Source organism: Pedobacter sp. KACC 23697 (assembly GCF_045348445.1).
Taxonomy (GTDB): domain Bacteria; phylum Bacteroidota; class Bacteroidia; order Sphingobacteriales; family Sphingobacteriaceae; genus Pedobacter.
Genome location: NZ_CP157485.1, coordinates 1845487 through 1960829 on the forward strand (window position 1 = coordinate 1845487; position 115343 = coordinate 1960829).

General features: G+C 38.4%; 102 protein-coding genes (2 of these 102 only partly in view). 61 read left to right on the forward strand and 41 right to left on the reverse strand.

Annotated features, from left to right (window positions below):
- From ABEG20_RS07090 to rplT, 5 genes are all read left to right on the forward strand, one after another.
- Nucleotides 1-1064, forward strand: partial view of an acyltransferase family protein gene (locus ABEG20_RS07090; protein ID WP_406826680.1) — the 3' portion only. 40 nt of this gene lie to the left of the window's left edge; 1064 of the gene's 1104 nt are visible here — the last part of the coding sequence; its start codon lies beyond the left edge, outside the window; the stop codon is at nt 1062-1064.
- Between the two features lie 363 nt (nt 1065-1427).
- Nucleotides 1428-3353, forward strand: coding sequence for a threonine--tRNA ligase (thrS, locus tag ABEG20_RS07095; RefSeq protein ID WP_406826681.1), 1926 nt, complete (start codon nt 1428-1430; stop codon nt 3351-3353).
- A gap of 17 nt (nt 3354-3370) precedes the next feature.
- On the forward strand, nt 3371-3940 hold the full coding sequence (gene infC / locus ABEG20_RS07100; RefSeq protein ID WP_051691975.1) for a translation initiation factor IF-3: 570 nt from the start codon (nt 3371-3373) through the stop codon (nt 3938-3940).
- 29 nt (nt 3941-3969) lie between these two features.
- On the forward strand, nt 3970-4170 hold the full coding sequence (gene rpmI, locus ABEG20_RS07105; protein ID WP_029279105.1) for a 50S ribosomal protein L35: 201 nt from the start codon (nt 3970-3972) through the stop codon (nt 4168-4170).
- A 75-nt stretch (nt 4171-4245) separates the two neighbouring features.
- On the forward strand, nt 4246-4590 hold the full coding sequence (gene rplT, locus ABEG20_RS07110; RefSeq protein ID WP_025144714.1) for a 50S ribosomal protein L20: 345 nt from the start codon (nt 4246-4248) through the stop codon (nt 4588-4590).
- Nucleotides 4591-4803: 213 nt separating this feature from the next.
- Here the strand turns inward: rplT and ABEG20_RS07115 are convergent, their stop codons facing one another.
- From ABEG20_RS07115 to ABEG20_RS07135, 5 genes are all read right to left on the reverse strand, one after another.
- On the reverse strand, nt 4804-6255 hold the full coding sequence (locus tag ABEG20_RS07115; RefSeq protein WP_406826682.1) for a DUF294 nucleotidyltransferase-like domain-containing protein: 1452 nt from the start codon (nt 6253-6255) through the stop codon (nt 4804-4806).
- A complete protein-coding gene (locus tag ABEG20_RS07120; protein ID WP_406826683.1) occupies nt 6245-6922 on the reverse strand; it encodes an exonuclease domain-containing protein in 678 nt (225 codons plus the stop codon). The genes ABEG20_RS07115 and ABEG20_RS07120 overlap by 11 nt, the downstream gene beginning before the upstream one ends.
- Nucleotides 6923-7090: 168 nt before the next feature.
- Entirely contained in the window at nt 7091-7831 is a 741-nt protein-coding gene (locus ABEG20_RS07125) for an MIP/aquaporin family protein (RefSeq protein WP_406826684.1), read from the reverse strand.
- 154 nt (nt 7832-7985) lie between these two features.
- Complete coding sequence (glpK, locus tag ABEG20_RS07130; protein WP_406826685.1) at nt 7986-9476, reverse strand: glycerol kinase GlpK; 1491 nt, start codon at nt 9474-9476, stop codon at nt 7986-7988.
- 35 nt (nt 9477-9511) lie between these two features.
- Nucleotides 9512-11080 carry a glycerol-3-phosphate dehydrogenase/oxidase gene (locus ABEG20_RS07135; RefSeq protein WP_406826686.1) on the reverse strand — a complete coding sequence of 523 codons (1569 nt, stop codon included), beginning with the start codon at nt 11078-11080 and terminating at the stop codon, nt 9512-9514.
- Nucleotides 11081-11241: 161 nt separating this feature from the next.
- On the opposite strand from ABEG20_RS07135, the gene ABEG20_RS07140 reads away from it, so the two are divergent.
- Complete coding sequence (locus tag ABEG20_RS07140) at nt 11242-12006, forward strand: DeoR/GlpR family DNA-binding transcription regulator (protein WP_406826687.1); 765 nt, start codon at nt 11242-11244, stop codon at nt 12004-12006.
- Between the two features lie 42 nt (nt 12007-12048).
- A complete protein-coding gene (locus ABEG20_RS07145; protein WP_147229462.1) occupies nt 12049-12438 on the forward strand; it encodes a response regulator transcription factor in 390 nt (129 codons plus the stop codon).
- Nucleotides 12439-12503: 65 nt separating this feature from the next.
- Here the strand turns inward: ABEG20_RS07145 and ABEG20_RS07150 are convergent, their stop codons facing one another.
- On the reverse strand, nt 12504-13517 hold the full coding sequence (locus ABEG20_RS07150) for a zinc-binding alcohol dehydrogenase family protein (protein ID WP_406826688.1): 1014 nt from the start codon (nt 13515-13517) through the stop codon (nt 12504-12506).
- A gap of 123 nt (nt 13518-13640) precedes the next feature.
- Between ABEG20_RS07150 and ABEG20_RS07155 the strand changes: the two genes are divergently transcribed.
- The 15 genes from ABEG20_RS07155 to ABEG20_RS07225 all read left to right on the forward strand — a co-directional run bounded on the left by ABEG20_RS07155 (nt 13641) and on the right by ABEG20_RS07225 (nt 31436).
- Complete coding sequence (locus ABEG20_RS07155; RefSeq protein WP_406826689.1) at nt 13641-14480, forward strand: AraC family transcriptional regulator; 840 nt, start codon at nt 13641-13643, stop codon at nt 14478-14480.
- 137 nt (nt 14481-14617) lie between these two features.
- Complete coding sequence (locus ABEG20_RS07160; RefSeq protein ID WP_406826690.1) at nt 14618-16072, forward strand: L,D-transpeptidase family protein; 1455 nt, start codon at nt 14618-14620, stop codon at nt 16070-16072.
- Between the two features lie 384 nt (nt 16073-16456).
- Nucleotides 16457-18238, forward strand: coding sequence for a hypothetical protein (locus ABEG20_RS07165; RefSeq protein ID WP_406826691.1), 1782 nt, complete (start codon nt 16457-16459; stop codon nt 18236-18238).
- A 54-nt stretch (nt 18239-18292) separates the two neighbouring features.
- Nucleotides 18293-19489, forward strand: coding sequence for a PAS domain S-box protein (locus ABEG20_RS07170; RefSeq protein ID WP_406826692.1), 1197 nt, complete (start codon nt 18293-18295; stop codon nt 19487-19489).
- A 15-nt stretch (nt 19490-19504) separates the two neighbouring features.
- Nucleotides 19505-20536, forward strand: coding sequence for a response regulator (locus tag ABEG20_RS07175; RefSeq protein ID WP_406826693.1), 1032 nt, complete (start codon nt 19505-19507; stop codon nt 20534-20536).
- Between the two features lie 617 nt (nt 20537-21153).
- Nucleotides 21154-21579: a lactate dehydrogenase gene (locus ABEG20_RS07180; RefSeq protein WP_406826694.1), complete on the forward strand. Its 426-nt coding sequence runs from the start codon at nt 21154-21156 to the stop codon at nt 21577-21579.
- Between the two features lie 2 nt (nt 21580-21581).
- A complete protein-coding gene (hemN, locus tag ABEG20_RS07185; RefSeq protein ID WP_406826695.1) occupies nt 21582-22928 on the forward strand; it encodes an oxygen-independent coproporphyrinogen III oxidase in 1347 nt (448 codons plus the stop codon).
- 12 nt (nt 22929-22940) lie between these two features.
- Complete coding sequence (locus tag ABEG20_RS07190; protein ID WP_406826696.1) at nt 22941-25325, forward strand: heavy metal translocating P-type ATPase; 2385 nt, start codon at nt 22941-22943, stop codon at nt 25323-25325.
- Entirely contained in the window at nt 25322-25501 is a 180-nt protein-coding gene (gene ccoS / locus ABEG20_RS07195) for a cbb3-type cytochrome oxidase assembly protein CcoS (RefSeq protein WP_406826697.1), read from the forward strand. The genes ABEG20_RS07190 and ccoS overlap by 4 nt, the downstream gene beginning before the upstream one ends.
- Nucleotides 25502-25573: 72 nt before the next feature.
- The gene (gene ccoN / locus ABEG20_RS07200) at nt 25574-27715 is read left to right on the forward strand and encodes a cytochrome-c oxidase, cbb3-type subunit I (RefSeq protein ID WP_406826698.1); all 2142 of its coding nucleotides are present in this window, start codon (nt 25574-25576) and stop codon (nt 27713-27715) included.
- Between the two features lie 3 nt (nt 27716-27718).
- A complete protein-coding gene (locus ABEG20_RS07205) occupies nt 27719-27901 on the forward strand; it encodes a hypothetical protein (RefSeq protein ID WP_406826699.1) in 183 nt (60 codons plus the stop codon).
- A complete protein-coding gene (locus ABEG20_RS07210) occupies nt 27888-28856 on the forward strand; it encodes a cbb3-type cytochrome c oxidase N-terminal domain-containing protein (RefSeq protein WP_406826700.1) in 969 nt (322 codons plus the stop codon). The genes ABEG20_RS07205 and ABEG20_RS07210 overlap by 14 nt, the downstream gene beginning before the upstream one ends.
- A complete protein-coding gene (ccoG, locus tag ABEG20_RS07215) occupies nt 28840-30219 on the forward strand; it encodes a cytochrome c oxidase accessory protein CcoG (RefSeq protein ID WP_406826701.1) in 1380 nt (459 codons plus the stop codon). Before ABEG20_RS07210 ends, ccoG begins: the two co-directional genes overlap by 17 nt.
- A 90-nt stretch (nt 30220-30309) precedes the next feature.
- Nucleotides 30310-30738: a FixH family protein gene (locus ABEG20_RS07220; RefSeq protein ID WP_406826702.1), complete on the forward strand. Its 429-nt coding sequence runs from the start codon at nt 30310-30312 to the stop codon at nt 30736-30738.
- A complete protein-coding gene (locus ABEG20_RS07225) occupies nt 30735-31436 on the forward strand; it encodes a sulfite exporter TauE/SafE family protein (protein ID WP_406826703.1) in 702 nt (233 codons plus the stop codon). The genes ABEG20_RS07220 and ABEG20_RS07225 overlap by 4 nt, the downstream gene beginning before the upstream one ends.
- 456 nt (nt 31437-31892) lie before the next feature.
- On the opposite strand, the gene ABEG20_RS07230 is transcribed toward ABEG20_RS07225, so the two are convergent.
- Nucleotides 31893-34277, reverse strand: a complete 2385-nt coding sequence (locus ABEG20_RS07230) for a TonB-dependent receptor domain-containing protein (protein ID WP_406826704.1) — start codon at nt 34275-34277, stop codon at nt 31893-31895.
- A 109-nt stretch (nt 34278-34386) separates the two neighbouring features.
- On the opposite strand from ABEG20_RS07230, the gene ABEG20_RS07235 reads away from it, so the two are divergent.
- Together ABEG20_RS07235 and ABEG20_RS07240 are read left to right on the forward strand one after the other, a co-directional pair.
- Entirely contained in the window at nt 34387-35841 is a 1455-nt protein-coding gene (locus ABEG20_RS07235) for a sensor histidine kinase (RefSeq protein WP_406826705.1), read from the forward strand.
- Entirely contained in the window at nt 35828-36520 is a 693-nt protein-coding gene (locus ABEG20_RS07240) for a response regulator transcription factor (RefSeq protein WP_406826706.1), read from the forward strand. Before ABEG20_RS07235 ends, ABEG20_RS07240 begins: the two co-directional genes overlap by 14 nt.
- Nucleotides 36521-36927: 407 nt before the next feature.
- Here ABEG20_RS07240 and ABEG20_RS07245 read toward each other — a convergent pair whose 3' ends face one another.
- Together ABEG20_RS07245 and ABEG20_RS07250 are read right to left on the reverse strand one after the other, a co-directional pair.
- Nucleotides 36928-37179 carry a hypothetical protein gene (locus ABEG20_RS07245; RefSeq protein WP_406826707.1) on the reverse strand — a complete coding sequence of 84 codons (252 nt, stop codon included), beginning with the start codon at nt 37177-37179 and terminating at the stop codon, nt 36928-36930.
- A 15-nt stretch (nt 37180-37194) separates the two neighbouring features.
- Nucleotides 37195-37905, reverse strand: coding sequence for a DUF3291 domain-containing protein (locus ABEG20_RS07250; protein WP_406826708.1), 711 nt, complete (start codon nt 37903-37905; stop codon nt 37195-37197).
- A 107-nt stretch (nt 37906-38012) separates the two neighbouring features.
- Here ABEG20_RS07250 and ABEG20_RS07255 point away from each other — a divergent pair, with 107 nt between their 5' ends.
- The 8 genes from ABEG20_RS07255 to ABEG20_RS07290 all read left to right on the forward strand — a co-directional run bounded on the left by ABEG20_RS07255 (nt 38013) and on the right by ABEG20_RS07290 (nt 44309).
- Nucleotides 38013-38492: a GAF domain-containing protein gene (locus ABEG20_RS07255; protein ID WP_406826709.1), complete on the forward strand. Its 480-nt coding sequence runs from the start codon at nt 38013-38015 to the stop codon at nt 38490-38492.
- 13 nt (nt 38493-38505) lie between these two features.
- Nucleotides 38506-39111, forward strand: coding sequence for a DNA-3-methyladenine glycosylase (locus ABEG20_RS07260; protein WP_406826710.1), 606 nt, complete (start codon nt 38506-38508; stop codon nt 39109-39111).
- A gap of 54 nt (nt 39112-39165) precedes the next feature.
- Entirely contained in the window at nt 39166-39654 is a 489-nt protein-coding gene (locus ABEG20_RS07265) for a pyridoxamine 5'-phosphate oxidase family protein (RefSeq protein ID WP_406826711.1), read from the forward strand.
- A 66-nt stretch (nt 39655-39720) separates the two neighbouring features.
- The gene (kynU, locus tag ABEG20_RS07270; protein WP_406826712.1) at nt 39721-41013 is read left to right on the forward strand and encodes a kynureninase; all 1293 of its coding nucleotides are present in this window, start codon (nt 39721-39723) and stop codon (nt 41011-41013) included.
- 34 nt (nt 41014-41047) lie between these two features.
- A complete protein-coding gene (locus ABEG20_RS07275; protein WP_406826713.1) occupies nt 41048-41908 on the forward strand; it encodes a bestrophin family protein in 861 nt (286 codons plus the stop codon).
- Nucleotides 41908-42810: a histone deacetylase gene (locus ABEG20_RS07280; protein ID WP_406826714.1), complete on the forward strand. Its 903-nt coding sequence runs from the start codon at nt 41908-41910 to the stop codon at nt 42808-42810. Before ABEG20_RS07275 ends, ABEG20_RS07280 begins: the two co-directional genes overlap by 1 nt.
- A 42-nt stretch (nt 42811-42852) precedes the next feature.
- Nucleotides 42853-43536, forward strand: a complete 684-nt coding sequence (locus ABEG20_RS07285; RefSeq protein ID WP_406826715.1) for a pseudouridine synthase — start codon at nt 42853-42855, stop codon at nt 43534-43536.
- A gap of 38 nt (nt 43537-43574) precedes the next feature.
- On the forward strand, nt 43575-44309 hold the full coding sequence (locus ABEG20_RS07290; RefSeq protein WP_406826716.1) for a hypothetical protein: 735 nt from the start codon (nt 43575-43577) through the stop codon (nt 44307-44309).
- Nucleotides 44310-44451: 142 nt separating this feature from the next.
- On the opposite strand, the gene ABEG20_RS07295 is transcribed toward ABEG20_RS07290, so the two are convergent.
- The 3 genes from ABEG20_RS07295 to ABEG20_RS07305 all read right to left on the reverse strand — a co-directional run bounded on the left by ABEG20_RS07295 (nt 44452) and on the right by ABEG20_RS07305 (nt 47218).
- Entirely contained in the window at nt 44452-45810 is a 1359-nt protein-coding gene (locus ABEG20_RS07295; RefSeq protein ID WP_406826717.1) for an MATE family efflux transporter, read from the reverse strand.
- 282 nt (nt 45811-46092) lie between these two features.
- Nucleotides 46093-46722, reverse strand: coding sequence for a helix-turn-helix domain-containing protein (locus ABEG20_RS07300; RefSeq protein WP_406826718.1), 630 nt, complete (start codon nt 46720-46722; stop codon nt 46093-46095).
- Nucleotides 46723-46732: 10 nt separating this feature from the next.
- Nucleotides 46733-47218, reverse strand: a complete 486-nt coding sequence (locus ABEG20_RS07305; protein ID WP_406826719.1) for a DUF4442 domain-containing protein — start codon at nt 47216-47218, stop codon at nt 46733-46735.
- 343 nt (nt 47219-47561) lie between these two features.
- On the opposite strand from ABEG20_RS07305, the gene ABEG20_RS07310 reads away from it, so the two are divergent.
- From ABEG20_RS07310 to hemF, 3 genes are all read left to right on the forward strand, one after another.
- Nucleotides 47562-47771, forward strand: a complete 210-nt coding sequence (locus ABEG20_RS07310; RefSeq protein ID WP_406826720.1) for a coproporphyrinogen III oxidase — start codon at nt 47562-47564, stop codon at nt 47769-47771.
- A 102-nt stretch (nt 47772-47873) separates the two neighbouring features.
- Nucleotides 47874-49106 carry an MFS transporter gene (locus ABEG20_RS07315; protein WP_406826721.1) on the forward strand — a complete coding sequence of 411 codons (1233 nt, stop codon included), beginning with the start codon at nt 47874-47876 and terminating at the stop codon, nt 49104-49106.
- Nucleotides 49107-49213: 107 nt separating this feature from the next.
- Complete coding sequence (gene hemF / locus ABEG20_RS07320; RefSeq protein ID WP_406826722.1) at nt 49214-50107, forward strand: oxygen-dependent coproporphyrinogen oxidase; 894 nt, start codon at nt 49214-49216, stop codon at nt 50105-50107.
- A gap of 96 nt (nt 50108-50203) precedes the next feature.
- Here hemF and ABEG20_RS07325 read toward each other — a convergent pair whose 3' ends face one another.
- Entirely contained in the window at nt 50204-50902 is a 699-nt protein-coding gene (locus tag ABEG20_RS07325) for an endonuclease V (protein WP_406826723.1), read from the reverse strand.
- Between the two features lie 175 nt (nt 50903-51077).
- On the opposite strand from ABEG20_RS07325, the gene ABEG20_RS07330 reads away from it, so the two are divergent.
- Nucleotides 51078-51578, forward strand: a complete 501-nt coding sequence (locus ABEG20_RS07330) for a hypothetical protein (protein ID WP_406826724.1) — start codon at nt 51078-51080, stop codon at nt 51576-51578.
- 40 nt (nt 51579-51618) lie between these two features.
- Here the strand turns inward: ABEG20_RS07330 and ABEG20_RS07335 are convergent, their stop codons facing one another.
- The 4 genes from ABEG20_RS07335 to gyrA form a co-directional block, all read right to left on the reverse strand.
- Nucleotides 51619-52056, reverse strand: a complete 438-nt coding sequence (locus tag ABEG20_RS07335) for a hypothetical protein (RefSeq protein ID WP_406826725.1) — start codon at nt 52054-52056, stop codon at nt 51619-51621.
- A 298-nt stretch (nt 52057-52354) separates the two neighbouring features.
- Complete coding sequence (locus ABEG20_RS07340) at nt 52355-53500, reverse strand: tetratricopeptide repeat protein (RefSeq protein WP_406826726.1); 1146 nt, start codon at nt 53498-53500, stop codon at nt 52355-52357.
- 99 nt (nt 53501-53599) lie between these two features.
- Nucleotides 53600-54688 carry a tetratricopeptide repeat protein gene (locus tag ABEG20_RS07345; RefSeq protein ID WP_406826727.1) on the reverse strand — a complete coding sequence of 363 codons (1089 nt, stop codon included), beginning with the start codon at nt 54686-54688 and terminating at the stop codon, nt 53600-53602.
- 26 nt (nt 54689-54714) lie between these two features.
- On the reverse strand, nt 54715-57309 hold the full coding sequence (gyrA, locus tag ABEG20_RS07350) for a DNA gyrase subunit A (RefSeq protein ID WP_406826728.1): 2595 nt from the start codon (nt 57307-57309) through the stop codon (nt 54715-54717).
- 495 nt (nt 57310-57804) lie between these two features.
- Between gyrA and ABEG20_RS07355 the strand changes: the two genes are divergently transcribed.
- Complete coding sequence (locus ABEG20_RS07355) at nt 57805-59016, forward strand: TCR/Tet family MFS transporter (protein WP_406826729.1); 1212 nt, start codon at nt 57805-57807, stop codon at nt 59014-59016.
- 140 nt (nt 59017-59156) lie between these two features.
- Here ABEG20_RS07355 and ABEG20_RS07360 read toward each other — a convergent pair whose 3' ends face one another.
- Nucleotides 59157-60509: a PhoH family protein gene (locus ABEG20_RS07360; RefSeq protein ID WP_406826730.1), complete on the reverse strand. Its 1353-nt coding sequence runs from the start codon at nt 60507-60509 to the stop codon at nt 59157-59159.
- A 759-nt stretch (nt 60510-61268) separates the two neighbouring features.
- On the opposite strand from ABEG20_RS07360, the gene ABEG20_RS07365 reads away from it, so the two are divergent.
- Nucleotides 61269-63428 carry an FUSC family membrane protein gene (locus tag ABEG20_RS07365; protein ID WP_406826731.1) on the forward strand — a complete coding sequence of 720 codons (2160 nt, stop codon included), beginning with the start codon at nt 61269-61271 and terminating at the stop codon, nt 63426-63428.
- A gap of 16 nt (nt 63429-63444) precedes the next feature.
- Here the strand turns inward: ABEG20_RS07365 and ABEG20_RS07370 are convergent, their stop codons facing one another.
- Together ABEG20_RS07370 and ABEG20_RS07375 are read right to left on the reverse strand one after the other, a co-directional pair.
- Nucleotides 63445-64443, reverse strand: a complete 999-nt coding sequence (locus ABEG20_RS07370) for a PorP/SprF family type IX secretion system membrane protein (protein WP_406826732.1) — start codon at nt 64441-64443, stop codon at nt 63445-63447.
- A complete protein-coding gene (locus ABEG20_RS07375) occupies nt 64443-66860 on the reverse strand; it encodes a hypothetical protein (RefSeq protein WP_406826733.1) in 2418 nt (805 codons plus the stop codon). The genes ABEG20_RS07370 and ABEG20_RS07375 overlap by 1 nt, the downstream gene beginning before the upstream one ends.
- A gap of 406 nt (nt 66861-67266) precedes the next feature.
- On the opposite strand from ABEG20_RS07375, the gene ABEG20_RS07380 reads away from it, so the two are divergent.
- On the forward strand, nt 67267-67677 hold the full coding sequence (locus ABEG20_RS07380; protein ID WP_406827385.1) for an organic hydroperoxide resistance protein: 411 nt from the start codon (nt 67267-67269) through the stop codon (nt 67675-67677).
- An 89-nt stretch (nt 67678-67766) separates the two neighbouring features.
- On the opposite strand, the gene bioB is transcribed toward ABEG20_RS07380, so the two are convergent.
- The 4 genes from bioB to ABEG20_RS07400 all read right to left on the reverse strand — a co-directional run bounded on the left by bioB (nt 67767) and on the right by ABEG20_RS07400 (nt 72223).
- The gene (gene bioB, locus ABEG20_RS07385; protein WP_406826734.1) at nt 67767-68768 is read right to left on the reverse strand and encodes a biotin synthase BioB; all 1002 of its coding nucleotides are present in this window, start codon (nt 68766-68768) and stop codon (nt 67767-67769) included.
- Between the two features lie 111 nt (nt 68769-68879).
- A complete protein-coding gene (mgtE, locus tag ABEG20_RS07390; RefSeq protein WP_406826735.1) occupies nt 68880-70229 on the reverse strand; it encodes a magnesium transporter in 1350 nt (449 codons plus the stop codon).
- A 257-nt stretch (nt 70230-70486) separates the two neighbouring features.
- On the reverse strand, nt 70487-71608 hold the full coding sequence (gene corA / locus ABEG20_RS07395) for a magnesium/cobalt transporter CorA (protein WP_406826736.1): 1122 nt from the start codon (nt 71606-71608) through the stop codon (nt 70487-70489).
- A 3-nt stretch (nt 71609-71611) separates the two neighbouring features.
- Nucleotides 71612-72223 carry a WbqC family protein gene (locus ABEG20_RS07400; protein ID WP_406826737.1) on the reverse strand — a complete coding sequence of 204 codons (612 nt, stop codon included), beginning with the start codon at nt 72221-72223 and terminating at the stop codon, nt 71612-71614.
- 39 nt (nt 72224-72262) lie between these two features.
- Here ABEG20_RS07400 and ABEG20_RS07405 point away from each other — a divergent pair, with 39 nt between their 5' ends.
- Both ABEG20_RS07405 and ABEG20_RS07410 read left to right on the forward strand, forming a co-directional pair.
- On the forward strand, nt 72263-73144 hold the full coding sequence (locus ABEG20_RS07405; RefSeq protein WP_406826738.1) for a lysophospholipid acyltransferase family protein: 882 nt from the start codon (nt 72263-72265) through the stop codon (nt 73142-73144).
- A complete protein-coding gene (locus ABEG20_RS07410; RefSeq protein WP_406826739.1) occupies nt 73141-74154 on the forward strand; it encodes a glycosyltransferase family 2 protein in 1014 nt (337 codons plus the stop codon). The genes ABEG20_RS07405 and ABEG20_RS07410 overlap by 4 nt, the downstream gene beginning before the upstream one ends.
- 436 nt (nt 74155-74590) lie before the next feature.
- Here the strand turns inward: ABEG20_RS07410 and ABEG20_RS07415 are convergent, their stop codons facing one another.
- Nucleotides 74591-75307 (reverse strand): TlpA family protein disulfide reductase, encoded by a 717-nt coding sequence (locus tag ABEG20_RS07415; RefSeq protein WP_406826740.1) that lies wholly within the window; start codon nt 75305-75307, stop codon nt 74591-74593.
- A 12-nt stretch (nt 75308-75319) separates the two neighbouring features.
- Nucleotides 75320-75736, reverse strand: a complete 417-nt coding sequence (gene aroQ, locus ABEG20_RS07420) for a type II 3-dehydroquinate dehydratase (protein WP_406827386.1) — start codon at nt 75734-75736, stop codon at nt 75320-75322.
- 49 nt (nt 75737-75785) lie between these two features.
- Between aroQ and xerD the strand changes: the two genes are divergently transcribed.
- The gene (xerD, locus tag ABEG20_RS07425; protein WP_406826741.1) at nt 75786-76685 is read left to right on the forward strand and encodes a site-specific tyrosine recombinase XerD; all 900 of its coding nucleotides are present in this window, start codon (nt 75786-75788) and stop codon (nt 76683-76685) included.
- 103 nt (nt 76686-76788) lie between these two features.
- Here the strand turns inward: xerD and ABEG20_RS07430 are convergent, their stop codons facing one another.
- From ABEG20_RS07430 to prmC, 4 genes are all read right to left on the reverse strand, one after another.
- Nucleotides 76789-77994, reverse strand: coding sequence for a thioredoxin family protein (locus ABEG20_RS07430; RefSeq protein ID WP_406826742.1), 1206 nt, complete (start codon nt 77992-77994; stop codon nt 76789-76791).
- Nucleotides 77995-78130: 136 nt separating this feature from the next.
- A complete protein-coding gene (locus tag ABEG20_RS07435) occupies nt 78131-79558 on the reverse strand; it encodes a M56 family metallopeptidase (RefSeq protein WP_406826743.1) in 1428 nt (475 codons plus the stop codon).
- Entirely contained in the window at nt 79555-79953 is a 399-nt protein-coding gene (locus ABEG20_RS07440) for a BlaI/MecI/CopY family transcriptional regulator (protein WP_406826744.1), read from the reverse strand. Before ABEG20_RS07440 ends, ABEG20_RS07435 begins: the two co-directional genes overlap by 4 nt.
- A gap of 326 nt (nt 79954-80279) precedes the next feature.
- Complete coding sequence (gene prmC / locus ABEG20_RS07445) at nt 80280-81149, reverse strand: peptide chain release factor N(5)-glutamine methyltransferase (protein WP_406826745.1); 870 nt, start codon at nt 81147-81149, stop codon at nt 80280-80282.
- Nucleotides 81150-81229: 80 nt separating this feature from the next.
- On the opposite strand from prmC, the gene ribD reads away from it, so the two are divergent.
- The 4 genes from ribD (at nt 81230) to ABEG20_RS07465 (ending at nt 84686) form a co-directional block, all read left to right on the forward strand.
- Complete coding sequence (ribD, locus tag ABEG20_RS07450; RefSeq protein WP_406826746.1) at nt 81230-82282, forward strand: bifunctional diaminohydroxyphosphoribosylaminopyrimidine deaminase/5-amino-6-(5-phosphoribosylamino)uracil reductase RibD; 1053 nt, start codon at nt 81230-81232, stop codon at nt 82280-82282.
- A 1-nt stretch (nt 82283) separates the two neighbouring features.
- A complete protein-coding gene (locus tag ABEG20_RS07455) occupies nt 82284-83153 on the forward strand; it encodes an EamA family transporter (protein ID WP_406826747.1) in 870 nt (289 codons plus the stop codon).
- Complete coding sequence (locus ABEG20_RS07460; RefSeq protein WP_406826748.1) at nt 83140-83754, forward strand: IMPACT family protein; 615 nt, start codon at nt 83140-83142, stop codon at nt 83752-83754. Before ABEG20_RS07455 ends, ABEG20_RS07460 begins: the two co-directional genes overlap by 14 nt.
- A gap of 62 nt (nt 83755-83816) precedes the next feature.
- Complete coding sequence (locus tag ABEG20_RS07465) at nt 83817-84686, forward strand: nucleoside phosphorylase (protein ID WP_406826749.1); 870 nt, start codon at nt 83817-83819, stop codon at nt 84684-84686.
- 37 nt (nt 84687-84723) lie between these two features.
- Here ABEG20_RS07465 and ABEG20_RS07470 read toward each other — a convergent pair whose 3' ends face one another.
- Nucleotides 84724-85119: a DUF1398 domain-containing protein gene (locus tag ABEG20_RS07470; protein WP_406826750.1), complete on the reverse strand. Its 396-nt coding sequence runs from the start codon at nt 85117-85119 to the stop codon at nt 84724-84726.
- A 3-nt stretch (nt 85120-85122) separates the two neighbouring features.
- Complete coding sequence (locus ABEG20_RS07475; protein WP_406826751.1) at nt 85123-86172, reverse strand: aldose epimerase family protein; 1050 nt, start codon at nt 86170-86172, stop codon at nt 85123-85125.
- A gap of 76 nt (nt 86173-86248) precedes the next feature.
- On the opposite strand from ABEG20_RS07475, the gene ABEG20_RS07480 reads away from it, so the two are divergent.
- The 3 genes from ABEG20_RS07480 to ABEG20_RS07490 all read left to right on the forward strand — a co-directional run bounded on the left by ABEG20_RS07480 (nt 86249) and on the right by ABEG20_RS07490 (nt 89722).
- A complete protein-coding gene (locus ABEG20_RS07480) occupies nt 86249-87400 on the forward strand; it encodes a galactokinase (RefSeq protein WP_406826752.1) in 1152 nt (383 codons plus the stop codon).
- A gap of 83 nt (nt 87401-87483) precedes the next feature.
- Nucleotides 87484-88014, forward strand: a complete 531-nt coding sequence (locus ABEG20_RS07485; RefSeq protein WP_406826753.1) for an RNA methyltransferase — start codon at nt 87484-87486, stop codon at nt 88012-88014.
- A 427-nt stretch (nt 88015-88441) separates the two neighbouring features.
- On the forward strand, nt 88442-89722 hold the full coding sequence (locus ABEG20_RS07490; RefSeq protein WP_406826754.1) for an OmpA family protein: 1281 nt from the start codon (nt 88442-88444) through the stop codon (nt 89720-89722).
- 133 nt (nt 89723-89855) lie between these two features.
- On the opposite strand, the gene ABEG20_RS07495 is transcribed toward ABEG20_RS07490, so the two are convergent.
- Nucleotides 89856-91154: a DEAD/DEAH box helicase gene (locus ABEG20_RS07495; RefSeq protein WP_406826755.1), complete on the reverse strand. Its 1299-nt coding sequence runs from the start codon at nt 91152-91154 to the stop codon at nt 89856-89858.
- A gap of 319 nt (nt 91155-91473) precedes the next feature.
- Here ABEG20_RS07495 and ABEG20_RS07500 point away from each other — a divergent pair, with 319 nt between their 5' ends.
- Both ABEG20_RS07500 and ABEG20_RS07505 read left to right on the forward strand, forming a co-directional pair.
- A complete protein-coding gene (locus ABEG20_RS07500; protein ID WP_406826756.1) occupies nt 91474-91638 on the forward strand; it encodes a hypothetical protein in 165 nt (54 codons plus the stop codon).
- An 807-nt stretch (nt 91639-92445) separates the two neighbouring features.
- Entirely contained in the window at nt 92446-93462 is a 1017-nt protein-coding gene (locus ABEG20_RS07505; RefSeq protein ID WP_406826757.1) for an LD-carboxypeptidase, read from the forward strand.
- A gap of 163 nt (nt 93463-93625) precedes the next feature.
- Here ABEG20_RS07505 and ABEG20_RS07510 read toward each other — a convergent pair whose 3' ends face one another.
- Nucleotides 93626-94942, reverse strand: a complete 1317-nt coding sequence (locus ABEG20_RS07510) for a nicotinamide mononucleotide adenylyltransferase (RefSeq protein ID WP_406826758.1) — start codon at nt 94940-94942, stop codon at nt 93626-93628.
- 244 nt (nt 94943-95186) lie between these two features.
- A complete protein-coding gene (locus tag ABEG20_RS07515) occupies nt 95187-95621 on the reverse strand; it encodes an Hsp20/alpha crystallin family protein (RefSeq protein WP_406826759.1) in 435 nt (144 codons plus the stop codon).
- Nucleotides 95622-95697: 76 nt separating this feature from the next.
- On the opposite strand from ABEG20_RS07515, the gene ABEG20_RS07520 reads away from it, so the two are divergent.
- Nucleotides 95698-96183, forward strand: coding sequence for an acyl-CoA thioesterase (locus ABEG20_RS07520; protein ID WP_406826760.1), 486 nt, complete (start codon nt 95698-95700; stop codon nt 96181-96183).
- Between the two features lie 93 nt (nt 96184-96276).
- Here ABEG20_RS07520 and ABEG20_RS07525 read toward each other — a convergent pair whose 3' ends face one another.
- Nucleotides 96277-97680, reverse strand: a complete 1404-nt coding sequence (locus tag ABEG20_RS07525; RefSeq protein WP_406826761.1) for an FAD-binding oxidoreductase — start codon at nt 97678-97680, stop codon at nt 96277-96279.
- On the reverse strand, nt 97680-98048 hold the full coding sequence (folB, locus tag ABEG20_RS07530) for a dihydroneopterin aldolase (RefSeq protein ID WP_406826762.1): 369 nt from the start codon (nt 98046-98048) through the stop codon (nt 97680-97682). The genes ABEG20_RS07525 and folB overlap by 1 nt, the downstream gene beginning before the upstream one ends.
- A gap of 113 nt (nt 98049-98161) precedes the next feature.
- On the opposite strand from folB, the gene ABEG20_RS07535 reads away from it, so the two are divergent.
- The 6 genes from ABEG20_RS07535 to ABEG20_RS07560 all read left to right on the forward strand — a co-directional run bounded on the left by ABEG20_RS07535 (nt 98162) and on the right by ABEG20_RS07560 (nt 103943).
- A complete protein-coding gene (locus ABEG20_RS07535) occupies nt 98162-99352 on the forward strand; it encodes an acyl-CoA dehydrogenase family protein (RefSeq protein ID WP_406826763.1) in 1191 nt (396 codons plus the stop codon).
- 15 nt (nt 99353-99367) lie between these two features.
- Nucleotides 99368-102043, forward strand: coding sequence for a DUF3857 domain-containing protein (locus ABEG20_RS07540; RefSeq protein WP_406826764.1), 2676 nt, complete (start codon nt 99368-99370; stop codon nt 102041-102043).
- Nucleotides 102030-102410 carry an SRPBCC domain-containing protein gene (locus tag ABEG20_RS07545; protein ID WP_406826765.1) on the forward strand — a complete coding sequence of 127 codons (381 nt, stop codon included), beginning with the start codon at nt 102030-102032 and terminating at the stop codon, nt 102408-102410. Before ABEG20_RS07540 ends, ABEG20_RS07545 begins: the two co-directional genes overlap by 14 nt.
- Nucleotides 102411-102420: 10 nt before the next feature.
- A complete protein-coding gene (locus ABEG20_RS07550; protein WP_406826766.1) occupies nt 102421-103233 on the forward strand; it encodes a hypothetical protein in 813 nt (270 codons plus the stop codon).
- A gap of 49 nt (nt 103234-103282) precedes the next feature.
- Complete coding sequence (locus ABEG20_RS07555) at nt 103283-103498, forward strand: hypothetical protein (protein ID WP_406826767.1); 216 nt, start codon at nt 103283-103285, stop codon at nt 103496-103498.
- 253 nt (nt 103499-103751) lie between these two features.
- Nucleotides 103752-103943, forward strand: a complete 192-nt coding sequence (locus tag ABEG20_RS07560; RefSeq protein WP_265848981.1) for a pinensin family lanthipeptide — start codon at nt 103752-103754, stop codon at nt 103941-103943.
- 257 nt (nt 103944-104200) lie between these two features.
- Here the strand turns inward: ABEG20_RS07560 and ABEG20_RS07565 are convergent, their stop codons facing one another.
- Genes ABEG20_RS07565 through ABEG20_RS07580 form a run of 4 tightly spaced genes read right to left on the reverse strand, consistent with a single transcriptional unit; the run spans nt 104201 to nt 111762 of the window.
- Entirely contained in the window at nt 104201-106075 is a 1875-nt protein-coding gene (locus ABEG20_RS07565) for a lanthionine synthetase LanC family protein (RefSeq protein WP_406826768.1), read from the reverse strand.
- 8 nt (nt 106076-106083) lie between these two features.
- Nucleotides 106084-106911: a thiopeptide-type bacteriocin biosynthesis protein gene (locus ABEG20_RS07570; RefSeq protein WP_406826769.1), complete on the reverse strand. Its 828-nt coding sequence runs from the start codon at nt 106909-106911 to the stop codon at nt 106084-106086.
- A gap of 6 nt (nt 106912-106917) precedes the next feature.
- Nucleotides 106918-109551, reverse strand: coding sequence for a lantibiotic dehydratase (locus tag ABEG20_RS07575; protein WP_406826770.1), 2634 nt, complete (start codon nt 109549-109551; stop codon nt 106918-106920).
- 9 nt (nt 109552-109560) lie between these two features.
- Nucleotides 109561-111762, reverse strand: a complete 2202-nt coding sequence (locus tag ABEG20_RS07580) for a peptidase domain-containing ABC transporter (RefSeq protein WP_406826771.1) — start codon at nt 111760-111762, stop codon at nt 109561-109563.
- Between the two features lie 86 nt (nt 111763-111848).
- Here ABEG20_RS07580 and ABEG20_RS07585 point away from each other — a divergent pair, with 86 nt between their 5' ends.
- The 3 genes in view from ABEG20_RS07585 to ABEG20_RS07595 are tightly spaced (at most 33 nt apart) and all read left to right on the forward strand, a layout consistent with a single transcriptional unit that may run on beyond the window.
- Entirely contained in the window at nt 111849-113294 is a 1446-nt protein-coding gene (locus ABEG20_RS07585; protein WP_406826772.1) for an ABC transporter permease subunit, read from the forward strand.
- Nucleotides 113281-114705 carry an ABC transporter permease gene (locus ABEG20_RS07590; protein WP_406826773.1) on the forward strand — a complete coding sequence of 475 codons (1425 nt, stop codon included), beginning with the start codon at nt 113281-113283 and terminating at the stop codon, nt 114703-114705. The genes ABEG20_RS07585 and ABEG20_RS07590 overlap by 14 nt, the downstream gene beginning before the upstream one ends.
- A 33-nt stretch (nt 114706-114738) precedes the next feature.
- Nucleotides 114739-115343, forward strand: the 5' end (the start) of a protein-coding gene (locus ABEG20_RS07595; protein ID WP_406826774.1) for a TonB-dependent siderophore receptor. 1651 nt of this gene lie beyond the right edge of the window; the window shows 605 of its 2256 coding nt (coding positions 1-605); its start codon is at nt 114739-114741; the stop codon falls past the right edge of the window.

Genomic DNA, 115343 nt, shown 5'->3' on the forward strand with positions numbered 1-115343 from the left:
AGCAGCATTTCGAAATTTTAGATGGATTAAGGGGGGTAGCTGCCATAGTAGTGGTAATTTATCACTTTATGGAAATAGCGATTACCAATTATAACAAAAATTTTCTTTCACATGGCTTTCTTGCCGTAGACTTCTTTTTCTGTTTGTCTGGTTTTGTAATTGCCTATGCATACGATAGCCGTGCGCCGCACATCGGAATTACACAGTTTTTTAAATTAAGGCTTATTCGCCTGCATCCGCTGGTATTTATCGGTTCCGCTTTAGGATTGATCACTTTTCTCATTGATCCTTACAGCGATCTTTATGAGCTTTATGGATTCGGAAAAACCTTTCTTTTGTTTTTATCCTCTGCTTTTTTAATACCTTACCCTGCCATGCCCGAGCGATATACAAATCTATTTTGCCTAAACGCACCCGCTTGGTCGCTATTTTGGGAATATATTGCCAATATCTTTTACATTTTGGTACTTTATCGGTTAGGCAAAAAATCACTGATGGCTTTGGTTTTTACAGGTGCAGTTTGTCTGTGTTATGTCGCCGTGAAGGCCACTAATGTAGGCGGTGGCTGGGGCGGACAGAATTTCTGGGACGGTGGAGCGCGCGTGCTGTTTTCTTTTACAGCCGGTATGCTGGTTTACCGTTTAAATTGGATTATCAAAAATAAACTTGGATTTTTAGGCATGATCGCACTTTTGCTTGCAGGGTTTCTAGTTCCTTTTAATGATAAATATAACTGGATTACCGAACCGATACTTGTACTGTTTTACTTCCCGCTTTTAGTGGCATTGGGAGCAGGTACAACATTAAATCCGTCGTTTAAAAAGAGCTGTAATCTCTCCGGCGAAATATCATACCCACTTTATATGGTACATTATCCGTTTGTGTGGATATTTTTAACTTATGTAGACGAAGTTCAGCCATCAGCATCTTTACTATGGGTGGTTATCCCGGTTTCGGTTTTGCTTTTAATCGTATTCTCTTACCTGGTGATGAGATTTTTAGATGTTCCTTTACGTAAATATTTGAAGGCTAAATTTTTACAGGAGATTCCTTCAAATATTTAAGGATATACAATCGTTAACCTGGCCTTTAGCGCAGCGCATAAAGCTACACTGTAAACCGAGCCTTAAGCGAGCTTACCGAGGGCAATTCATTTCAGGTTTATCTGTCAGGAAAGATGCTGAAATAAATCCGAAAGCTACCTGATCAGTATGGCGGACAGGCTAAACAAAAGTAAAATAATCATGGTGATTAATATCAGCGGAAGTTTGGGGTAAGCTAAAGGGACCGTATTAACCTTTGTTTGTTTGCATTTAGAATCTTTACCTTGCTTTTTAGCCAAAAAATGCATATTTTTGCACAAAATACAATCACCTTGTAAGTGATACTTAAAACTTTTTTATTTAAAATTTAAATCATAGTTGTAGATGATTAACATTACTTTACCTGACGGTTCTGTTCGTCAGTATGAAAAGGGCACATCTGCCCATCAGGTTGCATTATCAATTTCTGAGGGCCTGGCCCGAAACGTACTAGCCGCCGAAGTTAACGGCGAAGTTTGGGATTCAACCAGACCGATCGAATCTGATTCAACAGTAAAATTATTGACATGGAATGATACTGCCGGAAAATCAACTTTTTGGCATTCATCTGCTCACTTAATGGCTGAAGCTTTAGAAGCGCTTTATCCGGGAACCAAATTTGGTATCGGTCCGGCAATTGAAACCGGGTTTTATTATGATGTAGACTTTGGCGACCGTGAATTTTCTTCGGATGATTTCAAAGCCATTGAAACCAAAATGATCGAACTGGCCAAACAAAAGGAAACTTTTGTGCGCGAAAGTGTAAGCAAGGCTGATGCAGTAAAATACTTCACCGAAAAAGGGGATGAGTATAAGCTGGATTTAATTGATGGCCTTGAGGATGGCAAAATTACTTTTTATACCCAGGGTTCATTTACCGATTTATGCCGTGGTCCGCACATTCCTAATACTGGTTTTGTAAAAGCAGTAAAACTGATGAATGTGGCTGGTGCTTATTGGAGAGGCGATGAAACCAAGAAACAGTTAACCCGTATTTACGGCGTAACTTTCCCTAAGGCGAGCGAGCTTACTGAATATCTTTTAATGATTGAAGAAGCCAAAAAACGCGATCACCGCAAATTGGGAAAAGAGCTGGAACTTTTTGCTTTCTCGGAAAAAGTAGGAATGGGCTTACCGCTATGGTTGCCTAAAGGAACTGCTTTGCGCGAACGTTTGGTTAATTTCTTAACCAAAGCACAGGCTAAAGCAGGTTACGAGCAAGTAGTAACACCACATATCGGGCATAAAAATTTATATGTAACTTCTGGTCACTGGGAAAAATACGGTAAGGATTCGTTCCAGCCGATTAAAACTCCGCAGGAAGGAGAGGAGTTCTTCTTAAAACCGATGAACTGTCCACACCACTGTGAGATTTATAAAACAAAACCACGTTCTTACAAAGATCTTCCGGTTCGTTTTGCTGAGTTTGGTACCGTTTACCGTTACGAGCAAAGTGGCGAATTACATGGTTTAACCCGGGTACGTGGCTTTACTCAGGATGATGCACACTTATTTTGCATGCCGGAGCAGGTGAAGGATGAGTTTAAAAAAGTGATCGATTTAGTACTTTATGTGTTTAAATCACTGGGGTTTGAAAACTATACTGCACAAGTTTCCTTAAGAGATCCTGAAAACAAATCGAAGTATATTGGTTCTGATGAGAACTGGAGATTATCAGAAACGGCCATTATCGAAGCGGCTGCAGAAAAAGGTTTAAACACGGTTGTAGAATATGGCGAAGCGGCATTTTATGGTCCTAAGCTAGATTTTATGGTGAAAGATGCTTTGGGTAGAAAGTGGCAGTTAGGTACCATTCAGGTGGATTACAATTTACCTGAACGTTTCGAATTGGAATATACCGGTAGCGATAACCAAAAGCACAGACCTGTAATGATTCACCGTGCGCCATTTGGTTCACTGGAAAGATTTATTGCCGTTTTGATCGAACATTGTGCCGGAAACTTCCCTTTATGGTTAAGTCCTGAACAGTTTATTATTCTTCCTATTTCAGAAAAATATGAAGAATATGCAAAAAAAGTTTTAGATGAATTAAATAATTCCGATATTCGCGGGCTGATTGACTTTCGAGATGAGAAAATCGGCCGCAAAATACGCGACTCGGAAGTTAAAAAGATCCCATACATGCTCATTATCGGCGATAAAGAGATGGCAGAAGGTAAAGTTTCTGTTCGTAAACACGGTGAGGGAGATTTAGGCGAAATGACGTTGGAAACGTTCAACAATTTATTAAGAAAAGAAATAACAGTTTAAATTAAAATAATACAAATTTGGCATTAGGAAGACCAGGATTTAACAGGGGGCCACGTCCACCTTTTAAGAAAAAAGAAGCAGAGCATAACATTAATCAGTATATAAAATCGCCTGAAGTGCGTTTAGCTGGCGATAATGTTGAACCGGGGATTTATCCTTTGGCGAAAGCTTTGGCGCTTGCTGATGAACTGGAATTGGATTTGGTAGAAATTTCTCCAAACGCTGTACCGCCAGTTTGTAGAATTATTGATTACAGTAAATTTGTTTACGAGCAAAAGAAAAAGCAGAAAGAAATTAAAGCTAATGCGAAACAAACTGTAATTAAGGAGATCCGTTTTGGTCCTAATACCAACGATCACGATTTCCAGTTTAAATTAAAACATGCAGTAAGCTTTTTAGAGAACGGAGAGAAAGTTAGGGCTTACGTGCATTTTAAGGGTAGAGCAATTGTTTACAAAGAGCAGGGAGAAATTTTATTATTAAAATTTGCCCAGGCTTTAGAAGATGTAGGAAAAGTAGAGTTATTACCTAAGTTAGAAGGTAAACGGATGTTCCTGACAGTTGCGCCCAAAGTAGCAAAAAAATAAAAATAGGTTTATAAATTAAAAAACAGGTTATGCCAAAAATGAAAACCAATTCCAGTGCTAAAAAGCGTTTTTCGCTTACTGGAACAGGTAAAATCAAAAGAAACAACGCATACAAAAGTCACATCTTAACCAAGATGAGTACTAAACGTAAACGTGCCTTAGGTCAAGCAAGTATCGTATCTGATGCTGATATGGGTAACGTTAAACGTATGCTTTGTATCGGAAAGTAATTTATTAATTCACCAGGTATCAGGCTTTAAGTTTCCGGTTAAAAGGAACGCCGCTTACCAAAAAACAACAACAACATGCCACGTTCGGTAAACGCAGTAGCTTCGAGAAGAAGAAGAAAAAAGATCCTTAATTTAGCCAAAGGTTATTGGGGAGCAAGAAGTAAGGTTTATACTGTTGCTAAAAACACAGTAGAAAAAGGTTTGCAATATGCATACCGTGACCGTAAAGTTAAGAAAAGAGAATTCCGCGGATTGTGGATCCAACGTATCAACGCTGGTGCACGTCAACACGGTATTTCTTACTCGCAATTAATCGGTAAACTAGCTTCAAAAGAAATCGGTTTAAACCGTAAAGTATTGGCTGATTTAGCAATGAATCACCCAGAAGCTTTCAAAGCTGTAATTGATGCAGTAAAATAGAAATTCTCGCTTAAGCGATAATCATATTTAAAAAAGGTTCCGATGCAAATCGGAACCTTTTTTGTTTAAAAGAAGGATCGTCGCCATGATCCGATACCTATCGGATTTATTTCCTTCCATTAACGTATTAATAGCGTAATAAATGCTGAAATAAATTTAGCATGACGGGCGGGTAGTATAAACGTTAAGTATCAAATGCAATCTGCTCTGCGCTTACCCCAAACTGTTCGTAAATTTAATTCTGATGCCGCTCTGAAAATTCAGGATAATCTTGAAAATCTCAATTAGGGTTACTTTCTCGATTTTGGTTAAAGTGTCAATTTCTATAAAGTTATTGGGTGCGGCCTGATCGTTAACAATCAGGTGAGCCTGATGTTTCAATCTCAAGCCCATCAAATAATAGTACGATTGGGAAAGTTCATTAAACTGATTTTCGCTGAAAACGCCCAGCTCTCTTAAAGCCTTTAAACGCTCGCCGGTATTCTCTTTCTGAAAAATCCTATTCTGTAAGGCATAAACCCTTGCCAAATCTACAATAGGGGTCATGGCTGTTTTAATATCAAACACCTCTTTTTTGTGGATTTTCTGGGTCCTGATATTTCTAAAATAAGTAAGGGGAGGCTCATATAGCAAAGCATTTTTGGCCAGGTAAACATAGAATTTTTCTATTGGTTTTTGTAATTCCTCATCAACAAAAGACCTCAGACTTTCCATAATAGCCAGATCGCCATAAATAGCCCTGCAATCAAAAAATGCAGCAAACTTTACCGCAGTTTCAGGCAGCGATTCCTCTATCCAGTTTTTATAATTATATTTCCAGTGCGATAGTGAATGTGTCCAGTTTGGGTTGGTGGCCATATAATCACCATCACAATATACAAAGCCCACAAAATTTAATTTATCAGAAACCTGGGTAGCCAGGTCTAGAAAATAGGAGCGTACAGCTGCTCTATGCTCTTCATCAGTATCTTCATAAATAATGGCGTTGTCCTGATCCGTTTTTAAACTCAGTTCTTTTCTCCCTTCACTACCCAAAACCATAAATACGAATTTTGCCGGTGGCGGGCCTAATTTGGCAATAACATCTTCAATAATTTTAAAAGAAATGGTATCGGCAATAGTCGTGACTACTTCGTTTACAATTTTCGAATGTACGCCCCTGTTGAGCAGCTGAGCTACGATGCCCGGTACTTTCTGCCATTTTAATTTTAAATCACCGGTATTTACAGCTGACTTTACCGATTGGATAAAAACCAACGGAGACTCTGCCTGTTCGCTTAAAAGACGATTTCTGCTCAGAAAGCCAACATAATTCCCCTTGTCGTTTACCAATAAATAGCGCGATTTTTTGCTAAACATCATTAATATTGCTTCGTAAACATAAGCATCTGGTGTGATGGTTATAATATTGGTATCCATCACCTCATCAATAGGCAAATTAGGATTCAGTTGCTTAGCGATTACATTATCTCTTAAAGTAATATCGGTTACAAATCCCAGATAATCGCCCTGATCATTCTTAATAAAGAGACAGCTGGTTTTTTGATCCGACATTTTAATGGCGGCTTCAAAAACCGGTGTGCCCGGGCTGCAACTCACAATCTTTCTGAAAGTAATGTCTCCGATACGGGCAGTATAAATTTGATCAGCCAGTTTATCTTCCATTAAAAAGTTCCTGTAAAATTCTTTTAAACGAAAATTCTTTTCTTTTTTCTTTTCCTGTATTAAAAGTATGTTCCTGATGGTAGACTGAAGTTAAGCTTATTTTGCCTGTTTTTAAAAGGTGAAAGAAAATCTTCGCCGTATTTACCGTATCGGATAAAGCATTATGGATATTTTCAGGTACTTCATTGAATAAAATGGTATAGAATTTATCCAGTTTTAAATGGCTGATCACGGTATTGGTAATATAGGGAGCACTTGCTTTCATGGTGCAAAAAAAAGCAAGGTTTTTAAATATGTTTTCTTTACCGATGCGGTACAATTCAACATTTACCATGTGGTAATCAAGTTCAATGAAATGCCCGATAACCAAAGGTTTATACTTTTCTATATCTGCAGAAAACTTCAACATCACCGTCTCCTTGTTTTCTCCATGCTCATGCAGATATTCCGGCGTAATTTTATGAATTTTTAATGCAGCCTTATCAATGGTAAAATTGGTGTTTTTAATGTAGTGATTCTCCCGCTTAATTTCCCGATAGGATTGATCATAAATAATCCAGGCAATTTGGATAATGTAAGGCCAGTTCTTTTCTTTAGAATAAGGTGCCGTCCAATTTTTAGGCAGGCCAGAGGTTTCGGTATCAACAACGAGGAAGTAAGCTTGCAATTCTGATTGGTTAGGTAAATAGTTGCGCGATATTATTTCAAAGATAGCTATTATTCGGTAGCTGTGGAATAAAATTGCATGTCATTTCCAGCTGACCAATAGCTATCGGATCAGGATGGTGGATTTTATTTTTAGAATGTATTGGCGAGAATGTTTCGGAATCAATAACTATTTGCTAATCAACAAAAATACTACCGCGGCCAAAACCGATCCGATAATAGGCCCAACAATGGGTATCCAGGCATAAGCCCAGTTGCTACTTCCTTTTCCCTTCATTGGAATGAGAAAGTGTACCATCCGTGGACCTAAATCTCTTGCCGGATTAATGGCATATCCGGTTGTCCCGCCTAAGCCCAAACCGATTACCCAGACTAAAAATGCTACCGGAACGGCGCCAATTGAGCCAAGGCCAATAGGTGTGGTAACCGTTTCTTTTGTGCCCATACTGGCATCCGTAAAATAAAAGATCACAAATATTAAAACGAAAGTGCCAATAATTTCTGATAATAAATTTGACGAAATGTTTTTGATGGCCGGGGCAGTTGCAAAAGGTGCGGCCTTTGAGCCCTGATCATCAGTGGCGTCGAAATGGTCTTTATAAATTAACCAGACCAGAAAAGATCCAGTCATGGCACCAGCTAACTGGGCCATAATGTAAAAGGGAACCAAGGCCCAGCTAAATCCTTTACCAATGGCAAGTCCAAGAGTTACAGCCGGATTCAGATGTGCCCCACTATATGGGCCGGCAACAACAACACCTGTAAATACGGCCAGTGCCCAAGCCGTTGTAATCACCATCCATCCACCATCATTCCCTTTAGTATCTTTAAGTACTACGTTAGCCACTACACCATTTCCTAAAAGAATCATTAGTGCTGTACCAATAAATTCTGCGAGATATACGTTCATTATAAAATTTTAAGCAATTTTTAATTAATATGTTAGGTTCAATCAAATGAACAGCAATTTGCAATAAGCATCTATTCATTTAAGCTAAGCCCCTGAAATAAATTACCTTCGGCGAGCTGGCTAAGGCTCGGTTCAGGGTGACGACCGCCTTATATTAGCGCTCTGCACTTACCCTGGCTGCTTTTATCGCCCTGTTCCAGCCTTTTATTCTTTCAGTATTATCAATTCCTTCATCAGCAATAAAAGTCCTGTTAATTTTCCATTGCGAACGGATCTCACCGATACTTTTCCACAAGCCGGTAGCCAATCCGGCAAGATATGCAGCGCCGATAGCGGTAACTTCGGTTACATCTGGTCTGATTACCTTACAGTTCAACAGATCGGCCTGAAACTGCATCAACAAATCATTCGCCGTAGCGCCACCGTCAACTCTCAATTCAGTGATATTTACGCCTGCATCTGCTTCCATCGCCTTTAACACATCCATCGTTTGATAGGCAATACTTTCCAGGGCTGCTCTGGCAATATGCGATTTGTTTGTACCCCTGGTTAATCCGGTAATCGTACCCCGTGCATGCTGATCCCAGTGTGGTGCACCCAGCCCTGCAAAAGCTGGAACAACATAAACTCCATCACTATCTTTTACTTTTTCAGCTAAAGTTTCTACATCTGCAGATTTAGAAATTAGTCCCATTTCATCGCGAAGCCACTGTACAACAGCGCCGCCAATGAAAATACTCCCTTCTAATGCATAATTTACTTTGCCATTAATCTGCCAGGCAATAGTGGTTAACAGGTTATTGGCAGAAATTTTTGGCTTTTCTCCGGTATTCATCAACATGAAACAGCCAGTGCCATAGGTGTTTTTGACCATTCCGATTTCGGTACACATTTGTCCGAAAAGTGCCGATTGCTGATCACCGGCAATACCTGCAATAGGGATTTTTGCAGCCAATATCCGTCCAGCAGTTACACCATAAATCTCGCTCGATGATTTTACCTCAGGAAGCATTGTTTTTGGTATAGAGAAAAGCTCCAGTAATTCTTCATCCCAACTTAAAGTGTGGATGTTGTAAAGCATGGTGCGGGAGGCATTGGTTACATCGGTTACCTGTTTTTCGCCTGCTGTTAATTTCCATATTAACCAGGTATCAATGGTGCCAAAGGCCAGTTTTCCTGCTTCAGCCTTTTCGCGCGCACCTTCAACATTTTCCAAAACCCAACGTGCTTTAGTGGCAGAAAAATAAGAATCGATGATCAGGCCTGTTTTTTCCTGAATTTTACCCGCCAACCCCAGCGCTTTAATTTCATCGCAATAGGCAGCAGTACGCCTGTCTTGCCATACAATGGCATTATAAATTGGTTTTCCGGTTTCTTTATCCCATACCACCGTGGTTTCGCGTTGATTGGTAATTCCGATCGCATTAATATCGCTTACGGTTAAACCTGCTTTAACAATTACCTCTGTTACAACAGCCAGTTGTGTAGACCATATTTCCATTGGATCATGCTCTACCCAGCCCGCTTTAGGATAAATCTGCGTGAATTCCCGTTGTACTATAGCAACAATTTCGCCATTGTGATTAAAAATAATGGCTCTCGAACTCGTGGTTCCCTGATCGATAGACAAGATGTATGTACTCATAATTAAAATTTGGTTAGCGGGCTATAATTCCAGTTTTATTTTTTGGATTGATGATAAAGGTAGCCATCGGCTAATTTATTAAAAGCTTCAATTTGATCGGCTTCCCAGTTTTCATCTGCCGATAATTCTTTGGCCAGGAGCGAGGCTACCCGAGGTGCCATATCTTTTGCAGCCCGTGCATCAATCAATAATATCCTCAGCCTTCTGCTTAAAATATCTTCTACTGTTTCTGCCATTTCGTTTCTGGCAGACCAAACTACCTCGGCCTCCATAAAAGGAAAAGATGGATGCAAAGGCTTTTCAAGACCTAGCTTTTGTTTGATCAAGGCTTCAATTTTACTGCGATCCGATCCATATATGGCTAAATGACCATTGCCGGCATTGGCGGTGCTGCCATGAATGCTTAAATTTTGAGTTACACATGCTTTCGGTTTTAAACCTGCATGAGTAATGGCTAAATTTACAGTTTCTTCTGCCATCAGGCGATAGGTAGTCCATTTTCCACCAGTAATGGTAATCAGTCCCTTTGCAGAAACAATCAGTTTATGGTCTCTGCTGATTTCTTTTGTACTATTTCCATTACCGTTAGTCGGAGCAGCTAATGGCCGCAGGCCTGAAAATATGCTTAAAATATCTTTTTCAAGGGGCCTTCGGTTAAAATATTTTGCCGCAGTATTTATAATAAAATCTACCTCTTCTTTTAAAGCGCGCGGCTCGAGGCTGTGTTCATCCAATGGGGTATCGGTAGTGCCAACTAATAAATGATCATGCCAGGGAACGGCAAATAAAACCCGTCCATCAGCCGTTTTTGGAATCATTAAGGCCGATTCGCTATCCAAAAAACCTTTGCTGAGGACTACATGCACGCCCTGGCTTGGACGGACCATCTTTTTTGTGTCAGGATTGTTCATCTGCAAAATATCATCAACAAAAACCCCTGTGGCGTTAACCACTACTTTGCCCTTGAATTGTGCTTTTAAACCTGTAATGGTATCTTCTGTATCAATTCCAGTAACAGTTTCTCCATCTTTTAATAAACCGGTTACTTTGCTGTAATTTAATAAATATGCGCCCTTTTCGATAGCCGTTTGGGCAATATTAATCGCTAAACGGGCATCATCGAATTTTCCATCATAATACCTGATGCTACCTTTTAAGCCTTTTGCTTTAATGCCGGGCATCCTGGTTAAGGTTTCTTTTTTAGAGAAATATTTAGATTTTCCGAAGCTGTATTTTCCTGCCAGCCAATCGTAAAGGGTAAGCCCGGTTAAATATTTTATAACGGAAAACCAATCATAGCAGGGAATCAGGAATTCTTCCTTTTCGACCAGGTGTTTAGCGTTTTGTTGTAATAAACCACGTTCTTTCAAAGCATGTTTAACCAAACCGATATCGCCCTGTGCAAGGTAGCGAACACCTCCATGAACCAGTTTGGTACTTCTGCTCGATGTTCCTTTGGCAAAATCAGCTTGTTCTACCAGTAATGTTTTATAGCCCCTGCTTGCTGCATCTAAGGCGGTGCCTATACCTGTGGCCCCCCCTCCAATGATAATGAAATCCCAAATTGTATTATCTGCTAAATGATGGGGATGTAATCTCTTCATTGATCATTAAAAATAAAATAACAAAACGAAACAATACGCAATTATAGGAAATCATAACTGAAATAATATAACATGTGGGTTAAAAATTTATTAAATATTTGTTTAAAATATTTTAAAGAATGTTTTTATTGCTAATTTGCAGCACGCTAATCTAGTATGTTATGATGAATTTGGCTGAAAGGCACCAGTTTATTTTAAGTCGCCTGCAACGTGATCAATATATAAACGTTGTGGATTTGTGTAAGGAATTGAAAGTATCTTCTGTAACAATAAGAAAGGACTTAAAACTACTGGAAGACAAGAGCCTGCTGTTTAGAACACACGGTGGGGCAACGATAAACAATCCCTACACCGTTGACCGTCCGGTTAATGAGAAAGAAAAAATACAATCTACTGAAAAGAACAAAATCGGGATGGCTGCAGCGGCATTGCTGAACGATAACGATTCTATTGTAATTGCTTCGGGTACCACAGTACTGTATTTTGCGAAGAACATTGCCCCGGCAACAAATTTAACGGTAGTTACCTCCGCATTAAATGTAGCGCTGGAATTAATGCGCGAGCCTAGCATCGAAGTAATACAGTTGGGTGGCTTACTTAGAAAAAGTTCATCGTCGGTTATGGGGGCTTATGCCGAGCAGGTTTTGCAGGATTTTTATTTCAACAAACTGTTTTTAGGGGTAGATGGCATTGATCTGGATTTTGGCATCACCACTACAAATGCCATGGAGGCACATTTAAACCGCAAAATGATCGGTGCATCACAAAAAACGATTGTACTGGCCGATTCTACCAAATTTGGAAAGAGGGGCTTTGGAAAGATATGTGGACTGGAAGAAATTGACCATATTATCACAGATAAAGGAATTTCTGAACAAATTGTAAAACATTTAGAGGGCTTGGGTGTTACTGTTACTATCGTGTAGCGCATTCCACGCGAACGGAAATCCCAAACATATAATTTGAACATGGAAAAAAAACGAATACACATTTTAGAAGACGATCAGGAAATCAGAAACGTGATTGAAATCCTGTTAAAAGAAGAGGGTTTTGAATTACAGCTTTCTTCATCTTTTGCAGAGCTGAAGAAAAATATCCAGGATGCAATGCCTGATCTTTTCTTGTTAGATGTCATGTTACCAGATGGAAACGGAGCAGAAATATGCGAAGATTTAAAAACTGATATTTTTACCAAACACATTCCGATTATTGTAATGTCTGCACAGAACAATAGCGAGCAAAAAGCGATTGATGCATTCGCTGATGATTACATCAGCAAACCATTCGATATTTACAATGTTTTGGAACGCATTAATGCGCAGTTAAAAAGAAGTTCAGAGAACAGGACTAAAGTTTAGTAGAAACAGGATATAAAAAAGGAGAGAAGCTGGTCAAGTTTCTCTCCTTTTTTTTCGGTTTTTTTTTAATATTCAATGACCACTTTACCAATAGTTTTGCCACTTTCCAGCAAATGGTGAGCTTCTTTTAAGTTTTCTACCGTAAATCCCTTCAGCGTTTGGTTTAATGTAGTTTTAAGGATACCATTATCTAATAATTTCGCCAACTCATTTAAAATATGGTGCTGCTGTTGCATATCTTCAGTTTGATACATGGAGCGAGTGTACATCAGTTCCCACGAAAAGGTAACACTTTTATTTTTTAATTTATTTAGGGCAACAGGGGTGGCTGAGCCAGTTATCGATACGATATGGCCTTGTGGTTTAATCAGCTCGACCAGGTGATCCCAATAACTGTTAAGGTCTACAAAATCGAGAATAAAATCTACTTCCTTAAAACCTGCAGCCCGAACTTCTTCAACCAGGTTTTTATGATCTACTACGACATCGGCCCCCATTGCTCTGCACCAATCTTTTGTTTCTGCTCGGGAAGAAGTAGCAATTACTTTTAAACCACTTATTTTCTTTGCCAGCTGTATGGCTATGGAACCAACGCCACCTGCACCACCAATGATCAGGATACTTTTTCCTTTATCTTTTTGTTCGCTGATACGGATGCGGTCGTAGAGCGATTCCCAGGCGGTAAGTGCTGTTAGGGGCATCGCAGCAGCTTCTGCGTTGGTTAGTTTTGTAGGTTTTAAACCTACGATGCGTTCGTCAACCAATTGGTATTCTGCGTTTGATCCGCTACGGGTTAAGTCTCCGGCATAATACACTTCATCTCCGGCTTTAAAAAAGGTAACGCCTTCGCCAACGGCTTCAACTATTCCAACAGCATCCCAGCCAATTACTTTTGGTGTTTCCAGTACAGTGTCTTTGGCGCTGTTCTGGCGGATTTTAAAATCAACCGGATTTACGCTGATGGCTTTTATTTTTACGAGGAGGTCACGTCCTTCCGGCTGTGGAACAGGTGTTTCAAACGCGATAAAACTTTCGTTTTCGTTTATTGGGAGTGAGGTTTTAAATCCTATAGCTTTCATGGCTGATGTATGATATTAATTAAAGATACTGTTTTTTATATAGCAAATATAAACTGATATAGCTTTATAAAACAGTATAAATTTGCTTTTAATTGGTAAATTTGTGCTTTAATTTGATGTGAGATGATTAGCGAAACACTGTACGAACCTTACGAGATTGTTTACGAAAAGCTGGATGAATGCCCAAAATATGGTCATAAACACCTGTTTTTTGAGTTGATATATATCCTTTCCGGTACAGGCAAACAATGCATCAATAACAATAAATTCGATTACCTCGCAGGGCACATGTTTTTAATCACGCCTGAAGATTGCCATTCATTTGAAATAGAAACAACTACAGAATTTTTCTTTCTACGCTTTGGTAATGTGTATCTCCGCTCGAAGGATTTTCACACCAATGATGTGAAAAGATTAGAATATATTCTTCAAAATGCCAGTCATCAGCCGGGCTGTATCCTTAAAAACTTTTCAGATAAACCTTTGGTTAAATCACTTATTGAAGCTATGACTGCAGAGTATGTTAACCGCGATCTTTACAATAAGGAGTTAATAGCCAAAATGGTAGATACGATGATTGTATTGGTGGCCCGTAATATAGCCAAATATCTGCCAGCCAGTATTAAGGAAGATTCTGAACAAAAAACGCTGGCACTTCTAAATTATATACAGGCCAATATTTATAGTCCGGGGAAACTAAGGGCCGAAAAGCTAAGCATTGAGTTCGGCATTTCGGAAAATTATTTTGGCAAGTATTTTAAAAAACAGACCAATGAAACCCTGCAGCAATATATTGCCAATTTAAGGATTAAACTGATAGAGGCGCGTTTACGCTTCAGCGATATGCGGATCAACGAAATTGCTTTTGAACTCGGCTTTACGGATGAAAGCCACTTAAACAAGTTTTTTAAATCACAAAAGGGAATGAGCCTTAAAGCCTTTAGAAGCTCATTGGCGAGTTAGTTGTTCTCTAATATGAATTTAATCCCGTAAAATCATCTCAAAATCCTTAATGTGCAGCAGATCATAACAATATATGATGGGGGTCATAAATATTGAAGCGTTAATTTTTGATATTTATAATTGTAAATCAAGGTGTTATGAAAAATAAAGATATTAGCAAAAGCTCCGCTACCATTCAGGTGATTTTTATTTCTTTAACGCTGTTTTGGGCCTTCTTATTGGTATTTAATGCTTTCGGAGTGCCCCTTAAAAATGCTGGATCAGTAAATACTGATTCGCTCTCTATCAAAAAAGAAATCGCTGGCCTGCGTCCAAAACTGCACTATCCCAATCTTGTTAACCGTTTTTATCAGGAAAGATTATATAAAAGAGCCTGGGTAAGGCAGGATACGGTTAAATCAGATGTCTGGATGTCGATGTTATTGATGGATTGCGTATTGCAGTTTGGCCTGAACAGAAATGATTTTCATCCCGATCAGCTCACTTATGATGCACTTCGTCCGCTTACCAAACCAGGTGCCGAAGTACAGGAGCAGGAAGTTTTTGATATTTACTTAACTGATGCCCTGATTACCCTGATCAATCATCTTCATTACGGTAAATTTAATCCGGTGGTTACTACCGGGCGATTGGAATCGAAAATACCTTTGGGTTTTGATCCGGTGTTTCAGCTCGGAAAAGCCATTGGGCATCCTAATTTTATGAGCAATGTTACATCGGCCCAGCCGCAAACAAATATGTATAGAATGCTACAGGATTACCTTCATTTGGTAAAAGGGCAATATATAGACGATTGTTATGAGTTTCCGGAAGGTGATGCCAGAAAAATGGCCATTAATATGGAGCGGTTACGCTGGATAAATACTGACGATCGTTATTTTATACAGATCAATATCCCCTCGTACACACTCAAGTTGATCAAGGATGACGACATAGTCGTATTTAAAACCATTGTAGGCAAGCCTTCCAGTTCTACGCCAGAATTGGAAAGTACAGTTAATAAAATCACCACGTCGCCAGATTGGAAGGTTCCGCATAAAATATTTACAACCGAACTGCTGCCAAAAATATGGAAAGATTCAACCTACCTGATCAGCAACCATTACTGTATTTACGACCGGAAGGAAAACATGGTGCCTTTAACCAAAATTACCATCGCCGCCATTAAGGCTAATCCTAACCTGTATCATGCCAGGCAGTCACCTGGTTGTGATAATGCGCTTGGCAAGGTTGTATTCCGGTTTCCGAATACTTTTGATATTTACCTGCACGATACCCCGGAACAGCAATTATTTAAAAAAAGGGAAAGGGCATTTAGCCATGGTTGTATCAGGGTAGAAAATGCTGGTTTACTTGCCGAACTGTTATTGCTGAATGATGGAGCAGCAGATAAAGTGCCTGCTTTAAAATCATCAATGCTTAACATGATTAAAAAAGATTTTCCCCTTAAAAATACTGTTCCGATAAAGATCACCTACATCACCTGCGAGATTAATAACGGTCAGCTCAGTGTATATCCTGATATATATCACCATGATCAGGTTTTGGAAAGTTTAATGTTTCCCGTTAATAATAAACTGGTAAAGAAGTAAAGAGCTTGTAATCACTTTTAGTTTTACCTACTGCTTATAGCTCTACCATCTAAAACCTGATTTAGACCAATTTTTGTCCTGATGAAGAGTGTTGTTATTTAAGCCATTGACATAGGTGAAAATACAAATAACCTTAAATTGTCCAGGTCTTCCTTGAGATAAATAGGATGCAAATAGCTATAAAAATCTGTGTGCATCTGTGGTTAAAAACCTTAACTTAATGAGAATGCCTGATAATGGTAATTTTTGGTTGTGAAAAAGTGATCGCGGTCATTTTTTGTTTTGAGCCTTATCATCGCTGTATCAATTAAACCAAGGTAGTTTTGCTGTAGAAATTATTTGGTCATTCATTATATCGGGGACCATTTTACATCAAAAAACACCATGTTACACTCCTTTCATATTCCTGTTTTAGGCCTGGGTTACTCTATTGATACCCCCTTAAAAGTTGCCAAGTATGGCATTTCATCTGTACTCTCTATTGTTGATGACGAATTGGTGGAGCGTATGCGTGCTTATCATGCGCAAAATAGATCAATATATTACGAGCCAATTGGTAAAAATGAAACCGATAGTCGTAGCCGGCGCATCACTGCATACCTCAACTTTTTATCCGATAGCATCTGCCAGGACTTTAGCGCTTTAAAAAAGCAGGATTTTATGGAAGGCAGTGATATCTGCCGTTATTTTGAGCTTTTGCCCGATACCTCAAAATTAAAACATGGTTATGAACTCATGATGGAATATCCTGAAGGAGAAGCCAAGCAGATCTTTAAATCAGTACTAAAAAATGCCATTCGCATGGGGAGTATTGATGTTAACATTATGGCCAAAGTAGATAAAATGAACTACGTAGATGGTGAATACACTGGTGATGGAAATACAGATGCGCTAGCAGCTTTACGCGGTTTTGCAGAAAGTAAACTTAATGCCGCTGTGGTGCTTTCTGCAGGCATGAACCCTAAATTGTATAGCTATATGGAACATTTTGCAGACTTTTTTCCGGATGAAAAAGCTTCGTTAAAAAAGAGGATCATCTTAAAAGTGAGTGATTTCAGGTCAGCGCTGATCCAGGCTAAATTTTTAGCCAAAAAAGGTTTGTGGGTATCAGAGTTCAGGATCGAATCGGGCTTAAACTGTGGCGGACATGCATTTGCTACCGAAGGTTATCTGTTAGGCCCGATCTTGGAGGAATTTAAAACAAAAAAAAGCAACATGTGCCGGGAGCTTTTCAATATGTATCAGCTTGCGCTGGCGCAAAAGGGAATTCTGATTGACCAGGAACCCAGACAAAAGATTACAGTTCAGGGCGGAATCGGAACCGCTGCAGAACATAATTTTTTACTGCAACATTACCAGCTTGATGGCACAGGCTGGGGAAGTCCATTTTTATTAGTGCCGGAAGTAACCAATGTTGATGCCAATACTTTAACACAACTCACTGGTGCAACCGAACAGGATTTTTATTTGAGCAATGCATCTCCATTAGGGATCCGTTTTAATAACTTCAGAAACAGTACTATAGAGCAGCAGCGCACGGAGCGGATTAAAAAGGGCCGGCCTGGAAGTCCATGTACGAAAAAATATCTCTGCAACAATACCGAATTTTCCGAACAGGCTATTTGCACCGCATCTCGTGAATATCAGCACTTCAAGATCAAAAGCCTTCAAATGGCTGGATTAACGGCTGAAGAATATGAAAAACAATTTAAGGAGGTTACTGGAAAAATATGCCTTTGTGAAGGACTTTGTTCTTCCAATTATTTAAAATATAATATTCTAAAACCGAAAGAAAATGATGCCGTAGCCATTTGCCCCGGACCAAACCTGGCTTATTTCTCTGATGTATACTCTTTTGATGAAATGGTAGGCCATATTTATGGTAAGGTTAACCTTTTAGAGCAGGTAGAACGCCCGCATGTTTTTATCAAAGAGCTTAATCTGTATATCGATTACCTACAAGAGGATATTAAACAGCAGTTGCAGCAATTTAGCGATAAAAAAATAAAACAGTTAAATGGATTTAAACTGCAGCTCTTGGATGGAATTAATTATTATAAAAAACTTTTCAGCGAAATAACAGATCAGGCTTCTGATGAATTTAGGCAATTATATGAACAGCTGGCAAGTTCGAAAACTATACTCGACACATTGATTGTTGGTTAAGAAAAGAGATCGGTAATACTTTTTCTATATTTACAACACAATTGAAGCATAACAATGGACAGGTCGAAATTTTTGGATGCGATTATTGAAAACGCTATTGATGGGATTATTACCATTGATAAAAAGGGGATTATAGAACATTTAAACCCTGCAGCACTTGAGCTATTCGGTTACAGCAGGGAGGAGTTAGTGGGCAGTAACATTGCTGTCCTGATGCCCGAACCCGACCATTCGCACCACGATGAATACCTGTCAAGATATGAACACACCGGCCAGAAACATATTATCGGTATTGGGAGGGAAGTTTCTGGCAAGCGTAAAGATGGTTCTGTATTTCCGTTCAGGCTGGGGGTGAGTGAAATTAAATTTACCGACCGCAAAATTTATACAGGTTTTATCCACGACCTGAGCAAAGAAAAAGCTAACGAAGAACAGATTAAAAGTTATACGGAAAAACTGGAAGTTAAGATAAAGGAACGAACACGGGATCTGGTTAAGCTCGTATCAGAACTCGAAATAGCCAAAGAAAATATGCGTGCACTCTTTCAAAAGGAAAAGGAACTTAATCAGCTTAAAACCAGGTTTGTTTCTATGGCATCTCATGAATTCAGGACGCCACTTAGCTCCATTCAGCTATCGGCCTCTCTGATTGATAAATATACCACCAAACAGGATGCAGCCAGCGTAGAAAAGCATACTTTGAAAATCAAAAACTCCATCAATAACCTTACAACGATATTAAATGATTTCCTTTCGCTTGAAAAACTCGAAGCAGGAAAAGTGGAGGCATCGGCACAAGCATTTAATATCATCAGCTTTGCAGAAGAAATAGCCGAAGAGATGCAATTGATGACCAAACAGAACCAGCATATTATTTATGAACATACCGGAACAACTGCCGAGGTCTATCTGGATCCGAATCTGTTGAAGAATTGTATCATCAACCTCATTTCCAATTCGATCAAATACTCAGGAGAAGATACGCTCATCCAGTTTAATTCCATTTTAAAAAACGATGAACTGATTTTAGAGGTAAAAGACAATGGAATTGGTATCCCGGCAGCCGATCAGGGCAATCTGTTCGAACCATTTTTCAGGGCACACAATACCGGCGATATTCCGGGAACGGGACTGGGGCTTAACATTGTAAAAAGATATGTTGGCCTGATGAACGGCACCGTAACCTGCAATAGCGAGCAGCACTTGGGTACAATATTTATGCTCACCTTTCCTCTGGAACCAATTTTATAATTTAAGCGCGATCTGATGAACAAAAAAGTTTTAATTATTGAAGATAATGACGATATCAGGGAAAGTACTGCTGAAGTGCTTGATTTGGCAGGTTATGAAACTTTTATGGCGAAACACGGAAAAATCGGTGTGGAAATGGCCATCAATCATTTGCCTGACGTCATTCTGTGTGATATTATGATGCCTGAGCTGGATGGATATGGAGTTTTATACCTGTTGAACAAAAATCCGAAAACGGCTAATATCCCTTTTATTTTCATCACCGCAAAAACGGAGCGGACTGACATGAGAAAAGGCATGGAAATGGGTGCTGATGATTACCTCACCAAGCCTTTTGATGATACGGAACTTTTCAGGGCGATAGAAAGCAGGTTTAAGAAAAAGCAGCAGGCTACTGGTTTTAGTTCAACAGAAAGCAGTAGTGAAGCGGTAATGGACGAATTGCGCAAAAAAGGTAAACCGAGGGCAGTAAACAGTAAACAGGTGATTTATATTGAAGGCGATGAACCTACACACCTCTATTACGTCAATAAGGGGCAGGTGAAAACTTACAAACGCTTTAAAGATGGCAGGGAACTTTCCTCAGGGCTTTACCATGATGGAGATTTTTTTGGTTACGAAAGTTTATGCAACGGCGAACTTTATGCAGAAAATGCTGCCACGCTAACTGAATCAGAAATTATCCATATTCCAAAAGCTGATTTTATGGAATACCTGCTCAGTCACCAGGCGGTATCTAAAACATTTATTGGTCTGTTATCCGGAAATGTCCGCGATAAAGGAAAACAGATGCTCCAACTGGCCTATTCCTCAGTAAGAAAACGGGTAGCCGAAGCTTTATTGCAGGTGGCTACAAAATTTGGCGACGGCGGGGCCGATACCTGCACCATCCGCATTTCGCGTGATGACCTTGCTGCATTGGTAGGTACTGCAAGCGAAACAGTAAGCAGAATGCTGGCTGATTTTAAAGATGAAAAACTGATCGATAAAACCGGTAATGCCATTAATATCCTCTCTATAGAAAAACTGAGGAATATTAAGCAATAACCGCAATAATATGGTGCCTGATGTTCGCATCTGAAACATAGGAATGTTAATGTAAATCATTCGAAAATGGAATGGTTTGTGGGGACACGAACCTTGGCTATTTTAACAAAATCTAGTGCGGGTCTTGTGGGCTGCCTATCTGTGCTGTCGGATCTTTCCATCTGACACATAAAAGTCTAATCATTCTATTTTAGAAAAGCAATGCCTGTGGTGTTTCGGTTAGCCCAGTCCCGTCCTTTGCTTAATCCCGATTAGATAAATCGATAATTTAGATGATCACTTAAATCGGGATAACGCTGTCGGTCGGGTTTATTTAACGCGGGTCTGTTTAAGCTAAAAATCTGTGCTGTCGGATGTTTCCATCTGACAAAGAGAAATGCTAAACAACGCCGACATATGCTTATTTGTATTTTGATAGCGAACCATGGCTATTGTAAGCGCTAAAACTTTCGCCAGCAATGGGTCTTGTCTGGTTTAGCTGACTCAAGACTACAGACTCAAGACTACAGACTCAAGACTAAGGACTTAAAAAAGTAACCAATATCATTTTTTTCTCTAAGCATTCTCACCTGTCGCCTTATACTTCCGCCATAGTTTTGTATGTATAAATATTATATATGAAAGCTATAGCTTACAACATTAAGCCCGATGAAAAGGAATGGTTGGTATTGGCCAATTATAAAAAACACGATATCACTATAATAGCCAATAGCTTAACAGCCGATACGCTTTCATTTGCAACCGGTAAAGAAGCCCTTTTGGTTTTTAATAACGATGAACTCAGTAGTAATATGATATTAGGGCTTAGGGCACTGGGTATCAAATATATCGCCACTTCATCTTCACAAACAGATCATCTTGATCTTACCGCGGCCGGACTTGCAGGAATGAAAGTTGCCAATGTGCCATTGGTAGCTGACCAGGCCGATACCAAGGCAAGGATGGAGCAGGTGGTTAAAAACCTCGATCAGTGGGCAGCTGGTAAATGTGTAGGCAAAGCCTGCTGCTGCCAGAACGATTGTGCAACGGCTAAAAAAATGTAAAGATGGAAAGTGCCGAATTGCTTAAAAAATATAATGTTGCTGCTCCACGTTATACCAGCTATCCGACTGTTCCGTATTGGGATATTGAAAAATTTAATGCAAATGGATGGCTGGGCAGTGTGGCCAATTCTTACATCAGTTATAAAGAGGAAGGCATCAGTTTGTATATCCACCTTCCGTTTTGCGAAAGCCTGTGTACCTATTGTGGTTGTAATACCCGTATTACCAAGAATCATTCGGTAGAGGTGCCTTACATCCAGGCTTTACTTGCTGAATGGTGCATGTATGTGGATGCCCTGGGGGAGAAACCTAAACTAAAAGAAATGCATCTCGGTGGCGGAACGCCGACATTTTTTAGTGCAGAAAACCTCCAATTGCTCATTAACGGCATGATGCAAAATGCTACTTTGGCTCCCAATGCCGAACTCTCTTTTGAGGCCCATCCGGCCAATACCACCAACGCACACTTAACCACGCTTTACCAGCTTGGTTTTAGAAGATTAAGTTTGGGGATACAGGATTTCGACCCTAAAGTACAGTTTTTAATCAACCGTTTTCAAACACCTGAACAGGTAGCTCAAGTAACAAACGAAGCAAGGGAAATCGGTTATACTTCCATCAATTTTGATCTGATTTATGGCCTCCCTGGACAAAGCATTTCTGGATTAACAGCTACCATAAATGAAGTAGCTTCCCTGCAGCCGGACCGCATTGCCTTTTATAGTTACGCACATGTGCCCTGGTTAAAACCCGGGCAAAGGCACTACACCGAAAAGGATATTCCCGCGGGAGATGAAAAATTTGCGCTTTATCAGTTTGGCAGAAAGTTACTGGTTGAAGCCGGTTATGAAGATGTGGGGATGGATCATTTTGCCCTGAAAAGCGATCTTTTGTTTCAATCAATGGCAACAGATAAACTCCACCGGAATTTTATGGGTTACACCAGTCAGCATACCCATTTACTTATCGGGCTCGGCGTTTCGTCGATCAGCGATAGCTGGACTGCCTTTGCGCAGAACCCTAAAACAGTAGAAGCTTATTTAGATAAAATAGCACAGCAATTATTACCTGTAGAAAAAGGACATTTTTTAACGGATGAAGATCTCACCGTAAGAAAGCACATTCTTAATATCATGTGCAGGGCCAATACCACCTACAGCGAAGGCATTCCCGAAAGGGTACATGAACGGCTTTCGCCTTTGTTGCACGATGATCTGGTCTGCGTAACCGAAAAAGAAATCAGGATTACCACCAAAGGAAAGTCCTTCCTGAGAAATGTCTGCATGGCATTCGACGAAAAATTATGGCTTAAGCAGCCTAAAACACAATTATTCAGTTCATCAATATAAGAAATAATTACAATGGAAGATCAAAGTAAAACCACAACCAAAGCCATTTGCTACCACTGTGGAGAAGATCTGCCCAAGGTAAAATATCAAACCGATGATAAAGATTTTTGCTGTGCGGGCTGTATGGCTGTTTTCAAAATCCTTTCAGAAAACAACTTGTGTAATTATTATGTGTACAACAATAACCCTGGTAGGCAATTAAAAAATGAAAGCCGTTTAGAATACCTCGACGATCCTAAAATTATCGATCAATTGCTTGATTATAAACATGAAAGTTCGGGCATCATTACGTTTTACATTCCTGCTATCCATTGCAGCTCCTGCATCTGGTTATTGGAACACTTGTATAAAATCAATCCCGCTATTTTCAGTTCACGGATCGATTTTCTCAAAAAACAGGTCACCATCAACTTCAACCATGAAGAAATTTCGCTAAAACATCTGGTAGAAACCTTAAACCAGATAGGTTATGAACCCCTGATCAGTTTGCAGGATGTGGTAAAGGCACATAGTACTTCGGTTGATAAAGCTTTAGTGCTGAAAATTGCTGTCGCAGGATTTTTAATGGGTAATGTGATGCTTTTTAGCTTTCCCGAATACTTTGGTTTATCAGGTTTCGAAAAACAGTTCCAGTCTTTATTCGGTTGGTTAAACCTGGCATTCTCGATTCCGGCGGCTTTTTATTGCGGACGTGATTATTTTACTTCGGCCATTACCAGTATTAAACACAAACACATCAATTTAGATACGCCTTTGGCGCTGATTATTGCCGTATTGTTTTTACGCACCGCATTTGAAGTTATTTTTGCCACCGGGCCAGGTTTTGCCGATACCTTAACAGGTCTGGTTTTTTTGCTTCTCATGGGGAAATGGCTGAAACAGCGTACTTACCACCACATCTCTTTCGACCGAGATTACCGTTCTTATTTCCCGATTGCGGTTACCACCTTACAGCATGGCAAAGAAAAGCCAGTTTCCATCAACGACATCAAAATAGGCGATCGGTTGTGGATCAGAAACGGAGAACTGGTGCCAGCAGATGCCATTTTAATGAAAGGTGATGCCTGGGTGGATATGAGTTTTGTTACCGGCGAATCGGAGCCGATACATAAAGTGCTGGGCGAAATCATTTATGCAGGGGGGAGGCAAACTACCGAAGCCATCGAACTCGAAGTGATCAAACCGGTTTCGCAGAGCTACCTTACCGGACTCTGGAATCACGAGAATTACAAAAACAACATCGAAAAACAGAATTTTAACGATTCTGTTGCAAAATATTTCAGCCTCGGGGTTTTTCTGATTGCATTTGCGGCTACAGCTTACTGGTTGTTTCAGCACGACAGCCATAAGGCCTGGTCGGCATTTACCGCAGTTATTATTGTGGCCTGCCCATGCGTCCTGGCTTTAAGCACACCTTTCACTTTATCTGCTATCTTATCTGTTTTTGATAAAAAAGGATTTTATGTAAAAAATACAGATGCAGTTGAAGAACTTGCCAAATGCGATACCCTGATTTTCGATAAAACAGGTACTTTAACCAGTAATGAAAATGCCGAAATCTCTTTTAGCGGATCCTTAACAAACGAAGAAAAACTGATTGTGGCTTCGCTGTTGCGTAACTCCACCCATCCTTTAAGCAGGCATATTTTAAAGGCTTTAAATGTTGAAAAATTTTATTCACTTAACGATTATAAAGAATTGGTAGGTAAAGGTTTATCGGCAAGAATTAATAATCATACTATTTATGCAGGACATCTGTCTATGTTACCGATAACCGTAAAATCGACCGGTGAAACTGGTGTGCATATCCTGATCGACCATACCTATAAAGGTTGTTTTGATATCAAACAGCAATGGCGGCCCGGATTGGCTCAGTTAGTTTCCAAACTCTCCATATTTAAACTCCAGGTTTTATCAGGTGATACGGATAAAGACCATTCCATGCTGAGGACCATTTTTCCGCAAAACACGACTATCAGGTTCCGGCAGCGTCCGCACCAAAAACTGGATGCTGTTTTAAACCTCCAGGAAAGCGGAAATACCGTCATGATGCTTGGCGATGGGCTAAATGATGCCGGAGCTTTAAAGCAGAGCAATTTTGGGATCGCATTAACAGATAACATCAATAATTTTACGCCAGGCTGTGATGCCATTCTGCAGGGTGGCGCACTAAACCTCCTGCCGTATTTTATCCAGCTCAGCAAAGATGGGCTTCAGGTAATTAAAATAAGTTTTGCCATTGCCATTGCCTACAACTGCATCGGTATCTATTATGCCGTACAGGGAACATTGTATCCGTTGGTTGCTGCCGTGCTGATGCCCATTAGTACCGTTACCATTATATTATTCACCACCCTGGCCACCCGCTGGTTTGCCCGTAAAAATAAACTGATATGAATATCCTCTACTTTTTGGTTGGCTGCAGCGTTTTAATGGCACTCATTTTTCTGGGTGCCTTCTTTTGGGCTTATAAAACCGGTCAAAACGACGATGTGCATACACCTGGTATCCGCATATTATTCGATGATGAAGAGATTGCTGAAAAAAGTGAAGAAGATCACTTTTCCAGCTAACAGCCATCATCCTTTATCTCTTGGATGCAGGATACCTTTGGTGTACAAAACATACAAAATTCCGCTTCTATTATGCAGCTAGAAAAATTTACTTACGATAACAGGATTGTCAGAAACTTTGGCATTGCCACCCTGGTTTGGGGAATTATAGGGATGACCGTTGGACTGCTTGTTGCCATGCAGCTTTTTAAGCCGGCCATGAATATGGGTAACCAGTACACCACTTTTGGTAGAATCAGGCCATTGCACACCAATGCCGTGATTTTCGCTTTTGTGGGAAATGCCATTTTTATGGGCGTTTATTATTCGCTTCAGCGTTTACTTAAGGCCAGGATGTTTAGCGATGTGCTCAGCAAAATTCATTTTTGGGGCTGGCAGCTTATTATCCTATCGGCGGTTATTACGCTTCCCCTGGGTTTTACCACCTCACACGAATATGCCGAACTCGAATGGCCAATTGATATTGCCATTACCCTCATCTGGGTGGTTTTTGGTATAAACATGTTCGGTACCATTATTAAACGGAGAGAGCGGCATCTCTATGTGGCCATCTGGTTTTACATTGCCACTTTTGTTACCATCGCGGTTTTGCACATTGTAAACTCTTTTGAACTGCCCATTTCTTTTATGAAAAGCTACTATGTGTATGCGGGCGTTCAGGATGCATTGGTGCAATGGTGGTATGGACATAACGCCGTAGCATTTTTCCTCACTACGCCTTACCTGGGCATGATGTATTATTTCCTGCCAAAAATGGCTGGCCGACCTGTTTACTCTTATAAATTGAGTATCCTGCACTTTTGGTCGCTCATTTTTATCTACATCTGGGCTGGTCCCCATCACTTATTATATACCTCATTACCAGGTTGGGCGCAATCATTAGGCGTCGCTTTTTCGATCATGTTAATTGCGCCAAGCTGGGGCGGTATGATCAACGGTTTATTAACCCTTCGTGGTGCCTGGGATAAAGTAAGAGAAGATGTGACCCTTAAATTTATGGTGGTGGCCCTTACCGCTTATGGTATGGCCACTTTTGAAGGCCCTTTATTGTCGCTAAAACAGATTAACGGAGTAGCGCATTTTACCGATTGGATTGTAGCTCACGTACATGTTGGCGCTTTAGGCTGGAATGGCTTCTTAACTTTCGGTGTATTGTACTGGTTAATCCCCCGTATTTATAAAACCGAACTTTACTCTAAAAAACTGGCAGGTTTTCACTTCTGGATCGGTACATTGGGTATCCTTTTTTATGCCATCCCGATGTATTGGGCAGGTTTTACCCAAGGATTAATGTGGAAAGAATTTACCCCTGAAGGTTTATTGAAATATCCGAATTTCCTGGCTACAACATTGCAGATTATCCCGATGCATGTTTTACGTTCAATCGGTGGTGCACTCTATTTAACCGGTGTAATTGCAATGACTTATAACCTGGCCAAAACCATGCTGGGCGCCAAACTTGTAGCCAATGAAGCTGCCGAAGCCATGCCTTTAACCAAAATTGTAGTGGATAGTAGTCCTGCCGATAAGGCCTGGCACAGGGTGTTGGAGCGTAAACCAATGAAATTTATGGTGTTTTCACTGATCATTATCCTGATCGGGGGAATGGTTGAGATGATGCCTACTTTTACCATCCAATCTAACGTGCCGACTATTGCAAGTGTAAAACCCTATAGCGCGCTTGAGCTGCAGGGCAGGGATCTGTACATCAGGGAAGGTTGTGTAAACTGCCATTCGCAAACCGTTCGGCCTTTCCGCTCAGAAACCGAACGTTATGGTGAGTATAGCAAGGCCGGAGAATTTGTTTACGATCACCCGTTTTTATGGGGCAGTAAACGTACCGGACCAGATCTGCACCGTGTAGGTGGAAAGTATTCTGATGCCTGGCATTACAATCACCTGGTTGATCCTACATCCATGTCGCCGGGAAGTATTATGCCGCCATATCCATGGCTTATTGAACAACAACTGGATATCAGCACTACTGCAAGTAAAATCAGGGCTATGCAAACATTGGGCGTTCCATATCCGGAAGGATATGACAAACAGGCCAGTGAGGATTTAAAAATACAGGCTGAAAAAATTGCGCTAGACCTGAAACAGAACAACATCAAAGTGAAAAGCGACCGCGAAATTGTAGCCATTATAGCTTACCTGCAACGATTGGGTACCGATATCAAAGCCAATAAAGAAACTATTCCTTCAAATCAATAAAATATGTTCAATCAGATCAAAGATTTAGCCGGTGGCGAAATATACCTCGTTACCTCTCTGCTTATGTTCATGGTGTTTTTTGTAATTGTTGGTGTTTACCTCTTCAAATTAAGCAAAAGCCATATCAAAAACATGAGCGAAATCCCTTTTCAAGACAACAAAACCAAACCATATGAAGAAGATTAAACTATTGTTATTATCACTGTTTTTATCGGCCGCAAGCTACGCTGCTGAACAAAAAACAGCAGAAGCTATAGTCCCTTCTCAGCCTGGACTAGGGCTTAGCCAAACTGAAATACTCATTATACTGCTTTTGCTTTTTGCATTGGTACTGCTTTTTGTTTCGCTAACGTTGCTCAATGCATTTAAAGTAATGTACCAGGAACAGTTAAACCCCACCAAATATAGCGGACCTGTACAGGAGGAAGCACTCGATTACGATAGCTGGCTGAAACAAAAAACAGTAAAACCTTCTATCTGGGCAAAATTATTGAGTTTAAAACCCATTGAAGAAGAAAAGAACCTGGTGATTGATCATGCTTATGATGGCATTAAGGAGCTGAATAACCCGGTACCGGCCTGGTTCAACTTCCTGTTTTTTGGTACGATGATTTTCGCTGCAGGTTATCTCTTTTATTATCACATTGGTGACTATGGCGATCTGCAGGATAAAGAATACGAAAATGAAATGGCCAAAGCACAGGTAGAAAAAACCGCATTTCTAGAAAAATCGGCCAATACCATTGATGAAAATTCCGTAAAGTTTGATAATACGCCAACGGTACTGGAAGATGGAAAAACGATTTTTAATACCAACTGTGTGGTTTGTCATGGCGATAAAGGACAGGGCGTAATCGGCCCGAACTTAACCGACGATTACTGGTTGCACGGTGGAGGTATTAATAATGTGTTCAAAACCATTAAATATGGCGTTCCTGAAAAAGGAATGATTAGTTGGGAGAAAAACCTTAATCCTAAACAGATCAGTGCCGTGGCTAATTTTATCTTGTCGTTAAAAGGAAGTAACCCTGCCGGTGCCAAGGCTCCACAGGGCGAAAAATACGAGGAAAAGGATGTAAAAGACAATGAGATGAAAGTAGCGAAAGATAGTGTAAGCCAAGCCGATGTTACCAAAAAATAAACCGGAAAGTAAGGGCAGGGGCAGAAATTTCATTTACCCTAAAAAACCATCGGGTAGACTGTACAATTACCGCAAATGGGTAAGTTATGTATTACTGTTATTTTTGTTCTCCTGTCCGTTTCTAAAACTTAACGGCGAGCAATTGGTTCTGCTGAATTTCATCGAAAGGAAATTCGTTTTCTTTGGGTTGATTTTCACCCCACAGGATTTTTACCTGTTCGCACTGGCCATGCTCATCTTTATTATTTTCATTGTATGTTTTACAGTGGTATTGGGCAGGCTGTGGTGCGGATGGGCCTGTCCGCAGACCATTTTTATGGAGATGGTTTTCCGTAGGATTGAATACTGGATAGAGGGCGATGCCAATAAACAGAAGAAACTGGACGAGGGACCATGGACCGCAGAAAAAATATGGAAAAAAGGAAGCAAACATTTTATTTTCCTGCTGATCTCTTTTGCCATTGCCAATACCTTTCTGGCTTATATGATCGGCTCTGATGTCTTGTTTAAAATCATCACCGAGCCTATTGCGCAACATGTTTCAGGTTTTGTATCCATTTGGCTGTTTACCTTCATTTTCTATGGCGTATTTGCTTATGTACGCGAAGTGGTATGTACTGTAATCTGCCCTTACGGTAGACTTCAGGGCGTTTTGCTTGATAACCAAAGCCTTGTTGTTGCCTATGATTTTACAAGGGGCGAACCCCGTGGCCGTTTACAACGAGATGCCGTAGAACAAAAAACAGGCGATTGTATTGATTGTGGGCTCTGCGTACAGGTTTGCCCTACGGGAATCGATATCCGCGAGGGAACACAGCTCGAATGTGTAAACTGTACCGCCTGCATCGATTCTTGTAATGAAGTTATGTTGAAAATAGGCAAACCCAAAAACCTGATCGGTTTCTTTAACCAGGATTTTATTGCAGCGCGTAAACCATATAAAATGGCATTGAAATCTTATGGTTATGCCGCCGTTTTATTTGTGGTCATAATGGTTTTTTCTTCATTGATTTATAAAAGAGAAAACATACAAACCACGGTTTTAAGGGCTAGTGGTACTTTATATCAAAGCAGGGGGACGGATAAAACGAGTAACCTGTACAATGCAGAACTGGTAAATAAAACCAATAAGGCAGTAAAATTTACTTTCAGGCCGAAGAATAATAATGATCAGATCGATTTTGTACAAAAGGCAACTGTACTGCCAAAAGAAGGTACCGTACACCTCACTTTCTTTCTGATCAGGAAAAATAATTCGGTTAAAGAATATAAAACAGATGCGATTTTTGAAGTGATTGCCAATGGCGAGGTGGTAAGTACTGCAACAACGAGTTTTTTCGCGCAACCGGAAGGAAATGATTGAATGGTAAAGTGAGTGAATGATTGAATCTGCGATTTGCCTTTAAACATTCACTCATTAAAAACTCACTCATTAAATTAAAAAACAAAAAGTATGAACTGGGGAACAAAAATAGTAATGGGGATGGTTGCATTTATGATGTTTATTGTGACTATGGTAATTTATATGTTCCATGTGCACGGTAGGGACGCCCTGATCGAAGAAAATTATTACGAAAAGGGAATTAATTACAACGCCGAATATAATGCCAAACAGAATGTGTTAAATGACGATGCCACACCTAAAATTATCATTACACATGCCCAAATGGTAATACAGTTAAAAGACAGTGCGCAATACGAACTGGTATTGATGCGACCTGCCAATAGCAACGATGACGTTAAACGTAAAGGAAATACAACAGGAACTTCTAATCTTATCGTGGTAGATCGAACTAAAATGCCCAGTGGAATGTGGTTTATCAACCTTTCATGGCGTACTGGTGGCAAAACATATCTTTTTAAAAATAACATTACCCTATGACAGACTATCTGCCATTGGCTTTTTTAATGGGGCTGTTCGGAAGCCTCCACTGTGCGGTAATGTGCGGACCGATTATATTAGGCATGCCCTTCAGAAAATATCATTTTTTTGATAGTGCAGTGCAGCTGCTGTTATATCAACTGGGCAGAATAGCTGTTTATACCATTTTAGGTTTGCTGGTTGGTATTTTAGGAAGCAGCATACGCCTGTTCAGCGATCAGAAAACATTGAGCATATTTATTGGTGCTGTATTAATCCTGTTTACCGCCCTGCAGTTTAATAAACGATATAGAAAGCACTTTTCAAAACTTCAGTTAAAGGCGATGAAACCGCTGAGCAAATTAATGGGTAAGGTATTTGATTTAAAACTTTGGGGATTGTTTGCAGGGATGCTTAATGGCATTATTCCCTGCGGAATGGTTTACCTGGCATTGGCAACTGCCTTAAATACGGGCAATGTTCATTCGGGTGCCATATTTATGTTTCTTTTTGGCCTGGGGACTACGCCGCTCATGCTGATGATCTCCCTGGGGGGAATCTTTTTAAAAAAGTATATCCGTTTTAATACCAATAGGCTAATCCCCTGGTTAATGCTTTTTATGGGGGCTTTACTGATTTTGCGCTCCGCAGATTTAGGCATTCCATTTTTATCTCCAAAAAATACAGGTGGCTACGGCCATTCGATAGAGTGTAAATAGGTAAGTTTTGAGTTTGGTGTTTGGAGTCGATTAACCGACTGAATCAATACTAGCTCGAGTCTTTGTGCGATAACGTGTGCAGGCTAGACTTATGCTTTTATATTTATGTATGAGTACCACTTAAGCAAAACAGTACCTTGACAATGGCACCATGACCATCGCTTGAGGGTTAGAACGGTGTAACTGAGTGAGATAAACCCGACCGACAGCGTTATCCCGATTTTAGCGTGATTATACTGTTTACCAGTTAATCTATCGGGATTAAGCAAAGGGCGGGACTGATAAAACCGAAGTACTACAGGCATTGCTTTTCTAAAATATAAATAATTTATGTTAGCGTTTCTTCGTGTCAGACGGAAACATCAGACAACACAGAATGTTTCAATTGAATCTGACCCAGGCGATAGGATTCGTACTAGAATTGGACCTAATAAACTAATGATCAATGAACTACCATTATTGCGTGCGTTTCTTTTCCTCCTCACTTGCCGAAGTCCGTTTTCTGGCTGCTGTTGGGTTTCCTCCTAGCCGGTAAGAGAAACTTAAAGTAGCACTGCGCGTATCGCTTTTCTCATAAAAACCATTGCGTTGATTCTCGTAATTTACATCAATGCGATAGGTATTACTGTAGAAGATATCGTTTACAGCCAGCCTTAAAGTTCCTTTGCCCTTTAACATACTTTTGCTCATACCTGCACTTACATCATAAAGTTTTGCCAGTTTGTAAATGCCCTGTATGGTAGGGGAAGAATACCATGCGCTGATTTCTGCTTTTAATCCCTTTGTTTTATTCAATGTAAAAGCATGGTTAGAACTTAGGTAAATGCCCCAAACTCGGTAATCGTAACGCGCCTGTAAATATCCCGACCTTTCCTGGCGATAGGAGCCCTGCACATAATTGCTGATTTCCCACCACTTGGCTGCTTTGATTGGAAAAGAGGCTGAAAAACCGATCTCCTGACTTAATTCAAGATTTCTTTGGGTATCATAAAAGAATTTGGAAGTGTTATCCTGTACCGTAATATTACTAAAATAATCAACTACCCGTCTTAGGTAAAATGAAATATTATATTGCTGTTTGTAGGTATAGCCGAGTTCACCGTTATATATAAAAGCTGGTTGCAATGCCGGGTTTCCTTCCAGGTAAGTGTAGGGACTGGTGTAAGATTTAAAAGGGTTTAGTCTCCAATACTCGGGCCTGCTGATCCTCGAATTATAGTTAACGTTGATTTCATTATCTTTGTCTACTTTATACACCATAAAAAGTGTAGGAAAGAGTTTAAAATAGTTATGCTGATTGTTGGTGTTTAATGCGATCGATTTACCATTTGTACGGGTATATTCGCCACGTAATCCACCTTCAAAACTCCACTTGCCAACATCTCCGGTAATGCTGGCATAAACGGCCGATATATGCTCGGCATATTCAAACCGATCGCTCCGGCTGTTTACCAGTTCCAGACCTGTAGCCGGATTATTATAAAAATCAAAGCTGTTGCGCGTACGGATACTGCTGTATTTCAAACCCGATTCAAATGTCCATTTCTTCCAGAACTTATCCGTATAATCCACTTTTCCGGAGTAAATATCAATCTTTTGGTTAGCGGGCGTAAAAATATGATATTGACCGGGCAGTGGATTGCCATTACCAGATAAGCCATAAGTATCTACCTGCTGACTATTCCTATTTTGATAAGGAACATAATCCAGATCCACATTGATATTGCGGCCACTGGTATCTAATTTAATTTTATAGTTAAGATTGAAACTATATTGACTAGCCTGTCCATTGGAAATGTTTTGGGTTTGCAGAATAGAGTCTGGAAGTGCTGCGTAGTTGTTAAAGATACTTGTTAATGTACTATTTGGTCTATTGCTTGTGCCATTGTAGCCATTTACCAAAACACCGACCACTTGTTGATGATTAAGATTGTAGTCGGCACCAATTTTATAGCTATTGGCATTTCCCAGGCGTATTCCCGATTTTTCATTTCTCCAGTCGGCATAATTTCCTGGCGAATCGAAAATAATGTATTCACTTTCAGTGTGATCCTTTTCGCGCCTGCTATAACCATAACTGCCATATACATTCAGCCTGTCTTTCCGGTAATTGAATACCATACTAGGATTATAGCTGCCATAGGTTGATTGGATATAGCCGGCAGAAAGTATCACGTTAAAGCCGTCACCTTTTGGTTTTTTAGAAATAATATGGATTACTGCACCACCCTGTGCGTCGTATCTGGCAGTTGGATTGGGCATAATTTCTATTCTGGCAATATTGTCTGAGGGTAAACTCCTAAGGTAGGATGCCAGGTCTTCTCCCGATAACCTGATGGGTTTATCATCCATGTAAATGACCACGCCTTTATTATTGGCCGTTATTCCGCCATCAAAACGCGTTTGTACGCCCGGTGCTTTACCCAGCGCATCCCAAACCGTAGCACCACTGGCCACTATGCTATTTTCAACATTAAATATTATCCTGTCAATTTTTCTAACAATTAGTGGTTTTGAAGCCGATACGGTTACCTGTTCAAGTGTTTTATCTTCGGTGATCATCGTTATCGTGACAGAATCTATCGGAAGATTTAGTGTTTTGCTCACGTCCTTATATCCAACGGCTTTCAACATTAAAACATAATCGCCTTTTAACGGCTGCTGGAAACTGAACAGGCCGTTTTTTGAAATCTGAACGGCAAAGGTAGAGTCTGCATAGCTTAGGCTAATGCTTACCCCATCTATGGGTGCTCCATTTTTATCGGTTACCAAACCTTCACGTAATTGAGCAAAAACCATTAATGGCAGGCAGAAGAATAAGATTAAGGTTAACTTTTTCATGTTTCAAAACTAATGGCTAACCATGTAAAGCAAAGTTAAGCTCGGTTAAATAAGGTTAAATCTTCAGTTTGTACTTCCATCAATAAAATGATTTGTTCATTTTAGAAGGATGAAATGGCTGAGGTCTAAATATGTTTTTCCTTTGGCAGTGATTACACTAATCATCAGCCTTTGCCTGCAGTGTGCATGGATAAGGCAGTTGTACCTGGCGCAAAAGAAATCTGTTGCTACAATGCTCGAATCCATAGTTAGTGACGCTTCGCGGCAGATAACCTACCGGAGCATCGCTAGAGGACACGAAAAAAGTATCCGTTTCCAACAGTTTTTCCTTTCTCAGGAGTGGTTGGCACTAAGGCAGGCATTTGATGAACTAAAGGTTGACAATTTGCGGAGCCAGTTCCATTATGGGATTACCAATGATAGCTCGGTAGTAGAAATGAAAATGTCGTTTCTGAATGATGCCAAACTGAAATTTGATCATAAATCTTCAGCTGTCACCAATGGGAAATCACAACGGGAAGTTTCATTGCAAGATCAGCGAGACCTAAAGGTAATGGATAGTTTGGTAAACCGTCGGCTAGATCAATTGGGTTGGCATACCAATAGAAATTATGCACTTTACGACTATTCAGATGGAAGATTGGTAAAAGGACAGCAGTCTGCTCAAACAGCTTCTTCTTTCGTAAGTGGTAAATATACCTATAACCTTAAGTTTCAAAATAGGTATCAACTCATTATTCCATCCATTACCTGGTTGATTGTTTTTCAGATGCGATACTACCTGATATCATCTTTTCTAATGCTTTTGCTTACTGCTGTAGCCTTCTACCTGCTCATCAGGCTGATGAAAAACCAGCAGCTTTATGCACAGGCGAAGATGACCTTTACCAGTAATATGACACATGAACTGCAGACACCAATCTCGACGATTTCAGTTGCCCTCGAATCCATTAAAAAATATCATTTAATAGATCAGCCTGAAAAACTGGAGAATTATATTAATATAAGCACTCACGAACTGCAGCGTTTGCAGGCTATGATCGAAAAAGTACTTAAGCAAGAGCAAATGGATCTTGGAGAAACAAAATTGCAGTTCAGCCTGATTGATGTTCAACCAATACTGCAACAGGTAATTCATGCTATGGGGGTGCAGGTAAAGGAAAAAAATGCTTCTATAATATTTTTCCCAACAGCTGAACCGTTATTTATTAAAGGCGATGCCATGCATATTTCGAATGTTTTTTATAACCTGATTGATAATGCATTAAAGTATTCTCCTGCGCATGCTAAAATTGAAGTATCATGTAGTATTGCCGACCATCAATTAACGATCAGTATTAAAGATAATGGCCCGGGGATAAATGAAATGTATCAACAACAGGTTTTTGAGCGATTTTTTAGGATTTTTAATCAAGATAACATACATAATGTAAAAGGATCAGGTTTAGGCCTTCATTATGTAAAACAGGTTGTAGCACTGCACGGTGGCCGTGTTGAACTATATAGCAAAGCAGGAAAAGGATGTAATTTTATGGTTATTTTGCCTTTATATGAAGAAAATTAAGGTTTTATATGCTGAAGACGAACCTTTTTTGGCTCGTATCGTTTTTGATGGCTTAAACAGTAGTGGTTATGAGGTAAATCTGGCTTTGGACGGACAACTGGCCTGGACGCAATTTCAGGAACACAAACCCGATATCTGTATACTTGATATTATGATGCCGCAGAAAGATGGTTATACGCTGGCTTCTGAAATTAGAAAATCAGACCCCAATATTCCGATCATATTTTTAAGTGCAAAAGCGCTTACCGAAGATGTGGTGAAAGGCTTTAAAAGCGGAGGAAATGATTACCTGAAAAAGCCATTTAGTATTGATGAACTATTGGTTCGAATGGAATCGCTGTTAAACAGATTCGGCCATGCGCAAAAGGATGAAACAGGTGTAATTAGGAAATACCAGTTTAGAAATTGTGAACTCGATGCCCTTACACAAAGGTTAAAAACTTCAGTTGGCGAATATTCACTTTCTTATAAAGAAACCATATTGCTCGAATTATTGTTGAAAAACCGCAACAACACCTTGGAACGGGAGCAAGCGCTGATCAAAATCTGGGGTGAAGATAGTTTTTACAACGGCCGTAGCATGGATGTTTTTATGGCGCACCTGCGCAAGCTGTTAAAAACTGAGCCCGAAATTCAGATCTTGAGTTTAAGGGGAGTGGGATATAAGCTTATCTGTTGATTTTAAAAAAAGATGGTTTTTGAACTTAATCTATTAAATGCCTGACAACTAATGTGATCTGCATGACAGTAGCATTAAACTTGATGAACCTGCTCACCGGATCTTCCTTTGATAGCCATCAGATGTAAGAAATACAGCCTGCCCGAAACTTTTAGATTTCTCCCTGTAAGGATTTGATTATATTTTATAAAAAATATCTCAACCTCCCATATATTTGGCAAATACAGCCACAAAATTATATTTTATTGATTTATTTAATCATCAAAATATCAATACCTTACACCAAATTAACTTAATAAAAACTAAAGATATTGCGCATTCCTTATATCGAAAATAGCTTGAAATGCAATATATAATTCTGTTTAAAAATATAACTATCTTTAAATCAGTATGTAATATAATTAAATTTAATATTGATGCCTGTTATAAGCCGCAGTAAAGTCTGAGCGCATCGCCTTAAAACGTGCAATAACTGTCTGGATAAATTCTTCGTCAATAATTTCGAATACATCATTTACCCCACCACCACTCAGGTCAAGTTCTGCAAGCTTATAGCTTTGCTCAAAAGTACCCTGTTCAAATTTTACAATGTATTTTTGGTTCATTGAAAAAATGGTAATCTTACATTCAGGATGTGGAAGTTCTGCTACTACTCTCATTTATTGTATTTTTATTTATAATTTTACAGACATGCCGTTAAGCTTGCCCCAGCTATCGATAATCGAAAAACGGGCAAAAAGTTCTTCTTTATACCATTCCCGCGCTCTGGTGAGCTTAATCACATCAGCATGGTCAAAAGTTTTGTAAGCATAGTTTTTTACGCTTTCAGCATCTTCCCATATGGAAAAGGTAGCCTGATCAAAAAAAGGATTCTCTCCCATGCCGGCAGATAAGATAAATCCTGGCGCAATACGCATGGCATCAGCTGCCCTTTTAATATTTTGCCTAAATTCTTTTAGTTTGTTAAATTTAATCGCTGCCCTCGTAATTACAGCGATTTTTCCTGCTGATATTCTGCTTGTTTTATCAACTTTAAATGGCTGTTTTTCTGACCATAAACCATGACTGCTTAAAGGGTTTAGTAAGATGGTAAAACTTTCTGTTCCGAATAAATTAAACCATTTCATCACCAGAGAGTCACGATAAAAATGATCATAATCCTTACGGTCATCCCAGGTAGTGAGAACCGCCCAATGTTTATAATCCGGAGATAAATCAACCCTGGCATCCTTACCGCTTCCCATTAATTTCCAAAACTTACAATTTCTGTTTAACCATAAGGGAAGCCTTAAGACTGCCATCCCCATAAAAGCAAAGGGAATAGTAAGGCCACGAAATTTAGTAATGGTTAAGGCTACAATCATAAATACACAACAAAAAGCCAAAACTAAGCATTTTAAGGATAGATTATCATTCAAATTTTTGTCATTAAAAATCAGGCTGGTCCGTATCTCATATTTCATTATTAACTTTGATTCAATAAACATTAAAAATGGCAGAAGATTTAATTATTACCAGAGATGCCTCTAAAGAAGCACAGTACCGATCCATCATTCCTCAGATTGAAGCGCTATTGTATGGCGAAACAGATTTTGTTGCTAACATGGCCAATATAACCGCGGCACTTAAAGAGCAGTTTGGCTGGTTTTGGGTTGGCTTTTATTTGGTAAAACAGGATGAGCTCGTACTAGGTCCTTTTCAGGGGCCGGTGGCTTGTACAAGAATTAAAAAAGGAAAAGGTGTTTGTGGTACTTCATGGCTAAAGGCCAAAACCATCATCGTACCAGATGTGGATGAATTTCCTGGTCACATTGCCTGTGCATCAGCTTCAAAATCCGAAATCGTTCTGCCGTTAATTATCAATGATGAGGTGATTGGCGTACTTGATGTAGATAGTGATGTATTGAGCAATTTTGATGAAACAGATCAGTCTTATTTAGAGAGGGTTATTGATATTTTGTTAAACAGATAATTTAAATAACATATTGAAATTAAAACCCGGATATTACCAGAATAATGATGTTGTAGGTCTTGCGAAAGATCTGCTCGGTAAGGTTTTATATACGAAAATTGATAATGAAATTACGGCGGGGATTATTGTAGAAACTGAAGCCTATTTTGGCATAAAAGATAAGGCCTCTCATGCTTATGGCGGTCGCCGTACCAATCGTACCGAAACCATGTACGGTGCAGGCGGCATTGCTTATGTGTATCTCTGTTACGGCATGCATCATCTTTTTAATGTAGTTACCTCGGTTAAAGACGATCCGCATGCTGTTTTGATCAGGGGGATAGAACCGCACACTGGAATAGAGATTATTGAACAACGGAGAAATATGCCTTATACAAAGGGTGCTGTTTCTGCAGGACCTGGTTCAGCAGCAAAGGCATTAGGAATAGATCAAACCTTCAATACAAAAAATCTTTCTGATGATGAGATCTGGATCGAGGATCATGGCATCCGATATTCTGAAGAAGATATTGCTGCTACCCCACGCGTAGGGATTGCTTACGCTAAAGAGCACGCATTATTGCCTTGGCGGTTTTTTGTTAAGGGCAATAAATATGTGAGTAAACCAAATAAGGTTTAATTTATAGAAACCTTTTGGGGAGCTTGCTGTTTTTCTCTATAAATAATCAAAAACATGAAAAACGAGAAAAATATAGCCATCTTAAAAGAAATGGCAGAAAGTGTAAGAACCTGTATGTTTACCACATTTTCTTCAGGTGATGAATTTGGAAGCAGGCCCATGGGAACTGCAAAAATTGAAGACGATGGCAGTTTGTGGTTTTATACCAATGAGTATTCCCTGAAATCAAAAGAAATTTCAAAAGAAAACAATGTGCTGTTAGCTTACAGCGATCCGTCTAAAAATACGTATTTGACAGTTAAAGGCAAGGCAGAGCTGGTTGATGATAAAGTACGCAAAGAGGCTTATTTTTCGCCTTTTATAAAAGCCTGGTTTCCTGATGGCGTTGAAGATCCGAGATTAATTCTGATAAAAGTTACACCTGAAGAAGCTGAATACTGGGATTCATCGGCTTCAAAGATTGTGGTGTTATTCAGCATATTAAAAGCAGTTGTTACTGGTGATACGCCTGATCTGGGCAAGCATGATACGATGAAATTCTAATAAATTGAAAAGAATTGAAAAGCAGGATTGGAAACAATACCTGCTTTTTTTTGTAATATTGGCCTGATGAATTTTGAAAATACACTATCATTTGCTCAACAACAGGATGAGGCTGATCAGCTCCGTCAATTCAGGGCTGAGTTTTTATTTCCAAGCCATAACGGAAAGGATTTTATTTATTTGTGCGGCAATTCATTAGGTCTTCAACCTAAAGTTGCTGGCAAAGTCTTGCAAGGTCAGCTTAACAACTGGGCTAACTATGCCGTGGAGGGTTGGTTCGACGGAAACGAACCCTGGATGTACTACCATAAAGTACTTAAAAATTTAATGGCTCCGATTGTTGGCGCATTACCTTCTGAGGTTTGTCCGATGAATACCTTAACAGTAAACCTTCATTTATTAATGGTTAGCTTTTATCAGCCCAAAGGCAAACGCTTCAAAATCATAATGGAAGGTGGTGCATTTCCGTCCGATCAATATGCGATAGAAAGCCAGGTAAGGTTTCATGGTTTCGACCCAAAAGAAGCCATTATAGAAGTTTTTCCGAAGGAAGGAGAAGAAATACTCCATACAGAAGACATTTTGGCTAAAATCAACGAAAATGCAGATGAAATCGCCTTGGTTCTATTTGGCGGAATAAATTATTACACCGGACAATGGTACGATATGGAAACCATTACCAGGGCGGGGCATGAAATCGGTGCAATAGTGGGCTGGGATCTGGCACATGCCGCTGGTAATGTTCCTGTAAAACTTCATGATTGGGAGGTTGACTTTGCCTGCTGGTGCTCATATAAGTACCAAAATTCAGGTCCGGGAGGAATAAGCGGGATCTTTGTTCATGAAAAACATTTCAGCAATAACCAGTTAAACCGTTTTGCAGGATGGTGGGGCTACCAGGAAAGTAAGCGTTTTAAAATGGAAAAAGGCTTTATTCCAGAAGCCGGAGCGGACGGCTGGCAGGTCAGCTGCACACAGGTAATGCCCATGGCATTGTACCAGGCTTCACTTCTGATTTTTGAACGGGCGGGGTTTATAGCGCCATTGAGAAATAAAAGTATCGCTTTAACATCTTATTTAGAATTCATTGTAAATGAAGTAAATAAGGATTTAGGAGTGAAGCAATATAACATTATTACGCCTCAGTTATCGAAAGATAGAGGCGCACAGTTATCCATCATTGCACAGCGTAACGGTAAGCAGATCTTTGATGGTTTAGTGGCCAACCACATCCTTGGCGACTGGCGAGAACCTGATGTAATCCGCCTGAGTGCTGTACCATTATATAACTCTTTTGAAGATGTTTATCTGGCTGGCCAGGCGCTTTTAAAAGTAAGTAAAACGGTTTTACGGTCATAAAGGAAAAACACTTTATCAATATAAAATTCAATAAATGATCAATTACAATCCCAAAGACTGGAGTACATTCATTTTTCATATCCACAAAAGCGACACTTTTATCAAACTATGGCCATTAATGCTGGGAGTGGCCGTTTTTTCGGGTTTGGTGGCATATGCCGAACTGAATTTCTTTCAGCTTTCCAAGAGCAGCTACGTAACAAATGTAGGTATGATGCACAGTTTGTTGGGTTTCGTGTTATCCTTATTATTGGTTTTTAGGACAAATACAGCGTACGACAGGTGGTGGGAAGGCAGAAAGTTGCTCGGGTCATTAACTAACGTGAGCCGTAACCTGGCCATGAAGATCAAGTCGCTTAAACTTTCAGATGAGGATGTGCGTTTTTTTGAATATGGTATACCTCAATATGCTTTTGGTTTAAAGGAACATCTGCGTGAAAAACTATATTTTGGTAAAAACAGTATCCTGATTGAAGTGGAAGAAGGCAAACATATTCCAAACCAGATTGCAGGTAGTTTAATAAACAGGTTTTATGATTTACTGGAAAAGGGCTCCGTCTCACAGGAGCAATTCATTGTACTATCTGCTGATTTTAATCAATTTACCGATATATGCGGCGCGTGCGAAAGAATTAAAAATACACCGATTCCATTTTCATACAGCGCTTTCATTAAAAAATTTATCTTTATTTATGTAATTACCTTACCTTTTGGATGGGTGTTCAGTTTAGGTTATTTTGTAGTTCCGATTGTTCCCTTTATCCTCTATGTATTAGCGAGTTTGGAGTTGGTAGCTGAAGAAATAGAAAATCCGTTTGGTTACGATGCAAATGACCTTCCTGTGGATCAGATCTGTACCAATATTGAAAAACATGTAGGAGAAATTTTAGGCTAATGATCAAAATTGCCTGGCATCCGCTCTACGCGCATCCTTTACCTGAAGGACACCGTTTTCCGATGCTAAAATATGAATTGATACCCGAGCAGCTTTTACATGAAGGAACGATAGTGCCACAGAATTTATTTAGTCCGGAGCGCGTTTCGGAGGATATCATTCTCCTTTCTCACAAAAAAGCATATTGGGAACAGCTGAGGGATTTAACACTTCCCGCTAAAGAGCAGAGAAGGATTGGTTTCCCACTAAATGCCCAGCTTGTGGAACGTGAACTGATCATTACGCAGGGCACAATTGATGCGGCTCATTTTGCCATAGGGAATGGCATTGCTTTTAATGTTGCAGGCGGCACGCATCATGCAGGTAGCAACTGGGGTGAAGGTTTTTGTTTATTAAACGATCAGGCTATTGCTGCTAACTATTTGTTAAGTAAAAACTTAGTTAATCGCATCTTAATTATCGATTTAGATGTTCACCAGGGAAATGGCACTGCTGAAATTTTTCAACACGAGCAAAGAGTATTCACTTTTTCTATGCATGGCGATAAAAATTTCCCCTTTAAAAAAGAAGTTTCAAGCCTTGATGTCCCTTTAAATGATGGTGTACAGGATGATGAATATCTGTCTGCATTAAAGATAAATCTGAAGAAAGCTTTCGAAAGGGCCAGGCCTGATTTTGTATTTTACCTTTCTGGTGTAGATGTACTTACCACCGATAAATTGGGCAAACTGGCATTAAGCAAAACGGCATGCAAGGAACGTGATAGAATAGTGTTACAGGCCTGTAAAGACAAAAAACTGCCCCTGCAGATCAGTATGGGCGGAGGCTACTCAGCAGATATTAAGGAAATTGTGGATGCGCATTGCAATACCTACCGTCTCGCTTTTGATTTATTTGGATAAGCCCTTTGGCAAAACCATAATATCATTATCTTCGCGGCTAATATGTTGGAGATTATTTATCAGGACGAAAATTTAATTGCCATTAATAAACCTCATGGATTACTGGTGCATCAGTCTTCCATCGCAAGAGATGCAACGGAATTCGCCCTTCAGTTGCTAAGAGATCAGGTGGGTAAGCACGTGAGCCCGGTACATCGGTTAGACAGGAAAACAAGCGGTATATTATTATTTGCTTTTGATAAGGAGTCTGAAATTGCTATGCATCAGCAATTTATGAATAGTGAGACAAATAAAAAATATTTGGCTATTCTCCGTGGCTTTACACCTGATGCCATGGATATTGATTATCCCTTAGCTAAGGAAAACGGAACCATGCAAGAAGCTTTCACCTCCTTTAGTACGCTTCAGAGAGCAGAGGTAGCAGTGGCTTTTGGAAAACATCCAACCTCCAGGTATTCGCTGGTTGAAGCCACACCCAAAACCGGGCGAATGCACCAATTAAGAAGGCACTTTAGCCATATTTTACATCCGATTATTGGCGACAGGACACATGGCTGTAATAAACAAAACAAATTTTTTAAAGAACAATGGGACATGACAACCATGTTGCTCCATGCTTCTGAATTAGGATTTGTTCATCCCATTACAAAAGAAAGAATCCACCTGAAAGCTGGTTTGCATGATGAGTTCAAAAGGGTGATGGATTTCATGAAAATGGAACTTTAGCACAATTTTTACCTCCAAAATCTGTTTATATAACACCTATGATTAAATACTTACGTTTTACACTCCCGGTTTTAGCGCTTTTTGCAGTCAGTTGTTCTTCAGTTTATATGCCAAACGTTCCAAATACCCCTATGTTAAGTAGACAGGGTGAATTTAGTGGCGGCGCTCATATCTCTTTAAAAGGCAATGCCAGTGTTAACGGTGCTTATGCTGTTTCTGATCATATTGGTGTACTGTTTAGCGGTTCGAGAATGAACAGCGAAAGAAAAAGCAAAGATTTCGGACATAAACTGATTGAAATCGGAGGAGGTTATTTTGATACTTTTGGTCCGGATGATAACCGGATTATCGAAATTTATGCAGGCGTAGGAAAGGGTTGGAGCGATATCACTTTCCGTGATTATAAAAACGATATCCTCGTCAGTTCTGAATTGCAGGAAGTAGATTACAGAAAAACATTCTTACAGGTAAACTACAGCTCGAAAAAGAGAAATAATTTGCATTTGTTCGGAACCGATTTTCCCATTAACTACGGTACTGCTTTAAGAATCAGCCATGTTAAAATGGACCGTTTCTTTTTAAATGGTGTAGTGCAACCCAAAGAAGATAACATTTTCTTTGAACCGGTTTTCTTTACACGTATGGCGCTGAGCAAAACTTTTCAGCTTCAGTACACCACAAGCAGTAATATCGGCTTAAAGAGCCGTAAATATATGTCAGCAGGTAATTCTATTTTTACTATAGGTGTTGTGGTGAATGTTGGCGGTAAATAATTTTTGTTATTCTGAAAAAACGTCGTCATTGCGAGGAGGAACGACGAAGCAATCTTACCTGCAGGTAATTCCATACGATAAAGATTGCCTCGTCGGCTAAAGGAGCTATCTTGCAATGAAGATTATAGCAGAATATACTACGCTATGTAGCCGCTAACCTTTTCGTTTTGTTTTGAAATCTTAAAAATAACAGGATAGAGGCCGTTAATAAGCCTAATGTTAATCCATACCAGATTCCATTAACACCTAAGTTAAAATAAAAGCCCAATACATAACCAATGGGGATTCCAACTATCCAATAGGCTAAAAAGGTAATTAAGGTTGGTATGTTAACATCACCTATGCCACGTAAAACACCTAGTCCAACCACCTGTGTACCATCAAAAAGTTGAAAAAATCCTGCAATAATTAACAGTTGTGCGGCAATTGGAATTACCGTTGCATCTTCGGTATAGATAAAAGGCATAATGTTATTAGCCAGTACGAAAATAACCGCAGTACACGACATAAACAGCAATATTACATGATAGCTGGCAATGGCTGATTTGCGTAGATCGGCAAAGTTATTTTTTCCAAAGTTATTTCCGGTTTTTATGGTTGCTGCCGATGCCACACCACTGGCAATCATATATGTCATGGCAGCCAGACTGATGGCAATTTGATGTGCGGCCTGTTCAATTGCTCCAATGGTACCGATTAATACCGCTGCACCACTAAAAGCACTGATTTCAAAAGAATATTGCATGGCTACGGGCATGCCGATTTTAGCAATCTTAATGGCCCTCATTTTATCAAAGAATGAGGCTTTAAAACTGGTCAGGTATTTTTTAAAATGCTTTGATCGCAAAACATAAAAGCACATTACAGTGGCCATCAAAATCCTGTCTATCAAAGTACTTAAACCTACACCGCTAACACCCATAGATTTGATGCCGAACATACCTTTCACGAAGATGATGCCTAAAATAATATTAAGGGCATTTCCCCAGATAGAAACAAACATGGCTTGTTTAGTAAAGCCTAAACCTTCTGCAAATTGTTTAAACGTCTGGAATATCAGTAAAGGGATAATCGAAACAGATAAAAGATTGAGATAAGGTTTTGCGTAGCGTACTACCTCTGGTGTTTGCTCCAGGTGATCGATAACAAAAAATATCCCCAGTTGCACCAGAATGTATAACAATCCGCCGATACAGATATTAATTATTAAACTGTTTGATAAAAGCTTTCCGCATTCATCATATTTCTGACGGCCGTTTTCCTGTGCAATCAATGGGGTTAATCCATAAGAAATACCCAGCCCGATCACGAGGATCAGCATAAATATACTATTCACCAACGAAACAGCAGCCAATTGAATGGTATCGGTAAAATGACCCACAATAATACTATCGGCCATGTGTACCAAAGTATGGCCCACCTGCGAACCAACAATTGGTAGCGCCAAATGAAGATTTTCTTTATAATAGGGTTTATATTGGGTGTAAATTTTAGAAAACATAGGTTGGCAAAGATCGGTTTTTTAAACATCATAAAATAGGAATGTAGAAAAGTTAGTGTTTAATGGTCGACCTTCCGAATGAAGCACTGTGAATGGAGAAATGTAGAGAGATAGATTTTTCTTCCGAATTTTCTGGATTGTGCTCAGTCGGAATACTTAGCGAGAGGAATCGTCATTCTCAACTCGATTGGGAATCTTAATGCGATAAGCCTAAAGATTAAGATTCCTGCCTGCGCGGGAATGATTATTCACCTAATTAAATCAAATTATAACCGTAACTAACTACCTCACGGCTGTAAAATACTCTTCCTTTTCGGTAGTATGCGATTTAATTACATTAGTTAAAATTAAATTAACCAATACTTTTTGGGCCTTGCGGTACGAACTTCGCAACAACTTGCTAAACTCTTTCAGTGTTATTTTTTCATTCTGCTCCAGGTATTCCAGCAGTTTCTTTTCGTTCTCGGAATAGGAGATAAGCACACCATTGTTTTTATCTTCCTGTTTCAGCACTTCCAGAATAATCCGGCTGGCTAAAACGCTTTTATCATCAATGCGGATATAGGCCCACCATTTTTTTTGCTGATCAAGTGCGTAGTGAGGTTTAGTATCACTTTCCGGTATTTCAACGACTAAAACCAGTTTATCATCCACGTAAATTTCCTCGAAATAAGGTTCGATAGCCGGTTTACAGAACTGGTGAGCAGCCGTTAAAATCATATATTTCTCTTCTTCTTCTGATTTTACCCCTCTGATAGATCCATCATCTGCCACCCCAATTAATAATTTACCACCTTTATTATTGGCGAAAGCGACCAAACTTTTGGCTATTTTCTCGGTACTTGTAATGGTTTTCTTAAAATCGAGCATCACACCTTCACCCTGCAAAATTAAACTCTTAATACTCCGCATAAGCTAAAAATTAGTAAGCAACCCTGGGTGTTTCGCCCTGATGCAGGTTTCGGATATATACTTCATTCATGACGGTTGCACACAGTTCGCCATGCTTGTTGGTGATCTCCATGGGATAGGCCTTTACAAACTTTCCGATTGTTTTTAAGGCATGTTCAGCTTCTTTAAGCATATCATCTGTTACCGCTATGGTAAAGTATAAGGTAGAACGGCCAGGTTTCAGATATTGTATGGAAGCACTTTTTAACCAAACACGGACTTTAAATCCCCGGCGCTGCATCAACTGATCAAATAGGAGCGCGTAAAATGGATCAGTAGCCGCATAAATAGTACCTCCAAAAATAGAGCCGTTGTAATTTTTATTCAGAAAACTCTTGCTCAGTTTAACCGTACAGCTTCTAAATTCATTTTCAAATCTCTGAACCCAAATGCGTTGAAAAAATAGGGGTGGATAAAAACGCATTACCCATTTAAGGGTGTTTTGAGAAATAATCATATTTACTAATATCAGAAAGTTTTATCATCTTTTAAAGTTTTGCAGATGTTGTTTTAGTCATATTTCTGTAATCTGGAAATATTCCTGATTAAGATCACAAGAACGAAACCTCATAAATTACTACAATATCCCATTTTATAGCGTTAACTGATTTTTAACAAAATCATAAGCTAAAATTATACTTTCAGCATTTTTGGCGAGGTACAATCTTGTTCTAAATGATGTTTCGATGTCCTGTAAGCACTTAATAATCAGTAATTATTCATTAAAAATATACTTTTCAGCGAAAAAATAAAACCAAATGGATATCAGGTTGTTTGGATGATAGATAACATTAAAAACTATGAAAAAAATAATCTTAAGTCTTGCTTTTGCAGGCTCTCTTATGATAGCCACATCAGCATGCAATTCGTCAAAAAACATGGCTGGTTCTTCAGACAGTACCAAGATGGATTCGACTACTACGGCACCAATGGATACAACATCTAAAAAAATGCCAGACACGACCACAAAAATGCCACCTGACACAACAAAAAAGAATCCTACTATGTAGGATCTTAAAAGCCACCCTGATGCAGGGTGGCTTTTATTTTTAGAAATCTATTTTAAATATTTGCGTTATTGCGTACTTTCAGCGTCTAAACCAAATAATTAAATGGAGCATCAAACAAAAACCAACAGCCGTAATGTAATTTTCTTAGTAATTGTAGCTGCTCTGGGCTATTTCGTGGATATTTACGATCTTGTTTTGTTTTCTGTAGTACGGGTAAAAAGTTTTACCGATATCGGTGTTTCTGCAGCGCATATGCGTACCGAAGGTGAGTACGTGATCAATATGCAGATGTTCGGTTTGTTGCTTGGAGGCTTACTCTGGGGCATTATCGGCGATAAATTTGGCAGGATTAAAGTATTATTCGGTTCAATTTTAATGTATTCGCTGGCGAATATAGCCAATGGTTTTGCTACTGATGTGCATACCTATGCCATGATCAGGTTTATAGCCGGCATTGGTTTGGCGGGCGAGTTGGGCGCTGGAATTACCCTTGTTACCGAAACCATGGATAAAGAAAAACGTGGTTATGGTACCATGGTGGTTGCCGGCATAGGTTTACTGGGAGCAGCTGCTGCCGCTACAATTGGCAAACATTTTACCTGGCAAACTTCTTATTTTGTAGGTGGTGGCATGGGCTTACTTCTATTGCTGTTGCGTGTAGGCACATTCGAATCGGGTATGTTTAAACATGCTGAGCAGGATAAAGCAGTTTCGAAAGGGAACTTCTTTATGCTTTTTTCCAATCGTAAAAGATTTTTAAAATACCTGGCCTGCATCTGCCTGGGCCTTCCGCTGTGGTTTATTGTCGGCATTTTAGTTACCCAATCGCCAGAAATAGGTAAAGCATTGGGCGCCAAAGAGGCCCTGAATGCGGGTACTGGCATTATGTATACTTATTTCGGTATAGCCATCGGCGATGTGGTGTGTGGGGTTTTGGCACAGATTCTAAGATCGCGTAAGAAAACGGTGCTTATTTTTCAATGTTTATCCGTAATTACCGTGCTTGTTTATTTAAACAGTACCGGTTTAACCGAAAGTAATTTTATTCTGATCTGCCTGTTTATGGGCTTTGCAGTCGGCTATTGGGCTACATTTGTAACCATCGCTGCTGAACAGTTTGGTACAAACATCCGGTCTACTGTTACCACAACAGCACCTAACTTTGTGCGTGGTGCTTTAATTCCGATCACTTTTGTTTTCGAATTTTTTGTGCATCGTTACAACATCGTTTCGGCAGGTTTTATCGTGATGGGGATAGTAACCGTAATTGCCATAATCTCTATTGCTTATTTAAAAGAAAGCTTTAATAAAGACCTCAATTACTTAGAACATTAGCCATAGGACTCCGGACTAAAACAATGTCAACAAAATGTACTATCTAAACATAAATCAATATAGCTGCTTGAATAGCTTTAGATTTGTATGGAAATAGAAAAAGCATCATGTTCAAAGAAGAAGTAGCAGAAAGGTATAAGCAAATACAGGATGAAATTTGCAGGGGACTGGAAATTGCCGATGGCAAAGGGAAATTTGAAGAAGAGCGCTGGGAAAGAAATGGTGGGGGAGGTGGACGTACCCGGATTATGCAAAATGGTGCAATTATCGAAAAAGGAGGCGTAAATTTTTCTGCTGTACATGGTAAGCTGCCTGAAGCGGTAAAAAAAGCCTTTAATGTTACAGAAGATGATTTTTTTGCTACCGGCGTTTCCATTGTAATCCATCCGAATCACCCTTTGGTACCAATTATTCATATGAACATCCGTTACTTTGAACTCAATGAGGAAACGCGTTGGTTTGGTGGCGGTATCGATTTGACGCCGCATTATGTTTTCGAAAATGATGCCCGTTTCTTTCACCATAAGTTAAAGCAGGCTTGCGATGATTTCAGTGCTGAATTTTATCCTAAGTTTAAAACACACGCTGATGATTATTTCTTTATTAAACACCGTGAAGAAACCCGTGGTATTGGCGGTATTTTTTACGATCGTTTAAAACCGGAAAACACCAGTTTATCTTGGGAGCAGATTTTAGATTTCTCTATCAATATTGGCGAAACATTTTTACCGATTTACACGGAATTAATTGACCGTAACCGGGATAAAGAATTTACCGAAGCACAGAAAGACTGGCAATACCAGCGCCGTAGCCGTTATGTAGAATTTAATCTGGTATACGATTCAGGAACCAAATTCGGACTGGAAACCAATGGCCGGATTGAATCTATTTTAATGAGTTTGCCACCACAGGCCAACTGGGGTTATAATGTGCAGCCAGCCATAGATTCAGAAGAATACAAAACTTTGCAGTTGCTTAAAAAAGGGATTAATTGGGTTTAGGTTGATAGTGTCGTCAACCTGATTCGATATTGATCGGATTTATTTCAGGGTCTTTATTGCAGAAAATGCTGAATAAGTTCAGCATAGCGGATTGAATCAAAACAAAGTCAGCGGTGCTGATACCTCATGAAAACCAGCTTTCAGTTTACCGGTTCTAAAGTCATTTACCACGTTGTGCGCCATTCGGGTTGGTTCAGGAATGCGATAATTCCCCACGCAGTTTTTTAAAATCGCCAAACTTTGGTCAGCTGTAATTAAGTGACCGGCAGATACGAAAACAGGCGCACAATTGATTTTTGTGCGTAAAGCAAAACCAAGGGTTTCGCCATGACTATTGATTGCTGAAGTACTTAACTTCTTGTTTTCCGGTACATGATTTTCTCCATATAACAGGCTTTTGGCACAACCAATGGTGGCTTGGTTGGCCAAAATTCCAAAATGCGAAGCTACACCCATTCGTCTCGGGTGCAAAATTCCGTTGCCATCCAGTACCACAACATCAGGTTTATGCCCAATCAATTCCCAAACTTTTAATAACGCAGGTACTTCTTTAAAACCTAAAAAACCTGGCTTATAGGGAAAATTAGTTTCATAAGTTGCTAAAGCGAAAGATTTCAGGACCATACCCGGATAAGTGAGCATTACAATTCCGGCATACATGGTTGAACTGTCCTTATTAAAAGAGATGTCAGCGCCTGCAATGGTCTCCATTTTATGGAGCGGCTGAAACTTTAACTGTTTGGCGAGTTCAATCTGGTAAGCAGTAGCTTCTTCGAAACTGTAATGGTCGTACATGTTTTTAGTACAAGTAAGGATTATAAATTGTTTTGTTATCCCAATTGCAATATTTAGATCAGTAGAATGTAGCTTTTATTTTATCAATACTATAAATGTGTAATAACTATTAAAGTAGTATTAAATTTCAATACTTTAGCTATTTTAGGGGAATGTATCAGATTTTGAACTGAAGATGAACAATATAGCCTTTTTTGATATAGAGCTAAATGCCACAGGCATACAATTGCTTGATATTGGCTGTGTTTTATCGAATGGGCCGGGCTTTCATAAAAATCAGCCTGAAGAATTTATACAATTTATCAGGCAGTGCGAATTTATTTGTGGACATAATATTATGGCACATGATCTGGCTTACTTGCAGCGTCTTTTTGGTCATGCTGAATGGGGATTTGACAAGGCTATTGATACTTTAATGTTATCGCCTTTATTGTTTCCCAGGCAGCCTTACCACCGTTTGCTCAAAGATGATAAGGTTCAAACTGAAGAACGAAATAATCCTTTAAATGATGCTAAAAAAGCCAGAGATCTGTTTTACGATGAATTAGGCGCTTTTGGGGTACTTGATAATCAATTTAAGGTGATCATATATGGTCTTTTGCATAATCAAAGCGGCTTTGATAATTTCTTCAGGTATCTTAATTATACTGTACCTGTAAATAAAGAATGTAAATAGTCCTAATTTATTCAGGACTATTTACTTTAATCAGAAAAAATTATTCCTCCCAGGCGATAGGAACATAAATCGTTACGTAACCATCAGCACCTATCATTTCCGGAGATAAGGTTACGGTAATAGATCCATAACCCGTCCAGTTTCCCTGACCTCTTTCTGCGCTAAACTCATAGGTCCCTGCAGGTAAACCGTTAATTATACCAGGTAACTGATAAGGTAAAAATGTTCCGAAAGATGATGGTCCATTTTCAACAAAATAATCATCACCGCTTTCCTGATTGTAAATGGTAAAGCCTGGTGATTCTGTAGATACTGAAGTGGTTACACTGCCATCAAGATTTCTGTAACCCAAACGAATATTGTAAGTAGTTACTTTAGCTTTGTTGCTGCTAACTGGTTTTGGTATTTCTGGTGTGGCATATGTTGTTAAGGATACAACACATAATACAAGCATGCAAATTGAAATGATCTTTTTCATAATAAATGGTTTTAGTATAACATAAAGATCCTAAATTTTTTTTGGTAATCTGTTAAATCAGGATTATAAAAGTATTAATTAAAATATATTAAAGTAGATTTAATACTAAATATTGAGTGGTGTAACAGGTAAAAGAGTTAGATATAGTTAATATCGTTCACTCTAAAGCCATTGCAATTTAGCCAGTGCATTCCTGATACAGTTCAAAGATTTACTATGTAATGTTTTGTCCTATAATTAATATTATGTTAAGTTGATTATTTTATAACTGCCCTATCAGGGTAATTCCTGAAATCAACTATAATTCCTGAAGTTTTCGGTTTAGCTCCTGAACTTTATCGGTAGCTTTCTTTTTGGTGTAAATATCGATCAGTAACTGTACAGTTTTTTTATCGTTCGGATTAATTTCATTGGCCCGCTGCAAAGCAAACTGTGCATGATTAATTAATCCATTATATTTTGCTGCTTTATCTGCCTCATTTTTACTCAGGGTTTCGTTGGCTGTATTAATATACGCTAAGCTCAATTGGTATAGTGCGTCAAAATAATTTTGATCGGTAGACAATGCCTTTTCATAAGCTAAAATTGCTGTAGCATTATTGCCGCCAACCTGTTGCAGGTATCCATATAGAAAATACAGTAATTTATTGCCTTTTTCTACTTTTAAATTGCTTTCAATCAATCCTTGTGCTTTACTAAAATTTTCGGTATCGAGTAAAAGATTGATATAATCGTTGGTTAAGAAATGGTTAAACGGATTAAGCGCCAGTCCGTCTTCTAATGTTTTTATCGCAGTTTCACTTTCCGATTTAACCACATACATTTGTGCCATTTTCTGAAAAACAGATGGATTTTTAATTCCGTTTTCTTTAGCGCGCTTAAAGTAAGTTAAAGCTTCATCATAAGCCTGGATATTTAAGGCGCAAATGGCTGTATTTAAGGCTAAGGTGGTATCTGCCGGAAAATTATCGCCAACTTCCTTTAAGTCTGCAAACGCTTCTTTAAAGTCGTTGTTAAAAAAAGCTTCATTGCCTTTTTCTTGTTTTTTGATCAGGATATTATGGCTGGAAGCCTTAATTAACCCCGAATTATCATCATAACGGTCAAGTGATTTTGCTTTGGCAACAGCATCAATCGCATTATCATAATACTTATTGGCATTATTGGGATCTGTATCGATTAAGGTCGCAAACGACATTAAGTAAGACTTTATCGACCAGGTTTCCGCCCAGTTTTTTGTTTTATTATCCTTTTCTGCAGACTCAATTGCCTTCAACCCTTCACTTATGATAGCAAGTTGCTTTTTTTCATCTTCTTTATTGGCAATAGCTGCCTGCAGTTTACCCACGGCATTTCTGGCAATAAGAATTTGGGTTTTTTGAGCTACAGCATTAAAAGAGACGAAAATTAAGGCGATTAATGATATTTTAAAGCAATTTTGCATGAGCTAAATAATGTGATAAAACCGTAATAAACCATAAAAATAAACATAAAAAAAAGAGCCCCGAAATTTCGGGGCTCTTTTTTTAGATCGGTATCAGAATTATTGTTTAGGCAATGCGTCTAAACGTTTCTTGATATCTTCATAATTTTTGGTATCATTTCTAAAAGCATAGATTGTTTTCAACGTTTCCAAAGCGCCTTCGTTTTTAGCATCAACTTCTAAAGCTTTTTTATAAAAAGGAAGCGATTTATCTAACAAAGCATTCATTTTACCGGTTACTTCATTAAATTCTTTCACTTTTTTAGGGTCGATTTTATTTCTGTCGGCCTGTAATTTTAGAGCCTGACTGAAATAGATATTGCCAAGTAAAACCTGATAGTTCGCATTGTTTGGCTCTTTTGTGGCCAAGGCGGTTAACATCTGCTCTGATTTTGCTACATCACCCCTGTTGATATAGATTTGTGTTTCAGTTTTGATCCAATCTGTATTTTCCGGGAATTTTGCATTTGCTTCTTTAATAATAGCTAAAGCAGCCGTAGTATCTTTTTGTTTGCTTAAAACAGCGTTGATAATTTCAGAATATAAATCTTTAGACTGTGGTGAATTTAAAGAAATTACTTTTTTAAATTGAGTAATCATACCCGGATAATCCTCAATATTCCTCGCTGCAATACCCGCATTTAAATACATTGCGGTATCCTGTGGATTAATTACGGTTGCAGCTACAAATTTTTCGTAGGCTGTTTTGTAATCTTTTTTATTATAGGCAATTACACCTCCATTTCTAACAGCGTTGCTCACATTGGTTTCAGCAGAACTGATGTTGTCTTTCTCACTTCCCTTAGTATCTAATTTCTTTGCTTCTGCAATGGCATCCTGAGCAATTTTTAAATTTGCATCAGCGTTTGCAGTGCTGGTTGAATCTAAAATTGCTACAGAAGATGCGAATAAAGCGCGGTAAGACCAGGCTTCAGGCATCGTTTTAGATTTTTCATCAGCAATAGCTTTATCTGTATGGGCTAAACCTTTTGCTAAAGCTTCAAGTTTCTTGGCTAATGGAGTTGATGCATTTGAATTGGTTATCTGGAACAAATTCCAATCATTTTTAGCGGCATTAACTTCACTTTTCTGAGCAAATGCAGTGCTTACCGCACCTGCTAAAACTATACTTAGAAATACTCTTTTCATAATTTTTATTCTAATCTTATTTTTAGTTAATTTTCTTCTTCCGTTTCACGATCTGATTCGCCCTCTTCCTCTTCAGTGTCTTCGGCTTCCGGTGTAGTATCGGCTTCCAGTTCTTCGCCATCTGTAACTACAACATCAGTTAAATCTACTGTTTCTTCTGCATCTTCCTCGTGATCGATTTTGGTTACCGAAGCAATCTCGTCATCGCCTTTTAATGAGATTAAACGAACGCCTTGCGTAGCGCGGCCCATTACCCTTAATGCTGAAACCGGAATCCTGATTACAATGCCTGATCGGTTAATGATCATCAGATCTTCGCTGTCAGTAACGTCTTTTATGGAAACCAATTGTCCGGTTTTTTCAGTAACATTAATGGTTTTTACCCCTTTACCACCACGGTTGGTTACACGGTAATCTTCAATATCTGTACGTTTACCGTATCCTTTTTCTGATACTACTAACACGGTAACCTCAGGATTGTTTACAGCAATCATGCCAACAACTTCATCCTGATCATGCGCAAGCCTTACACCACGTACGCCGGTAGCGGTTCTACCCATCGGACGAACGGTACTTTCGTTGAAACGGATAGCCCTGCCTGATCGCAATGCCATTACAATTTCGCTTTGTCCGTTAGTTAAACAAGCTTCTAACAAAATGTCGCCTTCATTGATGTTAATGGCATTGATACCATTTACACGCGGCCTTGAGTACGCTTCAAGAGAAGTTTTCTTGATGGTACCTTTTTTAGTACACATAATGATGAAGTTGTTCTCTAAATACTCCTGGTCTTTAAGGTTTTTAACTTTAATATAAGCCTTAATTTTCTCTTCTTTCGGAATGTTGATGATATTCTGTATCGCCCTTCCTTTACTGGTTCTTGAACCTTCCGGAATTTCGTATACCCTTAGCCAGAAACACCTTCCGGCTTCGGTAAAGAATAACATATAATTGTGATTGGTGGCAACCAGCATATGCTCAATAAAATCTTCATTTCTTGAGGTACTGCCTTTAGAACCTTTTCCGCCCCTGCCCTGCGCTTTAAATTCGCTTGCTGGCGTACGTTTAACATAACCTTCATGAGATATGGTAATCACTACTTCTTCATCGTCGATGAAATCTTCCATACTCATATCTTCAGCCGAGTGAACGATTGTGGTTTTACGTTCGTCGCCAAATTTCTGTTTTACTTCTTCCAGTTCATCTTTGATGATTTTCATCCGTAAACCTTCGTCTGCCAGAATAGATTTCAAATATTCGATGGTTTTCATCAATTCAGCGTACTCTTCTTTGATCTTATCGCGCTCTAGTCCGGTTAAACGGCGAAGCGTCATATCCAGAATGGCACGGGCCTGAAGGTCGCTCAGGCCGAATTTTTCCATTAAGCCTAAACGGGCTTCTTCTGGTGTTTCAGACGCACGTATCAATTTAATTACTTCATCCAGATGATCTAAAGCAATTAAATAACCTTCTAAAATGTGTGCACGTTTTTCAGCCTCAGCCAATTCGTATTTTGTACGGCGAACAATTACATCGTGGCGGTGATCCACAAAATGCACAATTAAATCTTTAAGATTTAACATTTGCGGACGGCCTTTTACCAGTGCAATGTTATTTACGCTGAAAGAGGTTTGTAAAGCGGTATACTTATATAGGTTGTTTAAAACGATAGAGGCATTGGCATCGCGTTTAATTTCGTACACGATGCGGATACCATCTTTATTCGATTCGTCTTTAATGTTGGAAATACCTTCCAGTTTTTTCTCGCCTACCAATTCAGCAGTACGCTCAATCATCTGGGCCTTGTTAACCTGGTAAGGAATTTCGGTAACAATAATTACTTCACGGTCTTTAATGCTTTCAATTTCAGCCTTTGCACGCATAACAATACGTCCACGGCCGGTTTCGAAAGCTTCCTTTACACCAGTATATCCATAAATAATACCACCTGTAGGGAAATCAGGAGCTTTTACAAACTTCATTAATTCCTCTATAGTAATATCTCTATTGTCGATATAATTTACCACCCCATCAATTACTTCGGTTAAATTGTGAGGTGCCATATTGGTGGCCATACCTACGGCAATACCAGAAGATCCGTTCACCAATAAGTTAGGGATTTTTGCAGGTAAAACAGTTGGCTCCTGTAAAGTATCATCAAAGTTTAACTGAAAATCTACCGTATCTTTATTGATATCGGCAAGCATTTCTTCCGCAATTTTCGAAAAGCGTGCCTCGGTATAACGCATTGCCGCCGGAGAATCGCCATCAATGTGGCCAAAGTTTCCCTGACCATCAACCATTGGATAGCGTAAGCTCCAGTCCTGGGCCATACGAACCATGGTAAAGTATACAGATGCATCACCATGTGGGTGATACTTACCTAAAACCTCCCCTACAATACGGGCAGATTTTTTATGTGGTTTATTGCTGGTTACACCAAGATCGAGCATACCATATAAAACACGGCGGTGTACCGGTTTTAATCCATCGCGTACATCAGGCAAAGCCCTGGATACGATAACCGACATTGAGTAATCAATGTAGGCCGATTTCATCTGCTCTTCTATGTTAATTGGAATGATTTTGTCGTTCTGCTGATTTTCTAAATCTTCTGCCATAAATTATTATTCTCGCTACTTAAAACGATATTAAAAAAGGGTATTACTATAACCTTGCGAATTTAGCAAAATTTAGCCGGATTAAGGCATTGTGGAAAATTTTTGACCGTTGTGATAGGTTTTTAATGACTGGAGTATTTTTGATTTATTGAAGGTCAGTTTAAGGGTTTTTGATTTAAGCCTGTCAGGTTTTTGAATTCTGGTAGGTTTGCCGGATTGGATTGATATTTTTTTTGAAATGTAGGGTGCAGTGTGAATGGCGGCCTGCAGCCCTGTTACCGCTGCAAGTCCTCCCCGATGAAACCTGTAAAATAAGCAAGCACTCAATAAACGACAGCATAGACGGCGTTTAATCGGGTTGCGGGCTTTCCGCTTGATCAGGTTTATGAACAGGGGTTCTGCCTTAATCTGATGATTTAAACCCTCGCAGGTTTGTAGAACTAAAATTTACATTCTGAAGTAATTCTGATACTTTTGTTTTTCAACCTTTTAAAGATGGCAAACGAGAAGAAATCTGCAATGAGTTTTATTATGGTAACCCTCCTGATCGATTTTACAGGCTTTGGGCTGATTATTCCGGTATTACCCAAACTTATACAGGATTTTACCGGTGGCGGCTTCGGTTTGGCAGCAGAATATGGGGGCTGGCTAACGCTGGCCTATGCAATGGTACAATTTATATTTTCTCCGGTCATCGGCGCAATGAGCGATCGGTATGGAAGAAGACCGGTATTGTTAAGTTCTTTGTTTGGTTTAGGAATCGATTATATCTTTTTAGCCTTTGCCCCTTCCATTATCTGGTTATTTGTAGGGCGTATAATTGCAGGTATTACTGGAGCCAGTTTTACTACTGCCCAGGCTTATATTGCAGATGTTTCGCCTCCTGAGAAAAGAGCACAGAATTTTGGTTTGGTTGGTGCTGCATTTGGTGTTGGTTTTATATTAGGACCGGTTTTAGGTGGTGTTTTTAGCCATTTTGGTACCCGTGTGCCTTTTATGGTTGCCGCAGGCTTATCACTAATTAACTGGCTTTATGGTTATTTTATATTGCCAGAATCTTTACCGGTTGAAAAACGCAGGGCTTTTGACTGGAAAAGGGCCAACCCCATTGGCTCCTTACAGCGTATAGGTAAATATCCGGCATTGGCGGGGTTAATGGCTACATTATTCCTGCTGTATTTTTCCAGTCATTCAGTTCAATCGAACTGGACATTTTATACCATGGAGAAATTTAACTGGGATGCAGCGTGGGTGGGTTATTCGCTAGGCTTTGTGGGTTTGGTGATCGGAATTGTACAGGGTGGATTAATCAGGGTGATTCTGCCAAAAATAGGCGAAAAGAAAGCCGTATACTTTGGCCTCATTTTGTATGTAATCGGCTTCGTAGCCTTTGCTTTTGCATCCAAAGGCTGGATGATGTTTGCCTTTATGCTCCCTTATGGTTTGGCCGGAATAGGCGGACCAGCTATGCAGGGACTTATTTCCAATCAGGTACCTGCTAATGCACAGGGCGAAATGCAAGGTGTTTTAACCGGTTTACAAAGTTTGGCCGCCATATTCGCGCCTTGGGTAATGACACATATTTTTGCTTATTTTATAGAAGGGAAAGCACCTGTTTATTTCCCGGGGGCACCGTTTATACTAAGTGCGGTTTTAACTTTGATTGGGTTATTTATTTGTTTGAGGAGCTTGAAGAAATATCATTAGTCACAAATGTGGCTTATCTATATAAGAAAAATCTTCATCTCTACTGAAGCGTAGCGGAATGGAGAGATCTACCCTCGAGATAGATTTTAACTTCGCTGCAATCCATCCGAAAAGACGATCGCTTAATTGGGCATAAGATCTTACAACAACTCATTCGCCAAATTGGCCAACTCGCTCCGCTCCCCTTTTTGGAGGGTAATATGTGCGTAAAGCGGATGGTTCTTCGCATTTTCAATCAGGTACGAAAGCCCATTGCTTTCCGAATCAAGATAAGGCGTATCAATCTGGTAAATATCGCCTGTAAATACAATCTTGGTATGCTCTCCTGCCCTCGAAATGATTGTTTTTACCTCATGAGGCGTTAAGTTCTGCGCCTCATCAATAATAAAGAAGATTTTGGTGAGGGTTCTGCCTCTGATAAAGGCCAATGGTGCAACAGCTATTTTTTCGGTCGTGATCAGTTCTTCGATCTTTTCCGACATTTTATCGTCACCGGTAAATTGCTCTTTGATAAACCGTAAATTATCCCAGATGGGCGCCATAAAAGGATCTGTTTTCGATTTGGCATCACCCGGCAGGAAGCCAATATCTTTATTGCTCAAAGAAACAATCGGCCGGGTAACATAAATCTGCCTAAAGTTTTTACGCTGTTCTAAAGCGCTGGCCAGCGCCAATAAGGTTTTTCCGGTTCCGGCATTGCCCTGTATGCTTACCAGCTTGATCTCCGGATCTAAAAGTGCGTGGATGGCAAAGGCCTGCTCCATATTTTTAGGTTGGATTTTAAATACCGGATTGGTAGAAACTGCCGAGATTGTTTTTAAATAATGGTTATAAAATACATTCGCAGTTTTTCTCTTATTTTTTAAAACATAAAAATGATTGGCATTTTGGCTTGGTAATGCTATTTCAACCGCATCAATAAATGGTTGTTTTTTTACGCGCGCTATAATTTCGACTGGAAAATCGGTCAATTCTGTCTTTCCGGCGTAAAGTTCATCTACATTTTTAATCTTACCAGTTTCGTAATCTTCTGCGTTTAAATCCAAAGCCTTGGCTTTTAACCTCAGGCAGATGTCTTTCGATACCAGTATTACTTTTTTATCGGGATATTCTGCTTTTAAACTTAATGCTGCGTTTAAAATCTTATGGTCTGTTTTGCCTTTTCCATACACCTCCTCTGCATTTACTGCTAATGGCTTTTCATTTAAGATGACCTTAAATTTCCCTGATTCGAGACTTTTCAATGAAATCCAATCGCTGATCAGTTTTTGTTTGGAAGTTTCATCAATAAGGCGGATAAAACTTCTGGCTTCGAAATTTCGGGTGTCATTACCACTTTTAAAATGATCAAGTTCTTCTAAAACCTGGATGGGAATGGCAACATCATGTTCTTGGAAGTTGTTTATCGCATCATGATCGTATAAAATAACCGAGGTATCTAGAACGAATATCTTTTTTGATGGGCTGGAGATTGATTTACCTTTTTTGGCCATTTGGTAAATTTAATGTTTTAGGAATAATATGTGGAAGATTCCGCTATTCTTTTTTTGATCGAAAGTATCAAAATTTTAGGGCAAAATAAAAACGGGGTCCTTCTTCTTTCGATTCAGTTCCCCGTTTTAACTCTAAAAACAACCTTAGTCGCTTTTAAAGCATCTAATTCTTGTTACTTTGATTTTTCCGTTATCGTTAGGTTTTACAACTTTTGCGATTCGTGAAAATTTATTTCCAGCTCTTCTGTCCGTAAACTTCGTAACTTTCTATAAGCTCTGTCTGGGCCTGTGCGATTTTCTTATGATCCAATCTTTTGATGGTTATATATATTTCTTACTCGGTTCAACCCTTTCAGAAATTAATCGTTTTCCCCGTAAACATTCCGAAATAATTCCCCTTTCGGTTCTCTATCTCTTTTGGACTGTTTTATCAGAATTCAAAGTACTTCGTATTTGATATCATCTAATTTAGCTGGAAAGCATCCATTTGTCAAGAGAAAAGTGAACGTTTTTATAAACAAAGTTATCCACTTAAATACACTGTTTATCAACATATTAAATTTAAATAATCTTGGTTTGAATTACCAAAATCGCAACACCTTAAAGGTTATTAACAATCATAGCCATCACACTTACAAACATTACGTATCAAATTATTAATCAGATAATTACTGTTTTTCTGCGTAAAAATTAAAAAAAAAGAAAAAAACTTAATTTTAATCTCAACAAAAAACATCGGTATTGTGTTATTTTTGTAACATGCAGATCAGGCAACCCATTAGAAATATACAAGACTTTTTATTGAGTACCTATTTTGCAGATGGCCTACGCATTACCATGGGGGTACTGCTCCCCTCTTTAATTCTTGCCCAGTTTGGCTTGCTAAAATACGGCATGACTTTATCTTTGGGCGCTTTATGTGTAAGTGTGGTAGATAGTCCGGGTCCAATGGTACACCGCAGAAACGCCATGCTGATTACTACGGCACTCATTTTTACTTTTTCCATTATAACAGGCCTAACCAATAAAAATCATTATTTTATTGGCTTTTTATTGGCCGTATCGAGCTTTGTATTTTCGATGTTTTATATCTATGGCATCAGGGCAGCATCAGTGGGTACTGCCGTTTTGCTGATCATGGTATTGAGTATTGATGATATCCGCCCATGGCAAGAGGTCTTGTTACACGCTGGCTTGGTGCTGGCCGGTAGCTTGTGGTACACCGGTTTAAGCTATTTTGTGTATCGCTTACGTCCTTTTCGTTTGGTGCAGCAATCGTTAAGTGATTCTATTTTAGAAGTGGCAGAATTTCTGCGCGAAAAAGCCAAGTTTTATCATCAGAATAATAACTACGATAAAACTTATTCAGAACTGTTACAACTTCAGGTGTCTGTTCACGAAAAACAGGATGCAGTAAGAGAATTGTTATTCAGAACACGCGAAATTGTGAGAGATTCTACCCCTGAAGGTAGATTTTTATTATTGGTATTTGTAGATATGGTTGATCTGTTTGAGCAGGTAATGTCTACCTATTATAATTACCAGCAACTCCACGATCAGTTTGATAAAGCAGGCATCTTATCAGATTATGAAATGGCCATCAAGCGGATTTCATATGCCCTTGATGATATTGCATTTGCCCTGAAAAGTGGCGGAATGCCTGTTGTTTCGAAACGTTTATTAATTGAGATCGAACGGTTAAAGATTAAAATCAACAATCTGGAAAAGAATAATCAAAATCAGGAGTACAATACGCTGGGTATTATTGCCTTAAAAAATATTGAGGTAAACATCGAAAATATTCTGGCCAGGGTTAAAACTATTTTCAGCTATTTTAAAATCAGAAACAGCAAGGATATTAGAAAAGCCGAGGTTGATACCGAGAAATTTATCACCAGGCAAAAATTCGATTTCAAACTCTTCACGGAAAACTTAACCTACACCTCTTCTACTTTCAGGCACTCGTTACGGGTTACCGTAGTGATGTTACTGGGTTTTATAGTGGCCCAGATTCTCGATTTTTCGCACAGCTACTGGATTCTCCTCACCATTCTTGTGATTTCAAAACCGGGATTCAGCTTAACCAAAGAACGTAATTATCAGCGTTTGATCGGTACCACAGTCGGGGCTTTTATTGGTATGGGCGTAATTACTTATATCCATGATCGGAATACTTTGTTTGCAATCCTGTTGATTTGCATGATTGGCTGTTATAGTTTTCAAAGGAAAAATTATGTGGTAAGCGTACTCTTTATGACTCCTTATATCCTGATCCTGTTCGATTTTCTAGGGATGGGATCGATAGCATTGGCACGTGAGCGGATTTATGATACATTTATTGGCTCCGGTATTGCTTTGCTGGCCAGTTATTCTTTATTCCCAACCTGGGAGTACGAAAAACTGAAAGAAGCTATGGTAGATATGCTGAAAGCAAATAAAGCTTATTACGAACAGGTGATTAAATTGTATTTTGAGAAAAATTACAATAGAACGGAATATAAGCTGGCCCGTAAAGAGGTTTATGTAAGTACCGCTAATTTGGCTTCTTTATTTCAAAGGATGTTCTCTGAACCCAAAAGCAAGCAATTGTTTATTAAAGAAGTACATCAGTTTACAGCACTCAGCCATTTATTGTCATCATATGTTGCAACGCTATCGCTCTATAATAAGGAACACCAGTTTATATTCGAGAGTTTTGAAACCTTAAAACCGATCGCCAATAACACCAATTACTTGCTGGATGCATCTGTTGATAACCTGGAGCGAGGAAAAAGTGTAGTAGACAATGTGCCTTTAATCAGGTTAAATGATAATGGTTTAGCAATAAAAAAAGGTGAAGATCTGGTTCCGGAACAATTCGATCTGATCCAGAAAGTAGCCTACGATATTTACAAACTATCAGTAAAAATAAAGCTTTAAGGCATAACAGGCTATCTCAGAATTTAGGGCACGGCACTTTAAAGCCTTTAAAGTTGTTATGCCTGTAGATCAAAGAAAGTTCGTACGTGCGTGGTGTAGCACTCATTAATTTATTTCCGTAAACGGTATAATTAATTCCCGCACTAATATTCTTTATGGCTATACCAAAATAAGGATAAAATGAAGCTTCGTTAAATTTGTACCACATGCCGACATTCAGTTTCATTTTAGTTTCATCTCCAGGTTGCAAACCTACTACAGTGCCGAAAATAACATCCCTGTTGTTTTTCTGCGCATTGTAAACTCCTGTAAAATTTAAATCAATGTTATTATTCAATAAGTAAAACAAGCCTAAATTGACGGCCCTTCTTGCAGCAACCACCTCGTTGCTGTTGCTTAGCATAGATTCGCGGGGTTTAGTGAGATGGTATTGCGCATATCCGAGGGCTATACTCCAATAATCAAAATTGGCAGCGAAATTAGCCCCGATATTTAAGTCAAAATAGGATGTTCTATCATTCTTTAAATCCAGATAATTAGGCATTGAATTATCAAAACCGCCAGCACCATTATATTGAGAAGCAAAAGTGAGTTTATTGTAATCCAGATACCTGGAGACATAAGCAAGTTGCGGTGCCAAACCAAATTTAAAACGATGTTCTTCGTCCATATATTGATAGTATGAAACACTGGCACTAATGTATTGCGATTTTAATGCTTTATTTAAAGATTCGTCAAACAGGCCACTTAAACCCAAGCTGAAATAGCTGTTTGTAAAGTTTTCGTCTTCTATCAATTTCAGATCGCCAGATACACTATAGGTATTGTAAGGATCACCAAGATTGCCCCATTGCTGCCTGGTATTGACGGCAATTCTATAATCGCCATCAAAAAAACCGGTAAATGCAGGGTTTAAGCTTAAAGGTGCAGCGAAGTATTGCGAAAACTTCGGGTCCTGTGCCCAACAACAAACAGTAGTGAGGCATAAATAAAAAATGAGCAGCGATCTGTACATTATAGTATTAGTATAGTTTTTCCTTTTGATTGGATTTTCCCACCCGAGGTGTCAATGCCTTCTGCAAACCAAGAAAATGTTTCCAGTGGTTGCATTTTGCTGTTAAACTGTCCATCCCATCCTCCATTTGCCAAATCAGCGCTTTGATAGACCAATATTCCCCATTTATTGTATATCTTAAAACTGGTTAACTTTTGAATACCTACCAAAAATGGATAAAGGCGGTTATTCGTTTCTCTTTGAGGGGTAAATGCCGTTGGAACAATTATTTTTGGCTGAGGTAAAATTTCCAGTTCAATTGGTGCAGAGGCTACACATCCCTGTTCATTCTGTATCGTAATATAATAAACACCGGCCTTGTTTACTCTTTTAGGGTCAGCTAAAGGTCTTTTTAGTTTTTCATCTTCATAATAACCCACTTTTACATATGGACTACTCCCTTCAGTTATTTCCTGTGCGGTTAAATCGATAAAATCCTGCTCAAAAGCTGCCCTTGGGTTATGGAGTACTAGGGTTGGTGCAGTGTTAAAGCTAACCTGTATTTTGCCTGATGTAAAACAGCCTCCATCATTTACTGCTTTAACATAATAAGTTCCGGCTTTGGCAATCGCTTTAGGAGAAGAAATCTGCTTGCTTAAAGCTGCATCGTAAAAAAATGAAAATTTTAAATTATTGCTCGATCCACTATAAAGCTCCGGATTAGAAATATCAACCTTGTCCGGATAACATGCTGTTTCAGGATTTTTGATTTGAAGTACAGGCATATCATTGATTGTTACTTCAATTTTATCAGTTACCGTGCAACCCTCTGCATTGGTTGCTTTTACATAATAAGTACCCGATTGATCAATCTCTTTAGGGTTAGTTAAGGGGATGGAAAAGGCTTCATCTGCATAAAAACTGTATTTGAACGTAGCATCACTTCCTGCGTAATAAGCTGCCGCAGTGATATCAACTTTTGTTGATATGCATAAAGGTTTAGGATTGCTTACTTTTAGAATTGGCTTATTTTTGATGTTTACTTCAATAGGGACAATTTTACTGCAGCCCGATTGGTTGGAAAATCTGATAAAATACTTTCCTGATTTACTGATGTGCTGTGGATCTGAAATGATTTGAGTAGCTGCTTCATCGGCAAAATATGACCTGGTAATTCCTTCTAAATTACCTATGTATAAAGCTGCATCTGTAATGTCTATTTTTTCTGAATAACAAACCTCTTTTGGATTTTTAATACTGATGTTTGCTGTATTAAAAATCGAAATCTCTACTGGAACAATACTTTCACAACCTTTATTATTGCTGCCTTTAATGTAAAAAGTTTTATCGGAAATAATTTTAATCAGCCCATTTACCGGCTTGGTTAAATCCTTGTCCTCATAAACCTGGTAAGTAAAACCTTCCGTTTTGTTCAGAATGTACTTGGAATCCAAAAGGTCTATCTCAGCATTCTGGCATACCACATCTTTTTTTAAAACATTAAATTCATAGCCTATACCCTTAACAACGGTACTTACTGTATTTGGACAGCCAAAACCTAAGTAAGGTGTTACATCCAGCAGGATACGCGAACCATCCGCAGGTTTTGGTTTTATATTGATCGATTGCCCGGAACCATATTTTATCGATCGGTCTTCACTATACCAGTTGTAGGTTTGGTAGCCGCTCGGACCAGATAAGTTAACAGCATCGGCATTGGCACAATAAGTATTGCCGGTAATTAAATCTCCGTATACATTTTTGATATTTACATAAGCATAGCCAAAATGCTGTCCCCGGGAACAATCGGTACTGATAAACTCGATAAGCAGTTTTTTACCCTGATAACCCGATAAATTAATGGTAACAGGCGACCAATCTTTATAAATCACATTATCATAATCTGCTGACTTTTTAAAGCCTGGCAATGATGACGTAGCTACATATTCAAATGATGCGCATGGAATGTATTCGTTTTTCTCCATATCTTTAACCCGGGCAACAAACCGGGGTTGTTCAAATGGTTCGTGATCTGGATCTTCTAAAACAACAGCATATTGGTAAGTTAATGTAAATGTTGGTTGATCGGTTGGAACGCTAACTTCATAAGATATTCCATCGATCTGTGCACCGGTGGCATTGTTGCCTAATTTAACAGAATAATTTCCTCCGGATGGCGGGATTAAATGAAAACCGCCGTATTGATCAACCAGATTTTTATTGCTGATGATGGTATGCCGCCCCGAAATAGGTTTGGTCACTTCGTTCATCGTAACTACATTCTGGTTATTTTCGATTGCAATGGAACCCGCATAAATTTTCCAGTTTTGAAAATTTCCTTTTTCAAATCCAATATTCTCAGGAGAGGACTGCGCATTTAATCTGGATGGCATAACAATAATTGCTATGAACATCAACAAAAACAATCTATTTGCCATTGGGATGATTTTTAGCTGTTATGATATAAAAATATCGTTTTGGTACGTTTAGCGCTTTTTATGTCAAGTCAAAGTCATGGTTTTTTACACGAAACCCAATACTTATAAATGTGTATACGAAGATTTAAGTGAAAAGGATTTGCAAACATTTATAGAAATAAAACCCTGATTATCAAATAATTATTTAAAATAAGCGTTTAGCTTATAAATACCGAAAAACTGATTTTACATTATTTTTTCGCCAATTAGGTATCATCTCAAATATTATTTTTTTACATGAACAGCCCATCATCTGCTCACATTTATTCCCAATTATAACTTTATTGGTATGATTATGCAGTCTTTGCAGTATATAAAAACAAAGACAACTATAATTTGTTAATCTAAATCAATTAAGAATATTATGATGGAAAAGCTATATACGGCTGATGTGACAGCTACCGGAGGAAGAGACGGACACGTTAAATCGAGTGATGGAATTTTAGATTTCGATTTAAGAAAGCCAAAGGAACTAGGCGGACAAGGAGGTGCTACAAACCCTGAAGAATTATTTGCGGCAGCATGGGGACCTTGCTATTTAGGTGCTTTAGGTTCTATAGCCGAACGAGAAGGTGTTGATGTTAGCGAAGCTAATGTTAAGGTATTGGTTTCATTTAATAAGGATGGGAACTCATTTGCACTTTCGGCAGATTTGGATGTACATATCCCTGGAATCTCTCATGAAGAGGCGCAATCCTTAGCCGATAAAGCACACCGGGCCTGTCCATATTCCAAGGCAACCAAAGGAAATATTGAAGTAAGGGTAACCGCAGTATAATAAAGCATCTGGCTCGAAATTACTGCTGGCCCGGAAACAAAAAAAGTCCCGAGAAAATCGGGACTTTTTTAATTGATTATATTTTGTGATTAAACAGCTTCTTCTGCCATTCTTGTATTCGCAGGACGACCATTTTTAAAGGCATCACGTGTTTTTAAACCCAACAGTTCAAACATAGCCATATCATCTACAAAAGCAGGATTTGGCGTAGTTAATAATTTATCGCCTGCAAAAATAGAACTTGCACCCGCCATAAAGCAAAATGCCTGCTCCAGTGTACTCATTTCATTTCTGCCTGCCGATAAGCGTACGACCGAATTTGGCATCACGATACGGGCAGTCGCAATCATCCTTACCATATCCCAGATCGGAACACGTGGTTGATTTTCTAAAGGCGTTCCTTTTACCGGTACCAATGCATTAACCGGAACCGATTCCGGATGTTTTTCCATGTTTGATAAAGTCTGCAGCATCGAAACGCGGTCTTCTACTGTTTCACCTAAACCAATAATACCGCCACTGCATACGGTTAGTTTAGCTTTACGCACATTTTTGATCGTATTTAAACGGTCATCATAAGTCCTGGTTGAAATAATTCGTTTGTAATCGTCCTCAGAAGTATCAATATTATGATTATATGCATATAAACCAGCATCAGCTAAGCGCTGTGCCTGGTTTTCGGTGAGCATGCCCAGTGTGCAGCAAACTTCCATATCCATATCATTCACGGCCTTAACCATTTCGATCACACGATCAAAATCGCGGTTATCGCGTACTTCGCGCCAGGCAGCTCCCATACATAAACGGGATGCTCCACCCTCTTTGGCTTTAACGGCAGCGCTAACTACCTGGCTTACCTGCATTAAGGGCTGCACTTCCAAATCGGTATGGTAGCGGGCCGCTTGCGGGCAATAGCTACAATCTTCGGCACATCCACCGGTTTTGATGGAAATTAATGAACTGACCTGAACTTCATTATAATCTTTATTTTCACGGTGAATGGTTGCGGCTTCATAAACCAGATCCAAAAACGGTCTGTTATAAATTTCGTATATTTCTTCTTTTGTCCAATCGTGTCTTGTTGTTTGCATCGGGATCAGATTTTGCAGATTTAATGTATGTAATCTAAGTTAAATTAAGAGATACTCCGTTTTAGTTTTTCAAGCCTCAAAACCTGGCAGGCTAAATCTGGTATCTCATGTTTATAGTAAAAGTTTGCTGGCAAGGCCTAAAATTAATAGGAAACCAAAAACATCGGTAAAAGTAGTAATAATTATAGATGATGCAATGGCAGGATCGATACCCACACGTTTTAAAATAAGGGGAATACCGGCACCTGTTATACCCGCGATGATTAAATTACCGGTCATAGCCAGGAAGATAACCAAACCGAGCATGGGGTTTCCATCAAAAAAGAAGGCGAAAATAAATACAATTAAACCGTTGGCTGCTCCATTAATTAAACCTACTGTAAATTCTTTCAAAACCGTTCTGTAAGCCTGCTTATCCGTTAAATCATACAGCGAAATACGTCTTACGGTTACCGCCAGTGCCTGGGTAGCTGCATTTCCACCCATGCCGGCAATAATAGTCATATAAGCTGCCAAAGAAGGGATCAGTTTAATGGTAGGATCGAAATAACGTACTACTGATGATGCCAGAAAAGCCGTGCCAAGGTTGATGATTAACCAGGGTAAACGCGATTTTACGGCTTCTACCCAGTTACCACTCAGCTCCTCATCTTCTGATACCCCAGAAATTTTTAAGATATCTTCCGTACTTTCCGCTTCCATTACATCGATCACATCATCGAAAGTTACTCTTCCCAGTAATTTCTGATGTTCATCTATTACCGGAATACTGGTTAAATTATACTGTGAAATTAAGTTAGCCACCTCTTCCTGGTCGGTATCAGGATGTACATAAACTGCATCTATTTTTACCAGTTCGGTTATTTTTGCATTATGTTTTGCTTTGATGATATCTTTTAATGAAACAATGCCCTTAAAAACTTCCTGGTCATCCACCACATAGATGGTATAAAACTCTTCCATTTCTTCGCTCTGGCGGATGATCTCATCAATTGCATCTTTTTTGGTAAGATTAATGTTTACACAAATCAGTTCTGTGTTCATCAAACCACCAGCGGTTTTTTCGTCGTAAGTTAAAAGGTTCCGGATTTCTGAAGCATGGTCTTCGGTAAGGTCTTCCAGAATTTCTTTCTGTTCGTGATCCTCCAGTTGTGAAATGATATCTGTTGCATCATCATAATCCAGCTCTTCAACAATCTCGGTACGTTTATCGGGATGAAGCTCGAAAAGTAATTCTTCCGGGTGGGATTCTTCATCCATTTCGGAGATAATCTCTGAAGCGATTTCTGCAGGAAGAAGGTTTATAATATGCCGCTGTTCAGATTTATCCAAACGTTCGAACAAAATTGCAATTTCTGAGGCATGGTATTCCTCTAAAACTATTTTTAAAGTCTCATCACCAGCTAAAATTGCATTTTTAACTTTGAGTACGTCGCTTTTATCTATTTCGAATGATTGCATCTATAACCTAAACCAGAATGCCCTAAAGCTACAAATATTAAAAATTGATTTTAGAACCTATTCAAATTTATTCTAATCTTTTTATTTATCCTGTTGAGAACAAAAAAGTACATCTGCAAAATCGTCATCTCAACTGGAACGAAGTGGAATAGAGAGATCTACACAGATAGATTTTGCTTCGCAGCGCCTTCGGGTGCTCGACTGCGTTGCACTTCGCTCGAAATGACGTAACTTAAGGAAAGTTTTTCATGCAAGCTCTATTTAAACCATCCTTTACGCCAAAAATAAATTACCTGTATAATGGCAATCACGGCCATTACAATCCAGGTGTATAAATAACCATGTTCAGCATATAATTCGGGCATATTATCCTTTAATATTTTTCCCGTTGCCGGATCTTCCCTGCTAAAGTTCATGCCATAAATCCCGGCTATGAAGGTTAATGGGATAAATATGGAAGAAATAATGGTCAATACCTTCATAATTTCGTTCATGCGGTTACTGATGATTGATAAGTTCATATCAATATTGGCCGAGGCAATCTCCTTTAAAGATTCTATAAAATCAATGATCTGGATACAATGGTCATAAGCATCTTTCATGTAGGTTTTGGTCAGATCGGATATTAACGGACTGTCTGTGCGGATAATGTCATTCAATTTATCCCTTTCCGGCCAGGTTACTTTCCTAATGGTAATCAGAGATCTTTTAATGGCTTGTGTATCATACATGATCCTTTTATCAGGATGATCGTATAAACGGTCTTCTATGGCATCTAATTCTTCTCCCCAAAAATTTAAAAGCGCAAAATAGTTATCGACAATCACATCCATAATGGCATACATTAAATAACTGCTGCCACCAATACGGATGTTGCCCTTTCCTATTTCCAAACGTTTTCTTACCGGCTCAAAACAGTCTGCATAAGTTTCCTGAAAGGTTATCAGTGTACGTTCTGATAAAATAAAGGAAATCTGATCATTGCAAAGCACGTTATCATCGCTTAAATATAAATGCCTGCTTACCGAGAAAATGTATTTGTCATTGTCATATTCGTCCAGTTTAGGCCGTTGATAAGAACTGGTAATATCTTCCAGTACAAGCCTGCTGATATCGAGTTTGGTATATAAGGTTTCAAATATGCTGGGATCAGCCAAACCTTTGATATCGAACCAGTAAAAAAAATCTTTGTTTTCGATCAGTTTATCAATGTTATTGATGTTTTCCAGTTCGGTTTTCTTATAACTCTTATCATGATAAGTATGTAATACAATAATGGGCTTTAACGCATCATCATCAATGGCATACAGACCCGGACTGGTGCCAGGCGCTGGAACCTTATAGTGTTTATGGCGGTTACGTGGCTTGCTTTTTCCCATAAGTTATAAATATAGCCGGGCTTGCGGCCCCTGGTTAAACAACAGATCAACAATACTTAAGTTGGTTAAAAATTGATGTTTATCTTCAAAAACCTGATAATATGGTTTATTGTTTACCATATCTTCCGGTTTTTTGGGGTTCATGGCCGAACGGAAATCCAATTCTGCTTGGATGTCATCAAAATACTCGCCAGTTACCTCAAAGCGTTTATTTAATTTTAATTTTTTGTTCAGCCATTCTAAAAGTTCGAGGTTGTAATCGAACAAAAATTCGAACTTATTAGTGTAAAAACGAGCAAGCTCATCTTCATAAAACTCGAAATAAGCAGAACTCCGGTAGCAGCTTTCTAAACTTAACCAATGCAGACGTTGCCAGTTAAAATCGTAACTGATCCGGACATCTTTCATTTTAGTATGTGTTTTAGCACCTTTAACTACAGGAACCGTAATATCAAGTTTGCCATTGGGTGAATAGATGCTGGCCCTGTTACGGTAAGTTTGCTTGGCCAAATGCTCGTGTTTCTCTATTAAAAAATCATCTCCCAATTTTTGCAATAAACTAAAATAACCTACAGGCGGAAGATAAAATAATGGAAGTATAGCTGTATTCTGCATTTGAAAATTTATGTTTGTAGCTGAAACGTTTTAAAAATAATGATGAAGAAAGGGATTGCGCATGTAGGCGTATTTTTTTTGTACCTGTTATCGCTGCTCCCCCTGCCTTTGCTCTTTTTTTTTGCAAGATTACTATATTATCTGCTTTATTACGTAATAGGCTATCGAAAAAAAGTTGTCAGGCAGAATTTAACCCGTTCTTTTCCCAAAAAATCTGCTGCTGAAATAAAATCTATAGAGAAAAAATTCTTTTTATACCTGGCCGAACTTATTTTTGAAATCATAAAAATAACCAGTATTTCTAAGGCAGAAACCTTAAAGAGGGTAAAATTTACCGGTTTAGAACAACTAGAAACGCACTTTAAAGCCGGAGAAAGTGTACTGGCCTGTACCGGCCATTATGGCAACTGGGAATTAGGCACTTTAGCACTTGGCTTGAGTATATCTGCTAAAACCCTGGTGATTTTTAAACCCATTACAAACAAAATTTTCGAAACCTGGTTTGATTGTATGCGGACGAAGTATGGGAATGTTTTTATTGCCATGCGTCAAACCTTACGCGGAATTGCTGCTTATAAAAACGAACCTACCCTATTATGTTTCGCGAGCGACCAAGCGCCTACCAGAGAAGAAACCAGATACTTTACAGATTTTTTAAATCAGCCCACAGCTGCACTTTTAGGTGTAGAAAAAATTGCAAAATCGACCGGAAGGCCGATATACTATTTCAAAGTAAATGTGGTTAAAAAAGGTTATTACCATGTAGATGTATTGCCCATGTGCCTCGAACCAGCTAAAACGGAAGAATTTGAGATCACAGACATACACTTTAAATTTTTAGAAAACATTATAAAAGAACAGCCTCAATACTGGCTCTGGAGCCATAAGCGCTGGAAATTTAAACCCGAATTAAAAGAATGAACCCATCAGTAGCCGTTGTGATCTTAAACTGGAATGGAAAAGCGTATTTAAAGCAATTTTTACCAGGAATTTTGCTTTCCGAATACGATAACCTGCAAATTGTTGTAGGCGATAATGCCTCTACCGATGATTCAGTTGCGTTTTTAAGCGAAAACTTTCCAACTGTTAAAATTATTCAGAATGACCAGAATTATGGTTTTGCGGGGGGCTACAATAAGGTTTTAGAACGCGTTGAAGCAGATTATTTTGTTTTACTTAATTCTGACGTAGAAGTAACGCCCGATTGGATCAAACCTGTCATTGATTTAATGGAAAATGATGTGTGCATTGCTGCGGCACAACCTAAAATTAAATGGCAATTAAATAAAAAACAATTTGAGTATGCAGGTGCTGCGGGCGGATACCTGGATATCTATTCATTTCCTTTTTGTCGTGGCAGGCTATTTAATGTATATGAGTATGACGATGGGCAGTACAATGATGCAACCGAAGTTTTTTGGGCAAGTGGGGCTGCATTTTTTATAAAAAGCAAATGCTGGAAAGAAGCCGGAGGATTAGATGCCGATCTTTTCGCCCACATGGAAGAAATAGATCTGTGCTGGCGTTTAAAAAACCTCAATTATAAGATTATGTATTGTCCTGATGCTGAAGTGTACCATGTTGGCGGCGGAACTTTACAAACGGAAAATCCATTTAAAACTTATCTTAATTTTAGGAATAACCTGATCATTATGCAAAAAAATCTCCCTGCAGGTGATGCTGTTTTTCGGATCACGATCAGGATGTTTATCGATTTTATTGCCTGGTGGCATTTCTTGCTGACGGGCAAACCTAAATTTACGATGGCGGTAACCAAAGGTCACTGGCATTTCCTTAAATCGCTTTCAAAAACCGGCAAAAAGCGTAAAGCAGTTCAAACAGATTATACTAAACATACCGGAGTGTATAACAATAGTATTGTTTGGGCATTTTTTATCAGGAAAATCAAATATTTTTCGAACTTAAAATAAATCTGCCCTCATCATGACGCTGTATCTCACTTTGAATTGGTCACGTTGAGCCTGTCGAAACGCCTTGTAAGACATTTGAAACAGGTCCTTCCGGAAGCTAGCATTAACAGACTCAGAAAAAAGCTCGTCATCTCGACCGAAGCAGCGCGATGTGGATAGATCTATCAAAATAAATTTTGCCTCGCAGAGCAATCCGTTGTTCTCGACGGTGTTACCGATGTAAAGTCGGTACAGGTAGCACTCCGCTCGAAATGAAAGTAAACCCCCGGGGGATTTTTAAGCGTAGATTAATTACTGTCAATCATATTGATCTTTATACAATAAATGCCCCTCAGGATGACAATATTTATAAAACAGTCTGCGGAAAAATTAAGATCATTTTTTAAATGATTTCTCGACTACGTTATAACGGCTCAAATCAGTACCCTTGGGCAAACTACTTCAAAGATTCATTTATAGATTTTTCTACCCAGTATACGGTATTGGGTGCCAAGCCTAATGTACTAAAGGCTATATAACCTTTTTTATCAACCACAACATGTGTTGGATAACCTTTAACGCCATATTTATTGGCTATATACTTCCCGCCATCCACAATGTTATAATCAAAGGCTGTAGATTTAAGAAAACTTTTCAGATCATATTTTTCATCCAAAGCAATTGCCAGAAAAACAACATCTTTATTGTCTTTATATTTAGCTACCAGTTCATTTAACTGTGGAATTTCGCTCTTGCATGGAGGACAATTGATAAACCAGAAATTAAGTACGAAAATTTTCCCGGTACTATCTCTTAAATCGTATTTATTACCATTCATATCGGTAATTTTTAAACCATTAAACAGATCGCCTTCCCTAAAAGAATCACTAGCTCTTGGTTTTGGAATTTTATCCATATAAGCCGATTTCTGATCAGCCGATAACTCATAAATCAAATATTCCGGATAACCGTTCTCGGTAAAAGTCTTCCGGCTTTTAATTCCGTACTTGCCTGTTTGCATTAATTTTTTCCAGGTATTAAACGGATACACAAGACCATCTTCTCCCCTTACAACCGATTGTTCGTTTAATACATTTTTGTTGGTGGAATTTTCTTGCGCATAACCAAAAAGAGCGGTAAACAAGAGAGCGGTACAGATTAGATTTTTGAACATTATTGAGATAACTTAAACCAACAAACTTTCGATAGCCAGTCGGTAACCCTTCATGCCAAACCCGGTTAAAACCCCCTGACAGTTTTTTCCGGTCAACGAAACATGCCGGTATTCTTCACGGGCATATATATTCGAAATATGCACTTCAACAACAGGTGTTTTAATAGCGGCAATGGCATCTGCAATGGCCACAGAGGTATGCGTATAACCGCCGGCATTCAGCACTACCCCATCATAACTGAAACCAACCTCATGCAACTTATTAATAATTTCGCCCTCAACATTACTCTGATAATATTCAATTTCAATATTGGGATAAGTCTTTTTCAATTCTTGAATATAATCTTCAATACTGGTATTGCCATAGATAGATGGCTCACGAACGCCTAATAAGTTTAAGTTTGGGCCGTTAATAATTTGTATTTTCATCATATAATGTCGTAACGTTGCAATGTTATAAAAAATCTCAGATAAAAGCATGCTTTGGTCATCATATATTAAAGGATTTAAATCGTATTTAAAACTGGAACGGTCTTTATCTGGAAATTCTGTTGATGCCTATATATTCGATATCAATAAGCTGATCCAGTATTTTCAATCGCTGAACGAAGAACCCAAACTAACTGAAATTACCATAAGCCATTTAAAATCCTTTATTTCATGGCTTAATGAACTGGGAATGCTACCAAGCACACAAGCTCGGGTAATATCGGGACTAAAGGCTTTCTTTGCCTATTTAATGATCGAAGATCTGATATCAAATGATCCAACTGCATTATTGGAAGCACCAAAACTCAGCAGAAAACTTCCTGATACGTTGAATATTTATGAAATTAATGAACTTATAGCCGCTATAGATGCCTCTAAACCTGACGGAATGCGTAATAAAGCCATCATAGAGGTTTTATACGGCTGCGGTTTAAGGGTAACTGAATTAACCGAATTAAGATTATCAAATCTGTTCCCGCAGATTGAATTTATAAAAATCATTGGAAAAGGTAATAAAGAGCGTTTGGTACCCATCGGTAGTGTAGCGCTAAAATTACTCGATATTTACATTAACGAAGTTCGGATACATGCCAATATTAAAAAAGGACATGAAGATTTTATCTTTCTAAACCGTTTTGGTGCTAAACTTTCCCGTATTTCTATATTTAACTTAATAAAAAGCCTCGCCATCTCCGTTGGAGTAAAAAAAACGATCAGTCCACATACTTTAAGGCACTCTTTTGCGACACATTTAATTGAAGGTGGTGCTGATTTACGTGCAGTTCAGGAAATGCTGGGCCATTCGAGCATTACCACCACAGAGATTTATACGCATATAGACAGAGATTACTTAAGAGAGGTAATTACGCAGTTTCATCCAAGAGCCTAACAATCTGTAAATTAAAATATTTAGTTGTATTGGCAGCATTTTGCTGAGATAGTCACGATTAAATCTTGATTATCTCAGCTATCACCTATCAAATGTTATTCTTTTAAATGCCTTTAGTTTTTAACCACTCTTCAGAACTGCGTGTGTCTTCCTTATTTGCCTTACCCAGATTTATTGCTTTTTGGATGGTAGCAAAGGCGAGCTTTTTGTTTCCGGTCTTGTATAATAGTCTGGCATATGTATCAAGCGTATTATAATCTGGTGATTTTTTAGCCAGTTTTTTCATCCATGACGAACATTTTTGCAACACTTTTTGGTCATTGCATTCCTGATAAATGGACCAGCAAAAATCATTAGTAGACGCCGGATCATAATTTGCCAGTTGCATGCGCTGCTCAACCACATTAGCCGCATCGGTCCAACGCTGTTCTTTTATAAGCATCTGCTGCTCAATGGCTAAAAAGTAGGAAACAGTATCTTTTGCTGCCATTTGCAACTTTGCCATGTTCTTGGCTTCATTAAACAGTTTTCTGTCCTTCGCATCAAATGCAGCATAAACTTTTTTACTGAGCATCATCGAACTCACCCATCTTACGTCTAATTCGCCATATAAATCTTCATACTTCTTTTTATTCTGAGAAAAAAAGTTGGCCATTTCATCACTCCCTCCATCGAAATAGCAAAGCATAGTAAAGGTAATCTCATCAAAATGATCGGGATTGTTCTGCCAGTATTGATTAAAGTTTTGGTCAATATTTTTTTTGTTAATGTGGTATACATATTCTTCATAGAACTTCGGATAATTCAGCCAGTTATTACTCGAAACCCCTTTTATGTAATTCTTCCGGGTATGGTTTTCAATAGCCGTATTAACGACCGCCATATAGTTTTTTGTCATATCCTGATCACTTCCGCCTGTACCGTACATCCTGTTTACCACCAGTTGGTTTTCATTGAGGATGACAGTGGATGGATACATTCTGATATGGTACTTTAAACTTAGGTGGTGGTTGTCTTTCTCAGCATCATATTTAAGCACTACAAAGTTTTTCGCCAGCTCTTCACTTAAATTTGCATTCTTAAATATGGTCTCGTCAAGATTTCTGCAGGGTACGCACCAGGTGGTATAAAAATCAATCAGTAATAGTTTATGCTGTTTTTTCGATTCGAGTTTAGCTTGCTCATAATCCTGATTGATGATGGTGAGTTTGGCGCTGGTTTGTGCATAACCTGCTTTCGTGCCAAAAAATAGTCCTGCTGTACAGATTGCAATCAGAAACTGTCTGATTATTAGGTTGGTTCTCTTCATTGTTTACGGTTTAATGTTAAATTTTTGATAATAGATTCCCATGTCGCACTTGGGCGGCTAAAAAAAATAGTGGATTTGGATAAACCAGGCCTTGTTTATCGCTTATAATAGAATTTTACGGTTATTGCTGAGCAAGCTAATTTGAATACTTATTTTTTTCTGGAAAATTTACTTTATTATATTCTTTAATTTTAAGATTATACTTTTCCATAGAAACATTGTAATCTTCCAGATCCAATTTGTATTGAGCCATGTCCCTGTTGTACTGCGCTATATCGTTATGATATTCCTCCATGGCAACCTGATAAGATGTAAGATGCTGTTCGCTGTGCGTTGTTGTTAGATCTGCCCCGTTTACATTATTTGCTATGGGCAATTGATTAACCATCTTTTCCTTAAATGGTCTTATCGGCATATATTTTTTCTGCGTGGCAATTTGTCTTTTTCTCAGAGGTGGATCATCTTTTTTAAGCATTGCTCGCATCTGGAAATTGGACTCAATAGTAGCGTTTTGAATTTTTTCGACAAATGTAGGCGCAATCTTATCTTGTTTAGCAGGCAATGTGATAGGGCTTTTAAAATATAGGCCAACCAGGCAGATCAATCCAACTACTGAAATGATTAAGATACTACGATCTTTAGAAGAGATTTGTCTATGTGGCTTTCCCAGCATCCGGCTAACGCGACTAAATAATACACTATTGCTTCCGGTGAAAGCAAGCCGGTAATTATTTTTTGAGACATGCCCTTTGAAATCAACCAGGGCAAGCAGATAGTCCTTAATATTTGTTGTATAGCTGCCGGCGATGTCATCGCAGCAGTATTCCCTTTGAGATCTTAACCAGTTTGATAACAACAAAAATCCGGGGTTAAAGAAAAATAATGCTTCTGCAATGTTCTGAAACAGGTTTACCAGATAATCGTTTCTGCGGATATGTGCGAGTTCGTGCAAAAGGATTGCCTCCACCTGTTGCGCTGGCATGCCAGCTAACAAACCTATGGGCAAAAGGATGACAGGCTTAAAGTGGCCCAGCACAATGGGAACTTTTATCCTTGGAGATTCCTTTAAATGTACTATAGATCTGATATCGAGTTTTTGGCATAACTGAGCAACCTTTTCTGCCCACATTTGAGGAGGTTCAATAATCCTGTTTTGCTTTAGGTTATTAAAATAGAAAAGGTTAACGAACATTCTAACCAAGCCAAAGCTAAAACACAAAAACCATAGCATGAAAATGAATTTCGCGTGGGTAGCCGTATATGACAGGATTTTTGTTATCAACAGGCTGTACGCATCGTAATTGAATATAACCTGTGGTGTAGATACCATCAATAAAGATGAACTGTAGTGATAATACCACCAAAAAGTAAGCGAACATTTACCTAGGAAAAGTAAGCAAAGTAACAATAATGCGTTATATTTAAATTTTGCAGTAGATCCAAAGTATAGCAAAGCACTACCCATAAAAGCAAATAAGATTCCCTGCCAAAGGGAATGCAATAGCATCATACAAAATGCATCGATAAAATGATGTATCGCTTTATTTTCAAACAAAAAAATCATTTTTTAAGGTTTGTATTGTTGATCATGTCCCTCATTTGTTGGAGTTCTTCTGCAGATGTTTTATCAGTTCCCAACAGAGATACCATCATCTTGCTAGGCGAACCCTGGTAAAACTGATCAACAAAACGGAGCAAGAGATTTCCTTTTACCTTTTCTTCCTTTAAAACAGCATGATAAATATGTTTCATTTGACTTTCATCCCTATCTAATACTCCCTTCTCCTTCATCACCTGCATGAGTTTGAGTGTGGAAGTATAAATCACTGCTTCTTTTTGTTCATTAAGCTTATCATGTATAAAACGTACCGTTGAAGGACCATATTTCCATAATATCTCCAGCACATTCAGTTCTGTTTTAGTGGGTACAAAAGATGCCAATTCTCCTTTATTCTTCATACGCTAAAGGTATGCGTTAAAAACGTACGTTGCAATAGCTGATGTAAATTTTTAATTTAATTTAATTTAGTCGCTATTTTAATTCTGCAAGTCAGATGAGTCTGCAAAAAATATTATCTCTTAGTGGGATATGAGATAGCTGGAAAGCTCATTTTTAAGATTACTAATATAATTTGGATAAAATTACTGGGAGACGAGAAAACCATTTTCATGTTATTTATGCGCTGAAATCATTCTTTCTCGAAAAGTTAATTTGGTAATATCTATTAACAAGTGAGCGCTGTAGAGATTGATCATTTGAAATCGGTTATCGTAATCAAAATAGCTTACCACTCCGCCCTAACCATCCTATCCTTTCCTTGCATGTCCTGTCTCAACTCCAGGTTCACAAAGCCCTTATCTGTCAGCATTTCAATGGTTTCTCTTCCCAGATGTTCGTTGATCTCAAAGAAAAGTTGTCCGTTGGGTTTTAAGTTCGTTTTTGCAAAATCAGCGATGGCTTTATAAAATAGTAATGGGTTCTCATCGCTTACAAATAATGCCAGGTGTGGTTCGTATACTAATACATTATTATGCATATCCGATTTCTCTAAATCCCTGATATAAGGCGGGTTACTAACAATGATATCAAATTTTTCTTCAGATTTAAAATTTAAAATATCTGCCTCTGTAAAATTGATTTCCACACCAATTTGCCTGGCATTTTGTTTGGCAACTGCGATAGCTTCCGGGGAGATATCTAAGGTAGATACCATGGCATCAGGCAAATATTTTTTTAGTGTTACAGGTATACAACCAGATCCGGTTCCAATATCGAGAATACTTAGCTTTTTTGGCAATGCAGAACTTTTAACTGAAGACCTTGTACTGCAAACTGAAATGATCCACTCTATCAGTTCCTCTGTTTCTGGCCTTGGTATCAATACATTTTCATTTACGTTAAAAACCAAGCCATAAAAATGTGCTTCAGCCAAAATATGCTGAATTGGTTTTCCGATCTGTAAATCGTTCAAGATACTCAAAAGTTTTTGCGTACCGACAAAACTGATATCAAGATCTTTTTGCATGATCAGTTTACCTGAAGATATGGCTAAAACCTTTTCTGCAGCGATACTAAATAGTACTTTTGCTTCATTACTATCGTACATAGGCTCCAGTTCGAGTATGTAATGTGCCGCTAGTTCTCCTATCTTCATATTTGCAAAAATACTTATTTGAGGTGATAACCGCATTCTTTTGATCAGGCCATGACTCTTTTTTTATTACTTTTGCGCTAATGAGTGATGAATTTTATATCAACCGTTGTCTTGATCTGGCGGCCTTAGCTTCGGGGAATGTTAGTCCTAATCCAATGGTTGGCTGTGTGATTGTTGCAGATGGTAAAATCATTGGCGAAGGTTATCATCAGGAGTACGGAAAGGCGCACGCCGAACCCAACGCGATTAAAGCTGTATTTGATACCTACGGCCATGGGGCCGAAAATCTGCTGAAACAAGCTACAGCCTATGTTAATCTGGAGCCCTGTGCACATTTTGGCAAAACACCTCCATGTGCCGATTTATTGGTAAAACATAAGTTAAAAAAAGTAGTTATTGGTGCCAGAGATCCTTTTTCAGGTGTGGATGGCAAAGGTATAGAGAAACTCAAAAATGCCGGTATTGAAGTAGTAAGCGGTATTTTGGATGATAAATGTCGTTATTTTAACAGAAGATTTTTCACCAGGATACAAAAACAAAGACCATATATCATTTTGAAATGGGCAGAAACTGCCAATGGCTACTTTGCCACAAAAGATGGTCACCAGAAGTGGATCAGCGGTGCACTGGCTAAACGTTTGGCACACCAGTGGCGGAGCGAAGAAGATGCTATCCTGATTGGCAAACAGACTGCTGTAATGGATAATCCGCAGTTAACTTCGCGCGAATGGCCGGGTAAAAACCCTATTCGTTTGGTAATTGATAAAAACCTGCAGGTACCACTATCCAATCATCTTTTCAATGCTGAAGCCAAAACCATCATTTTTAACGAAAAAAAAACCGATGTAGTTGATAATATCCATTACATCCAGATGGTAGACATGCATTTTTATTTGGCGCAAAAAATTGCTTTCCAGCTTTATCTAATGGATATACAATCGGTTATTATTGAAGGTGGTGCCAATATTTTGAATCAATTTTTAAATACCAGTCTATGGGACGAAGCGCGTATTTTTACCTCTTCTACCAGTTGGGGCGATGGCGTTTCTGCTCCAAATATTAATGGAAACCTACAAGAAACCTTACAGATTGGAAATGACAAACTCTCTGTTTATCTAAACGATATCAAATAAAATGATTTACATTATTTTAAGCATTTGCTGCAGTGTTACAGTGGCTGTTTTATTAAAACTGGCTAAACGATACCATATTAGTGTTATTCAGGCTGTTACGATCAATTATTTTATTGCAATAAGTTTATGCTTTCTTTTTTTTAAGCCTGATGTTAAATTAATCACTTCTACTGCACCCTGGCCTATTTATATTACACTGGCCATTCTATTGCCCTCGATATTTTTATTTCTTGCAGCATCAGTAAAAAAACTCGGTATTGTTAAAACCGATATCGCCCAACGGCTATCGCTATTTATTCCGATACTGGCGTCGTATTTTATCTTTAAGGAAGATTTTAATTACCTGAAAATTACTGGTCTGATAATAGGTTTTGCAGCTATTGCGTTAACTTTTTTCCGGAAATCTGATCATCAGAAGGCCGGGAATAAAAGTCTGCTCTATCCTGTCATGGTTTTTATCGGTTTCGGAGTGATAGATGTGCTTTTTAAACAAATTGCTCTGTATAAAGAGTTGCCCTATACTACCTCGCTGTTTACTGTTTTTGGTCTGGCGTTTATAATTTCTTTACTTCTGGTAATTGCTATGGTGATAGCCGGCAAAATAAAACTGCAATTGGTCAATGTGGTATGTGGATTCATTTTGGGACTGTTCAATTTTGGAAATATCCTTTTTTATATGAAAGCGCACCAGGCATTGGCAGAAAACCCGTCAACCGTTTTTGCCGCGATGAATTTGGGGGTAATTATTGCAGGTACTTTAATCGGCGTTATGGTGTTTAAAGAAAAACTGAGCAAATTAAATTACGCAGGCATAACTTTGGCCATTGTGGCTGTTATCATCATTACATTATCACAACATGCTGTTCGATGATTCTTATAAAACAATCGAAAATACTTCAGAAGGTATATTTCGAGATAAGGGGAGTAAATTTATTGCGTATGCCTACCCCATCCTTAGTGAAGAAGAAGTGAAGCCTATTATAACGAGCCTTCGGGCTACGAATGCGAAAGCTAATCATTTTTGTTATGCATACCGTTTAACGCCTAACCGGTCTGTTTTTAGGGTAAACGATGATGGTGAACCTTCTGGTACCGCCGGCAGACCCATTTTGAATTGTTTATTATCAGAAGATGTTACCAATATACTAATGGTAGTTGTACGTTATTTTGGTGGAACTTTATTAGGCGTTCCTGGTTTAATTAACGCCTATAAAAATGCCAGTATAGAAGCCATTAAAGCTGCAAAGATTATTAGTAAAACAGTTAATGATGTATATGAAGCCCACTTCGAATACCTGCAGATGAACGACGTAATGAAATTGAGCAAAGAAGAAGGTCTGCAGATTTTGGCTCAGCAGTTTGATATCAATTGTATATTGAAATTTGAAGTAAGAAAAGCACAACTCAATCAGGTTTTAAGTAAATTTGATAAAATTGAAGGTGTTAAATTAAAATATCTCTATACTATTTAACACTATAATAGTTCTGCGACTTTCGTTGGAAAAATGTAGAATAAGGGCAAAAACAACCAAATATGAAAATATCAGAAAGCGATCTAATCATCAATCCGGATGGTAGCATATACCACTTAAATCTTTTGCCTGGAGATATTGCCGATACTGTCATAACCGTTGGTGATCCTGACCGCGTTATCGAAGTGAGCAAACACTTTGATAAAATAGAATTTAAAAAAGGTAAACGAGAATTTATTACGCACACCGGTTACGTCGGCAAAAAGCGCATTACGGTACTCTCCACAGGAATTGGAACGGATAACATCGATATCGTTTTAAATGAGTTGGACGCACTTGTCAATGTTGATTTTGAAACCCGTGAAGTAAAAAAAGAATTGACCCCTCTAAATATTATCCGTGTAGGCACATCAGGAGCCGTGCAGCCCGATATTCCCATGGGAACCATTTTAGCTTCTTCGTACGGTTTGGGGATGGATGCTTTAATGAACTATTATGTTCAGCAGTTGTCTGGCGAAGAGCAACTTTTGCTGGATGATATCAGGGTTCACTTTGGCCAACTCAATAATATTAATCCCTACCTAACTGCTGCGGATGATGGGCTATTAAATACGATTGGTAAGGATATGGTTCGTGGTATTACCCTTACTGCACCCGGTTTTTATGCCCCGCAAGGCAGAATAGTCCGGGCCAAAAATGCTGTTCCGGATTTTATCGGCTTAATTAACAGTTTTAGGCATAACCAGCAACGCATAACCAATTTGGAAATGGAAACCGCAGGAATTTATGCGCTTGCAAAAGTTTTAGGGCATAAAGCACTCTCTGTTAATGCTATTTTGGCCAGCAGGGTGAAATTCGAATTTAGTAAAAAACCGGATAAAATTGTAGAACAGGCTATCAAAACGGTATTAGAGCGGATTGAATTACTATAATAACAGGCCCGAAATTTCGGGCCTGTTATTTATATTTTTAAACCTTGGGAATAGTTTTCTTTACCAGTTCATTCCCTTCAGCATCTAAATAGGTACAGGTCATCTCTTCAAGATCTGTAACCCATTTTTCTACACCAGCGTCTGCGGCCTGTTTGCAAAATGTAAAGTAATCTGTTTCACCCTGTTGATGTACTTGTAGCGCATGTTCCAATTTTCCTGGAGATGATTCTTCGTTGATAGTTAAAGTAGGGTACTCATCCGGACTTGTTTGTTGCGCATTATCCTCACCATCAAAATAAATAGACAAGCCATTGCTGACGTAAACATCATTCCGCTTCACGCCCAGTTCCTTAATTTCTTTTATAAACAGTGGGAAATCTTTGCCAGACTTAATTTTTGCTGCTGATGCCTGTATATTTTCAATGGTAAACATAACTTATTTATTTAATGAAACTTTGTAAATTGTTGTTTGCGTATATAGTTCATCTGGCCTTAAAATTGTGTTGGGGAATGTTGGGATATTAACCGCATTTGGATGATGTTGTGTTTCAACACAAAAGGCATCAAAACCATTATAATCTCTACCACCCTTTCCATTTTTTACTTCCAAATATTTCGCTGTATATAAATGAGCTACCGGTTCTGTGGTATAAACGCTTAAAACTAAACCACTTTCTTCTTCAATTGTTTTGCTGGCCAGAGACAAATCGCCATAAATCTTATCCAAAACGAATGTTTGATCATAACCTTCATCTTTATTCCAATCTTGTCCTATTGCTTTTGGTTTAGTAAAATCCAATGGTGTACCCTCAACAGGGATCAGCTTACCCGTTACCGAATAATTATCGTCCTGCTCTAAATAATGTGAAGCAAAAATCTGTTGTTTATGGTTTTTGACATTTCCACCTTCAGGAGCCAGGTTAAAATAACCATGGTGTGTTAAGTTTATAGCGGTAGCCTGATCTGTTTCTGCTTCGTAACTTAAAATCAATTCATCATTTTCAGTGAGTTCGAAAGTTAAATCAACCACCAGGTTTCCTGGAAAATTTTCTTCTCCATCTACGCTTTCATATTGTAAGGTAACTGAAGGCTGTGGCCCATCCATAATTTCAACAATGTCCCAAACTTTTTTATCAAAGCCAACCAAACCACCATGTAAAGTATTTGTACCGGCATTTTGGGCCAACTGATAGGTTTTATCATCAATGCTGAATGCTCCGTTTTTGATGCGGTTGGCATATCGGCCTATTATAGCCCCAAAATATGGGTATTTGGCCAGATAATCCGGATTCAGGTATTCATCAAATGTATCGAAGCCAAGAACAATATCCTGTTTTTCACCCTTGGCATTTTTTACTATAAATTGATTGACAATGGCACCATAATTAAATATTTTGACATAAGTGCCTTTGCTATTGGTCAGTTCGATTGCGATAACTTCTTCGCCATCAATAATTTTTCCGGTGGGTATTTGCTGAACGCTCATAAATTGTAACTTAGGGCTTTTGTTTTCAAAGCAAACATACCCATTATTAATGCTTTTTATAAAAATATTTTAGCCAATGAACATTAATCTTCAGGAAAAATTTGCCGAGCAATACCATAAAAAAGCCGAAGCTATTTATTTCACACCTGGTCGGGTTAACCTGATTGGGGAACATATAGATTATAATGGCGGTTTGGTTATGCCCTGTGCCATCTCTTTAGGCACCTGGGTAGCCATAGCCCCAAACAACGATGGTAAATTCAGGTTTAAGAGTTTAAATTTCGATATTGAAACAGCGGCAAACAGCAACACGGTAAACGAAAAAGACGGTAACATCTGGGCAAACTATCCTATTGGGGTAATTAACGAATTTATAAAAGACGGAAAGGAAATTAACGGTTTAGATTTTCTCTTCTACGGAAACATTCCAATCGGATCGGGGCTTTCCTCTTCCGCTTCTATAGAAATTGCTACTGCTTATGCACTAAATGTCTATTATAATCTGGGTTATGATAAATTTGAGCTTGTTAAAATCGCAAAACGTGTAGAGAATGATTTTATTGGTTTAAATTCAGGTATCATGGATCAGTTTGCGGTTACTTTCGGAGAAAAAGACAAAGCTATTGTTTTAGATTGTGAGACCTTAAAATACAAAATGGTTGATATTGATCTGGGCAATTATGTTCTGGCTATCATCAATACCAATAAACCGCGCGAACTGGCAGATTCAAAATACAATGAACGTGTTGCAGAATGTCAGGCTGCATTAAAGTTACTAAATGAAGAAATTACGCTTCACTATCTTTGCGAACTCAATGCAGAAAAGTTTGCCCTGCACAGCCATTTAATCAGCGACGAGATCCTATTAAACAGGGCTACACATGTAATTAAAGAAAATGACCGTGTTCACTTAGCAGCGAAGGCATTGAGCGGCGGAGATTTAACAGCATTTGGCCGCCTGATGTATGCTTCTCATGAATCCTTGCGGACGTTATACGAAGTAAGCGGAAAGGAATTGGATGCCATAATAGATTTCTGTTCGGGCTATAAACATGTTATTGGGGCCCGCATGACGGGTGCTGGATTTGGCGGCTGCGCAATAGCTTTGGTGGAGAAAGGCTGCGAAGAAGATTTTGCAAAACAGCTAACAGATTACTATGTAGCCCAGATTGGTTACCCCGCTGGCATTCATATCAGTGAAATTGGCGGCGGACCAACTACGCTATAAAAATATTAACACAGATCCATGCAGTTTGAGAAATTTCATCCAATCGGTGTAAACCCTCAATCGGTGTAATCACTTTTTTAATAATGAGAAAATTAAAATTAGACGAGTTAAACCGTCCGGATATTGAAGCATTTAAAACACAGGAAAAATTACCTGTTGTGGTGGTTTTAGATAATGTACGCAGTATGCACAATGTAGGTTCGATATTCCGCACTGCCGATGGTTTTGCGCTGGAAAAAGTAGTTCTTTGTGGCATTACGGCGCAACCACCCCATCGCGAAATTCAAAAAACTGCTTTAGGTGCCACACAATCGGTTGATTGGATTCATTACACTGATACCGTGCAGGCAATTGATGCCCTGCGAAGCATGGGTTATGAAATCGTGGCCATTGAGCAGGCTGAAAAAAGTACCATGCTCAATACTTTCAATCCAGATCCCAATAAAAAGTATGCTTTAATATTCGGGAATGAAGTTGACGGCGTTAGTGATGAGGTAATGGCTAAAATTGACGAATGCATTGAAATTCCACAATTTGGAACTAAACATTCTTTTAATATCGTCATTTCTGCCGGGATTGTTTTTTGGGATTTCTTTGCTAAATTGAGGTTGTAATATCTTTAATTTGATCAGAGCGTGGTATGATAGCATACCGAACGCAAAAACTCCGCAGGTGATTTATTTCATTTTCACTACAAAAAGTCAAAGAATGCTCATTAACATTTAGCACAACCCAGGTGTATAGGCTAAGATTAAAATGGATAGAATGCCCCATAACACCTGCTAAAAAGCTATCGATCACATCATAATTTTAAGGGGTAAATATTTAACTCAAAACCTGTAATGTATAGTATTGTATACAGCAAAACATAGGGCATTAACCATTACGTAACTTTTTTGTGAAATAAATTTAACATGCTAATCTTCTGATAATATGGCCATTATACATTAAATCATGTATTTGGCAAGATTTTTTCTTAATCACAATCAAAACAGTATCATTAAAAAACTGTTATGACACTAATTATTAAAAAATAGAAGCATGAATAAGAGAATTACTAAATCAACAATGTTGGTTGCCTTATTAGGATTATCATCACAATTATTTGCACAAGAAACTCCAACAACCAGTACCAGATTTGGAGAAAAAAGTTTCCGCACCTGGAGTGTAGGTGTACATGGTGGTATTTTAAGTCAAAATACTTTCTTAGGCGGAGGAAGTGTTGATGCCAGAGAATTTAAAAGTATTGGTTATGGTGGTTTCATTAAGAAACAGATTTTACCAGCTTTAGGCTTGCAGGCAGACTTTTTACGTGGAGATCTGAAAACGGCTAACTATGTGGGTAACTTAGAGCAGAAAAATAGTATCCAGTGGTCTGGAGCATTAACCGCAGTATTAAATATTGCTAACTTTAGTTTAAATACAGAGAATGCAGTATTGATACCTTATGTAAAAGCTGGTGCTGGTTATATGTCATCAGATTCGCAAATAGGATCTACAGAAGTATTTAAAGATAGAGAAGGCTGGTTTATTCCTACAGGAGTTGGATTCAAATTTGGCGTTGCTAAAGGAATTAACATTGATTTGGGTTATGACATAAACTTCATCAAATCATCTCCAACAGTTAAAAATGCCTATAACGAAAGCAGATTCTCATACTCACACGTTGGTTTAGAATTCGCTTTAGGAAACAAAGAAGAATCACAATTACAAAATTACAGTGCTGTTGCAGATTTGCGTAAACAAAGTGCTGAAGAAAGTGCTGAATTGAGAAGAGCTTTATCAACAGCTGAGCAAAATGCACAACGTGATAGAGAGCAATATGCTAAAGATTTAGCTGATGACGATAATGATGGTGTAGCAAACAAATTTGACAAATGCCCTGGAACACCTTCAGGTACAGTTGTTGATGGTTCTGGTTGCCCAATCAAAGTTCAACGCGAAATTATTAAAGAAACTAAGGTAATTACTGAAGAAGACCGTAAAGTTGTTAGAGATGCCATTTCAAACCTGGAGTTTGATTTAGGTAAATCAACGATCCGTTCTAAATCATATGCAACTTTAAATCGTGTTGCTGGTTTATTAGTAGATAAAAACTTTAGCTTAAAATTAGCTGGTCACACTGATAACACTGGTGGCAGAGAGTTAAACTTACGTTTATCTAAAGACAGAGCTGAATCAGTAAAAGCTTACTTAGTATCTCAAGGTGCAAATGCATCCAGAATTGAAGCTACAGGTTACGGACCTGACCAACCAATTGCAACAAACAAAACTGCAGCTGGCCGTCAACAAAACCGTCGTGTAGAGTTTACTTTATACTAATCGAAAATAACGGTTAAATAAAAAGCTCCTCAGATTAATTTCTGAGGAGCTTTTATTTTATGTTGCATTTTTATTGGCGGAATAGCCCTTAAATAAATCAGATAGCTCCCGGAACAGGGTGACGCCCCTATTATTAAGACAATCCCTTTTTATTCTTATAGGTCATTTTGGCTTTAGCGCCTGCACTATAATTGTAGTTTTTTAGATTGCTGGCTTTCTTTTCGTGAAATGCAGCACCACGCTCAGAAGATTCATCATCTTCTGTACCTTTCTTTTTCTTTGGTTTATCAGCAGCATCAACCACTTTTAAATTTTCCGGCAACTCCATTACCTCCAATTTCTGCCCAATAGCCTGCTCAATTTTTTTTACCTCTATCAATTCAATATCTGTAGAAAATGTAATAGCCACCACATCTTCCTGGTCATGTTTAACAATACGCTGAATCAAGGTTTCTTTCTGCTCCGGCAATTCAAAGTGAAAGATAAAAGGAATTCCTTCAATATTGAGTTCGCCTAAATTTTCGTTGGCTACAATTAAAACCCTCGCATCTGGATTATTTTTAAAGTCAACAATATCATCATAACCTTTATCATCAAAAAACAGCGATCGGTAAATGCCAATCTCACCTTCTTTATGTTGGTTAAAGTTTTTATAGACTGTTTGTGCGGTTAAGCGTGTATTGACGAAAACCACAACCTTATCAAAAACTTCAGCATCATTTAATAATAAGGTTAATAAGTTTAGCTTCGTCCTGAAATTTGGTACCTGATAAAGCATTTGCTGGTAAACTTCTGCCTGCTTTTCGCCTATTTCATCTACCTCAATGGTTGCCGCCGAATCTTTCATAAAAGGCGAAATCATGTGATTCAATTTTTCGTGGAGTACTTCGGTAAATACTACATGCTGAGATTTGTAGGCGCTGTTAGCCAGCTCTACAACTGGTAATTGCAAGCCTTTCTTAACCATAAGCTCTGCATTATCCACTATAAATAACTGTATTTTATTGGTGTTTAAGGCTAGTTTTAAATATAATGCCCTGGCACGATCTGGTACAGCCACAATAATATCGCAACCATCGGTAATCTCATTCATTTGCGTTTCAATGGTACCCCGGCTATCAATTCCTAAAATTCTGAAAGTACTGTTGCGGTTCAATAGTTTAAATTGTTCCAGAACATGGTCTACATGCTCAATATCCGGCACTAAAATCAATGCTCTTGGTGCTTCCTCAAAAGCGTATTTCAACTTCATTAAAGTAGCTAAAACATAAGTTGTTGTTTTTCCAGAGCCCTCCGGTCCTACTGCTATAACGTCCTGGCCACCTAAAATGCGCGACATTGTTCTGGTTTGGATTTCTTTTGGTGTTAAAAATCCAGCATCAGTCATGGCTGCTATAAGTGGTTTACTAAGTTTTAATTTATCTAAAGACACGATTACTATTTTAATGTTTGAACTGCAAATATCCTTAAAATAATTAGCTTTTCTAAAATTGAATTTAAAGACATGGAAATAGATATTAATGCGCCTTGTATATAAAATTCATCTTCACTCCAATTTATTCAGGGGATATGACTATTAATTAGCTGATTATGCATTCTTTATTTATGAAAAAAGATATAAATAAAATTTTATTTGATTGTAAATCAGAAACTTACATGATTTTCAATTTAAAAAACTACTATATCTATAGATATTATATACTTATTTATATATTTGCTTAACATTAAGCGTTAAACAATTAAACACGAAGATGATGTCTATTTATTTTCAATATCCAGCTATTGATGAATATCCTCAATTAATTTATCCTTTACAGATAGAAGTAGAGAAATCAATAATTGCAGAGGATGAAGATAGCTTAAATAAAGAACAGATTGTAGAACTAAGTGATTACTTATCATTAAAGCAATTATAAAACATGGCCAGTTGACCGATGGGAAGGTTGGGGTTTCATAAACTCTTTATAATGGTTCGAATCCATTACTAGGCCACAAAGTGTATCTCATAGCACTTTACCCTGATTCTGCTCAATCAGGAAAGATTTGGTTATCTTATATTTGTTTTGTTGTTAGCAAAGGCTATCCGCGATGGGTAGCCTTTACTTTTTCACCTATAGGCTCATAGTTCTTTAGTATCCGTCAATGCCTGCGCATCGATGTGCCCCGGTAAAATTTTCTTACTCTTTTGATTGTTTTAGCAGCGCAGTGTCAGTGCTTGTAGCCAAAGCCTGATCCTGCTGTGCACTGCAATCTTTTTGGCAAGTTTTCGAAAAATAAAATAATAGGAATCCAAAAAGTATTTCCGTTTCCATCAGGGCTATTAAGCAGTCACTGTGATTCAAATAGCAATAAAATAATTAATAGCGCTAAAAACCGTAAACTTAATTCATATAGTTTTTCCCTGTTTTATAGGCAATATGCGTAATACGTGGTTTCCTAATCGGGCTGGGAATGACAGTTCTCGGTAGCTTACAATTTTGAGAAAAAAGCAGTCAATTATATTGGCTTTACGCAATCAATTATTTCTCAGATTGACAAATATTTCTAAAATCTCAAAACATTTTATTTCAAATGCGGTTATTTATATAATTCACATTATACTAATCTTTTACAGATTAATTTGTTTGGTTTAAAAAGGGATTTATGGATATAAATCCCTTTTCTTTTATGCCATAATTTTAAATCCTATATTTAGCCACATCAATTCTACTATCCTATTTTAGATGAATAGAAAACATTTCCTTTCTTCGTTTATTGCAGCCACTACCATGCTTCCGGCCTTTGAAACTTTAGCTATTGAAAGCGAAAGTTCAGCGTTTAAAATTCCTCCCTATTTAAAACCTGGTGATACTGTTGGAATTAGCAGTCCTGCGGGATACATTACATTCGAGCAAATCCAACCTTCGGTTAAACAAATGGAAAGCTGGGGTTTGAACATAAAAATTGGAGAAACCATTGGTAAACGCGATTTTACTTACGGCGGAACCGATGAAGAAAGACTGGCTGATTTTCAGCAAATGCTGAATGATCCGGGTATTAAAGCTATTATGTGTGCCCGTGGTGGCTATGGTTTTGTACGCATTATTGATCAGCTTGATTTTTCCGTTTTTAAAAGAAATCCCAAATGGATTATCGGTTTCAGCGATATCACTGTGCTGCATTGCCACCTGGCCAAAAATTTTGGTATTGCTTCTATCCATGCTAAAATGTGCAACAGTTTTCCTGATAATTGGGCTAAGGCGGAGCCCATACAGATTGAAACAATCCTCTCGATAAAGAAAGCTTTGATAGGTGAAGAAATTGGCTATACTGCTCCATCAAACAGCAATAACCGTTTTGGGAAAACTGACGCGATACTGGTTGGCGGCAATTTGAGCATTATTGAAACACTTGCGGGCAGCCCATCAGATTTAGATACCAAAGATAAAATTTTGTTTATAGAAGATACTGGCGAATACCTTTACAGCATTGATAGAATGCTTTGGAATTTAAAAAGAAGCGGCAAACTTAAAAATCTGAAAGGATTAATTGTTGGTGGTTTTAAAGTGAAACCCGATGATGCAGGTGAAGAGTTTGGCAAAAACATTTATGATATTGTGCTCGAAAAGGTAAAGGAGTATGCTTACCCGGTTGCGTTTGATTTTCCCGTTGGGCACCAGCGCAATAACTTTGCATTGAAATGCGGTGCGAAGCATGCTTTTATGGTGAACGAAAATGGCTCGGTATTGCGCACGATTTAATTCTTTCATCCAGCTGCTTGTCATTCTGAATGTAATGAAGAATCTAAAAAGGTGGATTTAAATTCTTTAAATTAAGAAATAAGCTTATAAATGAGCAATACAAAACTTAAGTTTTGCTATTATTTAAAGATTCTTCGCTCCTCAGAATGACAGAATATAGGTATTAAACCGTTTTCACCTCGTCCTCATTATAGTCTTTAATATCAGTAATATAACCATTAATCAACAGGAAATCAAATAATGGTTTCGCCTCAGGTGTAATTGGCATATTCTCAGTCGTAATGACCTGATTGGTCTTTTTATCCAGAAAAGGGTAAGCAAATAACCGCACATTCGTGTTAAACATATCGTTTACATAACTCAATAGCTGACCGGAATAGTTTTCGCCAGTGAAGTTTTTGGCATTGAATACAAACTTTAAGTTGTTGATATTTGTAGCTAAGCCGACACTTTTGGGTTTACACCTGGCCAGGTACTTGGCAAGGCGGTTGTGACGGGTAAAATTAGAAACAATCACCGTGTTTCCTGTATCGCACATTTCCTGGGTACGTTTAGCTACTGCTTCTAAATCGATATCATCAGGTGTTTCTTGTGCATCGGTTAAAACATTGGTTGCTAAAACTTCAATCATTACAGCCAGATTCCCCTCTTCTACTTTATTCGTACGTTTAAACTGTTCTGTAGCTTTATTAAAAAGATTAAAGTTAGGCAATGATTTTTGGCCGTATTTGGTCCTTAAAATCATGATATCCTTTTTGTACAAAAGATCTTTAGCCTGGCGGGGATGCGCATCAGCATCGAAAATTGCAGCCGCCGAGAAATCTTTCATAATCATATACAGATTAAGCAAGATATTGTCTACGCCAGGAAATGCCGGCCCCTTAACCGAAATCAAATCGATTTCTACTGATCCGATGGTTAAATTGTCAGCCAGGGATTCGACCATTATTTTAGGGTTCTGATAATAGTAGAATGCTGCGTAAAGCAGGTTTACACCAATAATACCCAACACACGCTGTTGCATATTTACATCAGTATCCAACAATCGTACATGAAAGAATATTTCATTAGGTAAACCTCCGGGCTCGTTTTGAAACCGGATACCCACCCAACCATGCGGTTCGTTGGTACGCTTGTAATTTAAGGTAGTTACCGTATCTGCAAAGGCAAAGAAGGTACGGCTTTCGTATTTTTCGCCAGATAAACGCTCGTTGAGTAAGCCAAATTCGTGGTCAAGCATTTGCAAAAGGCGGTTCTGGCTCACATAACGACCATTTGTTTCCGCTCCATAAATGGCATCGCTAAAAGTCATATCATAAGCCGACATGGTTTTGGCTACTGTTCCGGAAGCTGCGCCAGCATTAAAAAAGTTTCGTGAAACCTCCTGCCCCGCTCCAATTTCAGCGAAAGTGCCGTAAATTCTTGGGTCAAGATTTATTTTAAGTGCTTTGCGTTTCGTATCCAGAATTTCTCTTTCCATGCCGCGAAAATACAAAAAATTGAGGTTAAGCTAATTTTAAGTCTGTAACTTAAAATCAATCTAAATACCATTAAGGAGATTTGTCAACCTATCCCGATTTTTACACGGATTAAGGTTCTGTTTTGCAGAAATGAATTCAGCATGACGATATGAGAAAAAAAATAAGGTTAATGCCATCCGGCATTAACCTTATAAAACCTAAACTTAAACTATTATGAAAAACCCTCTTTCGAGAATGTTTTTATTACGATACTATAATTTCTTTGTGCTGTAATTTAGCATCGTCTTTTTTGCTGATGTTAATTGATAAAATACCATCCTTATATTCAGCGGTAATATGATCACCATCGGCAGTATCCGGTAAATTAAATGATCGTGCAAAAGAGCTGTAATCAAATTCTTTACGTGTAAAATCTTTAGCTACCTGGTTTTCATCTTTTTTGACCTCTACCCAAACAGAAAGGGTATCTTTTTTTAAATTGATCTGAAAGTCTTCTTTTTTCAACCCTGGAGCAGCCAGCTCAATTACGTATGCAGTTTCGTTTTCATAAATATTTACATTTGGTGATTTATCAACCATTTTGTTTTTACTTACTGCATCGCTAAACAATGAATCAAAAACATTGTTAAAGTAAGGAGCCGTGTTGCGTGTTCTGTTGTTAAAATTTACAAGTGTCATATCGCTTATTCTTTAATTTTTTAATTTTTAAATTGATAATTCTCCTTATTCAACTTATATACCAATCCAAATTTTTATGATTTTTAAGACATTTTGGCAAAGCAAATCTAAGAATAAAGACAAATTGACAGATATTAGGGCTTTTTCAGACAAATTCAACTATAAAACCAACATCCATTTGCGCTTCATTGATTTTGATTTGATGGGCCACGTAAACAATTCAATTTACTTTACTTACCTTGAGATTGCCAGAACTAAATATTGGGAAGAAATTATTAAATGGAATTGGAAAAAAACCGGGATTGTGGTGGCGCATGCAGAATTGGATTATATTTTACCCATTGTCATGAATGATAAAATTGCTATTCATGTAAAAACATCAAGGATTGGTAACACGAGCTTTGATTTAGAGTATCAGATCGTTAAACTTAAGGGAAGCGAAGAAGTAATCTGCAGCAAAGGAAAAACGGTATGTATAGCTGTTGATTACGCTACGGGCAAACCGACTGCAATTCCTGAAGAAGAGAAGCAGAAAATGCTGGGTTTTGAGCAGTTAAAATAATTGAGTAAAACCCGTCATGCTGAACTTGTTTCAGCATCTTAATATACTGGTTACCATTAAGACCCTGAAACAAGTTCAGGGTGACGAATAAAATTAATCAGGCATAATCTTTCCAGGGTTTAATATCCCGTTCGGATCGAAAACATTTTTAATCCCACGCATTAAATTCAGGTGGATTTCGGAGTACTTAATCGGCATAAATTCTTTTTGAACCAGGCCAATACCATGTTCTCCAGAAAGTGTGCCGCCTAAGTTGGTGGTGAGTTCAAATATTTCAGCAATACCAAATTTAAGCTTGTTTTTCCAGTCTTCATCACTCATGCCCGCCTTAATAATATTTACATGCAGGTTACCATCGCCTGCATGTCCATAGCAAACACTCTCAAAGCCATATCGGGTGCCAATTTCTTTAATGCCGTTAACGAGTTTAGGTAAAGCCGCCCGGGGAACAACGGTATCTTCTTCTTTATAAACCGAATTAGATTTAACCGATTCGGCCATTGTTCTGCGCATTCGCCACAATTCCTCTTTTTGCGCAGCAGTATCTGCAAATAATACTTCAGTACAGTTGTGTTCTTCTAAAACGACATTCGTTTTCTCGCAGTTTTTGAAAATATCATCCAAATCATCTCCATCAAACTCGATCATTAATAATGCTGCCACATCATCTTTCAAATCAAATTTAATGTCATCGAATTTGATTACCCACTCTACTCCTTTCCGTTCCATAAACTCCAGTGCTGAAGGGGTAACCCCTGCCCTGAAAATCGCCGAAACTGCTGCGCAAGCATCTTCGTTTGTGCTAAAGGATCCCATCATTAAAACCGATTGACCAGGTTTTGGCAAAAGCTTGGTTACGATTTTAGTTACCACACCTAAGGTACCTTCCGAACCGATCATTAACTGGGTTAAATTATAACCTGAAGCATATTTAAGTGTATTTGCACCCGTCCAGATAATATTGCCGTTAGGCATAACCACTTCCAGATTTAAGATATACTCACGTATGGTGCCATACTTTACTACTCTTGGGCCACCAGAACCGTGTGCCACGTTACCACCAATAAAACAAGATCCTTTACTGCTGGGATCAACCGGGTATAAAAGACCTTTTTCGGCTACTGCATTTATAAACTCTTCAGTAATCACGCCTGGTTCAACCGTTGCCTGTAAGTTTTCGGTATCAATATCCAATATGGCCTTAAACTTTTCCATTGATAAGGATACCCCGCCATAAATCGGCAAGGCAGCTCCACTTAAACCTGTTCCGCCTCCTCGTGGTGTAACCGGAACATGATGGGCATTGCAGATTTTTAATAAGGCTGAAACTTCCTCTGGCGTAGTGGGTTTTACCACAACTTCGGGCTGATAGCGCAAATCTTCGGTCTCGTCATGACTGTAATTATCCAGGCTTTCTGTATCGGTAAAAACTTTATCTGTACCTATTACAGCTTTAATCTCTGCTAAAATTTCCGGATTGATTTTCGTAAAATTCATTATTTGGCTGAAGTGTAAGATAATTTAACAAAAGAGTGCCCAATCTGACCAGGCATAGGTGGATTTAGTTTTTTCATACTCACGTTTACCGTATACACAAAAGGATACAATTCGATAACTTTCGAGATAATATTCTTCAAAACAGTTTCCAATAGCTTTTGTGTATTTTTCATTTCTTCGAGGATGATGCGATTCAAGTCCTCGTAATTAACCGTTTGTGCCAGTTCATCATCAAAACCCTGTGGCGTAAATTCTGTTTCTAAATCTACAACAAAATGATTTCCAATAAGTTGCTCTTCCGGATAATAACCATGCAGTGCAAAGCATTTTACATCTTTTAAAGCTACGGTTTGTTTGAAATGGCTCATGTATTTTCTATAAGCTGCAAAATTAAATTTTTATTCATGAATATAATGCCCCTTGCCGTAAATTGTTACCTTTGAAATGAACGCGGTTTCTTAACCAGATAACACGAAATTACATGAGGAAATCAGTAAAAAAAGACCTGTACGAGGCGCCAGACTATTATTTATTGGATGAATTGTTAACCGATGAGCACAAATTAATCCGTGCTACGGCCAGAGATTGGGTAAAAAAAGAAGTGAGCCCAATTATCGAGGATTATGCACAAAAGGCAGAATTTCCGAAACATTTAATAAAAGGCCTTGCTGATATCGGTGCTTTTGGCCCTACTATTCCGGTTGAGTATGGTGGCGCCGGGCTAGATTACACCGCTTATGGAATTTTGATGCAGGAAATAGAACGTGGCGATTCTGGTATCCGCTCTACAGCATCTGTTCAGGGTTCATTAGTGATGTATCCTATTTATGCCTATGGAACAGAGGAACAGCGCAAAAAATACCTCCCCAGATTAGCCAGTGGCGAAATAATGGGCTGTTTTGGTTTAACAGAACCAGATCATGGCTCCAATCCAGGTGGTATGGTAACCAACATTAAAGATGCTGGAAGCCATTATATTTTAAATGGAGCAAAAATGTGGATCAGCAATGCCCCCTTTGCTGATATTGCTGTGGTATGGGCAAAAGACGAATCGGGCAAAATCAGAGGAATGGTAGTAGAACGGGGTATGGAAGGTTTTTCTACGCCCGAAACCCATAACAAATGGAGCCTGCGTGCATCAGCAACCGGTGAGCTGGTATTTGATCATGTTAAAATCCCAAAGGAAAATGTTTTTCCTGAAATCAGCGGATTAAAAGGTCCGTTGGGTTGCTTAAATCAGGCACGTTATGGTATTGCCTGGGGCGCTTTAGGCGCGGCAATGGACTGTTATGATACTGCTCTGCGTTATTCCAAAGAGCGCGTTCAATTCGGGAAGCCTATTGGCGGTTTCCAGTTGCAACAAAAGAAACTGGCAGAAATGGTAACTGAAATTACTAAAGGTCAACTGTTGGTTTGGCGTTTAGGTGTACTGAAGAGTGAAAACAGGGCTACGGCTGAACAAATATCAATGGCGAAAAGAAACAGTGTAGAAATTGCCCTGGATATTGCCAGAAATGCACGCCAAATGCTTGGTGGAATGGGTATTACCGGCGAATACTCCATCATGCGCCATATGATGAATTTAGAATCTGTAGTAACTTACGAAGGTACACACGATATACACTTACTGATTACGGGAATGGACGTGACGGGATTAAACGCATTTAAGTAAACAACCTCAACAAACATGTTTGATAAAAACGCCCTCAAAAAACTTATTTTATTCATTTTAACTTTTTGGATCAGTACAACTTTTGCACAGAAAAATAATTTTTTTATTTCCAGAGCAGAACCACAATGGTTGCAAAAAGTTAAAACTGTTGATGAACGGGCAGCAGCAAAAGATGTTCAGGATGGCTGGTACCTGTTTCTTTATGAACAGCAAATTAATGTAGAAACATCGGAAGAATACGAACACGATATCCGTGAAATTATTTCGGATACCGGAGTGCAAAATGGCTCAGAAATATCCGTTACCTACGATCCTTCTTATCAAAAGCTTCTTTTCCATAAGATTATCATTTGGAGAAACAATAAGCCCATAGATAAACTTGATGCACGCAATTTTAAAATTATACAGAATGAGAAAGAACTCAGCAAGTTTATTTACAGCGGCACATTTAATGCTTTTCTGATTTTAGATGATGTACGCAAAGGTGATAGGATTGAGTTTTCATATACGGTAAAAGGCAAAAATCCAGTTTTTGATTCGCGCTATAGCAATCTGATCTATTTTGAGGGCGGAAGTCAGATTTCCAATGTTTATGTAAGCGTACTATTTAACAAAAAACGCGACTTGAGGCTTAAGGACTTCAATTATGTTCCACCACTAAAAACGCTTGAAACCGGAGATTTAAAAGTATACCAATGGCAAAGTCAGGTTTCCAAAACCTTTACCACACACGATTACCAGCCAGAATGGTATAATCCTTACGGCCGTGTTCAGATTAGCGAATATCGCAGCTGGAAAGATATCGTCGACTGGTCTGTCCGTTTAAATACCTATGATCTTAAAAATTCTGTTATACTCAATGCCAAGGTTAAAGAGTTAAAAGCTAAAGCCGGTAACGATCCTGAAAAGTATTTACAATTGGCTACCCGTTTTGTGCAAGATCAGATCAGGTATATGGGGATAGAAATGGGGCAATATTCTCATCGTCCAAACGCTCCCGACAAAGTTTTAAAACAGCGCTATGGCGATTGTAAGGACAAATCGCTGTTACTGGTTTACCTGTTAAAAAACATGGGCATACCTGCGTACCCGGTTTTAATCAATACTTATTTGCGTGATAAAACAATAGAAAGATTGCCCTCAACCGGTGCTTTTGACCATGTTGTGGTATTAGCAGAGTTCAAAAAGCAAAAGATCTGGATTGATGCAACCATGTCTGATCAGCGTGGCCCGATAACTGAAAATTATTTCCCCTATTCTGCAAATGTTCTGGTGGTAAAACCTGGTAACGATAAACTTGAATGGGTTAAAAGTAATCCTAAAGGAAAAATAGATGCCACATCAACCATCAATGTACCCGATACGGCACAGGGCAAAAAAGCTACATTGCAAATCAAAACAGTTTATACGCACAACTGTGCCGATCAGATCAGAGCCGATCTAAGCAGTGATGGAACAAATAAACTGGAAAAGGATTATTTAAGTTATTATGCGAAATTATATCCGGGCATACAAACGGTAAAAAATTTAATCGTCAAGGATGATGAGGTTAACAACATTATTTATTTAACCGAAAGCTATGAGATTGAGAATATCTGGGTAAAAGACGACTCGGTTTCCCACAGATATGACATTTATTTCTATGGTGATTTAATCAGTAATGAACTAAGAAAGCTAAAGAAATGGCGTGATGTACCGATGGAGTTGGCTTATCCTTGTAATATCAACCAAAAACTAAAAATCATTTTTCCTGATAACTGGGACTTAAAGGACAAAGCTTTTAGTGTTGAAAGACCTGGCTACAAGTTTAATTACACCGTAAAGGCAGAGTCGGATACTTTAACTATAAACTATAGTTACCAAAACCTGCGCGATGAAATATCTGGTGCTGAAACCAGACAGTACATTAAAGACAGAAGCAATATAATCGACAATCTGAGCTACAGCTTATACTGGAGGGGTGATGGAACTGATACTGGAGATGAATCTGATTTAAATTATTGGATGGTAACTTTATGCGTTTTCGTTTTCATTTTAATGGCAGTTGTAGGTGTATTTCTTTATACCCGTAAAAAACCATTTGAGCTTGAAGATATAAAAGAAGCTCCCAAAATTGGCGGCTGGCTTATCATTGCTGCTATTGGCCTTGTAGTTATGCCGTTTGCCTCATTATTTACAATGATCAAAACGAATACATTTAGTCAGCGTACTTGGGAAACCCTTGAACAGTACGATCGCTTTACTACATTCATATACCAGCTTTGCTGGCTTATTGAGACGGCATTGAACATGTGCCTGATTACATTCAGTATACTGGTTATATTCTTTTTTTTTGAACGCCGGAAAGAATTTCCAAAGTATTATATCGGGTTCAAAATTGCCAGTATCACCGTAGCCATTTTAGGCTTTGTTTTTCAGCTTTTAATGAGTAAACATCTAGGCAGTCAGCTGTATACAAATTCAGATGTGACTACACTGATCAGGAATGTCATTATTTCTGCAATTTGGATCACCTATTTTGTAAAATCAAGTCGCGTAAAAAGTACCTTTGTGTTTTCTTATCCCGCATACGCATGGAAAGCAGCAGTAATTAAAGATTTAAATGAAACTTTTAGGCTCGAGAATTTAAAAAAGCAAGAAATTATTGAACAGCAAAAAACAATACAAACAGTAGAAAATGAAAGACTTTAAAAAATATACCTACATACCTGCACCACCAGAAGAAGTTTATTTAGCCCTTACCAAAGACATCAGCATGAAGCTCTGGACTGGTGCAGAAGTAGAGTTTGAAGAAGTACCCGGAACAGAATTCTCTTTATGGGATGGCGATATTACTGGTAAAAACATCGAATTTACCTACGGTAAGCAAATTGTGCAGCAATGGTATTTCGGAGAAGAAAATGAACCTTCTATCGTAACCATCAAACTTCACGAAGATAAGAAGGGAACATCACTGGAATTTCGACAAACCAATATTCCTGATGAAGACTATAAAGATTTTACGGAAGGAATCCAGGAGTATTTTTTAGGCGGTTTGGTTGATTTCTTTGAAGAATAATAAGCATAAAATGAAAAATCAAATTATCGCTCTTCTCCCCTTACTTTTTTTAACCACATTTACTTCCTGCACATCTTTCCTTACCCCAGCTATTTTGGGAAACAATATGAGCTATCTACCAAAGGCGATGGTTGCAGATAGTGTTAAAACGTTAACAAATGCATCAGCAAGTTTTGCGGCTTCTGTTTCACCGAGTGCTGGTACAGGCTTCGAATTGGGAATGGCAAATATAAGTCAGTCGCACACTTTTAAGAAAGCAAATATTTCTTATGGAATTTTTGGTTATGCAGGAAAGGCATCAGGTGGAAATAAGGATAATAGCGAAGAGAACTTAAAAAATTATCTTCCATCCTTTAAAAAATCGATCAGTGGTGTTGGTTTAAGATTTTCTGCCGGTCTTCATCGCAGTTCAGCTAACAGAAATACAGATTTTAGATACATTAACCTCGAAAATGCACTTGCCTTTGAAGGTGGGGCATACACCAAATTCAGACAGGAAGTTTACAACAGCCGCATTCCGGATTATGTAGCCGTTTCAAACAGACGAGTGCTATGGACGACCGGATTATCTACAGAGATTATCTGGAGAGTAAGGGATAACCCTGATTTTCGACATGCTTTTAGATTTTTTATTGGTGGCACTCCTAATTTTGCAAATAGTTTTAGATCTGGTATTAAAACAAATGACTTCATCAGCGGTAAAAATTCGATGGGGTGGGTTTTTAACTACTTCTTATACATTAAACGTTTTTCGCTTTCGCTAGAAATGGCAGACAATGTTAATTATGCCCAAAAAATAAGCGTTGGCTATTCATTTCAATAAAAACATATCGGTGAGATTGCTGTTCTGCTATAAATAAAAGCGAATAATTATGAACAGAACATTAGGAATTGTATTAATCGTTGTGGGTATTGCCATGCTCATCTGGACTGGTTTCTCTTATACCAAAAAAGAAAAAATTGTGGATGCAGGACCTATTCAAATATCTGCCGATAAAGAAAAATCTGTAAACTGGCCCCCTTATGCCGGTGGCATTATCTTGATAGCCGGTGTAATTGTTTTTGCAACTGCTAAAAACAAGAATTAATATCCAAAATCTCTCTGGCATATCAACTCCATCCGTTTTGTTAATAAAAAAGATTGTTGACTCATGTAAATATTTTAACATCTTAATTTACAGAACGTTACTAATTAAATCATAAATTAACGCAACATAGCTGCAAAAATATGATTTATTGTTTTGCAACTATGTTGCAATTGATTAACTTAGTGCTGTTGCAACCGGGGATAAGCCGAACCCCCGTAACCACCAGTAGGCATCAACATTAATCAATTATTTTATGAAAAATCAATCAGAAAAAATCACTTTGAGCTTGGAAGACCTTCAATTGGAAAGTTTTGTAACCAGCATTGATAGCGAAGTAGCTATGCGTTTATCAGGCGGTTTGGGTAGCGTATCTGAGCCAACACACACAGAACAAACAGATGACCACCATACGCCACCTGTTAGATGTACTACCGTTATCTGTTAATTCATAAATGGTAATTTCATCTCAAGGCGCTTTAGGGCGCCTTGTTTTGTTAAGCGATGGGTGGTTGGCGCCTGTAAGCGATTAAACAATTTGAGTTTGCCATATAAATTATCCGATTTAAACGATTAACAAATCACTTAATTCAGATCCTGAAACAAAGTCAGGATAAGGAATGGAGAGAGAAGTTTTTTTGCCGTTAACCGGTTTTGAGTATCAGGACTGGCCCTTACTCTGTTAAACAGCTAAAAATCAAATAATTAATCCGATACTTCAATAAAACCCGCCTCGATCAATAACCGGGTCTGCTGCACCACTTTATCCGCTAATTGCATCAAAGACTTTTCATTTGGTGTATCTCCAAATAGAGTAGCGTGAAGTAGCTTTACAAGCTCCTCTCCTTTCATTTTCTCTTTTTCAATTGCGTTTAAAATCAATGCGGTAAATAAACCAACATTAATTTCTTTTACACCATTTTCATCACTAATGAATAAAAGCAGCCCATTTTCTATCCGTTTGAGCGGGCGATAAAGTTTTACCCGGTCACTTAACCTTAAATTTTTGTCGGTTAATACTTTATCACACAGTTTAAGGTTTTCTTCTACCCTTTTTAGCCAATATTTATGTTTCTGCTCGAAACTAAAATAACCTTTGTGTTTTTTCCATAAATCAACCAGGGCGCTTTCCAGATTAAATGAAGCAGCAATCTCATCATTTTGAATTTGCAAAATTTCTGATTGAAGCTTTATTTTAAAACCATCAATGTCTTTACTCTCAAAAGCAGAAAAATGCTGTAATTTATTAAGTGTTCTGGTATAATAATTTGAAAAAATCAGCTTCTTGATCTGAATTTCTGAGTATTCATATTCAAACACTGACTTTTTATCATTGTGTGGCAATCCAGGAGCCAGGATACCAGCGGAACTTTGATCAGTTAAAATTTGCAAAATGATATAACCAATTCCCGCTTTTCCGGATAAGAGTCCATAATCATCAATACTGCATGAAACATAAGTATTATAACTGTTTGTTTTTTGATGAAGTGCGCTGGCCTGCCCTAATATTAAAGCGACCTGAGCATTCATCTCACATTCTAACAAAAATGGAATCATTCCACAATAGCCGCTAACCAGGGTAAAATCCGTTCGGGTAAGCTTTTCTAAGTCATGCAAGCAGCGTTCCAGTGCATTTTGGCAATGCTCTTCGTATTTTTTTTCTTTGGTAATCTGCAATGCCATTTGCCTGCTCAATGCGATTCCGGCTGCACCGTGCGCCCAGGCATTTACATCGGTCATTTCTGGTAAGAATGTTTCCAGCTTCCATTCATGCACATCAGGTTTATTTAACCGGTGCGGACCAAGACGTAAATCCAGCCAGTTTTTAGCAGATTCCTGGAAATATTGCATTTCGTATCTTAAAGCTTCTTCAGCAAGATAAATTAATCCCGAAGCATTAAAATATTGACCAACCTGCATCAACACCCAGGCAATACCTGAAGCACCATGAGAAAACCCGGTCATACTATCATAGGCTTTTTTTGATCGCGAATAATCCCATTTTAATCCCTGCTCAGAAATCCGAGCTTCAGCAATTAACCGATCGATCAAGAAGCTCACCATGCTTAGCACTTTAGGGTGATTGGTGTGGTGGTAAAGTAAGCAGAACAATAGTAAATTACCTGTATAGCCACTTAAAAGATCTGCTTTTAACAACTCCGTTAATTCTTTTTCATTATGGAGCGTTAGTGCTAAAGCTTTATCTTTATAAAACTCATCATCTGTAACTTCAAAAATTTTAAGGCAGGTATAAACAACTCCTCCCAAACCGGTGTACAAGGCAAAGAATTTAGGATGAAGTACTTCGCTGGAATTCAAGATCCGGTACATGGCTTTATTCACGATGCGCAAATGATCTGCATTTCTATCAAACTGATATAATTTCAGAAAAAAGAGAACAATGCCACAATTGCCATTAAAGAGGTCGTAACTTTCCTTAAATTCATATTCATCAAGATTGGTGTAGAATGGGGTTGGCCACCAGATTTCCCGGTCAGTTTCTATAAAATTAAAACACAGTTCATCGTAAATTTCGTAAAGCTGCCGGTTAAATTTTTCGATCTGTTTTGTTGTGAACATTGTTAAAACTATGGTGTGGGTTTTTCATGAATAAATTGAAGGCAGGCTATAATAGCATATATAATGTAAGCTTCTTCATCATTAGAAATACCTAAGCGATTATTGTTCATATGGATAAAGCTTGAAATGACCTGAAATAATTTATCTTCTTCAAAACCAGCAGATTTATATAGTCTAATTATGTGAATGGTTTCGGATAGATAAGTGTTTAATTCATCATCAACTTTTCCAGCTTTTAGTTCTTGCCAAAAGTAGTCTGCGGCTTTAAGTATTTGAGGTTTAGATGTTTTAATAACAGTTTCGAACTGATCGAGCCAAAATAGCCTTTGCCGTTCCCCCGGTTCTGTTTGGTTGAAGAGTTTAGGTAACCAACCTTCTAAAAAGAAATTGCAGACGCTAATTAGTTCTTCTTTATGCCATCCGGTAGCAAATAATAAGAGGAGGTGCAGTTTTATGGCCTGTGCTATAGGTGATTGATTGGCTTGTTTGTTCGCAATCCAGTTTAAAATATAGACAGAAGAACATTCAAAATAATGTTCTGCCCAGGGCATACTCTTTAAATTCCCATACCGCTCTACCTCTGGCTCGTATTGGGCAACCTGAACCGAGCTGATTATCGATTTTTCCAGACTAATGGACTGAACAATTAAATGGTGCTGGTTTTCTGCAGCTTTTAATCTCAAACGGATATGATCACCACCCTCCCCGTAACGTATAAAAAACCAGGATGCATGCCATTGCTGAATAAATGGCTGAACAAGCTGTTTTAAAACCGCATTGGCGTCTCCATGATGAAATAGATATACAGATAACCATTTATCTTGTTGATTTTGCATAAAATATCAGTTATTATACCATTGGATCAGGTATTCGCTTACCTTATTTTGGGTGGGTTTCGGAAACACCTCTTCAAGCGTAATGTAATTGCCTGCCCTTAACAGTAATTTCTTAAACATGGCTAAGAATAAAGGACTATGGAAGCAAAGGTATTGTGGTTTATAATCATCATGCAGGCCTTCCCTTTTATGATCTGATTGATTTTGGTAAGCACGTTTTCTTAAAAAGAGAAACACCTCTGGTGGTATTTCGTTAATAATAAGCCAGTTATTTAACCGGATGAGATAGTCAAAATCTGCTTCAAACTGATCCTGCTGAGGAATGATGGCTGTTTTTATACGCCATGTTTTACGCCTGATGACCACATTTTCGGCATAAACGATCCTGGGTAATACAAATAAATCAGGTGTTGGAACAGGATGTTGTTCCTGGTAAAACTGATCAACCAGTTGAATAAATGGCTGTAATGATACGCGGGCATCAGGATTGAAATGTGCGAGCAGTTGATAGAGATTAGAGCGGTTATAAAAAGATTCTAAACTCAAATCGTAGCTGTAAAATTCAGAATTCCCATTATAAAGTTTTAGTATGCCTTTTTCATCATCGTAGGTTATCCTTAAATCACGAATATTAAACTGTTTGTCCGATGGATAAATGTTATTCCCTCCGGGAAGTTCGAGTTCATGGGCCAATAATGGCGGATGGATATTCGCATTAAATGTTGAGGCATCATTCAGTTCTACTTTAATTTTATCAGGATAGACCTTTTCGTTATGTTGAACAAGATTTTCAGTAACTTCTCGATCAAAAAGTGATAAGAATCGACCGCTTACTTTGCCCATTCCGGGCAATAAGGCATTAATCATGCCGGCAAAACCACTTTCATTATCGCTAAACTGAACAAACATCCCTGCTGTAGCGTTTTTTGGCAGATCTGTACCATTTGGGATGCCGGTAAAAAAACTATTGTCTAAATGAATCAGGTTTTCATCGTAATCTTTGAGTTGCGATAATTTTAATAAAATGGCATCTTTCCAGTTTTTTAAGGCTAAAAAATCAGTGTTTTTATGAGATTCATTCTCTTTTTCTGGCTTTTTTACATAAAAATAGTAGTCTTTATAAAAAGTTATCAGATCAACGGAATCATCATTTTCGTAATGTTGTAAGAAGAAATCACACATTTTATTGCGCTCATTCTGCATTACATCAAGTGGAAGCAGGTGATTGATCAATTCATTTGTTTTATTGACAAAATCTTTCACCTGTTGCTCCGGTAGTGCTGACTTTTCTGTAGTAAAGCAATCTTCATAAAAAATATGCCGCCCCGAAAAATAATAGGGCATAAATTTAAGGTCTGAAAATATTTTTGTTTCCGGACTTTCCTGTGTAATTTTCTGATCAGATGTGCTACTATAAAAAGGAAGCCCGGCCTCTTGCTGCAATTCAGAAAAAACTTCATTCAACTGTTTTTCTGCTTCCTGAAGCATTTTATGGCGCACTAAAGAACCAGCTGAAGGGTATTCATCTCTGTAGGTCTGTAAGTTTTCAAAAAGTATCATAATTGGTAATACTGATGGTTCTACTTTTTTTAATGACGCTAGAAAAACTAATAATTTACGGTCCCATTCTTCATCCATACCCGAAAATGGCAGGTTTAACTCAAGCATTCCTGATTCAACCAGCTTAATCAGGTAGGTTTTAATACTTTCATAATCTGGGCCTTCAAGATCCTGATGAAGCGCTAAGATTAATTGTTTGAGCGAAGCAGGCTCTTGATGTTTATTTAAGTACTGATAAACCATTATCTGTAAGCCTTTTGCATTAATCTGCTGAAAAGCTTCTATATTGTTAAAGTTGCTCAGGAAGCAGATTTTATCCTCTTTGATGGTTGCTGTGATATTCAGTTTAATACACAAGTGCTCATTTAACAAGGGATGCCTTTTTAATATTGATCTGAGGTATTCGAATATGGAATTATTTAATTTTAAGCGGCTGCCAACTTCATGAATGGTATTTAATTTCCCTGTATTAGCTAAAGTTACTAAGCCCGTGTATGTAAAACTGCTAAAAGGCGAGGTTTTAAAGGCCATTCTGCTGAGGTAGCGCAGCAAGCTAAACATCACCCGGTGTTCTTTTTGTTTAAATCGATCTGTATCTTTTTTAATAAAACTGCTTAACTGCTCGTAAAGCAACGGACTGGATAGCAAAAGTCCGTTTTGCAATTCCGGTCGTTGTGCCATTTGCTGTACCTGTTTTCGCTGAATATTTTGCTCTTCTTCAAATTTTAGGATACACGCATTTTTAAAAAGAATGAGTTCTTCTATCTTATTCAAATAAATCTGTAAATCGTTCTGCAGGGTTTGCGGCAATAAACAAATGTAGTCAGCATTAACCTTTTTATCATTGAATACCTGTCGTTTAAGATTAATTAACTGTTGCCTTACTTTATCATCTAACTGAAGATTTATTACAGGATATAATGCATCACAGCAACTATTCTTTAACCGTTCTTTTTCATCTATGAGTTTTTTATGAGATGATAAAATATTTTCTGCATTTTTTAGTTTAAGCTGATTAAATAGTTGATGGTCTAGTCCGGCATAACGTACCAAAGAATAAGGGAAAATCTGTAAGCTCATATCTATAATTTATTTACCGAGTTCGAGTTGATTTTTGATCAGGTTATAGTAACTTCCTTTATTGAGCAATAAGGTTTCATGCGTACCACATTCCTTAATTTCGCCCTGTTGCAGCACGATAATCTGATCAGCATGTTTAACCGTACTGAGCCGATGGGCTACAATCAGGACGGTTTTGCCTTTAAAAAAAGTATTCAGGTTGTTCACTATCGATCGTTCGTTCTGTGCATCAAGTGCGTTAGTGGCTTCATCCAGAAAAACATAATCGGGATCACGGTAAATCATCCTGGCAATTAAAAGGCGCTGTTTTTGTCCTTCGCTAAGACCATAACCATCCCTTCCTACCACGGTGTCGTAACCAAAAGGCATTGAGGAGAAAAAATCGTGCATATTGGCCATTTTTGCAGCTTCATAAAGGCGTTCGAAATCTTTCAGCGCTGCACCGGCAAAAATGTTATTGGCAATAGAATCCATAAAAACATAACCATCCTGCATTACAACACCACAATGTTTCCGCCACGATCTGGCATTCACCTGTGTAAGGTTTTGCTCACCAATGGTAATTTCACCATCGGTAAGGACATAAAATTTCAGTAACAACTTAATAAGGGTCGTTTTACCGCTCCCACTTGTACCTACGATGGCGGTAACTTTTCCAGCCGGAATCAATAGATCAATATCTTTTAGAACATAAGGTGCATGCCTGCTTCCGTATCTAAAAGACACTTTGTTTAAGGAAATATCGACAGGTCCGACATTTTTGATGGGTTCTTTTACTTCCAGATCCTCGTCCTCTTCCTGCTGCACCTCGTCCATCCGCATTAAACTAAATTTGGTGTTCTGTGATACCCTTGCAAATTCGACCAGTTGATTTACCGGAGCATTTAATTGTCCGCATACATAAGTAACTGCCAGCATACCGCCAAGTGTTATCTGATCATTGATGACCAGCATGGCTGCAGCGTAGGTAATCAATACATTTTTTACTTCATTGATAAAAGAACCCACCCCTTGCATGCGTTGATCAAGTTGAAGTGCTTCCAGTTTTAAGTCAAAAGACTGGTCCTGGAGGCTTTCCCACAGCTGCTTTTTATTTTCTTCGCTCCCGGTAAGTTTGATTTCCTGCATGGCATAAAAAATTTCTAAAAGCAACTGCTGATTGGCAGATAATACCTTAAACTTCTTCTGATCGATGATTTTGCGTTTCTGCTGAAAAGAATTAGACCAAAGGATGCTGATTGTGGCGCCAATCATAAAAAGCATAAAGATCTGCCAGTTGTAATAAAAGAGCAACCCGCCCAGCACCAATAAAGTAATGGCCGAAAGGATAAAATTGATCAGGAAATTAGTCAAAAATTCTTCAATACGCTGGTTATCATTTACCCGCTGCATATTGTCGCCGGCCTGCCGGTTATCAAAAAATGAAAATGGGAGTTTCATCAATTTTGCCAGAAAATCTTTCAGCATGATAATACTTGTTTTGGCACCAATGCGGAACAAAATCCTGGCCCGCATAAAATCCATCAACATTCTGCCTGAAAAAAGCATTAGCTGACCAAGGCAGATGAGCAAGAGTAAATTGGTATTTTTTGCATTAATTCCCTTATCAACTACCATTTGAGTAAGTAAAGGGATAATTAAAGAAAAGCCACTGGCTAAAAGTAAGCTGATTAATATAGGTAGCCAGCCTTTTCGGTGCATTTTAAGATATGGCAATAAAGACCATAACGAAGTTTTATGCTCATACGGCTCTTTCAGGTCTTTAAAAGCCTGATCCGGCTGGAGTAACAAAACCCTTCCTGTTTTCTTTTGGGTATTGATTATCCATGCAGTTAAAAAATCTTCAATACGAAGTTTGATTTTGCTATTTAAGGCCGGATCGGCCAGATAGACATATTGATCATTTACTTCATACAGTACAACGTAATGTTCTTTTTGCCAATGTAATATACACGGTAAAGGAACATTTTCTAATTTATGGAAAGGTAATTCTGCTGCGAGTGTCTTAAAACTCAGTTGATCTGCCGCATCAGTCAGGTCGCGCAGGGTTGTTCCCTGCTTACCAATCCTACATAGTTTTCTTAAATATGGCATGGAAAGGTTTTTACCGTGATAGGCTGCAACCATTTTTAAACAAACCGGCCCACAATCCATGGCATCGGGCTGCTTATAAAAAGGATATTTATTTCTGCGGATAAAATCTTTGATCATGGAAAAAACAAGTTTTCAAATGCAATATAGTTGCAAATATGTAAAATATAATGCAACTTTGATGCATTAATAATTATAAATTTTAGATGAGAACGAAAGGTTTTGCGATGTGGCAGATGCTGATCCAAAAAGAATTACTGCTGAGCTACCGGAATAAAACAGTACTGATTTCGGCCATTGTGATATGGATATTGTTTACAGCCGCTACATTTTGTACCTTATTAAATTACCATGCCAGCCATAAACAACGATCGGAAGCTAATGCCCTATTCAGACAGCAATGGGCGCATCAACAGCGTAATCCGCATGATGCAGCACATTTTGGGACTTACCTGTTCAAACCTGTTAACCTGCTCAATGTTTTTGATCCGGGCATTAACGATTATACCGGAAATACCTATCGTGTAGAAGCACACGTTCAGCATGAGATCAGTAATAGTGAAGCTGAGCACCAGGATACTTCCATGCGTTTTGGTAATCTCAGCTTTGCACTTATTCTACAGTTGTTGGTGCCATTATTTCTTTTATTCCTCACTTCTACCAGTATAACGGGCGAGAAAGAAAACGGAACCCTTAAGATGCTTTTAGCCCAGGGCTTAAGCAGCCGTAAAATCATCTGGTCAAAGGTTTGGGCAAATTACCTGTTTATCGTGGTGATTATAATCCCAGTTTTCATAATCATGGCTCTTGCTGTTCTCTTTTCAGGCGATGCGGTATTCCTTTTCAGCAGGCTTTTAGGTATTTTCATCACCTGTTTATTGTATTACCTGTTAATAGCTTTATTAGGCAGCATCATTTCAGCATTCAGTAATTATTCAGGAAAAGCATTATTAAGTGCTTTATGCCTTTGGGTTTTCATGAGCATAATTTTTCCCAAAATAATAACCGGTACGGCCAACCGGAGTTACCCGCTAATGTCGCGGGCAGTTTTTAGCGATTTAGTGGAACAGGGTTACCGGAAAGGCTTAAACGGGAAAGATCCTTATGCCACCCGTGGTGAACGTTACATCAATAACTTATTGAAAAAATATAGGGTAGATAGCGTTGGCGCGTTGCCTTTTAATATAGATGGATTGACACTTCAGTTTAATGAAGATTACCGTACCATGGCCTTTAACCATTATTTTAAAGCGGTTGAAGACCGTTTTGATCAACAACAGCATTTTTTAAGTCTTTCTGGTATTTTAGACCCCTTTATATCAGCCAAACGCCTTTCGATGGGGTTAGCGGATTCTGATTTTTATCATCACAAACAATTTTTTAAACAGGCACAGGCTTACCGAAACCAGCTCATTAAAAAACTGAATATGCAGCTGGCCATGCATGGCAAAGATGTTAAAGGTGAATATATTGTCGGACCTCAGTATTTCGGCCAGCTTAAAGATTTCAGGTATCAATTACCAACACTTGCCCAGGTACTGCAGTTAGAAAAAACTGCCATATTTTCTTTAACCGGATGGATTTTCACACTCATTCTTTTACTTCAGTTTATCGCTTCACGCTCTTTAGTCCATAATTATGCAGTTGTTTAGCACCATATTCTTATTTGAACTGAGGCTGTTGGCCAGGCAAAAATTTATGCTTGTTCTGATCAGTTTTTTCTTTGCGGCCGGGCTTTACAGTATTTATGATGGTTACCGTTTTACGCAAAAACAATTATCAGCCATTGATAGCCTCCAGCATGAATATCAAAAAAAGTATCAGGAGGCTGTAGCCAGTTTTTCAGCAGATACGACTACAGCAGCAGGAAAAACCTTATTTAATCAGGCTGGAATACCCGCCGTAATTGAATATAAAAACCCTTTATATGCCATCCATAAACCTCATTCAATAAGCGTGTTATCGATTGGACAGCGGGACTTAACGCCCTACTATGATGTGATTACCCGCAGACGTAATTTTGTGCAGGGTTCAGATGCAGAAATCTCCAATCCCGAAGTACTTGCATCAGGCAATTTCGATCTGACCTATGTTATGATCTACCTGCTCCCCTTACTCGCTATTGCATTAAGCTACAATATCTTATCGAAGGAAAAAGAACAACAAACGCATAAATTACTTTCCTTGCAAGGTCTTTATCTTGGCAGGATAATGAGCTATAAACTGGTTTTTAGGTTTATGCTGATTGGTGTAATGGCCTGGCTGCTCAGTATAGTAGGTTTTATCAGTTCGGCATTACTCATTTCTTTTGAGCCAATAGCCGCTATATTATGGCTGCTTTGTATCAGCGCGTACCTTATATTTTGGTTTGCGGTTATTTTTTTTGTAATCAGGTTAAGTCAAAGTTCTGTTCACAATGCGCTTTATCTTTTAGGTACGTGGTGTTTTTTCTTAATGCTTTTACCCGCGTTATGTAATGCTGTAATGCGTTTATATTATCCTATTCCCCTAAAAACCGATGCAGCTGTTGCCCTAAGAGAAAATAGTGAAGCAGTTTGGGCATTGCCACGTAAACTCCTTATCGATACGTTTTACCGGAATAATCCCAAATACAATCATTTAAGGACAGCCACAGATACGAGCGAAAACAGTAACAAACGTTTTGCGGCCTATTATGATCTTTTAGGACGCCGAATGACAAAAGTCGTTAAAAATTATAACAGGTATCCTGAAAAGCAAAATGAGGCTGCCAATAGCTTAAGCTGGATTAATCCTGCAGCCAAAACTCAATATATATTAAATGAAATTGCTGAAACCGGACTGAAAGATTACCTCTCTTATCAGTATCAGGTAAATACTTTTCAAAAAAGCTGGGTAGATTTTATGAATGACTATATCTTATCAGATAAAAAACTAAGCCTAAATGATTTAAAAAATCTACCTGAATTTAAACTTAAACCAGCAGCAAATAAAAACCAGCAAATTCTGTGGGGCATTTCATATTTGTTCTGCATCGGCTTACTGATCATCTTAATTGCTACAAAACTCCGCATCAAAATTTAGATTAAACAACATATATCAATCACGCACAAAAAAATGAACAAAAAATTTTACCTCATCTTTTTTTTATTAATTCCTATACAACAGCTTTATGCCCAGCACGAAAAGCGGAGCAAATCGGTACAGGATTCTACTGCCAAAGTACGTCAGCTGAATGAAATCCATATTGATGGTCAGAAAGCGATCAAGCTAAAAAAAGATACTTTATCCAATAGTTTGAGGATGCAGGTTCCATTATTAAAGATGCCCCAGAATATCATCAGCATTTCATCTGCATTGATACAGCAACAAGGTGGGTTACAGTTGAAAGATATGGCCAGAAATGCCAGCGGCATATATTTTGGCTACAACAGTTCACCTTTTGACAATTCCGCATCCATAAAAGTGAGGGGATTTAATGCCGCAACTACCATTAACGGCATGCCAAACCGATTGGTTTTAGGTGCAACGCTTGATGATGAGGCGATTATTGAGAACCTTGAGTTTGTTAAAGGACCGGCAGGATTTATCAGTGCTTTGGGCGAGCCAGGTGGAACACTGAATATCGTAACGAAATCGCCCAAAGAAAAACTGCTTAATGTAATGGTTACAGGTGGCAATTATAATTTTTTACGTGCTACTGCAGATATTGGGAGCGCTTT

What these genes read in the sequence shown, in the direction of transcription:
- glpK (WP_406826685.1), bottom strand. Translation starts at nt 9,476, where the DNA reads ATGAGTACATACATCTTGTCTATCGATCAGGGAACCACGAGTTCGAGA.
- xerD (WP_406826741.1), top strand. Translation starts at nt 75,786, where the DNA reads ATGCTTTGGTCATCATATATTAAAGGATTTAAATCGTATTTAAAACTG.
- ABEG20_RS07480 (WP_406826752.1), top strand. Translation starts at nt 86,249, where the DNA reads ATGAACATTAATCTTCAGGAAAAATTTGCCGAGCAATACCATAAAAAA.
- thrS (WP_406826681.1), top strand. Translation starts at nt 1,428, where the DNA reads ATGATTAACATTACTTTACCTGACGGTTCTGTTCGTCAGTATGAAAAG.
- ABEG20_RS07570 (WP_406826769.1), bottom strand. Translation starts at nt 106,911, where the DNA reads ATGCAAAATCAACAAGATAAATGGTTATCTGTATATCTATTTCATCAT.
- ABEG20_RS07255 (WP_406826709.1), top strand. Translation starts at nt 38,013, where the DNA reads ATGGCAGAAGATTTAATTATTACCAGAGATGCCTCTAAAGAAGCACAG.
- ABEG20_RS07125 (WP_406826684.1), bottom strand. Translation starts at nt 7,831, where the DNA reads ATGAACGTATATCTCGCAGAATTTATTGGTACAGCACTAATGATTCTT.
- ABEG20_RS07315 (WP_406826721.1), top strand. Translation starts at nt 47,874, where the DNA reads ATGGAGCATCAAACAAAAACCAACAGCCGTAATGTAATTTTCTTAGTA.
- ABEG20_RS07325 (WP_406826723.1), bottom strand. Translation starts at nt 50,902, where the DNA reads ATGTACGACCATTACAGTTTCGAAGAAGCTACTGCTTACCAGATTGAA.
- ABEG20_RS07465 (WP_406826749.1), top strand. Translation starts at nt 83,817, where the DNA reads ATGAAAATATCAGAAAGCGATCTAATCATCAATCCGGATGGTAGCATA.
- ABEG20_RS07290 (WP_406826716.1), top strand. Translation starts at nt 43,575, where the DNA reads ATGATTAAATACTTACGTTTTACACTCCCGGTTTTAGCGCTTTTTGCA.
- ABEG20_RS07145 (WP_147229462.1), top strand. Translation starts at nt 12,049, where the DNA reads ATGGAAAAAAAACGAATACACATTTTAGAAGACGATCAGGAAATCAGA.
- ABEG20_RS07275 (WP_406826713.1), top strand. Translation starts at nt 41,048, where the DNA reads ATGATCAATTACAATCCCAAAGACTGGAGTACATTCATTTTTCATATC.
- ABEG20_RS07510 (WP_406826758.1), bottom strand. Translation starts at nt 94,942, where the DNA reads ATGGAAAGAGAAATTCTGGATACGAAACGCAAAGCACTTAAAATAAAT.
- ABEG20_RS07410 (WP_406826739.1), top strand. Translation starts at nt 73,141, where the DNA reads ATGAACCCATCAGTAGCCGTTGTGATCTTAAACTGGAATGGAAAAGCG.
- ABEG20_RS07330 (WP_406826724.1), top strand. Translation starts at nt 51,078, where the DNA reads ATGAACAATATAGCCTTTTTTGATATAGAGCTAAATGCCACAGGCATA.
- ABEG20_RS07430 (WP_406826742.1), bottom strand. Translation starts at nt 77,994, where the DNA reads ATGAAGAGAACCAACCTAATAATCAGACAGTTTCTGATTGCAATCTGT.
- ABEG20_RS07515 (WP_406826759.1), bottom strand. Translation starts at nt 95,621, where the DNA reads ATGACACTTGTAAATTTTAACAACAGAACACGCAACACGGCTCCTTAC.
- ABEG20_RS07230 (WP_406826704.1), bottom strand. Translation starts at nt 34,277, where the DNA reads ATGAAAAAGTTAACCTTAATCTTATTCTTCTGCCTGCCATTAATGGTT.
- ABEG20_RS07490 (WP_406826754.1), top strand. Translation starts at nt 88,442, where the DNA reads ATGAATAAGAGAATTACTAAATCAACAATGTTGGTTGCCTTATTAGGA.
- ABEG20_RS07580 (WP_406826771.1), bottom strand. Translation starts at nt 111,762, where the DNA reads ATGATCAAAGATTTTATCCGCAGAAATAAATATCCTTTTTATAAGCAG.
- ABEG20_RS07235 (WP_406826705.1), top strand. Translation starts at nt 34,387, where the DNA reads ATGAAATGGCTGAGGTCTAAATATGTTTTTCCTTTGGCAGTGATTACA.
- ABEG20_RS07370 (WP_406826732.1), bottom strand. Translation starts at nt 64,443, where the DNA reads ATGTACAGATCGCTGCTCATTTTTTATTTATGCCTCACTACTGTTTGT.
- bioB (WP_406826734.1), bottom strand. Translation starts at nt 68,768, where the DNA reads ATGCAAACAACAAGACACGATTGGACAAAAGAAGAAATATACGAAATT.
- ABEG20_RS07525 (WP_406826761.1), bottom strand. Translation starts at nt 97,680, where the DNA reads ATGAATTTTACGAAAATCAATCCGGAAATTTTAGCAGAGATTAAAGCT.
- ABEG20_RS07245 (WP_406826707.1), bottom strand. Translation starts at nt 37,179, where the DNA reads ATGAGAGTAGTAGCAGAACTTCCACATCCTGAATGTAAGATTACCATT.
- ABEG20_RS07565 (WP_406826768.1), bottom strand. Translation starts at nt 106,075, where the DNA reads ATGTTCACAACAAAACAGATCGAAAAATTTAACCGGCAGCTTTACGAA.
- ABEG20_RS07405 (WP_406826738.1), top strand. Translation starts at nt 72,263, where the DNA reads ATGATGAAGAAAGGGATTGCGCATGTAGGCGTATTTTTTTTGTACCTG.
- ABEG20_RS07115 (WP_406826682.1), bottom strand. Translation starts at nt 6,255, where the DNA reads ATGGAAGATAAACTGGCTGATCAAATTTATACTGCCCGTATCGGAGAC.
- ABEG20_RS07380 (WP_406827385.1), top strand. Translation starts at nt 67,267, where the DNA reads ATGGAAAAGCTATATACGGCTGATGTGACAGCTACCGGAGGAAGAGAC.
- ABEG20_RS07135 (WP_406826686.1), bottom strand. Translation starts at nt 11,080, where the DNA reads ATGAAGAGATTACATCCCCATCATTTAGCAGATAATACAATTTGGGAT.
- ABEG20_RS07560 (WP_265848981.1), top strand. Translation starts at nt 103,752, where the DNA reads ATGAAAAATCAATCAGAAAAAATCACTTTGAGCTTGGAAGACCTTCAA.
- ABEG20_RS07590 (WP_406826773.1), top strand. Translation starts at nt 113,281, where the DNA reads ATGCAGTTGTTTAGCACCATATTCTTATTTGAACTGAGGCTGTTGGCC.
- ABEG20_RS07180 (WP_406826694.1), top strand. Translation starts at nt 21,154, where the DNA reads ATGAAAGCTATAGCTTACAACATTAAGCCCGATGAAAAGGAATGGTTG.
- ABEG20_RS07345 (WP_406826727.1), bottom strand. Translation starts at nt 54,688, where the DNA reads ATGAAAAGAGTATTTCTAAGTATAGTTTTAGCAGGTGCGGTAAGCACT.
- hemF (WP_406826722.1), top strand. Translation starts at nt 49,214, where the DNA reads ATGTTCAAAGAAGAAGTAGCAGAAAGGTATAAGCAAATACAGGATGAA.
- ABEG20_RS07585 (WP_406826772.1), top strand. Translation starts at nt 111,849, where the DNA reads ATGAGAACGAAAGGTTTTGCGATGTGGCAGATGCTGATCCAAAAAGAA.
- corA (WP_406826736.1), bottom strand. Translation starts at nt 71,608, where the DNA reads ATGGGAAAAAGCAAGCCACGTAACCGCCATAAACACTATAAGGTTCCA.
- ABEG20_RS07540 (WP_406826764.1), top strand. Translation starts at nt 99,368, where the DNA reads ATGTTTGATAAAAACGCCCTCAAAAAACTTATTTTATTCATTTTAACT.
- ABEG20_RS07505 (WP_406826757.1), top strand. Translation starts at nt 92,446, where the DNA reads ATGAATAGAAAACATTTCCTTTCTTCGTTTATTGCAGCCACTACCATG.
- ABEG20_RS07355 (WP_406826729.1), top strand. Translation starts at nt 57,805, where the DNA reads ATGGCAAACGAGAAGAAATCTGCAATGAGTTTTATTATGGTAACCCTC.
- rplT (WP_025144714.1), top strand. Translation starts at nt 4,246, where the DNA reads ATGCCACGTTCGGTAAACGCAGTAGCTTCGAGAAGAAGAAGAAAAAAG.
- ABEG20_RS07165 (WP_406826691.1), top strand. Translation starts at nt 16,457, where the DNA reads ATGTTACACTCCTTTCATATTCCTGTTTTAGGCCTGGGTTACTCTATT.
- ABEG20_RS07285 (WP_406826715.1), top strand. Translation starts at nt 42,853, where the DNA reads ATGTTGGAGATTATTTATCAGGACGAAAATTTAATTGCCATTAATAAA.
- ABEG20_RS07460 (WP_406826748.1), top strand. Translation starts at nt 83,140, where the DNA reads ATGCTGTTCGATGATTCTTATAAAACAATCGAAAATACTTCAGAAGGT.
- ABEG20_RS07305 (WP_406826719.1), bottom strand. Translation starts at nt 47,218, where the DNA reads ATGATTATTTCTCAAAACACCCTTAAATGGGTAATGCGTTTTTATCCA.
- ABEG20_RS07300 (WP_406826718.1), bottom strand. Translation starts at nt 46,722, where the DNA reads ATGCGGAGTATTAAGAGTTTAATTTTGCAGGGTGAAGGTGTGATGCTC.
- folB (WP_406826762.1), bottom strand. Translation starts at nt 98,048, where the DNA reads ATGAGCCATTTCAAACAAACCGTAGCTTTAAAAGATGTAAAATGCTTT.
- ABEG20_RS07400 (WP_406826737.1), bottom strand. Translation starts at nt 72,223, where the DNA reads ATGCAGAATACAGCTATACTTCCATTATTTTATCTTCCGCCTGTAGGT.
- ABEG20_RS07520 (WP_406826760.1), top strand. Translation starts at nt 95,698, where the DNA reads ATGATTTTTAAGACATTTTGGCAAAGCAAATCTAAGAATAAAGACAAA.
- ABEG20_RS07475 (WP_406826751.1), bottom strand. Translation starts at nt 86,172, where the DNA reads ATGAGCGTTCAGCAAATACCCACCGGAAAAATTATTGATGGCGAAGAA.
- ccoN (WP_406826698.1), top strand. Translation starts at nt 25,574, where the DNA reads ATGCAGCTAGAAAAATTTACTTACGATAACAGGATTGTCAGAAACTTT.
- ribD (WP_406826746.1), top strand. Translation starts at nt 81,230, where the DNA reads ATGAGTGATGAATTTTATATCAACCGTTGTCTTGATCTGGCGGCCTTA.
- ABEG20_RS07365 (WP_406826731.1), top strand. Translation starts at nt 61,269, where the DNA reads ATGCAGATCAGGCAACCCATTAGAAATATACAAGACTTTTTATTGAGT.
- ABEG20_RS07470 (WP_406826750.1), bottom strand. Translation starts at nt 85,119, where the DNA reads ATGTTTACCATTGAAAATATACAGGCATCAGCAGCAAAAATTAAGTCT.
- ABEG20_RS07175 (WP_406826693.1), top strand. Translation starts at nt 19,505, where the DNA reads ATGAACAAAAAAGTTTTAATTATTGAAGATAATGACGATATCAGGGAA.
- prmC (WP_406826745.1), bottom strand. Translation starts at nt 81,149, where the DNA reads ATGAAGATAGGAGAACTAGCGGCACATTACATACTCGAACTGGAGCCT.
- ccoG (WP_406826701.1), top strand. Translation starts at nt 28,840, where the DNA reads ATGTTACCAAAAAATAAACCGGAAAGTAAGGGCAGGGGCAGAAATTTC.
- ABEG20_RS07500 (WP_406826756.1), top strand. Translation starts at nt 91,474, where the DNA reads ATGATGTCTATTTATTTTCAATATCCAGCTATTGATGAATATCCTCAA.
- ABEG20_RS07220 (WP_406826702.1), top strand. Translation starts at nt 30,310, where the DNA reads ATGAACTGGGGAACAAAAATAGTAATGGGGATGGTTGCATTTATGATG.
- aroQ (WP_406827386.1), bottom strand. Translation starts at nt 75,736, where the DNA reads ATGAAAATACAAATTATTAACGGCCCAAACTTAAACTTATTAGGCGTT.
- ABEG20_RS07240 (WP_406826706.1), top strand. Translation starts at nt 35,828, where the DNA reads ATGAAGAAAATTAAGGTTTTATATGCTGAAGACGAACCTTTTTTGGCT.
- ABEG20_RS07225 (WP_406826703.1), top strand. Translation starts at nt 30,735, where the DNA reads ATGACAGACTATCTGCCATTGGCTTTTTTAATGGGGCTGTTCGGAAGC.
- hemN (WP_406826695.1), top strand. Translation starts at nt 21,582, where the DNA reads ATGGAAAGTGCCGAATTGCTTAAAAAATATAATGTTGCTGCTCCACGT.
- ABEG20_RS07155 (WP_406826689.1), top strand. Translation starts at nt 13,641, where the DNA reads ATGATTAGCGAAACACTGTACGAACCTTACGAGATTGTTTACGAAAAG.
- ABEG20_RS07455 (WP_406826747.1), top strand. Translation starts at nt 82,284, where the DNA reads ATGATTTACATTATTTTAAGCATTTGCTGCAGTGTTACAGTGGCTGTT.
- ABEG20_RS07265 (WP_406826711.1), top strand. Translation starts at nt 39,166, where the DNA reads ATGAAAAACGAGAAAAATATAGCCATCTTAAAAGAAATGGCAGAAAGT.
- mgtE (WP_406826735.1), bottom strand. Translation starts at nt 70,229, where the DNA reads ATGCAATCATTCGAAATAGATAAAAGCGACGTACTCAAAGTTAAAAAT.
- ABEG20_RS07435 (WP_406826743.1), bottom strand. Translation starts at nt 79,558, where the DNA reads ATGATTTTTTTGTTTGAAAATAAAGCGATACATCATTTTATCGATGCA.
- ccoS (WP_406826697.1), top strand. Translation starts at nt 25,322, where the DNA reads ATGAATATCCTCTACTTTTTGGTTGGCTGCAGCGTTTTAATGGCACTC.
- ABEG20_RS07550 (WP_406826766.1), top strand. Translation starts at nt 102,421, where the DNA reads ATGAAAAATCAAATTATCGCTCTTCTCCCCTTACTTTTTTTAACCACA.
- gyrA (WP_406826728.1), bottom strand. Translation starts at nt 57,309, where the DNA reads ATGGCAGAAGATTTAGAAAATCAGCAGAACGACAAAATCATTCCAATT.
- ABEG20_RS07340 (WP_406826726.1), bottom strand. Translation starts at nt 53,500, where the DNA reads ATGCAAAATTGCTTTAAAATATCATTAATCGCCTTAATTTTCGTCTCT.
- ABEG20_RS07205 (WP_406826699.1), top strand. Translation starts at nt 27,719, where the DNA reads ATGTTCAATCAGATCAAAGATTTAGCCGGTGGCGAAATATACCTCGTT.
- ABEG20_RS07415 (WP_406826740.1), bottom strand. Translation starts at nt 75,307, where the DNA reads ATGTTCAAAAATCTAATCTGTACCGCTCTCTTGTTTACCGCTCTTTTT.
- ABEG20_RS07150 (WP_406826688.1), bottom strand. Translation starts at nt 13,517, where the DNA reads ATGAAAGCTATAGGATTTAAAACCTCACTCCCAATAAACGAAAACGAA.
- ABEG20_RS07210 (WP_406826700.1), top strand. Translation starts at nt 27,888, where the DNA reads ATGAAGAAGATTAAACTATTGTTATTATCACTGTTTTTATCGGCCGCA.
- rpmI (WP_029279105.1), top strand. Translation starts at nt 3,970, where the DNA reads ATGCCAAAAATGAAAACCAATTCCAGTGCTAAAAAGCGTTTTTCGCTT.
- ABEG20_RS07295 (WP_406826717.1), bottom strand. Translation starts at nt 45,810, where the DNA reads ATGTTTTCTAAAATTTACACCCAATATAAACCCTATTATAAAGAAAAT.
- ABEG20_RS07575 (WP_406826770.1), bottom strand. Translation starts at nt 109,551, where the DNA reads ATGAGCTTACAGATTTTCCCTTATTCTTTGGTACGTTATGCCGGACTA.
- ABEG20_RS07555 (WP_406826767.1), top strand. Translation starts at nt 103,283, where the DNA reads ATGAACAGAACATTAGGAATTGTATTAATCGTTGTGGGTATTGCCATG.
- ABEG20_RS07190 (WP_406826696.1), top strand. Translation starts at nt 22,941, where the DNA reads ATGGAAGATCAAAGTAAAACCACAACCAAAGCCATTTGCTACCACTGT.
- ABEG20_RS07140 (WP_406826687.1), top strand. Translation starts at nt 11,242, where the DNA reads ATGATGAATTTGGCTGAAAGGCACCAGTTTATTTTAAGTCGCCTGCAA.
- ABEG20_RS07360 (WP_406826730.1), bottom strand. Translation starts at nt 60,509, where the DNA reads ATGGCCAAAAAAGGTAAATCAATCTCCAGCCCATCAAAAAAGATATTC.
- ABEG20_RS07160 (WP_406826690.1), top strand. Translation starts at nt 14,618, where the DNA reads ATGAAAAATAAAGATATTAGCAAAAGCTCCGCTACCATTCAGGTGATT.
- ABEG20_RS07440 (WP_406826744.1), bottom strand. Translation starts at nt 79,953, where the DNA reads ATGAAGAATAAAGGAGAATTGGCATCTTTTGTACCCACTAAAACAGAA.
- ABEG20_RS07335 (WP_406826725.1), bottom strand. Translation starts at nt 52,056, where the DNA reads ATGAAAAAGATCATTTCAATTTGCATGCTTGTATTATGTGTTGTATCC.
- ABEG20_RS07170 (WP_406826692.1), top strand. Translation starts at nt 18,293, where the DNA reads ATGGACAGGTCGAAATTTTTGGATGCGATTATTGAAAACGCTATTGAT.
- ABEG20_RS07545 (WP_406826765.1), top strand. Translation starts at nt 102,030, where the DNA reads ATGAAAGACTTTAAAAAATATACCTACATACCTGCACCACCAGAAGAA.
- ABEG20_RS07485 (WP_406826753.1), top strand. Translation starts at nt 87,484, where the DNA reads ATGAGAAAATTAAAATTAGACGAGTTAAACCGTCCGGATATTGAAGCA.
- ABEG20_RS07280 (WP_406826714.1), top strand. Translation starts at nt 41,908, where the DNA reads ATGATCAAAATTGCCTGGCATCCGCTCTACGCGCATCCTTTACCTGAA.
- ABEG20_RS07535 (WP_406826763.1), top strand. Translation starts at nt 98,162, where the DNA reads ATGAGGAAATCAGTAAAAAAAGACCTGTACGAGGCGCCAGACTATTAT.
- ABEG20_RS07310 (WP_406826720.1), top strand. Translation starts at nt 47,562, where the DNA reads ATGAAAAAAATAATCTTAAGTCTTGCTTTTGCAGGCTCTCTTATGATA.
- ABEG20_RS07375 (WP_406826733.1), bottom strand. Translation starts at nt 66,860, where the DNA reads ATGGCAAATAGATTGTTTTTGTTGATGTTCATAGCAATTATTGTTATG.
- kynU (WP_406826712.1), top strand. Translation starts at nt 39,721, where the DNA reads ATGAATTTTGAAAATACACTATCATTTGCTCAACAACAGGATGAGGCT.